The organism is Thalassotalea sp. G2M2-11 (genome assembly GCF_017168195.1).
Taxonomy (GTDB): Bacteria; Pseudomonadota; Gammaproteobacteria; order Enterobacterales; family Alteromonadaceae; genus Thalassotalea_E.
The window spans coordinates 692,056-807,398 of sequence record NZ_JADNYL010000001.1 but is presented as its reverse complement, the minus strand read 5'-3'; the positions used below and the strand labels follow the sequence as shown (position 1 = coordinate 807,398).

At 40.4% G+C, this 115,343-nt stretch carries 84 protein-coding genes, 1 tRNA gene and 2 riboswitches (1 of these 87 running past the window's edge); of the genes, 29 read left to right on the top strand and 56 right to left on the bottom strand.

Annotated elements, in window-relative coordinates; all coding sequences use genetic code 11:
• Positions 1 to 447: 447 nt before the first annotated feature.
• Both IV514_RS03420 and gshA read right to left on the bottom strand, forming a co-directional pair.
• Positions 448 to 1,068, bottom strand: coding sequence for a hypothetical protein (locus IV514_RS03420; protein ID WP_206483491.1), 621 nt, complete (start codon positions 1,066 to 1,068; stop codon positions 448 to 450).
• Positions 1,069 to 1,761: 693 nt separating this feature from the next.
• Positions 1,762 to 3,333: a glutamate--cysteine ligase gene (gshA, locus tag IV514_RS03415; protein ID WP_241242159.1), complete on the bottom strand. Its 1,572-nt coding sequence runs from the start codon at positions 3,331 to 3,333 to the stop codon at positions 1,762 to 1,764.
• Positions 3,334 to 3,676: 343 nt separating this feature from the next.
• Between gshA and IV514_RS03410 the strand changes: the two genes are divergently transcribed.
• Positions 3,677 to 4,375: a TIGR01621 family pseudouridine synthase gene (locus IV514_RS03410; protein WP_206483489.1), complete on the top strand. Its 699-nt coding sequence runs from the start codon at positions 3,677 to 3,679 to the stop codon at positions 4,373 to 4,375.
• Between the two features lie 191 nt (positions 4,376 to 4,566).
• Here IV514_RS03410 and IV514_RS03405 read toward each other — a convergent pair whose 3' ends face one another.
• Together IV514_RS03405 and IV514_RS03400 are read right to left on the bottom strand one after the other, a co-directional pair.
• Entirely contained in the window at positions 4,567 to 5,295 is a 729-nt protein-coding gene (locus tag IV514_RS03405; RefSeq protein ID WP_206483488.1) for a transporter substrate-binding domain-containing protein, read from the bottom strand.
• Between the two features lie 101 nt (positions 5,296 to 5,396).
• A complete protein-coding gene (locus IV514_RS03400; protein ID WP_346776889.1) occupies positions 5,397 to 6,272 on the bottom strand; it encodes a LysR family transcriptional regulator in 876 nt (291 codons plus the stop codon).
• Between the two features lie 111 nt (positions 6,273 to 6,383).
• On the opposite strand from IV514_RS03400, the gene trxA reads away from it, so the two are divergent.
• Positions 6,384 to 6,698 carry a thioredoxin gene (gene trxA, locus IV514_RS03395; protein ID WP_206483487.1) on the top strand — a complete coding sequence of 105 codons (315 nt, stop codon included), beginning with the start codon at positions 6,384 to 6,386 and terminating at the stop codon, positions 6,696 to 6,698.
• A 31-nt stretch (positions 6,699 to 6,729) separates the two neighbouring features.
• On the opposite strand, the gene IV514_RS03390 is transcribed toward trxA, so the two are convergent.
• Both IV514_RS03390 and IV514_RS03385 read right to left on the bottom strand, forming a co-directional pair.
• Positions 6,730 to 7,380, bottom strand: coding sequence for a DUF922 domain-containing protein (locus IV514_RS03390; RefSeq protein WP_206483486.1), 651 nt, complete (start codon positions 7,378 to 7,380; stop codon positions 6,730 to 6,732).
• The gene (locus tag IV514_RS03385; RefSeq protein ID WP_206483485.1) at positions 7,377 to 8,723 is read right to left on the bottom strand and encodes a sodium-dependent transporter; all 1,347 of its coding nucleotides are present in this window, start codon (positions 8,721 to 8,723) and stop codon (positions 7,377 to 7,379) included. Before IV514_RS03385 ends, IV514_RS03390 begins: the two co-directional genes overlap by 4 nt.
• Positions 8,724 to 9,032: 309 nt before the next feature.
• On the opposite strand from IV514_RS03385, the gene IV514_RS03380 reads away from it, so the two are divergent.
• On the top strand, positions 9,033 to 9,896 hold the full coding sequence (locus IV514_RS03380; protein ID WP_206483484.1) for a hypothetical protein: 864 nt from the start codon (positions 9,033 to 9,035) through the stop codon (positions 9,894 to 9,896).
• A 69-nt stretch (positions 9,897 to 9,965) separates the two neighbouring features.
• Here IV514_RS03380 and IV514_RS03375 read toward each other — a convergent pair whose 3' ends face one another.
• Positions 9,966 to 10,448 (bottom strand): YajQ family cyclic di-GMP-binding protein, encoded by a 483-nt coding sequence (locus IV514_RS03375; RefSeq protein ID WP_206484010.1) that lies wholly within the window; start codon positions 10,446 to 10,448, stop codon positions 9,966 to 9,968.
• A gap of 143 nt (positions 10,449 to 10,591) precedes the next feature.
• On the opposite strand from IV514_RS03375, the gene IV514_RS03370 reads away from it, so the two are divergent.
• Positions 10,592 to 11,515, top strand: a complete 924-nt coding sequence (locus IV514_RS03370; RefSeq protein WP_206483483.1) for a 2-dehydropantoate 2-reductase — start codon at positions 10,592 to 10,594, stop codon at positions 11,513 to 11,515.
• A 40-nt stretch (positions 11,516 to 11,555) separates the two neighbouring features.
• On the opposite strand, the gene thiI is transcribed toward IV514_RS03370, so the two are convergent.
• From thiI to pomA, 3 genes are all read right to left on the bottom strand, one after another.
• Positions 11,556 to 13,010 carry a tRNA uracil 4-sulfurtransferase ThiI gene (gene thiI, locus IV514_RS03365; RefSeq protein ID WP_206483482.1) on the bottom strand — a complete coding sequence of 485 codons (1,455 nt, stop codon included), beginning with the start codon at positions 13,008 to 13,010 and terminating at the stop codon, positions 11,556 to 11,558.
• A gap of 120 nt (positions 13,011 to 13,130) precedes the next feature.
• Entirely contained in the window at positions 13,131 to 14,087 is a 957-nt protein-coding gene (locus tag IV514_RS03360) for a flagellar motor protein MotB (protein ID WP_206483481.1), read from the bottom strand.
• 11 nt (positions 14,088 to 14,098) lie between these two features.
• Positions 14,099 to 14,863 (bottom strand): flagellar motor protein PomA, encoded by a 765-nt coding sequence (pomA, locus tag IV514_RS03355; RefSeq protein ID WP_206483480.1) that lies wholly within the window; start codon positions 14,861 to 14,863, stop codon positions 14,099 to 14,101.
• Between the two features lie 292 nt (positions 14,864 to 15,155).
• On the opposite strand from pomA, the gene IV514_RS03350 reads away from it, so the two are divergent.
• The 4 genes from IV514_RS03350 to IV514_RS03335 all read left to right on the top strand — a co-directional run bounded on the left by IV514_RS03350 (position 15,156) and on the right by IV514_RS03335 (position 19,874).
• The gene (locus tag IV514_RS03350) at positions 15,156 to 15,407 is read left to right on the top strand and encodes an exodeoxyribonuclease VII small subunit (RefSeq protein WP_206483479.1); all 252 of its coding nucleotides are present in this window, start codon (positions 15,156 to 15,158) and stop codon (positions 15,405 to 15,407) included.
• Positions 15,404 to 16,294, top strand: coding sequence for a (2E,6E)-farnesyl diphosphate synthase (gene ispA / locus IV514_RS03345; protein WP_206483478.1), 891 nt, complete (start codon positions 15,404 to 15,406; stop codon positions 16,292 to 16,294). Before IV514_RS03350 ends, ispA begins: the two co-directional genes overlap by 4 nt.
• A 16-nt stretch (positions 16,295 to 16,310) precedes the next feature.
• Positions 16,311 to 18,173: a 1-deoxy-D-xylulose-5-phosphate synthase gene (gene dxs / locus IV514_RS03340; RefSeq protein WP_206483477.1), complete on the top strand. Its 1,863-nt coding sequence runs from the start codon at positions 16,311 to 16,313 to the stop codon at positions 18,171 to 18,173.
• A 180-nt stretch (positions 18,174 to 18,353) separates the two neighbouring features.
• Positions 18,354 to 19,874, top strand: coding sequence for an amidase (locus IV514_RS03335; protein WP_206483476.1), 1,521 nt, complete (start codon positions 18,354 to 18,356; stop codon positions 19,872 to 19,874).
• Between the two features lie 82 nt (positions 19,875 to 19,956).
• Here IV514_RS03335 and ribBA read toward each other — a convergent pair whose 3' ends face one another.
• From ribBA to IV514_RS03285, 10 genes are all read right to left on the bottom strand, one after another.
• Positions 19,957 to 21,066, bottom strand: coding sequence for a bifunctional 3,4-dihydroxy-2-butanone-4-phosphate synthase/GTP cyclohydrolase II (gene ribBA, locus IV514_RS03330; protein ID WP_206483475.1), 1,110 nt, complete (start codon positions 21,064 to 21,066; stop codon positions 19,957 to 19,959).
• 9 nt (positions 21,067 to 21,075) lie between these two features.
• Entirely contained in the window at positions 21,076 to 21,735 is a 660-nt protein-coding gene (locus tag IV514_RS03325; protein WP_206484009.1) for a riboflavin synthase, read from the bottom strand.
• A 35-nt stretch (positions 21,736 to 21,770) separates the two neighbouring features.
• Entirely contained in the window at positions 21,771 to 22,898 is a 1,128-nt protein-coding gene (ribD, locus tag IV514_RS03320; RefSeq protein WP_206483474.1) for a bifunctional diaminohydroxyphosphoribosylaminopyrimidine deaminase/5-amino-6-(5-phosphoribosylamino)uracil reductase RibD, read from the bottom strand.
• Entirely contained in the window at positions 22,898 to 23,353 is a 456-nt protein-coding gene (nrdR, locus tag IV514_RS03315; RefSeq protein WP_206483473.1) for a transcriptional regulator NrdR, read from the bottom strand. The genes ribD and nrdR overlap by 1 nt, the downstream gene beginning before the upstream one ends.
• A gap of 145 nt (positions 23,354 to 23,498) precedes the next feature.
• Positions 23,499 to 24,755, bottom strand: coding sequence for a serine hydroxymethyltransferase (gene glyA / locus IV514_RS03310; RefSeq protein ID WP_206483472.1), 1,257 nt, complete (start codon positions 24,753 to 24,755; stop codon positions 23,499 to 23,501).
• A gap of 293 nt (positions 24,756 to 25,048) precedes the next feature.
• Entirely contained in the window at positions 25,049 to 25,690 is a 642-nt protein-coding gene (locus tag IV514_RS03305; protein ID WP_206483471.1) for a hypothetical protein, read from the bottom strand.
• Entirely contained in the window at positions 25,690 to 26,277 is a 588-nt protein-coding gene (locus IV514_RS03300) for a sigma-70 family RNA polymerase sigma factor (RefSeq protein WP_206483470.1), read from the bottom strand. The genes IV514_RS03305 and IV514_RS03300 overlap by 1 nt, the downstream gene beginning before the upstream one ends.
• Positions 26,278 to 26,397: 120 nt before the next feature.
• The gene (locus tag IV514_RS03295; RefSeq protein ID WP_206483469.1) at positions 26,398 to 27,561 is read right to left on the bottom strand and encodes an ABC transporter permease; all 1,164 of its coding nucleotides are present in this window, start codon (positions 27,559 to 27,561) and stop codon (positions 26,398 to 26,400) included.
• On the bottom strand, positions 27,558 to 28,304 hold the full coding sequence (locus IV514_RS03290) for an ATP-binding cassette domain-containing protein (RefSeq protein ID WP_206483468.1): 747 nt from the start codon (positions 28,302 to 28,304) through the stop codon (positions 27,558 to 27,560). Before IV514_RS03290 ends, IV514_RS03295 begins: the two co-directional genes overlap by 4 nt.
• Positions 28,305 to 28,313: 9 nt before the next feature.
• The gene (locus IV514_RS03285; RefSeq protein WP_206483467.1) at positions 28,314 to 29,756 is read right to left on the bottom strand and encodes an alpha/beta fold hydrolase; all 1,443 of its coding nucleotides are present in this window, start codon (positions 29,754 to 29,756) and stop codon (positions 28,314 to 28,316) included.
• Positions 29,757 to 30,068: 312 nt separating this feature from the next.
• Here IV514_RS03285 and IV514_RS03280 point away from each other — a divergent pair, with 312 nt between their 5' ends.
• The gene (locus IV514_RS03280) at positions 30,069 to 30,287 is read left to right on the top strand and encodes an EF-hand domain-containing protein (protein ID WP_206483466.1); all 219 of its coding nucleotides are present in this window, start codon (positions 30,069 to 30,071) and stop codon (positions 30,285 to 30,287) included.
• A gap of 128 nt (positions 30,288 to 30,415) precedes the next feature.
• Complete coding sequence (locus IV514_RS03275) at positions 30,416 to 31,051, top strand: hemolysin III family protein (RefSeq protein WP_206483465.1); 636 nt, start codon at positions 30,416 to 30,418, stop codon at positions 31,049 to 31,051.
• Between the two features lie 32 nt (positions 31,052 to 31,083).
• On the opposite strand, the gene IV514_RS03270 is transcribed toward IV514_RS03275, so the two are convergent.
• The 16 genes from IV514_RS03270 to IV514_RS03195 all read right to left on the bottom strand — a co-directional run bounded on the left by IV514_RS03270 (position 31,084) and on the right by IV514_RS03195 (position 53,204).
• Complete coding sequence (locus IV514_RS03270; RefSeq protein ID WP_206483464.1) at positions 31,084 to 33,363, bottom strand: carbohydrate binding family 9 domain-containing protein; 2,280 nt, start codon at positions 33,361 to 33,363, stop codon at positions 31,084 to 31,086.
• A 166-nt stretch (positions 33,364 to 33,529) separates the two neighbouring features.
• Positions 33,530 to 34,672, bottom strand: a complete 1,143-nt coding sequence (locus IV514_RS03265; RefSeq protein ID WP_206483463.1) for an aminotransferase class I/II-fold pyridoxal phosphate-dependent enzyme — start codon at positions 34,670 to 34,672, stop codon at positions 33,530 to 33,532.
• Positions 34,659 to 36,776 (bottom strand): 5-histidylcysteine sulfoxide synthase, encoded by a 2,118-nt coding sequence (ovoA, locus tag IV514_RS03260; RefSeq protein WP_206483462.1) that lies wholly within the window; start codon positions 36,774 to 36,776, stop codon positions 34,659 to 34,661. Before ovoA ends, IV514_RS03265 begins: the two co-directional genes overlap by 14 nt.
• Positions 36,777 to 36,782: 6 nt before the next feature.
• On the bottom strand, positions 36,783 to 37,907 hold the full coding sequence (locus tag IV514_RS03255; RefSeq protein ID WP_206483461.1) for a hypothetical protein: 1,125 nt from the start codon (positions 37,905 to 37,907) through the stop codon (positions 36,783 to 36,785).
• A gap of 16 nt (positions 37,908 to 37,923) precedes the next feature.
• The gene (locus IV514_RS03250) at positions 37,924 to 39,846 is read right to left on the bottom strand and encodes a tetratricopeptide repeat-containing diguanylate cyclase (protein WP_206483460.1); all 1,923 of its coding nucleotides are present in this window, start codon (positions 39,844 to 39,846) and stop codon (positions 37,924 to 37,926) included.
• A gap of 326 nt (positions 39,847 to 40,172) precedes the next feature.
• Positions 40,173 to 42,098 (bottom strand): TonB-dependent receptor, encoded by a 1,926-nt coding sequence (locus tag IV514_RS03245; RefSeq protein WP_206483459.1) that lies wholly within the window; start codon positions 42,096 to 42,098, stop codon positions 40,173 to 40,175.
• Between the two features lie 36 nt (positions 42,099 to 42,134).
• Positions 42,135 to 42,279: riboswitch (cobalamin riboswitch) on the bottom strand.
• Between the two features lie 34 nt (positions 42,280 to 42,313).
• Positions 42,314 to 43,177, bottom strand: coding sequence for a cobalamin-binding protein (locus IV514_RS03240; protein ID WP_206483458.1), 864 nt, complete (start codon positions 43,175 to 43,177; stop codon positions 42,314 to 42,316).
• A complete protein-coding gene (cobO, locus tag IV514_RS03235) occupies positions 43,177 to 43,779 on the bottom strand; it encodes a cob(I)yrinic acid a,c-diamide adenosyltransferase (protein WP_206483457.1) in 603 nt (200 codons plus the stop codon). The genes IV514_RS03240 and cobO overlap by 1 nt, the downstream gene beginning before the upstream one ends.
• Positions 43,776 to 45,257, bottom strand: a complete 1,482-nt coding sequence (locus IV514_RS03230; RefSeq protein WP_206483456.1) for a cobyric acid synthase — start codon at positions 45,255 to 45,257, stop codon at positions 43,776 to 43,778. Before IV514_RS03230 ends, cobO begins: the two co-directional genes overlap by 4 nt.
• On the bottom strand, positions 45,254 to 45,943 hold the full coding sequence (locus IV514_RS03225) for a histidine phosphatase family protein (protein ID WP_206483455.1): 690 nt from the start codon (positions 45,941 to 45,943) through the stop codon (positions 45,254 to 45,256). The genes IV514_RS03230 and IV514_RS03225 overlap by 4 nt, the downstream gene beginning before the upstream one ends.
• Positions 45,936 to 46,523 (bottom strand): bifunctional adenosylcobinamide kinase/adenosylcobinamide-phosphate guanylyltransferase, encoded by a 588-nt coding sequence (gene cobU, locus IV514_RS03220; protein WP_206483454.1) that lies wholly within the window; start codon positions 46,521 to 46,523, stop codon positions 45,936 to 45,938. The genes IV514_RS03225 and cobU overlap by 8 nt, the downstream gene beginning before the upstream one ends.
• Entirely contained in the window at positions 46,523 to 47,350 is an 828-nt protein-coding gene (locus IV514_RS03215) for an adenosylcobinamide-GDP ribazoletransferase (RefSeq protein WP_241242158.1), read from the bottom strand. The genes cobU and IV514_RS03215 overlap by 1 nt, the downstream gene beginning before the upstream one ends.
• Positions 47,350 to 48,429 (bottom strand): nicotinate-nucleotide--dimethylbenzimidazole phosphoribosyltransferase, encoded by a 1,080-nt coding sequence (gene cobT, locus IV514_RS03210; protein ID WP_206483453.1) that lies wholly within the window; start codon positions 48,427 to 48,429, stop codon positions 47,350 to 47,352. The genes IV514_RS03215 and cobT overlap by 1 nt, the downstream gene beginning before the upstream one ends.
• 4 nt (positions 48,430 to 48,433) lie before the next feature.
• Positions 48,434 to 49,423 carry an iron ABC transporter permease gene (locus IV514_RS03205; protein ID WP_206483452.1) on the bottom strand — a complete coding sequence of 330 codons (990 nt, stop codon included), beginning with the start codon at positions 49,421 to 49,423 and terminating at the stop codon, positions 48,434 to 48,436.
• The gene (locus IV514_RS03200; protein WP_206483451.1) at positions 49,416 to 50,210 is read right to left on the bottom strand and encodes an ABC transporter ATP-binding protein; all 795 of its coding nucleotides are present in this window, start codon (positions 50,208 to 50,210) and stop codon (positions 49,416 to 49,418) included. Before IV514_RS03200 ends, IV514_RS03205 begins: the two co-directional genes overlap by 8 nt.
• Positions 50,211 to 50,310: 100 nt before the next feature.
• A riboswitch (cobalamin riboswitch) is annotated at positions 50,311 to 50,523 on the bottom strand.
• A gap of 56 nt (positions 50,524 to 50,579) precedes the next feature.
• Complete coding sequence (locus IV514_RS03195) at positions 50,580 to 53,204, bottom strand: TonB-dependent receptor (protein ID WP_206483450.1); 2,625 nt, start codon at positions 53,202 to 53,204, stop codon at positions 50,580 to 50,582.
• A gap of 289 nt (positions 53,205 to 53,493) precedes the next feature.
• Here IV514_RS03195 and IV514_RS03190 point away from each other — a divergent pair, with 289 nt between their 5' ends.
• The gene (locus IV514_RS03190; RefSeq protein ID WP_206483449.1) at positions 53,494 to 55,635 is read left to right on the top strand and encodes a winged helix-turn-helix domain-containing protein; all 2,142 of its coding nucleotides are present in this window, start codon (positions 53,494 to 53,496) and stop codon (positions 55,633 to 55,635) included.
• Positions 55,636 to 55,718: 83 nt separating this feature from the next.
• On the opposite strand, the gene IV514_RS03185 is transcribed toward IV514_RS03190, so the two are convergent.
• Positions 55,719 to 57,095, bottom strand: coding sequence for a TonB family protein (locus tag IV514_RS03185; RefSeq protein ID WP_206483448.1), 1,377 nt, complete (start codon positions 57,093 to 57,095; stop codon positions 55,719 to 55,721).
• Positions 57,096 to 57,382: 287 nt separating this feature from the next.
• On the bottom strand, positions 57,383 to 59,956 hold the full coding sequence (locus tag IV514_RS03180) for a TonB-dependent receptor (protein WP_206483447.1): 2,574 nt from the start codon (positions 59,954 to 59,956) through the stop codon (positions 57,383 to 57,385).
• A 557-nt stretch (positions 59,957 to 60,513) separates the two neighbouring features.
• On the opposite strand from IV514_RS03180, the gene IV514_RS03175 reads away from it, so the two are divergent.
• Positions 60,514 to 61,623, top strand: a complete 1,110-nt coding sequence (locus IV514_RS03175) for an ABC transporter substrate-binding protein (RefSeq protein ID WP_206483446.1) — start codon at positions 60,514 to 60,516, stop codon at positions 61,621 to 61,623.
• Here IV514_RS03175 and IV514_RS03170 read toward each other — a convergent pair.
• Both IV514_RS03170 and IV514_RS03165 read right to left on the bottom strand, forming a co-directional pair.
• Positions 61,601 to 61,927, bottom strand: a complete 327-nt coding sequence (locus IV514_RS03170; RefSeq protein ID WP_206483445.1) for a hypothetical protein — start codon at positions 61,925 to 61,927, stop codon at positions 61,601 to 61,603. The genes IV514_RS03175 and IV514_RS03170 overlap by 23 nt on opposite strands.
• 81 nt (positions 61,928 to 62,008) lie before the next feature.
• Positions 62,009 to 62,335 carry a hypothetical protein gene (locus IV514_RS03165; protein WP_206484007.1) on the bottom strand — a complete coding sequence of 109 codons (327 nt, stop codon included), beginning with the start codon at positions 62,333 to 62,335 and terminating at the stop codon, positions 62,009 to 62,011.
• A gap of 326 nt (positions 62,336 to 62,661) precedes the next feature.
• Here IV514_RS03165 and IV514_RS03160 point away from each other — a divergent pair, with 326 nt between their 5' ends.
• Genes IV514_RS03160 through IV514_RS03150 form a run of 3 tightly spaced genes read left to right on the top strand, consistent with a single transcriptional unit; the run spans position 62,662 to position 66,143 of the window.
• Complete coding sequence (locus IV514_RS03160; RefSeq protein ID WP_206483444.1) at positions 62,662 to 64,152, top strand: ATP-binding protein; 1,491 nt, start codon at positions 62,662 to 62,664, stop codon at positions 64,150 to 64,152.
• 10 nt (positions 64,153 to 64,162) lie between these two features.
• On the top strand, positions 64,163 to 64,741 hold the full coding sequence (locus tag IV514_RS03155) for a hypothetical protein (protein WP_206483443.1): 579 nt from the start codon (positions 64,163 to 64,165) through the stop codon (positions 64,739 to 64,741).
• 13 nt (positions 64,742 to 64,754) lie between these two features.
• Positions 64,755 to 66,143, top strand: coding sequence for a sigma 54-interacting transcriptional regulator (locus tag IV514_RS03150; RefSeq protein WP_206483442.1), 1,389 nt, complete (start codon positions 64,755 to 64,757; stop codon positions 66,141 to 66,143).
• Positions 66,144 to 66,176: 33 nt separating this feature from the next.
• Here IV514_RS03150 and IV514_RS03145 read toward each other — a convergent pair whose 3' ends face one another.
• The 3 genes from IV514_RS03145 to IV514_RS03135 form a co-directional block, all read right to left on the bottom strand.
• Positions 66,177 to 67,547, bottom strand: coding sequence for a DUF3472 domain-containing protein (locus tag IV514_RS03145; RefSeq protein WP_206483441.1), 1,371 nt, complete (start codon positions 67,545 to 67,547; stop codon positions 66,177 to 66,179).
• A 79-nt stretch (positions 67,548 to 67,626) separates the two neighbouring features.
• Positions 67,627 to 70,554, bottom strand: a complete 2,928-nt coding sequence (locus IV514_RS03140; RefSeq protein ID WP_206483440.1) for a discoidin domain-containing protein — start codon at positions 70,552 to 70,554, stop codon at positions 67,627 to 67,629.
• Positions 70,555 to 70,645: 91 nt separating this feature from the next.
• Positions 70,646 to 73,531: a TonB-dependent receptor gene (locus IV514_RS03135; protein WP_206483439.1), complete on the bottom strand. Its 2,886-nt coding sequence runs from the start codon at positions 73,529 to 73,531 to the stop codon at positions 70,646 to 70,648.
• A 280-nt stretch (positions 73,532 to 73,811) separates the two neighbouring features.
• Between IV514_RS03135 and agaR (IV514_RS03130) the strand changes: the two genes are divergently transcribed.
• The gene (gene agaR, locus IV514_RS03130; protein ID WP_206483438.1) at positions 73,812 to 74,576 is read left to right on the top strand and encodes a transcriptional repressor AgaR; all 765 of its coding nucleotides are present in this window, start codon (positions 73,812 to 73,814) and stop codon (positions 74,574 to 74,576) included.
• Positions 74,577 to 74,759: 183 nt separating this feature from the next.
• Here agaR (IV514_RS03130) and IV514_RS03125 read toward each other — a convergent pair whose 3' ends face one another.
• The 3 genes from IV514_RS03125 to IV514_RS03115 all read right to left on the bottom strand — a co-directional run bounded on the left by IV514_RS03125 (position 74,760) and on the right by IV514_RS03115 (position 79,047).
• Positions 74,760 to 76,718, bottom strand: coding sequence for a M60 family metallopeptidase (locus IV514_RS03125; protein WP_206483437.1), 1,959 nt, complete (start codon positions 76,716 to 76,718; stop codon positions 74,760 to 74,762).
• A gap of 275 nt (positions 76,719 to 76,993) precedes the next feature.
• Positions 76,994 to 77,515, bottom strand: coding sequence for a CPBP family glutamic-type intramembrane protease (locus tag IV514_RS03120; protein WP_206483436.1), 522 nt, complete (start codon positions 77,513 to 77,515; stop codon positions 76,994 to 76,996).
• A 71-nt stretch (positions 77,516 to 77,586) separates the two neighbouring features.
• Positions 77,587 to 79,047, bottom strand: a complete 1,461-nt coding sequence (locus tag IV514_RS03115) for a Gfo/Idh/MocA family oxidoreductase (protein WP_206483435.1) — start codon at positions 79,045 to 79,047, stop codon at positions 77,587 to 77,589.
• A gap of 282 nt (positions 79,048 to 79,329) precedes the next feature.
• On the opposite strand from IV514_RS03115, the gene IV514_RS03110 reads away from it, so the two are divergent.
• The 6 genes from IV514_RS03110 to IV514_RS03085 are packed head-to-tail and all read left to right on the top strand — an operon-like array spanning position 79,330 to position 86,192.
• The gene (locus IV514_RS03110; RefSeq protein WP_206483434.1) at positions 79,330 to 80,613 is read left to right on the top strand and encodes a D-tagatose-bisphosphate aldolase, class II, non-catalytic subunit; all 1,284 of its coding nucleotides are present in this window, start codon (positions 79,330 to 79,332) and stop codon (positions 80,611 to 80,613) included.
• Between the two features lie 17 nt (positions 80,614 to 80,630).
• Positions 80,631 to 81,761, top strand: a complete 1,131-nt coding sequence (locus tag IV514_RS03105) for an SIS domain-containing protein (protein WP_206483433.1) — start codon at positions 80,631 to 80,633, stop codon at positions 81,759 to 81,761.
• Positions 81,762 to 81,798: 37 nt separating this feature from the next.
• Positions 81,799 to 82,713 (top strand): ROK family protein, encoded by a 915-nt coding sequence (locus tag IV514_RS03100; RefSeq protein ID WP_206483432.1) that lies wholly within the window; start codon positions 81,799 to 81,801, stop codon positions 82,711 to 82,713.
• Positions 82,706 to 83,896, top strand: coding sequence for an N-acetylglucosamine-6-phosphate deacetylase (gene nagA, locus IV514_RS03095; protein ID WP_206483431.1), 1,191 nt, complete (start codon positions 82,706 to 82,708; stop codon positions 83,894 to 83,896). Before IV514_RS03100 ends, nagA begins: the two co-directional genes overlap by 8 nt.
• Before the next feature lie 15 nt (positions 83,897 to 83,911).
• Positions 83,912 to 85,627: a GMC family oxidoreductase gene (locus IV514_RS03090; protein ID WP_206484006.1), complete on the top strand. Its 1,716-nt coding sequence runs from the start codon at positions 83,912 to 83,914 to the stop codon at positions 85,625 to 85,627.
• Entirely contained in the window at positions 85,614 to 86,192 is a 579-nt protein-coding gene (locus tag IV514_RS03085; protein WP_206483430.1) for a gluconate 2-dehydrogenase subunit 3 family protein, read from the top strand. Before IV514_RS03090 ends, IV514_RS03085 begins: the two co-directional genes overlap by 14 nt.
• A gap of 109 nt (positions 86,193 to 86,301) precedes the next feature.
• On the opposite strand, the gene IV514_RS03080 is transcribed toward IV514_RS03085, so the two are convergent.
• A complete protein-coding gene (locus IV514_RS03080; RefSeq protein WP_206483429.1) occupies positions 86,302 to 87,645 on the bottom strand; it encodes a sugar MFS transporter in 1,344 nt (447 codons plus the stop codon).
• A gap of 229 nt (positions 87,646 to 87,874) precedes the next feature.
• On the opposite strand from IV514_RS03080, the gene agaR (IV514_RS03075) reads away from it, so the two are divergent.
• Positions 87,875 to 88,645: a transcriptional repressor AgaR gene (gene agaR / locus IV514_RS03075; protein ID WP_206483428.1), complete on the top strand. Its 771-nt coding sequence runs from the start codon at positions 87,875 to 87,877 to the stop codon at positions 88,643 to 88,645.
• Between the two features lie 97 nt (positions 88,646 to 88,742).
• Here the strand turns inward: agaR (IV514_RS03075) and zapE are convergent, their stop codons facing one another.
• Entirely contained in the window at positions 88,743 to 89,927 is a 1,185-nt protein-coding gene (gene zapE, locus IV514_RS03070) for a cell division protein ZapE (RefSeq protein ID WP_206483427.1), read from the bottom strand.
• A gap of 244 nt (positions 89,928 to 90,171) precedes the next feature.
• Here zapE and IV514_RS03065 point away from each other — a divergent pair, with 244 nt between their 5' ends.
• On the top strand, positions 90,172 to 90,579 hold the full coding sequence (locus tag IV514_RS03065) for a S24 family peptidase (protein WP_206483426.1): 408 nt from the start codon (positions 90,172 to 90,174) through the stop codon (positions 90,577 to 90,579).
• Complete coding sequence (locus IV514_RS03060) at positions 90,567 to 91,811, top strand: Y-family DNA polymerase (protein ID WP_206483425.1); 1,245 nt, start codon at positions 90,567 to 90,569, stop codon at positions 91,809 to 91,811. The genes IV514_RS03065 and IV514_RS03060 overlap by 13 nt, the downstream gene beginning before the upstream one ends.
• Before the next feature lie 251 nt (positions 91,812 to 92,062).
• On the opposite strand, the gene IV514_RS03055 is transcribed toward IV514_RS03060, so the two are convergent.
• From IV514_RS03055 to IV514_RS03035, 5 genes are all read right to left on the bottom strand, one after another.
• Positions 92,063 to 93,298, bottom strand: a complete 1,236-nt coding sequence (locus tag IV514_RS03055) for an OmpA family protein (RefSeq protein ID WP_206483424.1) — start codon at positions 93,296 to 93,298, stop codon at positions 92,063 to 92,065.
• Complete coding sequence (locus IV514_RS03050) at positions 93,295 to 107,613, bottom strand: Ig-like domain-containing protein (protein ID WP_206483423.1); 14,319 nt, start codon at positions 107,611 to 107,613, stop codon at positions 93,295 to 93,297. Before IV514_RS03050 ends, IV514_RS03055 begins: the two co-directional genes overlap by 4 nt.
• Positions 107,614 to 108,629: 1,016 nt before the next feature.
• The gene (locus tag IV514_RS03045; protein WP_206483422.1) at positions 108,630 to 109,241 is read right to left on the bottom strand and encodes a zinc ribbon domain-containing protein; all 612 of its coding nucleotides are present in this window, start codon (positions 109,239 to 109,241) and stop codon (positions 108,630 to 108,632) included.
• A gap of 121 nt (positions 109,242 to 109,362) precedes the next feature.
• Positions 109,363 to 110,112: a hypothetical protein gene (locus IV514_RS03040; RefSeq protein WP_206483421.1), complete on the bottom strand. Its 750-nt coding sequence runs from the start codon at positions 110,110 to 110,112 to the stop codon at positions 109,363 to 109,365.
• Positions 110,113 to 110,125: 13 nt separating this feature from the next.
• The gene (locus IV514_RS03035) at positions 110,126 to 111,100 is read right to left on the bottom strand and encodes a WYL domain-containing protein (RefSeq protein WP_206483420.1); all 975 of its coding nucleotides are present in this window, start codon (positions 111,098 to 111,100) and stop codon (positions 110,126 to 110,128) included.
• A 226-nt stretch (positions 111,101 to 111,326) separates the two neighbouring features.
• On the opposite strand from IV514_RS03035, the gene IV514_RS03030 reads away from it, so the two are divergent.
• From IV514_RS03030 to IV514_RS17585, 3 genes are read left to right on the top strand one after another with little or no spacing between them, the layout of a single operon-like run.
• Entirely contained in the window at positions 111,327 to 111,698 is a 372-nt protein-coding gene (locus tag IV514_RS03030; RefSeq protein WP_206483419.1) for a hypothetical protein, read from the top strand.
• Positions 111,698 to 111,826: a hypothetical protein gene (locus IV514_RS17590; RefSeq protein WP_277601484.1), complete on the top strand. Its 129-nt coding sequence runs from the start codon at positions 111,698 to 111,700 to the stop codon at positions 111,824 to 111,826. The genes IV514_RS03030 and IV514_RS17590 overlap by 1 nt, the downstream gene beginning before the upstream one ends.
• A 2-nt stretch (positions 111,827 to 111,828) precedes the next feature.
• Positions 111,829 to 111,957: a hypothetical protein gene (locus tag IV514_RS17585; protein WP_277601483.1), complete on the top strand. Its 129-nt coding sequence runs from the start codon at positions 111,829 to 111,831 to the stop codon at positions 111,955 to 111,957.
• Positions 111,958 to 112,055: 98 nt separating this feature from the next.
• Here the strand turns inward: IV514_RS17585 and IV514_RS03025 are convergent, their stop codons facing one another.
• From IV514_RS03025 to IV514_RS03015, 3 genes are all read right to left on the bottom strand, one after another.
• Positions 112,056 to 112,835, bottom strand: a complete 780-nt coding sequence (locus IV514_RS03025; RefSeq protein WP_206483418.1) for a reverse transcriptase domain-containing protein — start codon at positions 112,833 to 112,835, stop codon at positions 112,056 to 112,058.
• 666 nt (positions 112,836 to 113,501) lie between these two features.
• Positions 113,502 to 113,588: transfer RNA gene (locus IV514_RS03020), tRNA-Leu, on the bottom strand.
• Between the two features lie 122 nt (positions 113,589 to 113,710).
• A complete protein-coding gene (locus tag IV514_RS03015; protein WP_241242156.1) occupies positions 113,711 to 114,319 on the bottom strand; it encodes a TetR/AcrR family transcriptional regulator in 609 nt (202 codons plus the stop codon).
• A 149-nt stretch (positions 114,320 to 114,468) separates the two neighbouring features.
• Between IV514_RS03015 and IV514_RS03010 the strand changes: the two genes are divergently transcribed.
• Positions 114,469 to 115,343 carry the 5' portion of an efflux RND transporter periplasmic adaptor subunit gene (locus tag IV514_RS03010; protein WP_206483417.1) on the top strand. The gene runs 226 nt beyond the window's last position, so 875 of the gene's 1,101 nt are visible here — the first part of the coding sequence; the start codon lies at positions 114,469 to 114,471; its stop codon lies off the right edge, out of view.

The following is a 115,343-nucleotide window of genomic DNA, read 5'->3' as shown; positions in this document are numbered from 1 at the left end:
TTATCCACAACCCAAGATCGTTTTTTCATGTTTCCACAATTTCTGTGGATAACATTTGCAAGACCAATAAATCAATGGCTTTGCATTTTGCAAACTATTTTTAATGAAAAAATGAAGTTTTTTTAACATAAATGAAAAGCTCAAAGCTGACGTGCGCTAGCCATGAGTTTTTCCTAAATCCGTTGTTTTGGCAAGGAAAATGCAGTCTATTAACTTGTAAAATTAAAACATGCGCTCGGGGATTTTAAAAATTTTAACTAATAATTTCTTCGTACATTTTTACGTATCAATCAAGCAAAAATAACCGTAATTTGATCATAGAAAGTGAAAGCATATTTTTAGAGGATTTTAACCGCTTTTTAAGCATATATTTGCCTAAATAAGGACATAGGCTTAAAAGTTATCCAAAGTCTCGCTATATGTAAAACAAGGCTTCAACTCTTTCTCTTATCCAAAAAATAATCGCCACAACCAGCTTTTATCTAAGTCAGCTTCACAGCTTTTTAATTGGCTGCTGTACCGACGTGCTCGGTTATCGACTTTACGGGCAACTTTAACTAACCAAGCCTTCTTTTTATATGTTTTGCGGCGAAATCCACCCCAGCCTTCGTGGTAATTTAAATATTGATTATAACCGTCCCACTTCGACACTTTATTAATCCGCTGGGTTTTATAAATAAACCAAGCCATAAAGTCGATTGCATCATCAAAATCATCGCGATCAGCACCTGAATTATCCGTTTCCCGAATATAATCCTCCCATGTCATGGTTTTCGCCTGAGAATAACCATAAGCAGTACTTACTCGTCCCCAAGGAATAAAACCTAATAGATAGTCACGAGGTGGCAGAGCATCTTCTTTAAATGAGCTCTCCTGATACATCAAACTCATCGGTACATGAATAGGCACCCCCCAACGAGAGCGTGCATCTTTAGCCGCGAAATACCAATCTCGATGTTCTCGAAATATTTCACATAAATTCTCGGGATTTTGTGGAGGAGGAGTTGCGCAATTTGAAAGTAGCAGAGTTGCTAACGCAGCAATAATAAAAGAATGTACCTTTTGCATAACATCAAAAAACTAAATAACATCTGACGTCATAATGCCAGAAACAACAACTTTTAACAGTAAGTAAAAAAAATAAAAATTTATTTAAATTATTTTTGAACTATTTATCTCCTTACTACTCTTACTGTTAATACTTTCATATAGTGTTTCCCCTGGACTTGTTAAGCGCGTTTCTAATTTTAGAAATGCGCTTTTTTTTATCTACATTTTAAATTTATTTTGAACTTATTCTTTCACTTGTACTCATACTAGACGAGAGGTTTTTATTTCCCTTAGTGTTTCATGTTTTTGACGCGTTTTCTGTAAAGTTAACGCGTTTTTTTTATTCTAATTTTTTACACATAGTTTTGAACTTTTGAAAAATTAACGACTCTTAATTATTGAGAGACATTTTCCCTTAGTGTTTATTTACTTGATATGCCCATTTTATTAATGGGCATTTTTTTATAAAAAAATAACAGAAAATGATATTAGCTTTCATGCACTTAAAATGAAAAATTAATATTTAAGAAAAAACATCAAAAATTATTGAATAAATATTGAACTAATAAAAATGTAGACGGTCATAATGTTTGAGAGCAAATACCTCCCTGGACTGCTTTCTTATTTGTTACAGCGCGTTGCCCTAACGCGCTTTTTTTTACCTAAAATTTAACTGTCAAAAGTATACAAGGCCATAAAGACCTTGCACCTCTAGCTAGCAAAATAATTAGCTAAGAACTGATCGAAATCTAGCTCATCACTCTGCTCTATCTGTTGCTGTTGTTGATGAGATAATTCTGCCTGCTCAATAAAGTATTGTTGATCATAAAACTGGTAGTCAGCAGCTAACGCTTCACTGCGATAACGGCTAGCTTGGCTTAAAGCGAACTCGGTTAAACTTTGGTTTTGCTCCACCACGAGTGACAACATTTGTGCCGAAGGCGTTAAACTAGGATCGGCTAGTTTCTGTTGCTCAAAAGCTAACGCTTTACCATAAACATCGCTGTCGTATGCTTGATCTAATAAATGTGCAACTTGCTTCATTTGAGCAAACAACTCATCACCCCATTCTGGTACTGATTTTTCTTTACCATTATCCATCAAACGCAGCTGAGGATCTCGACCTCGTACCACAACATCTTCCATATTTTTCTGATAATCATTTTGCTTATCACAGTTTAATAATGGGCTAGGCTCTAGAAGACAAAACGTTAAGAAAACATCAAGGAAATGTATTTGCTCAAGACTTATCCCTGTATCAACAAATGGATTGACATCTAATGCTCTTACTTCAATATATTCAACGCCTCGTCGAGTTAATGCTTCTGACGGTTTTTCTCCCGATTCAGCAACTTGCTTAGGTCTGATCGGAGCATATAGTTCATTTTCAATTTGTAACACATTACTATTTAATTGACGGTACTTGCCATCAACCTTCACCCCGATTTGTTCAAACTTTTTCGAAGGTAAATTAATCGCTTCTTTAACGCCATCAATATAGCCAGCCAAATCGTTATAACAAATATGTAATGACGATTGTTCACTGTTGGTATAACCCAAATCACTCATTCTCAATGACGTTGCATGTTCAAGGTATAAGTAACCACTGTCAGATTTTTTAAATGGTAGCTTTGTCTTTTTACCTTGTAAGAATGATGGACAAATTGCAGGAGAGCTGCCGTACAAATAAGGGATCAACCAACAATAGCGTTTATAATTTCTCAACAACGCAAAGTATTTATCAGAGACAAAGGTTTGCATATCATCATTATTTTGATCGATAGTTTTTAATGTTTGCCAAAATTGTTGAGAAAATGAAAAGTTAAAGTGAATACCTGCAATCACTTGCATCATGCTACCATAACGATTCTTTAAACCGCGGCGATAAACATTTTTCATTGTGCCAATATTTGAGCTGCCATATTGGGCTAACACTATCTTGTCATCATCTTCGACAAAGCATGGCATACTCATTGGCCAGATCACTTCACCATTCATTTGTGACAACGTGAACTTTTGAATATCTCTCAATTGATCAATTGATTGCTGCGGACTATGACTTACTGGCGTAATAAACTCCAACAAGCACTCTGAGTAGTCTGTAGTAATATTTGAATGAGTGAGAGCTGCGCCCAAATCATGATGATGACCATGTTCTGATAAACGCCCTGCTTTATGTACTCTTAAGCCTTCCCGCTCAATTCCTCGACCAATGCCAGTTAACGAAGTGATGTGATTATCGTCGCTGAACGCGTCGATATAGTGCTGATAAGAATTTGACAAAATATTCCCTGTAACATTGAGCATAAGCTATTTAACTATTTAGGGTTAAATCTTGCTATTTCAATGCGTTTCATTAGATTTAATCAAAATAATTATAAACGCGTTATTCGAAAGCGCTATAATTACATGCTTTACCGCTTAACTAAGACCTATTTACCTTGAACTAACTTTCATCGGTATGTCTTTCACTCAAAATGATAATAACGGTTTTTTATCATTTCATCATCAGGTAAAGTGAGCTAAACAATAAGACAGACGATATTAACTGGAACTTACACCCATTTTTCTTCCTTTCTGTTATGGCAATAACCATCACTATTTAAGACATGGCTGATAAAAATTTATGACATCTGAGATACCTGAAATTCAACTAGTTGATCAGCAAACCGACTTTATTATTATCAACAAACCTGCCGGAGTCAGCTTTCACAATGAACAGCAACAGCTAGGCTTATTTCATCAAGTTAAATCTATGCTCGCCGTACCAGAGCTATACCCAGTCCATCGCCTTGATAAAATGACGTCAGGCTTGATTATTTTCGCTACGACCAAAGAAAGTGCGAACCGCTTTCAAGAACTGTTCAAACAGCATGAAATTGAAAAATACTACCTCGCACTAAGTGATAAAAAACCCAAGAAAAAACAAGGCTTGATCAAAGGCGACATGGAGAAAAGCCGACGCGGTATGTGGAAATTAATGAGAACAAATGATAACCCAGCGATTAGTCAATTTTTTAGTTACAGCATTGAACAAGGGCTGCGCTTATTTCTGATCAAACCACACACAGGCAAAACCCATCAAATTAGAGTGGCATTAGCAAGCATTGGGGCAGCCATACTTGGCGATAACTATTACGGTAAAACAACCGCGGATCGCGGTTATTTACATGCTTATGCTTTACAATTTAACTATCACAACAAGCTCTATCAATATGTCTTACCCCCAACATCTGGAGACTATTTTAACAGTAGCAATGCACAAACAAAAATAATGCAGTTAAATCCTCCTTGGCAACTAGAATGGCCGACAAAGCTTACTTAACCTTCAGATTTGTATCAGAAATAGTGCTAAGTTCAATAAAACAATAACTTAACAGTATCTTATATTTCTGCTTGATATTTTTTTGAATTCAAGGATTTAAGGAGCTGGAATAACTGTTTATTTCGCTTCAAGATAACACAAAAGTCAGTAAACATAGCTGCTAGAAACGTATTGCTTATGCAAAGTTGCGGTTACTCAGTTGTAGATAATTTTAATTGCTGATAGTACGTTTTCGTCACATTATATTCCCGCTCAAGCCCCCATTTTTGATATATAGACCGAGCTTTATCAGTTAAAATAAAGTTCGGATAGCTTGAGTCCCACAGCTGCTTCGCACGCATACCATTAGGTGTATCTGCAAACGCGGCATAAATCTCCGCATAACCGATTAGTTTAGCAACCAAATCATCAGTAATATTAAGTCTTTCAGCTAATAAATATGAACCTTCAGTATCCACCATATAGTCACTTCGTTGATGCATTAGCTTATAGACAGCTTGTTTGCGTGTTTGTACCTCGTTCTGTTGAAAGGAAAATGAGGGTAAATATTGACTGAAAGGTTGGCCTAATCCAGCCAAAAAGGTGATTTCTTTATTCGCTAAGGAATTAACTCCTTGCCAGTTTTTTTCATTTTTTTTAGGAAAAATAGCGAGCAAGTTATCTGTGTCATGTGGGTACTTTGAATAGTTAAATTGAAAATTTTCATCTTTGAACATACCTATCATCATATCTGCATGTCCATTTTCAAAGAGTTTCACTGCCCTTCTATAAGGGTAAACACTAGTCTTTACTTGATAACCATGTTGAGCAAATATTTCTTTTGCTACTTCAAACTGCTGACCTGTACCATCAGCATTGGTAACGGGATATAATAATTCGCCAATCAGGTAAATGGTTTTCTGCTCTGGAGACTGTTCCAAAGCAATACAATTTATTGAAGTAAGTAGTAAGAAAAGCGCAATAAATAGGCTGAAAAATCTCATCGTTATATTTTTAAGAATGCGATAACTTGATTGTAATATCATTCAGACAAACATCCAATCTTGCTTTGAAAATAATCTAAAAACACCCGTGTTTTAGCCGCAATAGTACGGTTTTGATATAGTAAGCTTAGTTGTAATGCCACTAAAGCGTGAGGTAATTTAACCGAGCGAAGCTTATGATCAGCTTTGCCAATATAGTCTGGCAATTTTAATAACCCTATCCCCTGCTGACAAGCCTGAACACGCATTTCTGGGCTCGATAACATCATGGCGGTTTTTGGGCTGATCACTAAGGTCTTGTTATTTTGACGAAATAACCAAGCTTCTTTTGGCTTAGCAACAATGGCTTGTTGCTTGGTTAAGTCATTCAGTGCAGTACATCGCAAGTGCGAATACCCTTGCCCGCAGTAAATTGACTGAGGAAAACTTAATAAAGTTTTGGCTATCCACTGCGAACTAGGTAACGGTTGTTCATGTAACACAAACACTAAGTCATATTGATAATCAATATCTGGTTGGTATTGAGAATAATGATGACAATGAATTTCTACCGCCGGATAGGCAAGGGCAAAGTCTGTGATCAATTGACCAATGACTTTATTAAAAAACTCTAGTGGTAACAATAAACTAAGCTTACCTTTGACAGAAGAAACCGCATCATTGACTAAATGTTGTGCATCAAATAGTGCGTCAACATGAGGTTTGCAATGTTGATAAAGTAACAAACCACTCTCGGTTAAATGCTGAGCTCTTGTCGTTCTGATCAATAACTGAGTACCTAATTGCTGCTCCAACACAGCTAGTCGTCTACTCAGTTTAGATTTCGGTATACCAAGACGAGCAGCGGCATTCGTCATCGAGCCTTCTTCAACAATTACCGTAAAAAATGCGTAATGCTCCAGTGCTTTTATCACAATTATTGTCTCATTTTTAGAATAATCAATCCTATTAAACCGGACTAATCAAAACAATACAAATTCTTTACACTATCGCTACTCATTAAAATAAGCAAAATAGGAATCATGATGAAACAAGTAAGTGAAATATCTGCCACACAATTTGAACAAGAAGTGCTAAATTATCAGGGTAAAGTATTGATAGACTTTTATGCGCCGTGGTGCGGACCATGTAAGATGATAGCTCCTGTTGTTACACAAATTGCCGAGCAACAACCGGAGCTAAAAGTAGTCAAAATAGATGCGGATCAGGCACAATCGTTAATGACACAATATAGCATCAGAGGGATCCCGACCTTACTATTGATGAATAATGGGGAGTTAATTGATCGTAAAGTCGGCGCAGCATCTCTAAAACAAGTGGCTGAATTTGTGAATCAATAATTGTGATTAGACGATGTCTTGATGTCATCGTCTAAAAACTGATAACACTTCTCATACCACCACTTTCAATAGAGATCCCACCGATGTCTTTAAGAGGTTCAAATAAACGCTCGTTAGAGTTAATCCGGCTTAACGCCGCCCTATCTATCGCAAAGTCATTCGCGTTTATTTCATCCATATACTGATTTTTTACATCAAAATAATGCTGCAGAGCAGCATCACATGAAGTAAAAACATCAAATTGTGTAATCGCTTGTTGAAATGATTTAGCTACTTCCATGACATTATCAACATGACGTTGCTCATGTTGCTCCATAAACAATGAGAACTCTTGCCACCAAAGTCTTGTTTTTGGAGAGACGTCACTCACATTTTGCCAGATAGGTAGAAAAATATCTGCCTCTACCTCCATGCTCGATAGCACAAATAAACAACCATTTTTCAACGTTTTAAAATGGTATTCAGTCAAAATATTCCACGCCACTTTAGCCCAAGGTTGTTTACCTGAAATCGTAGTCGGACCATTTTCTAAAACGCTTTGACTAAGTTCCTTAAAGTTTTTTCCCGATATCTGATAATAAGAAGTTGCTATATTCTCATCTACCTTCGCATAGCCTAACTGAGAGCAAAGCAACAAGCATAAAGAAAAAACGACACGATAACGTTTTAATATGACCATCATAAAGAGTGAATAAACACTATTGCGATGGCTGTCGGGCAGATAAATTTAGTATACCAAGGCCAGATCTTCCAAAAAAAGCCGTGTTCCACCGTTTCATTCCCCTGCTGTAGCTCTTTGAGAATTTCACTACGATGCCAAATCCAGCCGACAAAGACACAACATAACATCGCTATAATTGGCTGACCGTATTCCGTGGCTAATGTGGCAACAAAATCAAGCATCACCCCTAAGTTACTAATAATCACGAGACTCATTAAGAAAATAATGACGCCAATCATTGTTGTCGCTTTTTTACGTTCAATTTGATGGCGCTCAACCACGTAAGAAACAGGGCCTTCTAGCATAGAGATTGATGAGGTAAGCGCAGCAACCGACATTAAGATAAAAAAGAAAAATGCCACGAATAACCCCATACTACCCATAGTATCAAACAAACTTGGTAATACCGTAAAAACAAGCCCTGAGCCAGAAATTAAACTACCATCTTCTGCAAATATCGCCACCCCTTGCGCTTGTGCAACATACATTGCTGGTATAATTAACAAACCGGCCAAGAAAGCAATTGATACATCAATTAAAGTTACTTGTGCGCCTAAGCTCACTAAGTTTTCATTTTTTGAAATATATGAGCCATAAATAACCATGACACTGGTACCTAACGACAAAGAAAAAAACGCTTGTCCTAATGCGCTGATCAATAAGTCAGGCTCTAGTACTCGTGAAATATCAGGGTTTAAATAAGCGTTTAACCCCTGAGCCGCACCGTCTAAGGTAAATACATAGGCAATTAATACCAACAGCAAGACAATAAGCAATGGCATTAACCGTTTAGACCATTTCTCAATACCGTCTTCCACACCACGTCGAATAACAAAAACCGTTAAAAACATGAACAAGGCTGTGAACAGAATATTACGAGCCATTGACTGTTCAACCACCCAAGCGGCTGCAGAATTAGCACTACCTAGCGTTAATACTGGTTCAGTCGCATAGGAAATCATCCAACCAGCTAAAATACCATAAAAGCTTAAGATTAGCGCGGCGCAGACAACACCACCAAAACCCACTAAAAATGCAAAACGCTTATGAAAAGGGGTACGTGACATTTTTTGTAATGATGTCACGGCATTGGCTTGGCCATATCGCCCAATTAATAACTCTGCCATAAATGCTGGATAGGCAAGGCAAAATGCCAATACCAAATACACCAAAACAAATGCTGCGCCGCCATTACTGGCCGTTTGTGTCGGAAATCCCCAAATATTACCTAAACCTACTGCGGAACCTGCCGCAGCCATAATAAATCCAATGCGTGAGCTAAACTCACCTCTTGAAGCCGCCATTAATTTTCATCTTTGTTATTATAAATATCTGCCTAATTTACTTAATCTAAATCAAGAAAAACAGTATTTTTATCTTCAATATGGGCTTTAACTATTCACAAAAAGATTAAACTGTAAACATCCAAACACTCAATTGTTTACATAATCAACAAATCCAATCAGCAGCTTCGATCAAAAAGTATAATGCCCTAGCTGTCGATGACTCATTGCGATAGCCACAAAGAAGTAAACACAGCCCCCAATTACCCTAGCCATATCAACACTAAGTAAGATATAATTGATGCTCAAATATACGTATCAGTGGATGTTATGCGAAAGAAGTTTATCTCTATTATTGCTATTTTGTTGTATAGCCATACTCATCACCTCGCTGCTCAAACCATCACTTTATACGGCACACTAGAGCAAAGTTATCAATCTGAATTGCTTGAACACGTCTTAAGCTACCATCCAGAAAAGCAATACACATTAGTAAATCTTAAGAAAAAAATCCCCAAATATCGTGCATTTATATTTATGAATCAGCAGCAATATATAGATGTGATTTTTGGCGGTTCAACCATAGAACGAGAACAACAAGCACTCCCCATTCGAATACCTGTGCTAAAAGGGTTAAATGGCTTACGAATGCCTTTGGTAAATAAAAAACAAGCAAACTTATTTAAAAATATCCATACGATTGAACAGTTTAAGCAATTGGTCCCGGGGCAGTTTCACCGATGGAGTGATACAAAAGTATTGGAAGCCAATGATATTCGTGTTGAAAAAGGCAGCGACTATCAAGGTTTATTTTTCATGCTGGCTAAGCAACGTTTTGATTATTTTCCTCGCTCCATTCTAGAGATAGACTGGGAATACCAAGATCATAAATCATTGAATATCGCAATTAACGGTACAACGTTAATTTATTACCCAACAGCTTATTATTTTTATGTGGCCAAGGACAACCAAACATTAGCTGATGATATTCGCTATGGGCTCGAACAGGCATTAAGCGATGGCAGTTTTGATCAACTATTTTATAAGCACTTTCGTCATGCACTGGATAGGCTTGAACAGAATCAATTTAAAATATTTATCTTAAAAAACCCTTACTTATCAGACAAAACGCCATTAAAAAGAAAAAGTTTATGGATAGATATTCGCAGATCACACAATACAATTATTGAGTAATCATCATTAAAAAAACGCTCAGCAAGTTAGCCTTAGTGAGCGTTATTTTTTACAAAAAGTTTGCAATAATTAATCGCGAAAATTAGTAAATTGAAATGATTGTTCTAGCTCAGCGTCTTTAACTAAACGCATTACAGCTTGCAAATCATCACGCTTTTTACCTGTTACTCTGACTTGCTCACCTTGAATGGCCGCTTGCACTTTCAATTTACTATCTTTAATTAATTTAACAATTTTCTTAGCCTCTGGCTGCTCAATGCCTTCTTTAAAATTACAGGTAGCAGAACAATTACGACCAGAAAATTCGGGCGCTCCTACCGACATTGATTTAGCATCAATCTTACGCTTAGTTAATTGTGAACGTAACATATCCACTAACTGTTTAACTTGAAAATCACCTTCAGCTTTGACTATCACATTCGGTTTTTTCCACTCAAAGCTAGCCTCAACACCTCTAAAATCAAATCGTGTATCAAGTTCACGACTCGCATTTTCAGTGGCATTACGCACTTCTTCTAAATTTATCTCTGAAACTATATCCATTGAAGGCATAAACACTATCTCTCTTTTACAATTTTTTGGCATAATAGCAAAAAGCAATCAGGTTAAAAACAGTTAGTGACAGTAATCAACAGTGACAGAGAAGCCGCTTGCTTGCACAATACCCCACACTTTCCTATTTTTGAGGATCACAGATGAAAATAACCATTATTGGGCAAGGCGCAATCGGTTTATTGTGGTATTACAAACTGAGTCAATGTTCAAAAAACAAGGTTACTATACTGTGTTCTTCGAGTATCGCCAAAACACCCAGCGAAATGCAATTTTTAAGTGATGGAACTTGGCAAAAAGCTCCGTTGACCATGGCGCATAAAAAGAACCTTATGCACGCTGAGCTAGTCATATTTTGCCTGAAAGCGTATCACTACCAAGCGGCATTTAACGACTATTTGCCTTTTATCTCTCCCTCAACACCGCTAATACTTTGTCATAACGGTATGTTGATGACAGAATCGTTACCAGCGCAAAATTCGCTATTAACTTTACTGACCACTCACGCAAGTAAGAAGCATCAGGCATTTGCTATCGAACACACTGGTCAAGGCACCAGTGATATTGGCCTACTTTGTGGTAATTTATCTGCTAAAACAGCAAAGCAGCTCACAAAAGTATTAAATAATGCATTACCCGAGACTATTTGGTCTGAGCACATTCAAGAAAAGCAATGGCGTAAGTTAGCGATTAATTGTGTGATCAACCCACTCACTGCTATGAATAATTGCGATAATGGCGCGATCACAAGACAAAAGTTTCTACCCGACATTAACGCCATTTTAAGTGAATTTATACAAGTCGCTCAAGCGCAGCAAATCAACTTCAACTTAACCGAATTAACGGCTTTAGTGCTTAATGTTGCGCAAAGTACGGCAACAAACTGCTCCTCGATGCGCAGTGACATTCTACATAACAGGCCGACTGAAATTGCTCATATCAATGGCTTTATCGTTCGTTTAGGAAAAAAATTGCATATCGAAACGCCAATAAATTATGCATTGACTCAAGCGGTAACTGAATTATCCAACCAAGGTTTACCTAACAAAAAATCGTCTACATCATAATGAAATAGACGATTTTTTTTGTGCTTGAAAATATAGTAATTTATGGACGATATACTTTCGCGTTATGAAAGCCATTATCAATCAAATAAAGTGCTTGTAGCTTACTCATTACACCTTGATCACAATATAGTAAGTATTCTTTTGACTGATCTAAATCACCAAACTGTGTCGCTAATTTATAAAAGGGTAAATGTTTAACCTCTACGCCATCTATTTCCAAAGGGTTTTCATCTTCTTCTTCGGGGCTACGAATATCCAATACAATGGCATTGCCTGGAATATCTTTAATTTCCTCAACCGCGTGAATTTCTTGCTCAGCAGCGTCACCAATATCACGCATATCAAGAATACGTGTTTGCTCAACGACTTTATCTAAAATAGCGAAGTCAAAATTCGCTTCTTCTGCTTCTATTTTTGATAACACTGCTTTCACAGTTGGCTTTTTGGAGATCACTCCACAATATTCAGGGATCGTTTTTGAAAAATCTTCAGTACCAATCTTTCGAGCAATATCAATAATGTCTTGTTTATCATACGCCGCTAAAGGACGAAGTATCAGGGTGTCAGTGACACGATCAATCACATTTAAATTTGTTAATGTTTGACTCGATACTTGCCCAAGCGCTTCACCTGTTACTAACGCTTGAATACCTCGTTTTTCAGCAATTTTGGCTGCTGCACGCATCATCATACGTTTAAGGACAACACCCATTTGACCGTTTTCAATTTTCTCTAGAATTTCAGCAACCACAGGTTCAAAATCAACAGCAAAAAACTTTACTCGGTGTGAGGCGCCAAATTTATTCCATAAATAATGGCTGACTTCTTTGACACCAACTTCGTGAGCCGAACCACCTAAATTAAAGAAACAATAATGAGTGCGGGCCCCTTTTTTGATCATTTGAAAACTTGACACCGCAGAGTCAAAGCCGCCAGACATCAAAGAAAGCACATCTTCTTGCGTAGCAATAGGGAAACCACCTAAACCAGCGTATTTATCAGTGACAATAAATAAATCATTACGTTTCACTTCTAAGTTAATCGTCACCTGAGGCTTACGCAATTGTACTTTAGCACTTTCGACAGACTGATTAAGGCCTCCACCGACATATTGCTCAATTTGCAACGAGGTAAATTCATGTTCTCCCGTACGTTTGACACGCACACAAAAAGTTTTGTTTTCGATGGTTTTGGCATGTATAGCTAAGGTTTTTTCGTAAATATCATGTAAATCAGTAAAGTCTGTGCGCTGAACTTCAATGAACATCGCCACACCTGGAATACACTGTAAGGTTTCAATCAATTGCTGACGATTGGCTTCATCAGTATTTTTACTGTTAACTTCAATGCTATCCCAGTTGATTTTTGTTGTTACTTGCTCATCAACACGACGTAAAACATTTTTTATATTAGACTCTAAGATCTTAGTAAAACGCTTACGTACAGGGCGACTCTTTATCGCAATTTCAGCCTGTAACTTGACAATAAATTTCATAAAAATACCGAATAACAACTGCAGTTAAAATAATTGGCGCGCATTATACCCTAAGGCCTGTATGCTGTATAACAAAAAAAGGATCCCCGAAGAGATCCTTTCAATTAATATGTTTTTGATTTAGTTATTATCAGATCGAATTACAGAAAACGGTTCTGTTTCTTTTGCTTTACCTTGGTTGATTGCAATTTCAACCCGACGATTGCGGCGACGATTTAACGCATTAGTGTTAGGTACTAATGGTCTTGAATCAGCATGCCCTGCAACGATCATACGACTGGCATCAAAATCTGGCACTCTGAGTAATTCATGGCCAATCGCCACTGCACGTTTACTTGATAAGTCCCAGTTTGAGGTAAAAAGTTCTGAAGCAATATTCTGATTATCCGTGTGGCCTGACACCATAATTTCACCCGGTACCGTATTAAGTAACTCCCCTATTTCACGAATAATAGGGCGAAACTTAGGTTGCAAAAATGCCGAGCCCGAAGGGAATGAACCATTTTCTCGGATGCGAATAATCACTTGCTGACCTAGTGATTCTAATTCTATTGCACCATCTTGAATTTGCTGTTCAAGCTGTTCGGCAATTTTCTTCACTAATTCATTCACTTGTTCTTGTGATGCTTCTTCTAGCTCATCTTTGGCTTTCTGTGCTGCTTGGGCGGACATTTCATCAGCGGTACTTTGCGACTGGCCACCACGCTCAGTGCCGCGCTGCTCTTGTCGACCACCAGCAGAAGTTTCATCACCCGCCTGAAATTCCAGCATTTGTTGCGTCATCTCGACCGTTTGTTGCTGCATCACCTCGATTGGTGTTGGTTCAGGCTTACCCGGTCGGAACTCTTGCGCAATGATACTGGTGCCTTTAGGAATATCTTTGACTTCAATTTTATTTTGTACACCAAAAGCAAACTTCATTGACCCTGCGATTTGCTTAAATTTCAACACGTCCATCTCTGAAAAAGACAGTAATAATACGAAAAAGCACATCAACAACGACATTAAATCGGCAAACGTCCCCATCCAAGGCGGTAACCCTGGGGGTGGGCACTTACACTCTGGAGGATTAGCCATAGCGACCTCGCTTACTCTTCAGTGGTATCAATCACGCGTTTACCTTCTGCTAAATAATTTTTCAGCAGACCTTCAATCACGCGTGGATTTTGCCCATCTTGAATACCTAATACTGCATCAAGAATCAGCTCTTGGTTTAATTTTTCTTCCGCCATACGTATTTTCAACTTGTTGGCGATGGGAATGGCAATTACGTTTGCAAGAAAAGCACCATACAATGTCGTTAACAAGGCAACCGCCATTGCCGGTCCAATAGCTTTAGGGTCATCCATATTTGACAGCATAGCAACCAAACCGATGAGAGTACCTATCATCCCCATGGCTGGCGCAACATCGGCTAAAGCAGATAACATCCCTATGCCCCTTTCATGGCGTTCAGTCGTTAAGCTAATATCTTTTTGTAATGTGCCTCTGACAACATCGGCATCATGGCCATCTACTAGCATATCAACTCCTTTTTGCATAAAAGAGTTCGATATCTCTGCTTCTTCAAGCGCTAAAAAGCCGCCTTTTCGCGCGGCATCAGCCATTTCAACTGACTTTTCAATAAGCTCTTCCGGCTGCTCAATTTTGAACATGAATGCTTTTGCGATGATTTTGCCAATACCAAAAAACTGCCCCAAATTATAATTGGCTAAGACGATAAACAAAGAACCACAAAATACGATTAGAATAGATTGGGTATCAACAAACATGTTGATATCGCCACCTAAGATCATTGCCATTACGATAAAACCAATGGCACCTAAAATTCCCAGTAGCGTAGCTAAATCCACACAAGCCTCCAAAAATGTTGCTAAATCACCAGCCCTTTTCTTGATAATACCCTAAGGGTTGTTGATAGGCGAATACAAATTCTCACGTTTTTTTGATCGCCAACAATGACAGAAAAGAAAGCGGCAAGAGTTTTTATTAATTGTAATAGTTATATTATCGCCCATATTGTCAATAACTTAAGGAAAACTGAACAATATTTTTATTTCGTTATCATTCGTCCTATCATTGACCATTGATGCCAGCTAAGGTAACTTGCGCATAAACCTACGCATACCCGAGTTTAATGCCCCTATGGCACGTAAAAAAATAGAAAATTTAAGCTTTGAAGAATCATTAAATGAACTTGAAGCCATAGTGCAAAACCTTGAAAAAGGTGAATTAAGTTTAGAAGATTCAATGGCGTTGTTTGAGCGTGGCTTAAATTTAAGTAAAGTCAGCCAAGACAAATTAAAAGAAGCCGAACAGCGCATTCAAATTTTAATGGATGAAAGTGGCCAACAAACCTTATCAGACTTCAATGTAAAAGACAGTCAATCATCATGACCCACTTAGTAAAGCTCAAGTCTATTCAAGAGCGAACCGATCAATACTTACTTAATAAACTCAATAGTTTAGCTATAAATGATGACACTCTACATCAAGCCATGCGCTATGGCTTGTTAATGGGCGGTAAGCGTATGCGCCCTTATTTAGCACATATCACCGGTGAGTGCTTAGGCGTTCAAGCCGATGATATTGATGGAATCGCGGCAGCACTAGAGTGTATTCATGCCTATTCATTGCTCCATGATGATTTACCCGCAATGGATGATGACGACTTACGTCGCGGACAACCTACTTGTCATAAAGCGTTTGACGAAGCTAGCGCAATTTTAGCCGGCGATAGCTTACAAACCCTAGCATTTGACATACTGGCCAATCATGAATTTTCCGAGCAAGTTGCGAGTAAACGCATTACCTTGATTCAACTATTGGTAAAAGCCAGTGGTTACCAAGGAATGTGTGGTGGACAAGCGCTTGATTTGTCTGCGACTAACCAGTCGATATCATTAGAACAGTTAGAGCAAATCCACGCCTTAAAAACAGGTGCCTTACTGGAAGCCTCCATATTAATGGCCGCCGAATGTGCCCAAGACATCATGCCACAAGAAAAACAAGCGTTGGCAACCTATGCGCAACGGGTTGGTTTGGCATATCAAGTACGCGATGACATTATTGATATTACTTCAAGTGAAGAAGAGCTGGGCAAACCAGCAGGTTCTGATATCAATGCCAATAAAAGCACCTACCCTGCATTGCTTGGATTACAAGGTGCTCAGCAAAAAGCTGACGACTTATATCAACAAGCACTTCAAGCTTTGACCACTTTGCCTTACAATACACAGAATTTATCGGAATTTGCGACCTTTATCATCCAACGTACCAGCTAGGTACTGAATAATAATTATGACTACAAACCTTGATCATTACCCGCTTCTTGCCAGCATTAATAGTCCTGCTGACTTGCGCAAACTAGAAAAAAATCAATTAGAACAAGCGAGTGAAGAACTACGTCGTTATTTATTAAATTCGGTCAGTAAAAGTAGCGGACACTTTGCTTCAGGCTTAGGGACTATCGAATTAACCGTAGCATTACATTACGTTTATAATACGCCCTTTGATCACCTTATTTGGGATGTTGGTCATCAAGCATATCCACACAAAATATTAACGGGACGACGTGATCAGCTACATACCATACGTCAAAAAGAGGGGTTGCATCCGTTCCCTTGGCGTGAAGAAAGTGAATATGATGTACTTAGTGTCGGCCACTCAAGCACATCAATTTCAGCGGCGCTCGGCTTAGCAGTTGCGGCAGAAAAAGAAGGTAAAAATAGAAAAACGGTTGCCGTAATTGGTGATGGTGCAATGACAGCAGGCATGGCATTTGAAGCATTAAATCATGCTGGCGATATCCATAAGGATATGTTGGTGGTACTCAATGATAATGAGATGTCTATTTCAGAAAATGTTGGCGCACTAAATAACCATTTGGCTAAATTGTTGTCAGGTAACCTTTATACTGGCCTAAGAGAAGGTAGTAAGCGCATCCTGAAAAACATCCCTCCAATTAAAGAATTAGCGAGCCGAGCTGAAGAGCACTTAAAAGGCATGGTCGTACCAAGTACCTTTTTTGAAGAGTTAGGCTTTAACTATATTGGTCCTATCGACGGTCATGATGTTAACGGTTTAGTGGATACTATCCACAATATGCGTAACTTAAAAGGGCCTCAATTACTGCATATTGCGACAAAAAAAGGCAAAGGCTACCAAGCTGCCGAGCAAGATCCTATCAAATATCATGCAGTGCCAAAGTTTAATCCTGCCGAAACTAATCTGCCAAAAAGTAAACCAAGTTTACCGACTTATTCACAAATTTTTGGTGATTGGTTATGTAAAACGGCCGAAATAGATAACAAGCTGGCAGCCATTACACCGGCGATGCGTGAAGGCTCTGGCATGGTAGAGTTTAGCCAACGTTTTCCTGAAAAGTACCATGATGTTGCCATCGCTGAGCAACATGCAGTTACCTTTGCTGCCGGGCTTGCCATTGGAGAGCAACACCCTGTTGTAGCAATTTATTCTAGCTTTTTGCAACGGGGTTATGATCAACTAATTCATGATATCGCGATTCAGAATTTACCCGTACTGTTTGCTATTGATCGCGCAGGTATTGTCGGTGCTGATGGCCCAACTCACCAAGGTTCATTTGACCTAAGCTTTATGCGTTGTATTCCTAATATGACCATAATGACCCCCAGTGACGAACGTGAATGTCAACTTATGTTGACCACAGGTCACCAAATGTCAACACCAGCCGCCGTCAGATACCCTCGAGGGAATGGTACAGGTGCCGAGTTACCATCAATCAGTGACACGATAGCTATCGGTAAAGGACGTATCATGGAACAAGGAAGCAACATTGCTATCTTAAACTTCGGCACCACTTTGGCGCATGCTCAACAAGCCGCGCAAGCATTAGGTGCTAGTGTTGTTGATATGCGCTTTGTAAAACCCTTAGATCATCAATTAATAGAACAAATGATCAATAGCCATGAGTTAATTGTCACCGTTGAAGATAACGCCATTGCTGGTGGCGCAGGCTCAGCAGTCAATGAATATGTATTAAATCAAGGCATTCAGACTAAAATACTCAATATTGGTTTACCCGATTGTTTTATCAAACATGGGACTCAAGATGAGATCCATCATGAACTTGGATTAGACAGCGCAGGGATCATTGAAAAAATAAATCAGTTCATTAATTGATAAACTAAGCAACCTCTCGGCATAGACTAGCTTTAAGCCCCTAGTCTATGCTTTATCTAAAGGCAGATACGGTGTCTGCCTCTTAAAGCCGAAAACCCGTTAACTGTCGCAAGGCACTAGACGATTATCATATTTTGTTGTTATATAACTATCACTTAATAATAACAATAGTGTGTACCTATGCGCCTTAACGTCCTTATTTTACTTGTTTTTACCTTACCTGTTTGGCTTAGTCATGCTCAGATCAATGAGCAAGCTAACATTCATGAAATCCACCAACAAATGCAAGCGGGTACCTTATCAAGTGCCGATCTAGTCAAGTTTTATTTAAAACGAATTGCATCGCTCGACTCACAATTAAACGCTGTAGTGCAACTTAATAAACATGCCCTTAGCCAAGCGCAAGCGTTAGATAAAACATTGAAAACTTCCGGTCTAGTTGGGCCTTTGCATGGCATTCCTGTACTACTCAAAGACAATATTGATACCTTAGATGGCATGGCAAATACCGCAGGTTCTTATGCGCTGGCAAAAAACTTTCCCAAAGATGCTGCTTTTTTAGTACAACAATTAAAAAAAGCAGGAGCAATAATTTTAGGGAAAACCAATTTAAGTGAGTGGGCTAACTTTCGTTCAACCTCATCTTCAAGCGGATGGAGTGGCTTATATGGTCAGACGAGAAATCCCTATGATCTAACAACCAGCCCCTGTGGTTCTAGCTCTGGTTCTGGGGTCGCTATCGCTGCAAATCTAGCTACCGTTGCCATAGGTACTGAAACAGACGGTTCAGTCACTTGTCCATCAGCTATAAATGGTATTGTGGGCATTAAGCCAACACTGGGGACAGTTAGTCGTGATGGGATCATCCCAATCGCGCACAGCCAAGATACTGCCGGCCCAATGGCTCGCAATGTAACTGATGCGGTAATTTTACTTTCAGCAATCGTTGCCCATGACACCAATGACGCTAATGCAACCCCATCAACTATCGACTACCTTGCTCATTTAAATAAAGACGGCTTAGCCGGTAAACGTATTGGTATTGCTAGAGACTTAATGGGTTATCACCATAAATTAGATGAAGTTTTTGAACAAAATATAGCGATCCTGAAAGACCAAGGTGCGGTTATCATTGATGACTTAAACTTTGACAGTCAAAATGCCTGGGGCGAAGCGGAGTTCACTGTACTGCTCTATGAATTTAAACATGATCTTAACCAGTATTTATCTCAAACAGCAGAAGGTTTGCCTAAATCACTAGACGAGATCATTCACTTTAATCAGCAAAATGCCGCCATAGAAATGCCGTACTTTCAGCAAGAAATCATGAAAATGGCGCAAGCTAAAGGTGACTTAACTGAGAAAAACTACCAAGAAGCCCTTAAACAAGCGAAATTACTTACCCAAGCTCAAGGCATTGACAAGCTAATGGCAGAACACCAATTAGATTTGATTATTGCACCAACCACTGGACCGGCATGGAAAATTGATTGGGTCAATGGTGATCATTATTTAGGCTCAGCAACCAGTGCAGCAGCAATTTCAGGTTACCCACATATCACAGTACCCATGGGCTATATTCATGGCTTACCTGTAGGTATGTCATTTTTTTCAGGCAAGTTGAGCGAAGGAACTTTAATTGAAGCTGCCTATAGCTTTGAACAAGCAACCAAAGTGCGTCAAGCACCGCGATTACCGTAAATCTCTTCTACTAATAATACAAAAAGCACATGCTGGTTAAGCATGTGCTTTTAAGTAGATAACTGCATTATTCAGAACTGCATTATTCAGAAATGTATTCCACCACTTCTAAACCAAAACCAGATAACGAATGATACTTGACTTGCGAGCTTAACAAACGCATTTTACCTACACCTAAATTAGATAAAATTTGTGAGCCAACACCAACATTACGAGAGCCTATGTGTCGCTGCACTTCTTTCACCGTTTCACCGGCATCGAGTTTGGCATATTTTTCAACTTGAGCAATTAGCTCAGTTGGCGACTCATGCTTGCCTAGTAATACTAATACACCACCTTCTTTAGCGATGCGCTCAAGAGCACTACCAATCGGCCATTTAGCAACACTTTCGCGTTCACTAAACAATAAATCTCTAAAGGTATTTTCTAAATGTACTCGCACTAGGGTCGGTTGATCTTTATTGATCTCGCCTTTGGTTAAAGCAAAGTGCGCTTGGCCATCAATAGTATCTTTAAAAACCGTTAACTCAAAATCACCAAACGCTGTTGGTAACTGACATTGTGAAATACGCTCAATGGTCGTTTCATTGGCATTTCGATATTCGATCAAATCGGCAATGGTGCCCATTTTTAAACCATGCTTTTCAGCGATCACGTCAAGGTCGGGGCGACGTGCCATCGTACCGTCTTCATTTAAAATTTCGACGATCACCGCTGCTGGCTCTAATCCCGCTAAACGTGCTAGATCAACGCCCGCTTCGGTATGTCCGGCTCGGTTAAGCACACCACCATCTTTTGCCATTAATGGAAAAATATGACCCGGCTGAACAATTGAATGTTGGTTAGCATCTTTTGCCACCGCAGCGAGTACTGTAGTAGCCCGATCCGCAGCTGAAATACCCGTAGTGACGCCTTCAGCCGCCTCTATAGACACAGTAAAGTTAGTCGAAAATTGAGCATCATTTTTATCAACCATTAACGGTAAATTCAAACGACGACAACGCTCAATTGACATTGGCATACATATTAAACCACGGCCATGAGTGGCCATAAAATTAATGGCTTCTGGGGTCACTAATTCGGCAGCCATAATGAAATCGCCTTCATTTTCACGATCTTCATCATCCATCAAGATAACCATTTTACCTTGTCTAATATCTTCAATGATCTCTTTAGGAGAGTTTACTTTCATGACAGCCTCTTAATTTTTAATAAACCCACTTCGCGCTAACAAAGTTTCGGTAACACCCGATGACGCTTGCGGTGTTTTTTTGTGCAATAATAATCGTTCGATGTAACGCGCCATCACATCCACTTCTATATTTACCTTAGTGCCTACTTGATAACTTGCAATAATCGTTTGCTCCGCAGTATGGGGAACGATAGTTAAACGAAATTGTTCGCTGGTCAAACTGTTCACCGTAAGACTCACGCCATCTACAGTGACAGAACCTTTTTCCGCAATATAAGGGGCAATCGCGGTATCCATCGATAGCCAATATTCGATACTATGACCATTTTTAACCACAGATTTGATCTCTGCAACAGCATCCACATGACCTGAAACAATATGACCACCAAAACGTGTTGTTGGTAACATGGCTTTTTCCAAGTTGACCTGTTGATTGGGCTGATAATTGGCAAATGAAGTACGACTTAAGGTTTCATTTGAAACATCGGCGGTAAAGCTTTGCTTATTAAACGCTACCACGGTTAAACAAATCCCATTAGTGGCAATTGAATCCCCGAGCTTGACATCACTCATATCCAATACGCCACAATTAACAGTTAATCGTGCACCTTGTGCTGTTACATCAATTGTTTTTATTGAGCCTACGGCTTCTATGATCCCAGTGAACATATTCACTCTCTGTTGCTACTCTCGTTAGCCATGCCTTAGTCTAACGTTGCAGTAAGTTTTATATCGTTACCAACCATAGTACTGCTGGTAAAAGTTAAATTTTTAGCTTGCGCCAATTCCGTAATACTTGGCATGTTGACTAAACTTCTGGCATCGGCACCCAATAACTTAGGCGCTTGATAGATAATAAGTTCATCAACTAGATTTTGTTCAATAAATGCCCCCGCTAAGCGACAGCCAGACTCAAGCAGCACATCATTTACACCTTTTTGTCCAAGCAAAGTCAGTACGGATGCTAAGTCTGCGTATTCTCCATCTTGCGAGGGTGAAACGGTTGCTTGTTCAACAAAGTGGGGCCAAGAGTGTAAACTTTCAACTCTGGTTCTAATAATTAAAATAGGATAAGGCTCAGCGAAGATTTTCATATCAGGCGTTAATCTATTTTTACTATCGATGATCACCCGCAATGGCTGGCGGATGTCATCTGGATGATAAGCATGTTGCACATCACCTAAATCAGACCATCTTACCGTCATTCGAGCTTGATCATAGATCACTGAATCTGCACCAGTAATAACCGCACAGCTTTGGGCCCTTAATCGTTGCACATCTTCTCGTGCCGCTTTCCCCGTGATCCACTGACTTTCACCACTTGCCATGGCAGTTTTACCATCCAAACTCGCAGCTAATTTACAACGCACATACGGGCGTTGCTGAGTCATTAAAGTAATAAAACCGGGGTTTAGGGCTTTAGCCTCGGCTTCTAAGAGCCCGTATTGGCAAGAAATATTTGCTTGCTCTAGCATTTGAAGACCACGGCCAGACACCTGCGGGTTGGGATCTACCATGGCAGCTATCACGTGTTTGACGTCCGCATCGATTAACCCCTGAGCACAAGGTGGCGTTCGCCCAAAATGAGAACAAGGCTCCAAAGTTACATATGCTGTAGCGCCAACAGCCTTTTTCCCCGCTTGCGCGAGAGCATTAACTTCCGCATGACCACTGCCAGCTTTAACATGGTACCCCTCACCAACAATGGTATTGTTGTTAACTAATACACAGCCCACTCTGGGGTTAGGTGACGTTGTATACCAAGCCTTACGAGCCAATTTAATTGCCCGAGCCATGTATTGATGATCAGCAAACGAAAATTGCTCAGCCATTAATTGTCATCACCTAAGCGCGCAATTTCTTCACCAAACTCTTTAATATCTTCAAACGATCGATACACAGAAGCAAAACGAACATACGCGACTTTATCAAGTCCTTTCAGTTGCTCCATAATAATACTCCCTAGCATTTCACTTGAGACTTCCCGCTCACCGGTTGCCCGTAATTGCGATTTTAATCGATTGATCGCTTTTTCAGTTTGCTCAACACTGACCGCTCTTTTTTCCAGCGCACGCATTAAACCACTGCGCAACTTATCCTCATTAAACGGCTCTCTTGAACCATCACGTTTAATAATACGAGGCATGACTAACTCAGCCGTTTCAAAAGTGGTGAATCTCTCATTACAAGCGACACAGGCACGACGACGGCGAATTTGATGACCATCAGAAACCAATCGAGAATCAATGACTTTTGTGTCGGTTGCGCTGCAAAATGGGCAATACATAAAAGCTATACTCTGAGTAAAATTAATGCGTTATTTTAATGTATTTCGAGCTTGATGTAACGGCTAAAACCAAAAAAGCTCAAACAAGTTGTTTGAGCTTTTCAAAATGTAATTGACTAAGGCCGTGATAACAAGCCTTGTGTGATTAACCGTAGACGGGTAAGCGTTGACAAATTTCTTTGACTTTTGCTTGAACAGCCGTAATTGTTTCTTCATTGTTAATATCATCTAAGATATCACAAATCCAACCGGTTAAGGCTTTTGTGTCTTCAACATTGAAACCACGACGAGTGATCGCTGGCGTACCTAAACGTAAACCTGAAGTAACAAACGGCGAACGAGGATCATTTGGTACTGAGTTTTTATTCACAGTAATGTGAGCACGACCTAATGCTGCATCTGCATCTTTACCAGTGATGTCTTTATCAATTAAATCTAATAACAATAAATGGTTTTCAGTGCCATTTGACACTACCTTATAACCACGTTCTTGTAATACCGCCACCATCGCTTTAGCATTATCTAATACGCGTTGCTGATAATCTTTAAATTCTGGTTGTAATGCTTCTTTAAATGCCACAGCTTTCGCTGCGATCACGTGCATTAATGGACCGCCTTGGCCGCCAGGAAATACCGCTGAGTTTAATTTTTTATAAACATCTTCATCGCCACAACCTGAAACGATCAAACCACCGCGCGGGCCAGCTAATGTTTTATGAGTGGTTGTCGTTACCACGTGAGCATGAGGCACTGGATTTGGATATAAACCAGCCGCTACTAAGCCTGCCACATGCGCCATATCGACCATGAAATATGCACCAACACTGTCAGCGATTTTACGCATACGCGCCCAATCAACCACACCAGAGAATGCCGAGAAACCGCCAATGATCATTTCTGGCTGATGCTCATGTGCTAAACGTTCAATCTCAGCATAATCAATATCACCAGTTTGTGGATCTAAACCATATTGAAATGCTTCGTATGATTTACCTGAAAAGTTTACGTGCGAACCATGCGTTAAATGGCCACCATGCGCTAAGCTCATACCTAGTACTTTACCGCCTGGAGACACTAAAGCTTGAAATACCGCAGCATTAGCTTGCGAACCTGCATGAGGCTGAACATTCGCATAATCAGCACCAAATAATGCTTTGGCACGTTCAATAGCTAATGCTTCTGCTTTGTCCACATACTCACAACCGCCATAGTAACGCTTGCCAGGGTAGCCTTCAGCATATTTATTGGTTAACTGCGAACCTTGCGCTTCTAATACGCGAGGGCTACAGTAGTTTTCAGAAGCAATTAATTCAATGTGCTCTTCCTGACGAACTGTTTCATCAGTCATTGACTGCCATAATTCAGCATCAAAATCAGCAATATTCATATCACGAGTAAGCATGTTTATTCCTCAAGTTCACAGCTCATTAACTCAAACGTTAATTCTGGAAAGTTAGACTATTTAAATTGCCGCATATTTTGCCTGATTCAGGACATGATGTATATGTTAAAAAATGGCCGATTTAGCTCATTTCACACTGAGATAGAACGTTTAATATGCGATAAAAGTTTACGATCAACAGATCAAATTCACTTTTTTATCAATATACCGAATAAAAAACCAAAGAACAACAAACAATATTCTTAAAAAGATAAACAACCCGAACATTATTTGATTAAACTCAAGCTATTCCGTTATAAGTTTCCCAACTTACGAGTTAACGCTTGATACTCTTTTTTCCGCTTACGGTGTAAATACTCAGTGACAATAAACATAACCGCGATAAAAATGTTGATAAAAATAAAGCCTGGTACTGCTGATTTACCGCTCTGTTGTGCCATGGCATAAGTAAACCAGTTCGCTAATAGTCCAAAAGGAACACAAGACCACTTAGTTAACGCCATATATTTTACCGCTGATTGATAACCAGCAAGAGCATTTTCTATTGCTCTTTCGGGGCTGTCACTGATTTGCGACCAGGCTTTGGCTCGAATTTTCATTTCATAGTAAGTAAAGACTAGTGAAAATAATCCACCTAAACCTAGAAAACTATTCAACGGTTGACCGAATTCATTACGATATAGCCCATAAATAAATATGCCAAGAATAGCTACTGTAGCAATTACATTAAGGACAAAACATAGTTTTGCCCCTCGAGTACGATTCTTAGTCTGCTTAACCAACGCCTTGATATCCGTTTTTTCAAATGGTTGAGCTTGCCAATCTTGCAAAATTTCGCCCCATTGCTGATCAAGTAACGACAGAGGGTTACTATTATTTTGCTCAATTGAAGACGCTTCGATTGGTTTATTTTCGGGCATTTTCTCTTTACTCATTATGCCTCCAATAACTCAGTTAGTGCCTGTTTAGCTCTTTGTAAACGTACACCCACTAAATTTGTCGATATCGATAACACATCAGCAATTTCTTGATAACTCATCCCTTCCAACGCCAAAGTGATCACTTGCTGCTGGACTAATTTGAGTTGTCTGATGCCATCTAAAAGTCGTTGCTGACGTTGACGTTGATCGAGTGATTGAAATGGTGTTGGTTGAACTGCATCATGTTGCACATCAATAGGTGCTTCACTTAATTCATGATCCACCTTAATCGTTTTCACTGCTTTAGCGACATGAGTAGCTAACACATTGTGAGCAATTCGGGCAACAAAGGTTTTTACCGCACTATCTTGGCGAAAACTCGGTAGCGCACGCCAAATATTTAAGGCGATCTCTTGGAACAACTCATCTTGTATTGCTGGCTTAGCTTCAAAACCATTGATGATATGACGCAACAGTTTTTCATGCTCTGTCATCCATTGGGTAAAAATTGTTTGGTTATCCAATGAAACTCTCACTGTGTTAGCTGACGTTTTTATAAAACGTTCTTGTAATTTAAGTGATAATTTTACCGAGTTATTCATTAGACACAACTATTAACATTTTTTTAACCTTACCAAACCAAAATACAACTGCGATAACTCTTAAGGTGTTAGCTTGCCTTATCTGACAAACTTATACACCTTAAGTGTTAAACCTCAAGATCAACCTAGTGACATCACGACTTTTTCTGATCTTAATCGTTTCGCCAACGTAAGTACTAAGCCAGCGGTTAACGCGATAGTGGCGCCTGTACTTACTAAAAATGCCATCCAATCAACGGGTAAGCCCTTAAATAAGTCTTCCATTAATAATGATTGACCAAAAATTGGTGCCCACTCAGCCCACACAGGCTTATCATCCATGATCATCATGGCGACAGGGATCATAGTTGGCACCATAATTAACATTGCTACGGTTGATTGAGCTTCTTTAAAGGTTTTAGCATGAAAAGCAAAATACAATTGTAAAGCAGCAGCCAGAAAACATAACGGGATCAATAACAATAATAATGAAAAGAAAGTAAAGCTGTCGACACTAAAAGTGGCGCCAATTTTAGTCAAATCAACAAAACCGACCGACACCATAGTTAAGGTAAGCATAAGTGTCACCGACATTGTGGCAATCAAACTAGAGCAAATCAGCTTAGCTAAGACAATTTTTAAGGTACTTACCGGCTGACATAATAGCATTTCCAAAACATTACGCTCTCGCTCCCCTGCACTGGAATCAATCGAAATTGATTGCCCAGAAATAAAAGCGCCCATGAGTAGATACAGGCCTAACATCAAGGTGATCATCATCGCATTACTACTGGGTAATGAGGTATCTTGTTCTTGCAGCTTTAACGTTTGTAATAGCTTGACATCAATACCGCGCACCAATAAGCGTTTATAGCCAATGGATAATGAAAAACTGCGGATCTCATCTTTAATGCGACGCAATGGCGCACTTAAAGACTTTTCACTGTAATCGGCACGTAAAATGATATCAATGGGTTTCCCTTCACGCATATCATCGGCATAACTATCAGGGATAATTAATTCAATATTACGTTCTTGCCAGTTTCTGCGCTCATCTTCCGGCACATCGGCAAAATCTAAAATATTATTATCTTTAAATGACTTAATTAACTTAGGCGCATGTTCAGCACCTGAAAATTTTACGTAAATAGGCGGATTTTCAACAAAATCTTTAATCATGGTTTTCGACATGATCATGATCATTACTGGTGCCAGTAATCCCATACTCATCGCAACCAATAAGGCACGCTTATCACGAAACGCTTCTTTCAACTCTTTGATCAATAATGCTTTAAACTGGATCATGCCGCCACTCCTTCGTCTGAACCAATTAATTTGACAAACGCTTCTTCTAACTGGTTTTCACCAGCCAATTCACATAACTCTTGTGGAGTCCCCTGTGCTGCAAGCTTACCATTGGCAACAATAATCACTCGGTCACATAATGCCGCAACTTCTTGCATCACATGAGATGAGAATAAAATACAATGGCCTTTGGCTTTAAATTTACTTAAATGATTGCGTAAAATTCGGGTACTCATCACATCAAGACCACGCGTAGGCTCATCCAACACAAAGTTTTGTGGTTGATGAACCAAAGCTTGGGCTAAGGTCACTTTCATTCGTTGCCCTTGAGAGAAACCAGCAGTTTTGCGATGTGCCAACTCATGCATGTCTAAGTCGGTCATAATGGTATCAATTGCTTGTTTCTTTGCTTGTCCGACAAGACCGTGCAAGCTGGCAAAATAATCCACTTGTTCGTAAGCCGTTAAACGTTCGTACAAACCAAATTTATCAGGAAAAATACCCAATCTTGCTCGTGCAGCTAAGGGATTTTCTGTTACTTGGATACCATCAATAGTGGCAAACCCTTCGTCGGCTGAAAGTAAACCATATAAGGTGCGCAAACAGGTGGTTTTACCAGCACCATTTGGTCCTAAAATTCCAGTAATTTCACCATCATTTGCTTTAAAAGATAAGCCATCCAATGCTTTGACGGTTGTTTTTTTAGAGGTAAAACTCTTATGTAAGTTATTCACTTCGATCATAATTTTTCCTTAAATACCACCGTTTAAGCCAGTCATAAATGACTCGTTAGGAATTTCTGCTAAGCAAGCTTCATCCAAGTCATTGGGATCTTTTTTATCTAAAAACTCATTGATCACATTAATAGCACAGGCAGAGACTCCTGGTGTGTGTGAGCTATTTTTCATCACGATATGCTTGCTATTAGGTAATGATTTATCAGCGAAGTCTCCATTACTAGGAGGTGTCACCGGATCCAGTTCACCAGAAATGATCAAGGTTGGGATGTCTGCCGTGACTGGCTGATAAAAATCATCACTTGGGCTATATTTCGGCCATACGGGACAAGCTGTGGTCCATGCCTTATGACTAATACTGCCATTAAAGGCATTATTTGCATCGGCTGCCATCATAGCGTCTGTCACTTTCGGAATATCTTCATTACAGACAATATTCATGGTTAAACCAACAAACATTTCCATGCCGTTATCACTTGCCGCTGTTAACCCCGCTAAAGGAGCATAATTTCCTTGAGCTGCTTGGTGGATCAATAATGGCACTAATGAACGCCCTTCTAGCGAATAAAGCTGAGTAAAAATAGTCGATAAAAACTTACTTCTATTGAGCTTCATGGTAGTAGATGTGCCCAAGCGAGGGTGTGGGATAGTTAACGTTAGTGGTTTTTGCTCAAGCTGAGCAACCACTTGTTTAAATTCTTGCGCCAAGTTAGGGTACGTTGCCTGACAGCTTGCTTCTTGCTGACAGTGTGCCAAAAGCAGCTCAAAAGAGCGCGCTGAACTTTGACCAAATAAACCAATTGGTACCTCAATCGGTCCAACACTGTCTAGTACCACGGCGCTGATAGACTCAGGGAACATCCGCATATAGACTAAACCTGCGCGGGTACCATATGAGCCTCCATATATTGTGATCTTTTCGTGCCCTAAAGACTGACGGACAGCATCAAAATCTCGAATGGCATTTTCCGAATTATACTGACTTAAATCACCTGTTAACGCTGAAATACACTGCTTAACATCGCTCACATCAAAATCTTCAGGCAATGACTGATAGGCATCCATTTCAATCGCATTATCACATTGCAACGGATGGGACTGCCCAGTGCCCCGTTGATCAACTAAAATAATATCGCGTGTTTTTCTCACTTCGTTAAATGCTTTATATAAACCGCCAGCTAACGACACGGCCGCTTGACCTGGGCCACCCGCTAAAAACATCAAAGGTGCTTTGTCATTGCTATTATCAATTGCAGGTAATACCGCAAAATTAATTGATATTTTTTCGCCATTTGGTTGCTGATAATTTTCTGGTACTAATAACTGACCACATTTAACTTGCTGCTTAATGCCTTCAAGATGGCACTGCTCCAATGTTAACGGTGAATCGTCTGCCATACTCGTTGTCATCACTGAGAGACAAGTAAGAATAAGCAACCCCTTCCAAGATTTGTGCATATTGTCCTTCCTTCATAATAAATCCAACTGACTAGTCATTGAATTAACAAATTTATTACAATTATTTCAGTAAAAAAATAAAATTAATAATAAAGGACTGATATTAAAGATTATTTATTCAATTTTATATTCACACTTGCGGATTTTTCAGCCATTACTGGTAATTTTTCTCTAAAAAATAAGCGCTTTTCAGCTTTGCCAGCATGATTTACATGAATAAATAGTAAAAATCTCAATTAATCATTCACAATGCTCTCATTTAGGGATAAAGTCTTAGTTATAGATGTAAATTACGATAGAAAAGGAAAACTGATGGAACTTAATCAGTGGGTAGACGAGCTATTTGAAGTATTTGATGAAGATAAAGATGGTGTCATCAATCGCAGTGAGTTCGTCGAATTGATTGATTGCTTACTACAAGATAAAGGCATTCGGATGTGCGAAAGCATATTTAAACGCTTTGACAAAAACCATGATAACTCAATATCAAAAGAAGAGTTAAAGGAAATGGTTATCGAGTTAGCCTTATAACACAAGACTTCAGGATTTTCTTCATCATGAAAAAGAGCCCTAGTGGCTCTTTTTTTCTGGTCGTACCTCTTTCTAATAGTATCAGCTTCTGATATATTTAAGCTTACACGTGTAAGCTGAGTTGCAAAATGACTATGACACCACAATATTCCATCGCTGAAGAAATCGCCAATGCCGTTAGTCATGGCTTAGGCACACTACTGAGCGTCGCTGGCTTAACACTATTAGTTTTCTACGCGGCACTAGAACAAGATGTTCTGCGTGTTACCAGTTTTGCTATTTATGGCGCAAGTCTGGTGATGTTATTTCTCGCCTCGACTCTTTACCATGCGCTTATTAACCCTAAGGCAAAACAAGTATTTAAGTTACTTGATCATTGCGCAATATACATATTGATTGCGGGTACTTACACACCCTTAATGCTGATCACCCTCAATGGCACACTAGGTTATTTCATGATGACGCTAGTGTGGCTATTAGCCATTACCGGTATTATTTATAAAGTCACATGCAAGCGTCACAATAAAGTAATTTCTGTCGCCAGCTACTTAGGGCTTGGCTTGGTATCATTATTTTGTATTCAGCAGTTATACCAAGCCTTACATGGCAATGGCTTATTGTTATTGTGTTTAGGTGGCGGCTTTTACGGATTTGGTGTCATCTTTTATGTGAATCGTAACATTCCATTTAATCATGCCATTTGGCACCTGTTTGTGCTTGCAGGTGCCATGTGCCATTTTTTTCTGATGTGGTTTTACGTTTAGATACTAGAACACGTCCTTGTTAATTGTCAGTTTTATAACTGCCACGCATAACTAAATTTAGTAAACACAGTACGTTGATCACGCTCAATACTGTCTAAGCTGTCATCCTGAAAACCACCATCTGAATACCCAATAAAGAACAAGGTCTGTGGATTGATCTTATAAGAATAAATTAGCTGAGTTGAAAAATAGCGCTGCTTTTCATCCGGTAAGTCATCTTTATCTAAGTAAAGATCTTGATTTCTATCAATATCGGTATATTGGACAACAAATTTTAAAATACTATGCATATCAAACTGATAGCCTATACGAATATCGCTTTGATTTGCAGTAAATAACCTTTTATCACCAATTTTTAACTGGCTATAGTTGTGATTAAGGCTTAATTTTAAGTGCTCATTCACATCCCACGAGATATGAGGTTGAAGATCTAACACATCACCTAAACGCGAATTGCTAAAGTCAATTTGCTTACCAATGCGTAAAAAATTACCTACGGTCATCGTCGCAAACGGCTTAAACTCGGCAAACATCATAAACTGATTTTCATTGTAGTATTGGCCATCATAATGTCGGTTACGGTGTACAATACCAAAGTTACTAAAGAACTGTTTTTTACCTTGTAAATTGCCGTGGATTTCATACTCTTCTTCAAGTAATTTGCCATCTTGATCATAAGTTTTGTCCCAATCGCCAAAGTAACCCCAGCGAGTAAAGAGATCATCTTTATCTCCGTAATAGTAACGATTCCCTCCTAAGACATATCGCTCGATATCACTTCGTGATTGAAAGCCTAAATCAGCACGAAAATCTTCACCAATATTGGTGTAGTTCGCCCGTAGATTATAATCGCGCGTGCTATGAGAATAATTAACACTAAGTGCATGATCATTTTGTTTTTCTTTGACGTCAAAATCTTCCATCACGCCAACAGAGTTTTTGCTTTGAGAGCGAGCAACTTGATAACGGAAATTATCTTTATCGCTGAACCAATAAGTACCATCTACCGACAATAAGGTGTTGTGATAGTTGTCACTATTTCGATGAGTCATTAATACGCCTACATTGTTACGTTCTCCAACGTCATTTTTGTATCGCGCAATGGCAACATTCGAACTTTCATCTAGGGTTGCTAAGCCAGACCCTTGATTTTCCGGCATTAAAAACGAGGTGTTGCTGTCATTGGCTAACATCACTCCATAACTATGCTGTTGGCTTTTACCCGTCAGTTTGACCCCGACATCGGGATCAGCAATATTGCGGGTATGGACAAAGTTGAAGTTTGTGGTATCAAAATATGAAGCACCATCAAGAAAAAACGGTCTTTTTTCCGAATAAAATAATGAATCAGTACTGTTAACATTTAACTGACCCGCATCGGCTTCTACTTGAGAAAAATCAGGATTTAAAGTGGCATTTAACACCATATCTTGGGTAATGCCCCAGCGAATATCTAACCCCGGTTCGGCATCAATATCACCATTTTTCCAAGGTCCGGGGACTTCATCTTTCTCATCTTGACGTGACACAGTTAAGGTGGGTGTCAGTTGTACATTGTTACCAGAGGTAATGCCCTTTAAGCCAACAATTTGCTCAAATTGACACAAATTACATTTGATATCGCGATCTCTTTTATGAGTCGCCATTTGTACACGAACGTCCCTCGGGTAATTGCGCCAACCAGCAATATTCCATACCTTAGCGCCTTCTGTTTCGGGGAAACGTAACGAACTGAACGGGATACTCATTTCCACCACATAACCAAAATCAGTAATTTGCCCTGCACTGTCCCATATCGCATCCCATGAGGCATCTTCCCGCCAGCCATCACTATCATCCATTTTCATATCAGCCTGAGCGCCAAGAGGGTTAACAAAAAACTCAAATCCCCCTCGTTGATCATTAAAGGTATCGACAATAATACCAACATTATCATCTGCCCATAGTGCATCACGATCCCTTAACGACGCTCTAATTTTTTCAGGCTCATCATCATAGGCTTTAAAAGCAACATATAACGATTTTTCGTCATGATAAAAGAAAACCTCGGTTTTTACCGGAGCGGGGGTTCCTTCACCTGGATTATTTTCATAAGCAAGCTCCATTTTTGTCGCTTGTTGCCAAACGGCTTCATCCAGCTTGCCATCGACAGATATCGTCTGATCAATTTTTGCTAAGGTATGACGATTACATTCAATTTGTTGAGCGGATAAACTAGCTGAGACCAATAAACTTGAAACAAGACAACTATTGAGCAAACGACTAGCGCATTTAACAGAGGTTGATTGAGGGTAATGTTCCCATTGAGACATAAACTATTCACTTTATTGTTATATTTTCTAATAAGTATTGTCGCTTACTAGACTAAAAAGGTTTATACACCTGTGTAACAAAATATGTCTAAAGAAATATTTACGTTGAATTTAGCAATAATCAGAAAATGAATATAGCAAGAATAAAGCGCTGACGCCGAGTAAGTTATCGCTGATTTGTAACAAAGTCAGACAATTTTTTTAACATCAAGGGGAAATCCTGTTGCCCTAAACCTAAACGGACATAGTGCCCTTCGATGCCAAATAAGTTTGCCGGCAGTAACAAAACCCCAGTGACTTTTGCTAAGTTTTCCACCCAGCGTTCGATTGTTTGCTCGGTATGAATTTTCACTAGTGCCAACATGCCTGCTTGTGGTGGCTGCCAAGAAAAATATTGTGAATGTTGTTTCACAAACTGTTCAAACAAGTCAATATTATCGCTAATGGTCGAATTGGCCGCATTGATGATTTGACGGTGATGTTTCAGTGCAATCCCTGCTAATTGTTCATCCATCACAGATCCACAAATAGAACCATAACTTTTTACCGCTAATAACCTCTGAAGCAACGACTTGTTTTGACTTAACGCCCAACCAATTCTGACACCGGCTAAACCAAAACTTTTTGACAGTACAGCAACGACTACCGCTTTATCATAATCAAGATAACGGTGAGAAAGTGCCAACTGATTATAATTACTTGCCTGAGAGACATCATCTGCAAGTAAGTAGCATTGATATTGCTGCGCAAGTTGAAGGATCTCATCAGCTAAAGGTGAATCAATCACTTGCCCCGTGGGATTATGGGGTGAATTAACCACAATAAGTCGAGTTTGCTTATTTACCACTTGTGTAAAATCATTAATGGTTAGCTGCCAGTTATTATCATTTGATAATTCAATCAACTTTACCTGACAGCCTAACTGCTTGGCCATGGTAATTAAACTGGGGTAACTTGGCGAAACCACAACCACTTCATCACCAGGCCTTAATACCGATTGATAAACGGCTGCAATTGCTTCTTGTGCGCCACAAAAGGTTAGCACATTATCAGCCGTTAAGCGGGTTTGGTGGTGATTCAATGCCTGGTGAAAATAAACCAGCTGTTGACGTAACGACTCTGCTCCCAAAAGCGGCGCATAGCTTAATGGTGTATCATCAAATTGTTCAACCCCCTGACCAGAGAGTTGACATAACTCAGTAAGCGTTAATGATTGCGCACATGAATTACTTAAATTATCGGAAATTTGGCAGGGTAACTTACTGACAAAATCCAGATGGGCCGGTAAGACAAACTTATTCTGTTGCATTGTTCAACTGCCATACCGTTACATCAATTGATTTTCTTAACGATTGACGCTGATTGATATGGATATCAAGCGGTAACTGTGTCTGTTTGAGCAAAGAAAAATGTTCAGCTAATAACAAGCTAAGACCGTCAAAACCAGTCACATTTTCACCATTAACTTTAATGCCCCCTAACCAGTTTTCACGCTTAGTTATTTGAGCATCAAAAGTATAATCGGAAGCTACTACTAACAGTCCGCCACGGTTTAACCGAGTATGAATGGTTCTAAGCACTTGTTTTGGGTCGTAGCATTGTTCTAACACTTGCTGCAATACAATCACATCATAACCTTTGAAGATAGGTTTTAAATTAACCGCATCTCCTTGGCTAAACTGAATATTTTCAGCATTATGTTGACAAACCTCACTAGCATTCACTTCATTAAAAGCGACGATATCACCCTCGACAACGCTTTGATAACGAAGTGATTCTCCACCTTGTAGTTTGACCCCAAACTGTATAAAGCGCGCAGAAAAATCAACCGCATCAATAGCGTTAAAAGAGGGAGATAAGGCAAAAGCTGTTGCACCAACTGAGCAGCCTAAGTTAAGTAGCTTTTGCTGTGCAACCTTGTACTCACTCAGTAAAGGGATAATAAAATGCGCAAGCTGTGTCGGAAAATTTACCGAAGAATTTTCACCATAATGCAATATTAATTGCTGACAAACATCAAAGTCCGTTTCATAACGATTGACTGGCGTAAGCGGTACCTCTGGGTGTTCACTTTCCACATAGCGGAAACCTGCATGTTGAAAAAAATGACGACGAAACGCATAACGTGATGACTTGAGTGCTTCATTACCCGTTGAAATCCAAGAGCCACCTTTGATCAAATTATGCTTACCATCAAAGGTGGGTGTAGAGAAATCATCATACAAAGGATGCACATTAAAGCCATCAAAGGCATCAATTGCAGACTCTGTCCACTGCCAAACATTGCCACACACATCAAAAAAATCTTGAGATGAAAACCTATCTACCGGACACGAGGACGCATAATATTCGAGATTAATATTTGCTGGGGCTTCTTGCCACTGAACAAGATCCCCCGTAACCTTCTCTCGCAAGCAATACCATTCAGCCTCAGTTGGCAGACGGATATATTTTTGCTCTTGCTCACCTTTCCACAGGCAAAATGCTTTCGCTTCCAAACAATTCACTTCAACTGGCCAGTTTAATGGCAAGGGAATTTCATTCAGTAAATTACGCTGAAAATAATGCTCGCCTCTTTTTAGCCAAAAACGTGGCATTTCAGGCTTTTTATATGCTAACCACTGCTTGCCTTCTTCACTCCAGTAATCAGGATTTTGATAGCCTCCCAATTGAATAAATGCGAGATACTCCTGATTAGACACTAAATACTGGCTAACATTGAGATCATCAACATCTACAGACAATTGCCCATATTCATTATCCCAACCATAGGTATGATCCGATGATGATTTACCTAAGGTGATATTTTTCCCCGCTAAAGTTATCAACGCGTTTGCGGGTGCCTCACCACTTGTCTGACAGGCAGGCCATTCAGGGCTAGCCGTAAGGTGCTGTAATGGCAACATACGCATGATGACTGATGATGTCTCTAAGTGTATGCGTTCATGCTCACACCCCATTAAGATCACCCAAGCCAATGAGTCCTGTTGTATAGGGAGTGTTAACGGCATCTGCTCTATCAACTCAATCACTAAGGCAAACACTTGCTGACGATAAGCTCTAACCTGCTCAACACTTGGCCAGTCATAGTGACGACTGTCCAAGTCATCCCAACTCATTTCATCAACGCCAACCGCACAAATGGCTTCAATTGCTTGATTAATTCGCTTAGGGGTAAATTTACCTAATATCAATTTATTAATATAAAACGTCGCGGTATGGCCGAAATAAAAAATAAGCGGGTGTCGAAGTGGCTCTGGACGTAAAAAGTAAGCTTGATCGTTATTAATTAAATTAAACAGCGATTCATAAGTTTGCCAAGTATTAATGAAGTATTGCTTTAATTGCGCGCGTTTTTCTTCACTGCATGTGCCTGTTAATAATGGCGGTTTAAGTTGCGATAATGTTGTCATAGTTAATTACGTGATTATGTTAGCTGGTTGATAAGGACTTAAAATGGCTGCTTTTAATCTACGTCCTAATGATTGCGACCCTTGATCTAGTGTTTTACTTGACGCGCCCGTGGCCGTTAATTGATCAATACGCCGAGCAAACCACTGCTCCTGTTCAAATAACGCAATAGCACCATAAGCTTCATCACAAGAATACAAAGTATGGGGTAAAGGTTTTGCCGCCACATTATCTGGTGTTTGTTCTCGACAAGCACCCTCAAGGTATACTTCGAGCGCGTCGATAATATTAAGTAAAGCAAACACCACATTGACATAAGCATTGTAAAGTACACTGGCTGCGCCAAGTCGATGCTCCACTCTTGCCGTTTCGCGCCAACAACATTCACTGGCAATTACATTATGGTGATGATCGTATAGCAAAGGCTTCACTCCCATTGCCTGATTATGTTTACCCAATTGCTTGTACAAGGCAATACTTCCTTGATGCCCGCCCGAGATATCATTAGGAGAGCATAATTCTTCGGCTAAACCAAACTTTGTTTTTAAGTCAAAACGATCAAAAGCTTCTTGTTCAGGCAAATACAACAAACTGCACGGCAAGCTGGTTTGTAAAAAACAGTACTGAAGGTATTCGCCAAAAAAGTGTTCAGTCATAATGTTGTCACCTTGACCATCATTTACGCTGACATTCATTTGAATCGCATTAGGTATATGAACCGCTCGCTCATCACCACTGAAAATATTTTGACAACCTTGAGCAAGCTTACCCTTATCTCCCGCCCAAACGACTGGACGAATAAATGTCTGCTCAATGCCTTGCTCGGCAAATAAGGTGGGCAATAATTGTATGACTTTGTTGAGATATTCTGCTTCTTCAAGCGGGGATTGCCCATGAAACAATGAGACATACTCCCATTGTTGGTGCCAATATTCAGGGATCACTTTTCCAGCAATCTTAAGTTGTTCTAAGCGCTGATTAATCAGGGTGAAATCAACACTTTTAAGGGGCGAGTTACTTTGATAGCACCCTTCTAATTCAAAATGTATTACCGGGGTAAACCCTAGCGCCTTGATATGATCTTGGAGTTTTTCAATCACGGTTTTCGCTAGATAATTAAGCGGTTGTTCCATAAACTAGCCAAATAAATTAGAGCGACTCATCAGCAATAACTACGCAGTTTTTACCTTGCTCTTTTGCCACATACAAAGCCTTATCTGCTGCTGCATAGAATGCTTTAGCATCTTGATGAGCTGATGAATATTTAGCTAAGCCAAAACTAGCTGAAACGTGAATTTGTGCTCCTGACTCAGCTTCAAATTGATAGCTAGACAATCGCTGACGTAACCGTTGCGCTATCGTTTCTCCTTTTGCGACATCAGTACGAGGTAAAATACATAAAAATTCTTCACCACCAATGCGACCAATAGTATCTTCTGTACGTAAGGTTTCTTGAGCTACTTTTGCGACTTGTTCTATCACCATATCACCAACAGGATGGCCGTAATTGTCATTGACTTGCTTAAAATCATCAATATCAAAAACCACGATACATAACTCACCTTGCTCAACAGAGGTTCCCTGAATTTGCTTATCTAAATATTTAAAGGTATAGCGACGGTTATATAAGCCCGACAGTGAATCGACAATGGATAATTCAAAAATTTTACGATTTGTTCGATGTTGATAAACCATAACAGCGAAGAAAATCCCCAATAGCACTAACAAAAAGATAATGAAATAACGTTGCTGTAATGCCTGTTGCTCTTTCGTTTGAAGGGCTAGTTTTTCAGCTTTTAGCCGCTGTTTAGCAAGCGCGGTTTCTATGTCTTGGCGTTCAATTTCCATAGATGCTCGAATAGTTGCAACACGTTCTGTCGAACTTTCAATCAATATTTCGGTATACCGTTGATAATACTTTGCTGATAATTGATAAGCTTTTTGATATTCTTGTCGCGCATAAGCCAGCTCACTAGCGACTTTATTCACTTCAATTTGCCATGCGGTATTGTGTAACTCTGGTATTTGATCAAAAATTTTTGTTGCTTGCTCAAGTGCTTGTTCTGCTGCTTGATACTGCTTTAACTTAATCAAACAGCTTGCTTTACGTTTATATAACTCCGCATCGAAATCATCAACACCATGTAACGAAAATGCCCGTTCAATTTCAACTAAAGCCAGCTGACACTTGCCTTGTTCAGCCAAAGTCATGCCTAAACCATAAGAGGCAAAATAAGAGATCTCATTATTCGGCGTATAAGATAAAATTTCCTGATATAGCTTGAAGTTTTTGACCGCTAAGTCATGTTTTTTCCAATACCGATAGGTCGAAGCGATGCCATAAACAGCCTCGGCAATATGCGCTTTATAACCAAGCTGCTGGTATATTTCTAACGCTTTTTCATAATACTCAATTGATTTTTTATATTGACGCATATAACCATAAATCGCAGCATAAGTTTCATCTATCATGCCGATCAAAAAATTGTCTTTTAAGGCAAAAGCTTCGATGTAAATAGCCTGCATATCCGAAAGGGAGGTATCAAACAACTCCGCTAAACTATGGGTATAAGCTAACTCAAGTTTCGACTTAACATAAACATAGTAATCTTCTTGTTCTTTCGAACCTTCCATCGCTTGAGTGAAGTAACTCCGAGAGCCTTTATAATCCCCAGAACGTCTCATTAACAACCCTTTAAAATAATTCAAATGGGCTAACACTCGAGCTGGCGATCCAGCCGTCACCATCTCAGATAATTGATTAATTGATTGTTCAAACTTAGGATAAAAGTACAATAAATTTTCACACTGGGCTTTGCGTATTTGCAACCATTGCTGTTGGGTCTTGGTAAGAGATTTATTGTCTGTTTGAAAAGATAAAATTTGCTGATAAGCCAGCCAAGGGTTTTTAAATATTTGCTTATCCACAGAGAGTAATGCTATGTCTGATAGGGAAATTTTTTCGATCGACGATGATGCAGCAAAAGCGGTAGTAAGAACCGTATTTGTGATGAACAATATCAGAAAAATATAGATGACTTTCATTCGCTGCAATTGGTTACTTCCTTGCATTTTAGTTTTATCACTTTTTTATTATCAACAATGTATAAGGATTAAGCAATTAACAATCACTTAATTTTCAATCGTTTTTTCTATTCCCGCCTCTCAAAACCAAACACACATTACTGACCAAGCTTTTTGACCGTAACCATTTTCACTCCGAGTCAATAAACTTTTCAACCTCATAAGAGGGATTATTACCGAATAGGTGAGCATAACTAGCTTGCTCAAGACATATGCTCTATAACAGACCACTGTTATCTTGATTTACTTTCAACAAATAAAAAAAGGAGCCATCACGACTCCTTTTCAACCTTAGCTGTATGCCTTAATAACACTTAAAAGGTATAAGTTACTTTCACTCGGTAGCTAGTATCATCTGTCTGATAATTTAATGCAGATTGATAGTCTTCATCAAAGGCATTCACCACTTTGGCTGCTACTTTAAGCTGCTGATTTACCTGATAACTAGCCGTTAAATCTACCAACCAGTAACTATCAAGTTTTGTATCGCCACTGTCTTTACTTGAACCGTAATAACTCACTTGTGTACCAAACTGCCAGTCTTGCCAATTATAATAAACACTGTAATTAGCTAATGTTTTAGGACGTCTTAACAGTGCTTTACCTGTAGCTTTATCCTCAGCATCAACATAAGCAAGCGCTAATTGGTGATCAAATTCAGCAATGGTCGCAGAAATATTTAAATCTGCTCCTTGAATCGTCGCTTGATTGATATTATCAGGTTGCCACTGGCCAAATTCATTTGGGCTCCAAGCAATCAGGTTGTCAACTTCCGTATCATAGACACTTAGCTCAACTAACGAGTTCTGTTTTTTGTGTCGTACTAACAATTCATGAGTTGTTGAATTTTCTGGTGCTAACTCAGGGTTACCTGAACCCGGCCAATACAAATCATTAAAGGTTGGCGCTTTGAACGCACTACCGCAGTTAAGACTAATCAACCAGTCATCGGAGAGCTGGTAACCAAGTGAGGCATTATAGGTCACTTCACTATCAAGATTTTCAATGTCATCATAACGTGTCGCTGCTTCTAACAAGAATTGCTCAACTTGATGACGTGCTTGAATAAATACCGCTTTCACCGTACGTTGATCAACATCCCACGCTTGAAACCCTGGTAACCAAGAAACTTTATCAGTATCTGTACTGACTTTTTCCTGATACCAATCACTTCCTAACGTTACACCTGTTTGTGCATTCAGTTGATAATGGCCAACCAATGAAACTTGTTCACGCTCTGTTTCGATAGTATCTGCATTACCTTTTTTAATACCATTACCATAAGTCGCTGCTTGATCCTCACTTTTTGCCACCGCAAGCTCTAACCAAGCATTTTCCGAATGATATTGTCCTGCCACCTTAATATGATAGTTATCTGATTGTTGCTGATTTGCATAATAATTAGGACAGACTTTACTAGCGTCATCCCAACAAGGAGCATCCGGGTATGATGCATCATAATCACTGTCACTTTGCTCAAATTTACCCGCCACATTTAAGGCAAATTGTTTGGTGAACTGGCTTAATCCTATCAATGAAACCGCTTGTCGTTGGTAACCGTCATCATCAGGTTCATTGATATCATAGGGGTTATTCGGATCTGAAAGGTAGGCATTAAAACCATCAGATTTTTCACTGGAAACATTTAGGGTATATTGGTGTTGTTCATTACCAAAACCATATGAAAAAGCACCGCTATATAAACTATGGCTGCCGATACCTAAACTCACCGCCCCTTCATTATTCGCGTAGCGCTTAGTAAAAATCTGAATCACTCCACCAATCGCATCTGAACCCCATAACGCGGCACGAGGCCCCTTGATCACTTCGATACGTTCAATTTGCTCGGCTGACATTGACGATAAACTCACCGCGCCTAATGTCGCTGAGCCGACACGAATGCCATCAACCAAAACTAAAGTATGATTGCTATTAGTACCTCGAGTGAACACTGAACTTTTTTGCCCTGCGCCCCCTTGGTTAGTTACATGAATCCCCGCTAGTGTTGATAAAATATCACCCACACTAGTTACCTGAAGTTGTTCAATATCTTCTTGGGTAATGATGTTATTCGATGATAAAGCTAAATAACTATCTTGTTGAGTGCGATTTGCCGTAACCAAGATATGTTCATCAACGAGCGTTTCATCGTGATGTACATTTGCGCTGTTAGCAAAAACAAAAGTTGTAGGAAGGGTAAGTGCCGACAAAATGGCCGACGTTAAAAGTGCTTTTTTCATAATCTCCTCGCTACCGATGCCACCCGCATCAGATAAACAAAATAAAATAAATTAGGTCGGTCTCCGGACTCATCAGCACTATCAGCTAGGCTAATTTACCGTTGCGGGGGCAGTACAAGAATCTCACTTGTTTCCCAAATTGTTTAGTTTATTGCTAAACACCTAATTCCAAATAAACGCTGGTATTGACGACCAACAAGTTAATAAACGTTTGCTTAATTTAATTTTTTCGTACGATAGTGCTCAATATGCTGACAAAGTAAGGTTAATTCATCTAATGCCCGTGATGTCATACGATGCAACTTATCTGCATTAGGGTGAATAAACGCACCGCTTTTTACCGCAGGGATCATTGGCCATTGCTGCCAATCAATCGTCTCCGGTGCCTTCATGCCATGAGAGCTTGGTTGAATGATCACCTCAGGTGCAGCAAGTACTACTTGTTCAACATTAATTTGCGGATAGTCAGTGGCACTATCGACAAAAGGATTGTTCACCCGACAAACATCTAACTGTTGCTGTATCCAAGAATCTTTTGCCACTGTGGTTAGTGGCCTTGACCACAACTCTAAAAATCCGCTGATCGGTTGCTTATCTTGATACTGTGCTTGTAACTGACGTAAGCGTGATAAGAATTGCGCTGCTTTTTGCTCGCCTTGTTCCTTATGTCCCGTTAGCCGAGCAAAGTATTTCAATTCAGAAGCCACTTCTTCTAGGGTATTAGGCTGTGAATATACTATGTTTAAACCTAGCTGTTTCAGCCTGGCAATATCATCGCTGGGATTACCACTTTTCCATGCAATAATTAAGTCAGGATCACTGGCTAATACTTGTTCAATGTTTAAGCGGGCATAATTACCAACACGAGGAATATCAAGCGCTTCACGCGGATAATCAGCATGTTGAGTCGTACCGACAATTTGTTCACCTGCCCCGACCTCAAATAACAATTCGACAATATGTGGGGCAAGGGCAATGATTCGCTTTGCTGGCTCTGACGGCTGCTCGGCATAAACCTGATGGACTTGCAGCAAGCAAGTCAAACAAATAAATAATAACTTCTTCCAATGAGCGTACATTACCAATCAATTCCTTTTTGAACTTTGATGCCCGCATCAAAGGCATGTTTAATCGATTGAACTTCTGAGACAGTATCGGCCATCTCGATTAAACGACGGTGCGCTGCTCGCCCTGTAACTACAACATGTTGCCCCTGTGGACGATTAGCAATAGTGGTTAACACCTCATCAATATCAAGATAACGATAGCTCAGCATATAGGTGAGCTCATCCAATAACACAGTGTTAATACTCGGATCACTCAGTAGTTTTTTCGCTTGCTGCCAAACCACTTCTGCTGCAGCAATATCCTGTTCTTTATTCTGAGTTTCCCAGGTAAAACCAGTTTTCATCACGTAAAAAGGCACTCCTGCTTTTTCCAATAAATTACGTTCACCACATTCCCAAGTGCCTTTGATAAATTGACAAACAGCAGCTTTTAATCCGTGTCCCACCGAACGTGTGACCACCCCAAAACCTGATGTTGACTTTCCTTTACCATTACCAGTGATCACTAACAGTAATCCTTTATCATCGGTTGCTGCAGCAATACGCTCATCCACTTTTTCTTTTAATTTTTGTTGACGTTGTTGATGTTTTTGCTGTTTGTCTTGCTCATTCATGTTCTACTCCAATGCGTTATTACTTGTTCTAATGTCGATAAGTCCAGATGTTGCTCGCAAACATCCGCTAGCTTATCAATCGCTTGTTCTTGTCGTGCGGTTAAATCTAGCTGCTCTGATAGTTGAGTCCCGCACCAATGGGATAACAATTGAATCGCTTTATCACTATCAAATAAGCCATGCAGATAGCATCCTGCCACTTGTTGATCTTCACTAATTGCTCCTTGAGCAACACCGTCAATATCAATAACAGGGGTTAAATCACGCTCTGCCTTGCTTTGACCTGTGTGTATTTCATAGCCCGAAACGTCTACAGACTGACCATCAAGTTTCAGTACTGCCTCACGATTAATCAAGGTTTTCTCTGGCAATAGTTCGGTACTAAATGCAAGTAAGCCTAAGCCTTTAGTATCCCCTTGTGTCCCTTCAATACCAAGTGGATCGCTGATCAGTTCTCCTAACATTTGATACCCGCCACAAATACCAAAAAGTTTACCGCCGTAACGCAGATGCTTATTAATTTGTTGTTCCCAGCCTTGCGCTTTAATAAACTCCATATCAGCACGTGTATTTTTACTACCCGCTAAAATAATCAAATCTGCGGCAGGTAAATTGGTTCGGGTAATTTCTGAAGGATATACAAACTGTAAATCAACTTCTGGATGCGCTCGTAATGCGTCAAAATCATTATGGTTGCTCATGCGTGGCGTGACCGGAACAATGACTTTTAATTGTGCATTTTCAACATCCTGTGTTTGCTCTATTGCATCCTCAGCAGCAATATGCAAACCATGAATATAAGGTAATACTCCCAATACAGGTTTCTTGGTTCGTTGTTCTAGCCACTGCAACCCTGACGTTAATAAATTAATATCGCCACGAAAACGATTTATGACAAAACCGACAACTCGGTCTTGCTCTGATTGCGATAATAAGGCCAAAGTGCCAACAAGGTGAGCAAACACGCCGCCTTTATCAATGTCGGCAATTAAAATCACTGGGCAATCAACGCGCTCTGCAAAGCCCATATTGGCAATATCACCTTCGCGTAAGTTAATCTCTGCTGGACTGCCCGCCCCTTCAACAATAATACGTTGATAAGCTTGAGTTAACCTTTGATGTGAACTCAGCACCGCATTTGCCGCTATGGTTTTATAATCATGGTAATGTTGTGCATTCATGCTAGTGAGCACCTTACCATGAATGATCACTTGGGCATTTTGATCTGATTGGGGTTTTAATAAGATAGGATTAAAATCAACATCTAACGCGACATTTGCCGCCTGTGCCTGTACGGCTTGTGCTCGGCCTATCTCGCCACCATCTGGGGTTACTGCACTATTTAACGCCATATTTTGCGGCTTAAACGGTGCAACCGATATGCCTTGGCGTGCATAAATACGACATAAAGCAGCCACTAAGGTACTTTTGCCTGCATCGCTGGTAGTGCCTTGTACCATTAACGTTGCATGGCTCATTTGACTAGTCCCTGCGATAGAATGCTTAATTGGTCAGTCACATAATCATCATTAATAGCATTTACATTATCAGTTAACGGTTTCGCAATCCCTTCTACCAGACAAGTTTCAGTGTTAATGGTGACAGTAGTTAAACTGCCATTGGCGATAGATAGCTGGGTATACCATTCAGGATTTCGATAATCGACATTGAGTAAATGGGCTAATATCATGCGAATAACGCCGCCATGACAGACAAGTAAATAGTTTGTATTAGCTGGTGCTTGCCTATGTTGCTCAACAAGTTCACGCCACGCTTGGCGTACCCGAAATGAAAAGCCAGTTAACAATTCTGCCTTGGGTAATGGATGCTGTACTGGATTATGCCAGAAATTTTCTAATATCGACCATTGGTTATTTTCTTGATAAATATCATCAAAAGCAATGCCATCATAATAACCAAAATACATTTCTTTTAGTGCATCAACCACGCTCAATGAACAATTAAAACGTTGGCTTAACAATTCTGCCAATTGATGACAACGCTTTAATGGCGAGGTAACAATATGATCTATAGTCAATGAACTCTTAGTTATGCTAGACACTATTTCATCGTTTACCCAAGATGCTACACCGATATCAGTATTACCGTATAACGCAGCAGGACCATCTACCTGACCATGGCGTAATAAATAAATTTTACCCATGAGCATTCCCCTTTAATGTCATTGGCAATCCCGCGGTAACTAATGTCACCTGATCAGCGATATTCGCTAATTGCTGATTTAACCAGCCTTGATGATCAACAAACACGCGGATTTCCATCCCCATGGGGACAACGCCTAGACCAATTTCATTTGAGACGATAGTTATATTGCCACAAAGCTGTTTTAAACATTCAATCAGTTCAGCGACCTTAGCGTGCAGCAACTCATTGATTTTTTGATTGTTATCGAAGGGTTCTCTTTCTTGACTGTCCAATTGACTGACTACAGCCGATAACTGATTGCTTAGCCATAACGTCATACAATCAATTAATACATGAGCGTTAGGAGCTAATTCAGTCAAGGTTGTCGTTAACGCTAACGGACATTCAATTAACTGCCAGTTTTGCCGTACTCTTAACGCTTGATGGTGCGCAATACGCTGTTGCATTTCATTATCAAGTGGCTGCGCTGTGGCAATATAAATCGGAATAATATCGGCTTTTGCAGACTGCTGAACGACAACCTGTTCGGCAAACGAAGACTTACCGCTGCGCGCGCCCCCTAACACTAAGTGCAACATCAGTTTGCCCCAACCGCAACAATATGATGCACTAACACCAAATAAATGATCAATTCACTCAACTGTTGTGCACCACCTAAACAATCACCAGTAAACCCACCAATACGCTTTGTTATCCAATATTTAAACAGCCCCCGAAAAAGCACTAGACTGACCAATAACACCAGTATCACAAAAAAGTCGACTGCCATTTGCTTGAATAAAAACACACTAGGGACAATTGCGATAGACAAAGAAATAAACAACTCATTTTTACTTTGTTTATTAGCTAAAGGCTTACTTTTGCTACCGACATTATCAGAGACATAATCGGTGTCATAAATAAGGCTAGCAGCAACCGCCCGCGATAAAGCATAGGCAATCATAATCGCTGGAATGAGCTGCTGATGATTGGCTAAGGAAAACCATAATGACAGCTTTAGCAATAAAGCCAATACTAAGGTAATAGCGCCATAAGTGCCTAAGCGGCTGTCTTTCATAATGGCTAAACGCTGCTCAGTGGTATAGCCGCCCCCTATGCCGTCGGCCATATCGGCAAGACCATCTTCATGAAATGCGCCAGTAAGCAACACACTTAGTATACAGGTGAGCAATAACGCGATAAATACGGGAAATAACTGTGAAAACAAATAAAAGCCGAGAGCAACAAGCGCACCGACAAACCAACCGACGAGTGAAAAATAACGATTTGCCTGATTCATCCGATGCTCACTATAAGCAAGGTTTTGCCCTACAGGAATACGCGTAAAAAACATCAAGGCTAAACGAAACAGTTGCCATTGCCTAAGCAGCTTTATCCGTTTTCTATCACGCAGCATAACCGTCATTACACCACAACCCCTGCACTTTCAAAGCTCGCCATGTCATTATAAAAACTGGCAGCACATCTAAGTAGTGGCACGGCCAGCGCAGCGCCTGTACCTTCACCTAAACGAAGCGCTAAATTCAACAAGGGTTTAGCATCAAGTGAACTTAGCATTGACTGATGCGCTTTTTCATTGGACTGATGGGCAAAAATACAATAATCACTGACTTGCGGATAAAGTCGTTGAGCAACAAGTGCTGCACTGGTCACAATAAAACCATCGATCAGAATTGTTATTTTCGCTTGCGCTGCCGCTAAAATAGCCCCTACTATTTGCACTATTTCAAAGCCACCAAGCTGAGCCAGAATATCAAGTGGTGTCATTTCACCTTGCGCCTGCTTGGCACGCTCAACCGCCTGGTTCACTAAACGACATTTATCTGCTAATTGCTCAGAGGTAATGCCGGTTCCCTGCCCAACACTATTTTCCACGCTGTCACCAGTTAGTGCCATGTAAATCGCTGATGCGGCACTGGTATTGGCAATTCCCATTTCACCAAACATGAGTAAGTTACAACCACGGTTTTGCAACTGATTGACGAGCTGGTGAGCAAAGCCTAACCCTTGCTCGACTTGCAGCGCTGTCATTGCTGGCTGTGTGGTGATATCTTCGGTACCAGCACCTAAGCGTTGTTCAATAAAATCAACACTCTGTGATTTTTCTGCAGCGGTTAAAGGTAATTTAATGCCGGCATCGACTACCTTGAGCGCCACATCATTGCTGTGACAGAAACAATTGATGGCGGCGCCACCATGTAAAAAATTCAATACCATTTGCCGAGTCACATCACTGGGGGCGATACTGACGTTATGCTTGGCAATACCGTGATCACCCGCAAAAACGATGGCGGTTGGTTGTGTGATCTCTATATGTTCCACTAAAGAGCCTTGAGCAACGCTTTGAATAAGCGCAAGCTGCTCAGCAACTTGCTCTAACACACCTAGTGCGCCAATCGGTTTGGTCTTATTCGCTATTTTATTGCGAATAGCTTCAAGATATTTGGCTGATTGCTCAGACTTTAACGACTCTATAGTAAACACTTACTTACATCCTGCGCATAATAAATAAAAAGAATAGACTACCTATCACTGAAGTGATCACCCCTATGGGAATTTCTTGCCCCGGGACAATAGTACGAGCAACCACATCGACCCAAATTAAAAAGCAACCACCAACAATACCAGAGCAAATTAAAAGCTTGGCAGTAGTTTTGCCAATGAAAGGCCGAACAATATGGGGGATCATTAAGCCAACAAAACCTATCCCCCCACAATAAGAAACAATGACAGCCGTCATCGCCGCACAAATGATCAGTGACATCAAACGCAGTTTGGCAACGTTAACACCTAAAGTGCGCGCACTTTCATCGCTCAGTAACAAAGCATCTAATTGACGTGAAAATAACAATGCCAGCAAGGTGCACACAAGAATAACCGGGATAATCCACATAAGGGCTTGATAATCAGCGCGCGCTAGTGATCCCATCATCCAAAAAATGACACGATTACTGGCGAAAGCTTCACCAAAATACAAGATAAAGCTAGTGATAGCGCTTAAGAGAAATGACACAGCAACCCCTGCCAGCAATAAGTGCTCAACGCGTCGCCAATTGTTATTCATGATCACCATGGCAACAATGAGCACAGCAAACAATGCCCCTAAAAATGCGGCAAGCGGTAAGGAGAAGGCCTGCATACTCTCAGGTAATAAACCAGAAATAGTCGCACCTAAACCGGCGCCTGCAACGATGCCAAAAAGATAAGGATCAGCTAAGGGATTGCGGGTGACATTCTGCATTAATGCCCCAGCAGCCGCTAAAGCAAATCCGGCAAGAAAGCCCATCAATATGCGTGGAAATCGAATGTCGATAAGGATTGTTTGATAAATTGGCCGTTGACATTGATCCGTCAAACATTGCCAGACATTGGCAAAATCCAATTCAGCTGTGCCAAAGCCCATGGAAGCTAACACAGAACACAGTACTAAGCTCAGCAACACGAATAAGCTTGGATAAAAACGCAACGGCTTAATCATTAATGTGAGCCTCATTATGCATCGCATAAGTTACCCGCATCTTGTTGGTTAACGGGTTTTGATCAACCAAACACTCAAGGTGGAATACCTGCTTTAACATTTCGGCTTTAAGCACCGCTTCGGGTGTATCACAAACAAGCATTTTTCCAGCAGATAATAACAACAAGCGATCACAATACTGGGCAGCTAGGTTTAAATCATGAATAGTCATGATCAGGGTTAAACCAAGTTTTTTCACTAACGACAATATTTGGTGCTGATAAAATACATCTAAGTGATTGGTGGGTTCATCCATGATTAATATCTGTGGCCGCTGCACAATTGCCCGAGCGATTAAACATCGCTGTTGCTCACCTCCAGATAATGTATTGAATACTTGATGTTGTTTATCAAGTAAATCAACAATCGCTAAGGCTTCTTCTATGGCTCTTCTGTCTTGATCATTATTTCTATCAAACAAGGCTTTATGAGGAATTAACCCCATGGTGACAATATCGAGCACGGATAGATTAAATACCGCCTCATGTTGCTGACCAACCACGGCAATTTTTTTAGCCACCGCTTTACGATCATATGCACTAAGTGCTCTACCATCGAGCGTGATCTGTCCTGAGCTTAATTGATGTTCTTGATACAAACATTTAAGCAGTGATGTTTTACCCGCACCATTTGGCCCAACAATGCCAAGGGTTTCATTTTGGTTAACACAAAAGCTGACCTGATCGACAATGACTTTATCATCGACCTGCCATTTGATATCACGAGCCTGTATTTGCACTGCTGTCATAAGTTCCACATAAACGACTTTATGTGCGGCTTAAGAGGAGATGTTGATAGGCGAGCAAAACTAACGCCTAAAAAGATACCCACCATGTTACCCGCACGGTTTATTTGTATTATATTCTGGCAGGTCTCCTGACTTATAGAGATCACCCAAACGATACCTTCCCAGCGTACGCCAGTGGTTAATACGTTCAGCTCTAATTACAGTTGCGGGAACAGTTGTGGAATAAAGCCCAGCTCAATTGCTTAGTTTGCACCACATTCCCTTTTAAGTTGTTTAGTTCAACTAAACAAACACCAGAAAATTGCGCGCTACTTTAGCACAGTACAAAAGTCTTGACTAGCTTTTAGCTATATAGACGGCTAAAAACTTTTAATAGTTAACTCTGATGCCTGTATAGAAACGCCGCCCATTTCGATAAATTCCAACAGGGGCAAATTCATTACGCTCGTAGGTGTAATTAATTTCGTCAAATAAATTGATCCCTTCAATCACAAAGGAAATATTATCATTCAATAAAAATGAAAAATTAACATCTACCTGACCATAATCGTCGGTAATTTCTTCCCCTTGTCCTGTCGCAAACTCTGTTCGAAAATTATAAGATAATCGAGAACTTATCCAGTCATTTTCATAATAAGCAGTCACATTTACGGTGTGATCTGAATTACCCGGAATATCGATATTTTGCCCCGTAAGCGTGTCCTTTCGTTCACCTTGTACAAAAGTGTAATTGGCAATAACTCCAACGCCATAATAAACCTCTTTTTGCAGGTTTAACTCGACACCATAAATACTGCCACCACTACCATTAACAGGGCGATTGATCACCATATCAATATTCTCATAGTTTTCTCGATAGCGTTTAATATCAATAAAAGATTTCACATCTTTATGAAATGCTGCAATCGAAAATAGTGACGCTTCATCTAAGTACCATTCCACACCTAAATCAAAGTTAGTCGCCCTAAATGGGTCTAAATTCGGGTTACCACCGGCTCCTTGTGCTTTAGTAACATTATAATTTGTTGATGGCATCAAGTGATGATATTCAGCACGAGACATCACTTTTGATGCCGATAATCGCAGCACCACATCATGGGTAAGATCGACCACCAAATTAATACTTGGTAAAAAATCGGTATAACTTTTATCAGTAGCCGACCATTGATACTCTTCAAAAATACTGTCCGTTTCCACTGTTTTTTGAAAAGCTTGTGCATCCTGTTGCGTATGAACAAGGCGTAAGCCAAAGTTCCCCCGATAAGCATCACCTGAGAAGTTTGCTTTCACATACCCTGCATAACTTTTCTCACTGATATCGAAACTACTTGGCTTTTCTTCTCCTTGGATAAAAGGTAAATGCTGATATGCTTCATTTAATAGATCAACATCGGCATATGCATAGGCTTTTAAGGTGTCATCAGAGCCAATTCCCTTAAGAAAATGACCGGGAAATAGGGACGAAAAATCAGATAATCGCCAGCCTAAATCAGCCGCAAGCTGATCATAACCGCCATTTTTAGAGCGATAACGAATAAAATCACGCTGATGCACTTTATACTTTCCACCAAATTTAATCGATTGAAGTAATGGCTGATCAAGTTGCCATTCAAAATCAGCTTGAGCAAAAAACTCCTGATCTGTCGACTCTAGCGAGTCTTGCCGAACTTCAGAAATTTGCCATTGGGAGGCATCAAGCGGATCGACTTGATAATCAGTGATAATATTTTTCTGCTCAGTCAAGTCTACCGAAAAGTCAGTATTGGCAGACCATTGTGATGTAAAGTCCTTACTTGTGCCGCCAGATGCTCGGGTTACACCAATTTGGTACTGAGTATGCCAATAATTCACATCATGTTTGATCGACAAATGCACAAGACTTGTGTCTATTTTGGATTGACGCCATATTGCTTCCATTGCGGTATTAAAAGGAATCCCTGTGATATTATTAGATGCAACTTTCGAATATTGGGCTGAAGCTAGTGTATTATCAATAAGTTGATAATCACTGATAAAACCTCCTCTGGCATAGACATTACTAGGCTGCCACAGAAAATTCTGATTACTATTATCAGCAGAAAGTTCTGAAAATAAACTATTTAACTCTATATCCCAATCTAGACTTGGCTGAAACTGAAGTAACATCATCGCACTGGATAATATACGTTGCTGTTGAAAAATAGCAGAACCACCACCACCGGGTGACCATATACCAATTAAATCTGCATTAGTATCAAGTGTTTGACGTAAATTCCCTTGCTGATCACGATTATAGTTACGTGCTAACCATCCCCATGATTCTAATCCATCTCTTCGTAAGCTACGCTCATGTCGAGTCACTGAAAATAAAGCGCCCAATGTTTTCTCATCATTTATCCAATTATAAAACATTGATAATTGAGGATCGTATTCTCGAGAAACATCGCTATATTGCAATTGTGCACTACCAATAAACATTTGATCTTTTGTTTCGAGTGGCGAATGCGTTTTAATATTAATTGATCCGCCTAACGAGCCCTCATCATGATCTGCCTGTGGTGACTTATGTACCTCTAAAGAACTAACAATTTCTGAAGGTAATAAGGTGTAATTAAATCCACGATTGGGTTGAGACGATATCCACCAATCGGCAGAGGCAATACTTTGATTATTCAAATATGTTCGGTTTTGGCTTGGAGCGGTTCCTCTCACCCCAATACGTTCCCCTTCACCTTGCACGCGTTTAATTGATACACCAGTAATGCGTTGTAACGACTCAGCAACATTTTTATCAGGAAACTTACCAATTTCCTCAGCAGTAATTGCATCTAAAATAGAGTCACTGTAGCGTTTAGTATTCATGGATTTGACAATGCTGCCTCTAATTCCGCGTATTTGGATTTTTTCGAGAGCATCATCAGTCGAGACCGCTTCAGAATCTTTGGCTTTTGCGGCAGAAGGCAACACCACACAAAAAACTGAAATAAGTCCGACTAATCGCATCTTTTTAATCATATATGCAATCTCCTAACGATCATTATTTTTTATCAATTTTCAGTGCGTTAACGATAAAAAAACACAAAGTTTTCTTATGCATTTTATTATTTTAAAGGTTCTGATTTGAATCAGTATTATTATTAACTTTCATCCATTCTAAACTCAGTTAAAAACAGCCTTAACTAATTGAAAAACTATTGAGTTTTCAATTGCACAACTTTGGTTGCAAGCATAGAATATAAGCTTAGTTATCATACTCTGTGTGACCTTATTTGACCATCTTTGTTAATAAAAAATTCAATAATAAATGTCCAATAGCCAATATGAAAAAGTAAAAATCAATGAAGTGATGGTCGATTTTGTCGCACTCAAACTCTTCATTGATAATCAGTGGCGTGACATTGAATCCAGACAATTGAGTTTATTAAAGTTACTCATTGATAATCATGGTCAACCAGTCTCAAGAAACCAGATCATGGATGTAGTTTGGCATGACACCATTGTTAGCGATAATTCTGTCTCGCAAGCAATAACTCAGCTCAGGCGTTCTCTCAATGATGGTAAAGACACCCCGCGTTTTATCAAAACCGTGCCGCGTGTCGGATACCAATTAATCGCTGAACTTGAATTTCCTGAGCTCACCACACCTATCAAGCAACAATTAAAACAACAAAAGAAAACTTACCTTTCGGCGGTTGCGGTGAGCGCTATTGTCACACTGACCATCACAGTATTAGCTTATCAACTCAGCCAACCGAAGATACAAGTTCCCAGTTATCAATACGAATCGCGATTAACATCCACTCCTGGACCCGAGAGTTTCTTGCGTTATTCTCCCAATGGTCGTTACTTGGCCTTTAGCCAAATAAGTGAAGATCGACAACAAATGGACTTAGCTGTTTATGACACTCGGACACAGTCTGTTCACACCATTAAAAACACAGGTTACAGCGAAGAAGCAGCCGAGTGGTCACCCGATGGGAACTGGTTGGTATATTTTCGTCATGATCCGTTAAGTTGTGAATTAAGAATTATGTCAGTCAAAAATCCGGTAGAAACATGGCGATTAAGCCCTGACAGCTATTTTCATCATTGCCAACCAGGCTATAGCAGGCAAAAACTACATTGGATTCAAAATAATTTATTTTTTCAACGCTGGGAAAACAACCGTCCAGCGCTTACAAAGCTGATTATCGATGATAAGAAAAACAAGCCCTCTGTTAGTGAACAACACGATATCGGCACATTTTCCCCTGTTATTTTTGATATCGATAAATCGAACCATATGATGTTATTAGTAGAAAAAAATCTACAACAATATCAATTAAGTTTGGTTGATCTAGCAAGCTTAGATCAAACCATGCTTGAGCAGAAAGAAGAAGCATACTGGGGCATTAAATGGCATAAAAGCAATGAAAGTTTTTGGCTAGGAAACCGAAGCCTGAGGTTACAATCCTTGACTGGGTACCAAGAAACCGTCCACTTACCGATTGGCTTTATTCCGGATATCGACTTAAACCCGATAACAAAGCAACTAGCCCATACCGAAGGGCTACTCAATGTTAACCTGTATACCTTACAGCTTGATGAGCTAATACCAATTGATCTACAAAAAGCAAAACGATTGTCATCAGCAGCACGCACAGATATTTTACCCACTATTTCTGACGATGGTGTTCAAACAGCATTTATATCGTATCAACGCCGCTCTAATGACGGGCTTCGCCACGCTGAAATTTGGTTGAAAAATAAATACAAAAAAACAGCGAGCCTGCTAGTTAACTTACCTGAGCATGTGAAACCTCAGTATTTACTCTGGTCCCCAAATGGCGAAAACCTTATTTTAGGTGACAGTCAGTTCAATATTCACCTAATAAATGTGTATAGTAAACATATGGTGCCGATTTTAACCAATCATCCGTTGATTGACGCGGTAAACTGGTCAAGTGATGGCAAGTTAATTAATTATGACACGATAGAGGATAAACAAACTCAACACTGGCAATATAACCTGCAGCTAGCAACATCAATTCTGATCAATAAGAATAATGAACCAGATGAAACACCTCAACAGCTCAGTATTACTGCACTCAAAAAGCTAAATCCTTCATATCGTAACTATTTACAATTGCTTGCGAGCTTTCTCCATCAAGCATTAGCAAATCAATTACCAGTTGATAATTTACTTCCTTCTTTTGCTATTTATCGACCTTACGTCTTCACTAATGGCATTTACTATGTGGTCAAGCAAGGTCACCAACTGTATTTATATTTATATCTATTTGATAAGCAGGAAAATCTAAAAATTGCTCGACTTGGAAATTATGAACAAGATGTGCAGCTAAAACTCAATATTAGTGCCTCATCTGATGGAAAAGAAATCGTGTTTTCAAAACTAGAGGAATTAGAAACTGATATTTTAGTACAAGGCAAAGTAACTGACGATTAAGCTTCCCTTGACCTTTCATTCAACATCAATTATTCGCAACAGATTATATATCGACCATTCTGGATAAAGCCAACAGCTAATAATTAAGAAATTTGATGCAAAAACTCTGTCAACTTTTTAATAGACCATTGCCGTTGCTCTGCTTCAGTTATTGCTTTATTCACTAACCTCTGAGCAGCAGCTTGATCATTTTCAACTAATTTTAATTTTGCCTGACTTAACAATAAATCAGGGTGTTCTTCATCAAGCTGTAACGCCTTGGTTAAATATTGCTGGGCTAACGGCCAATTTTTTTCACTAAGCAACAACTCAACTAAATCTCTTTGAGAACGAAAATGTCCCTTATCTGCCGCCATTGTTAACCAACGTTTAGCTTTGTCTACATCGTATTGAATAGTTCTCTTATCTAATAATTCTCGTGCTAATCGATATTGAGCGAACACAAAACCAGACTGCGCTGCATTTAAAATCCAATTAAGCCCTTTTTCTCGATCTGCTCGCGTATATTTACCGCGTAATAAATTGGCACCTAAACGATATTGAGAATTAGGAAAGCCATTTTCAGCCGAAGCTAACAAGAGATCTGAACTAGCCGTTGCCTGCTGCCAATGAAACTTCAACAACCGTGTCGCATTATGTTCATCAGTATTCATCCAATTGGCAATATAATACTGGATCAGCGCGTTACCCTGCTCAGCTGCGTCAATTAAACGATTAATCTTTATTTGATATTCTTTCTTTTGATCAGCAAAACTTGCCTGATAACGTTCTCCCTTAAAAGTAGTGAAATGATACAGCAAGGAGCGACTGGTAAAAGCTTGCGCTTTGCCATCAACGCGGTAAGGCTCATAACGCCAACGTCGTACGGCATTATATATCGCTCTATTAAAGGTTTTATCAGGGAAGGCATCAATAATATCAACATCTTTAACCGCCCCCGACTCATCAATATCGAATTCTAGCCATACCCAACCTTCAATACCTTTCTCATAAGCTGACTTAGGATATTTCGCATCGACAGTATGTATCCGACGAGGAGGTTGATTGCTTTTTTGAAAAGGGCGTTGATTAAATACTGGCAACAGATTTTTCTGATAGCGTTCAAAGCCGTAATGCTCATTTAGGGCTAAATAACCCGACTCGAGTTGTTGAGGTTGGTTAATTTTTTGAGCGATAAGCTGTGTCGCCGATTTTGCATCTTCAACCCCAAAATCAGCAGCCAGCTGAAACCATGAATGAGCATTGAATAAGTTTTCTTTAACACCTTGACCATGCAGATACATCACGCCAATATTATAAATTGCATCTTTGTTGCCAAGTTTTGCTAGGCGTTTAAACTCATTAATTGCTTTTTGATATTCCCCTTTATTATAAAAAGAAGTCGCCGACAACAGATCTGCGTTTGCAGAAAAGTTAGGCAAAAAACATAATAAAAAGAGAATACGAAAAAAAAACTTCATGCTCAGCGAAGATAAACCTTTACTTGCGTAGCCGAAAAATTATCTATCATGGCAATAATGTAACTAACTCTCGCTGCCATAACAAAATTTTATATATTTGTTGATTCATTCTACTGTTTTTAATTTATGATTGCTTGCGAAATTTTTCATATTTCAAAGAAAAAACACGAGTTTTAAAGTTACCTTTAAAACTCGTGAACCAAGGATGTGTGTAAGGGAAACCTTGTCCTTGGAAAAAACACTGTTATCAACGACCAAATGCTGATAACAATTAAGTTCATATTCCGCTAGAAGTTAAAACGCGCTCCGACCATAAAGCGTCGACCATCAGCGTAATAACCTGTTAGCGCTTGTTTCACTCCTTTTTCTTGATAACTAAATGATTTTTCATCCATTAAGTTAACCCCTTCCACAACAAGTGCTATATTTTCACTAATGTTATAAGTAAAATTCGCATCCACTTGTCCGTATGCATCGACATAACCAGGCCAGCCTTTACCTGTGTCATACCCCGTACGATAGTTATATGACACGCGTCCACTCATATCATCATTTTCGAAATATGCACTTAAATTAACGGTATGATCTGAGTTTCCAGGGATAGTAACATCATTACCCTCGCTATCTTTTGCTTCACCATCGACATAGGTATAGTTTGCTGAAACACCAAAGCCTTTATATAGCTCTTGCTGATAGCCCAATTCAATTCCTTGAATGGTGCCCCCTTTACCGTTAACAGGACGATTGATCAGAATTTCAACCCCTTCATGCACTTCTAAGCTCGCTTGTGCATCAATAAATGATTGAATGTCTTTATGAAAAAATGCCGCTGAAACAATCCCTGCTTCATTGAAGTACCACTCAAGCCCAAAATCAAACTGGGTCGCGCGATACGGGTCAATATTAGGATTACCGCCAGTGCCGGTTTGAGTTTCCTTATTATATGATGTCGAAGATGTCATATCGGCATAATCTGGACGTGACATAACACGTGCTGCACTTATTCTTAAGACCACGTCATCAGATAAATCAACGGCTAAGTTAAGGCTTGGTAAAATATCAAAATAGTCACTATCTTTTGTTGTCCAGACTTCTTCACCTACCGCGCCAACATAGGCAGATGAACGTTGATCAGTTTGAACTAAGCGAACACCAACATTACCACGCAACCCTTCGGCATCAATATCAGCTTTGATATATCCTGCCAAAATTTCTTCGTTTACTTCAAAGGTACTCGCCTTAAGTAGTCGATAATCCCAGCCTAATGCATCCCCTTCTATTCTTACCTTATCTGAATCAGTGATGGCATAATTACGTAACGTTCCCGAAGAACCTTGACCTGACAAAAAGTCACCTGGCATCGAAAGTGAGTAATCAGATAAACTCCAATTTAAGTCGGTACGTGCATCTGTGGTGTGTTTCGTATTAAAACGCGTGTGATCTCTATACTTAACACCGAGTTTAATGGCACTGAAAATTGCGACATCTATGTTACGAATAAAATCAGTTTGAACATATTTCTCATCATCCTTCGCGTCATTTGAGTCATAGCGAATAAAATCTAAATTCCACAAGTCGCCATTAGCAGGATCTTTATCATAACTAACCTGTACATCTTTAGCATTCGACGCATCAAAACGATGGACTGCGTTGCCGCCCCAACCAACACTTCTATCTGCTTGAGAACCACCAGTACCTTCCGTATAACCTAAATGGACACTTGAAATCCAGGTATCCCCCTCATGCTCAAGTTTTAAATCATATGATTTCGTTTTAAGCTGAGAGTTACGTACTTTTGTTTCATCAAGAATATTGTTGCCATCAGGGGAAAGACCTAAGGTTCCTGCTACCACCATAGGGCCTACTTTATCATGATCTATAACTGTTACATCCGTGTAATCTGAACCTCCATAACCAGTTAACCATAAAAAGTTTTGGTTTTCGTTATCCATATCCATGGTTGAGTCTAAGGCATTAAACGTAACATCGATGTTGTCGTCAGGTCGATACTGTAGTGTTAAATTCCCTCCAGTTCTAACTCGCTGCTGACTGAACATTGCTGACCCACCACCGCCGGGGCTATAAACATTTTTGTACTCTGTGCCATCGGAAAGGGTGATGTCTCTTTTTGCCCAGCTCCATGCTTCAATCCCATCACGTCGTAAGTTCCGCTCCTGACGAACCACTGATAGCATAGCGCCAAAATTTTCTTTTTCATTTTTCCAGCTGTACATAGCGGAAGCGACAGGATCTGTTTCGCCTGAAACTTGAGAATGTTGAGCAAGTAACGACGCGGCAAATTTACCAGCATCCATTTCTAACGGTTTACGCGTTCTGACAATAACCGTACCACCTATTGAACCTTCATCAATGTCAGCTTCCGCTGATTTATAAACTTCAAGGCCTGAAACTATTTCTGAAGGCAACATAGTGTAGTTGAAACCTCTATTTGCCGCTGAATTCGTCCACCAATCAGCAGAACCTACCGCCTGACCATTCAATAATGTGCGGTTTTGGCTCTCTGTTGTGCCGCGAATACTTACCCGTTCACCTTCACCAAAATTTCGAGTAATCGATACCCCTGTGATCCGCTGCAAAGATTCTGCAACATTTTGGTCTGGAAACTTACCTATATCTTCAGCGGTAACCGCATCCACAATTGATGTTGAATAACGCTTTGTGTTCAATGATTTAACAACACTACCTCGAATACCACGCACTTGAATTGTTTCGATTTCATCTGTAGTGGCAGACTGAGATTTTGCACCCTCGGCTAAGGTAACTTGGTTTATCGATAACAAACCTATTGCTAAGGCAGCCTTCACCCCATTGCTTATTTTACTTTGATTGAATTTTTGCATTTTTATGCTCCGACATTACATTCATTATATTTTTTATAACAACCTAACTTGGCAAAGACTTGCAATTGCTTATCAGTTGTTTATTTCCCCTCGTGTGCCGTAAACCATGTATAACATTCAATATTGTTTCACTTTAAAGCATCAAAATTTTCTCTGCTCTTTGCCTAACTTTTTGCTATTGAACTTAATTCCAGTGCTTAGCAGCCACTTCATCTAAAAGCAGCTGACTTGAAGAGTCTTGAAAGTGTGTGAAAAGTTGTGAATTCTAAATATTTATTTGCTATCACATTGTTAAATAATAAGTAATATTTAGAAATAAATGATTTTTAATTTGCTATAAACTCTTTCATTTACCGAATGATCACTCCGTGATGGTGTTCAAAATAAACATCGGTGGTAATAAATCCACCCAAAAATATTCAAACACAAGCAGTAGAAAATCCCCTACTCGATTGTTTAATTCATGTTAGCGATTGAAACCATAGGTAATAGATAGACTTGTTTATTATGGTATTGTGGTATTTACTTAATTATTATTTGCTAACAGCTTTTGACTGATGAGTAGAAACGTAATTAACATTTATGCTTTTATTTTTTTATTACTTTGTTCAGTTAATAGGGTGTGTGCGCTTGAAGTAACCTTTATTGTTCCCGACCAAAAAGGTCCTTTATTTTGGGATATGGTTAGTGAAATCAGCAAATCAACTGCTCATAGCTTAAATATAAAATTCAACGTTATTTACACCGCTTCCAACCGTTTCGCCCTAAAAAACACCATTGATAAAATTATTCATAGCAAGCAATTACCTGATTATTTAATTTATCGCCCATTTTTGGGAAATACCGAAGCCGTTTTCAATCAATTAGAACAAGCCAAAATCCCCTTTATTACCTTAGAGCAAGCGTTTCATGGTGACATGAAACTGCAACTAGGAGAGCCTCAAGAAAAATTTAAGTATTGGATCGGGCAAATGAACTATGATAATCAAGCTGGCGGGAAATTATTACTTAACGCTCTCATTTCTGCCCATCAATTAAAGTATCCCAACGAGAAAATACATATTATCGGCATTGGTGGTGACTTCGACCGAGTCAGTGCAGATCGTCAGTTTGCACTGCAACAAATACTCGAACAACCTAAAGAGAATATTGTCGTAGAACAAATTTTTCCTATGTATTGGAACCCAACACTCATTAAAGATCGTTTGCCACTGATGAAAAATCGTTATCCGCAAACGAATATATTTTGGTGTGGGGGAGATCAAATGGCACTAGAACTGTTGCGTTTACATCAAATGTCATCAAATAAAGCGATCATAGTGGGTGGTTTCGATTGGTTACCACAGGCAATCGAAAAAATAGCGCAAGGTGAATTTACCGCATCGGTTGGTGGTCATATGCTGATGGTCGCAAGTGCTTTAATCAAAATTATCGATTTAGAGCAAGGAATTAATCGCTTTTCATCTCCCGCTTTACTGAACGAGTATGAGTTAATCGATAAGAATAATGTGAAAAAATACAAACAGTTTATTGATGAACGACAATGGCAGGCAGTTGATTATAACCAGTTCTTGCGATCAAAAAATCCACAGGCTCCCACATTAAATATTAAAAACATCTTGCAACTAATGAAGCAAAATAAAGCTACTTCACTAACTGCAAAATAGTCGATGCTTCTGGGGCAGCGATAACCACTGACTCTGATACGAATTTCCCTTGCTTGAAGCGGTCAAAATTAGCTTGTTTAACTTCCAATTGCTGACAAAATTGCTTAAAGGTTAAAAAATCACGTGCGGTGAATTTGTCCTGTTCACGCGTCATTAAGCCATCAATATAAATTTGATCACCCGTTAAATTTAAATTGGCAATAGCACTATATTGATCTCCATAACGTTTTGTTCTGATCGCACGTACAGCTTTAACTTCAAAAATCCAGTCATTTAACTCGATATAACGAGGCATTGTAGTCATAAAGAAAACCTTGAAAAAAGTCGGTTACAGGCTGGGAGATGTAACCGACAATACATAGGGGAAATATACAGCGATTTAAGTTTACTTACTAACCGATGCTAGGTATTGCGCTAATTCTTCTTCACTAATACCGGAATCAGCATTAGTATCAATTTTATCAAAAGCATCCACTAGAGATGTTTTGTTTGAAGCTTTTAATTCTTCTTTACTAAGTAAGCCATTGTTATCTTTATCAAACCTTTTCACTAATGCATTGAACTTACCTGCATGCGACTTCGTTTGACCCATTTCAGCTTTCGCTTTACTTGTTAACGCATTAGCATCATTGGCATTGGCATTAGTCATCAATGCACCCGCAGTAATAATTGCCACAACAGCAGTAACTTTTTTTAAACTCATAGCTTCCATAATTTATTCCTTACATAGTTATCATTAATAATGTCACTAAATTCTAGTGTCAATCAGATAGAGCACATTGTGTACCAACTTTATAAGCAACTGTTTTATAAGAGGTTAATGAAAAACCCGCCCTTTCACCCAATAAAAAATGTCGCCAAATAGCAACACCAAATACAGCAAAAATAAATCTCAATACAGAACTTGCCACTTATTATTGTTTTTTAACATATAAAACAATCAATTAGGTTTTATTATTGCAACAGAACACACTGTCTCAAAAAAGCGACAGCATTGTGTTTATCATGCAAATAACGTAAAAAGAGCCTGTAATCATCATGGGAATAGATGTTCAAATGAACAAATGGCTTAAAACAATAAGAGTCCGTAGTAATAAAACATTATTGTTAAATAATTTACCTATTAAAACGTTAGCCTTATTAGGTTTCGGTTTAGTACTAGTGCCTTTGATCGTGGCGCTGCTCTATAGTGCAAGTCAAGTTAATCATATTGCTAACAAAGGCAGCCAAACAATTTTTAATGTCGCGAAACTGGTTGAAACCAATCAACAACTAACCGCTTCAACAAAAAGTATGCAACGTTTTGCCAGCCAATATGTTGTCTTACAACAAGCCTCAATTCTTAAACTATATCAAGAGCATAAAGACAATTTCATCAGTACAATCAAAAAGCACCAACTAGCCTCTCATCCGAGTTTAATGCCAATTAGCACAGCGTTAACCGCCAGTATTACCCAACTGGATATCGAGCTAACAACTGATAAACCAAACAGTGACGAGCAACTGAAGCAAATAGAGCTGCTGTTTAAAGGGCTGACCGCAGAGCTGCAGGCATTCACTCAACAAAGCAATCAGTTAATTACCGAGCAAGTCACCATGATGAATGATTCTGCAGAGCAGGTATCTGCAACCATATTACAAAGTCTGCTCATCATTCCTTTTTCTATCCTTATTGCTATTGTGTTTATCAGGCTTATTCAGCAACCGCTAAATAAGCTATCACATACCATTAAGCGCCTTGAACAAGGTCGTTTTGATGAAAAAATATCCTATAGTGGTGCCAAAGAAATACAGGAAATAGCAAAGGCATTAGAGTTAATGCGCTCTCGACTACATTCATTAGAACTGCAAAAGTCGAGCTTTATTCGCCATATTTCTCATGAACTAAAAACACCACTTGCTGCAATTAGAGAAGGCACAGCCCTGTTATACGATAACAGTGTCGGAACATTAAATGCCGGTCAGCATGAAATTACCAACATCATCAAGCAAAGTGTGTCACGTCTTCAACAATTAATTGAAGATTTACTCGATTTTAATATCGTGCTTGACTCCACTAGCTTACAAGATGCCGAAAATGTGGCGCTAGCTCCGCTCATAGAGCAATGCATGACCTTAAGAAAACTCGACTTGCAAAGCAAACAATTGCAAGTCAAAGTTAATTGTCAGTCCATTGCATTTAAAACGAATGCCAAACAACTTTCCGTAATTATCGATAACTTATTGTCGAATGCCATCAAATATTCACCCATCAAAGGTGTAATTTCAATCAGTGCCGTTAAGGATAGTGAGCGAGTAATCATGACAATAAGCGATCAAGGAACAGGCATTGCTCCCGCTATTCAAAAACAGGTTTTTGATGCGTTTTATCAAGGACCCGCACCAGATAAAAGCACAATAAAAAGTAGCGGGTTGGGTCTAACCATAGTGAAAGAACTATTAATGCGTCTGCAAGGTGACATAGAATTAACAAACTTAGCCGCTCCAGCACATGGCTTACACATTAAGCTCACATTTTTATTAAAGTAGAAGCTAATTTATGAAACAACTACGGCAAATATTTCAACAAATGATACTCAATTTAACAGGCATGAATCTTCGCACTATCTGCCAGTTTGGCTTAGTGCTCACCTGTGCTATCACTTTATCCGCCTGTCAGCTAACCTCGACACCTCAAACGCAAAGTATCGCTAGTGAGTATTATTTATGGATAAAAACCTTATCCCATGATGAACTCAGGCAAGAGCTTGCTCAGCAACAACAAAATGAAGTCGCGGGATTGACCCAAGCAAGAGTCAATTTAATCTTTTTATATGCAATGCCTGATTCTCCCGTTTACAACCCTTATACTGCGAAAACTTTACTCAACCGTTTGGTGACAGAGCAAAGTGATCCCCTGTTATCAAGCCAAGACTACGCCTTGTTAAATTTATTAAGAGAACAATTAAATCAACACATTCTCACTTCAAATAAATTGTTACAGGCTAAACAACAATTGCAAGAACAACAACTTAAGCAGGATATGATCCTGGCGAAACAACAAGAGACAATCAAAAAATTACAAGAACAGATCAAACAACTCACCCAAATAGAACTGACCATAGAACAGGAACAATGAGTCGAATATCACTATGACTACAACTTCTCCACCAAACACCAAAGAACATATCCTCATTGTTGATGATGACCCAAGCTTATTAAGGTTATTAAGCATCCGGTTATCAGCAGCAGGTTATCAAGTGAGCTCTGCCGAAAATGCCAAGCAAGCACTTGGCTTATTAAAAGGCACACAACCACAATTAGTGATCAGTGATTTACGTATGGAAGGCATGGATGGCATGGCCTTATTTGAAAAAATTCGCCAATCACATCCTAATCTGCCGGTGATCATTATGACCGCGCACGGTACCATTCCCGATGCTATCAATGCCACTAAGCAGGGGGTGTTCAGCTTCTTAACTAAACCATTTGAGAGCCAAGAATTACTTGATACCGTCGAACAAGCCATACATTTACAACCACACTCAAGCTATACAGCAGATCAATCTAGCAGTGAGTCATGGCGCAAAGATATCATTAGCCGCAGTGCCATCATGTCATCACTTTTGCAACAAGCTAAGCAAGTAGCAAAAAGTGATTTTAGTTTACTCATACAAAGTCAAAGCGGTACAGGCAAAGAGCTACTAGCCAAAGCAATTCACCTTGCCAGTGATCGACGCGATCACCCGTTTACCGCAATCAATTGCGCAGCGATCCCTGAACAGCTGTTAGAATCTGAATTATTTGGCCACAAAAAAGGTGCATTCACTGGCGCAGAAAGAAATCATATCGGTTTATTTGAAGCCAGTAACGGGGGAACACTATTTTTAGATGAAATAGGAGACATGCCACTTAACTTTCAGGTTAAGCTTTTACGCGCCTTGCAAGAAAAAGAAGTCCGCCCTCTAGGAAGTACAACCTCGATAAAAATTGACGTGAGGATCATTTCCGCCACTCATCGTAACCTGCAAAAATCCATTGTTGAACAAACATTTAGGGAAGATTTGTATTATCGTCTTAATGTGGTTGAATTAGAATTACCACCATTGGCTGAACGCCGTGAAGATATTCCATTATTGGCACAATACTTTTTAGATCAATCTAAAAAACAATCAAACAATACCGTCAAAGGCTTTACGAAAGAAGCAATGGAATTACTGATCAGTGCCCCATGGCCTGGCAATATTCGCCAATTACAAAATATTGTCGAACAAAGTATTGCCTTATCGAGCGAGACCATGATCAATGAAGCGCAAATTCGCAATGCTTTACGTGATAAAACCGCCCAATTGCCTTCGTTTCAGGAAGCTCGTGATCATTTTGAACGTGATTACTTAGCAAAATTACTCAACATCACCGCAGGCAATGTCTCACAAGCAGCCAAAATTGCACAACGTAATCGTACCGAATTTTACAAATTACTTAACAAACATCATTTATCTGCAGAAGCATTTAGGGAAGAAAAAGCTGAACAGTCATAACACTGTTCAGCTTATCTATTTGGCAAAACACCACTAAGGTAATTCATTCAAGTTAATCATTGGCATTTCATCATCTGGCCGAATAAACAGTGTACCGAACGGTGTTGATTCAGAGAAAAAACCGGTATTTTTCAAGTAAAAGCCATCATCATTCGTACCACCTTGATAATCCAAACGCGCTGCTTTTCTGGCAGTCGCATCATAAGTAAACTTAGCCTGAATCATTGGTTCCCAATCAGAATCAACACCTTTAACCCACTGATTGCTATAAGTTGCCATACGTTCAAATTGCCCTGCTCCAGTAATAAAATTTTCTAAAAAAGAATACGGAGACTCTAGATATACCGATGTTTTTGGGCGCCTAAAACTTGCGATTAACTGCCATTGCTTGACATCTGGATCATAAAAATACGCCGTAAAGTCGGTATCTGTGCCGTTTGCTAACGGCTGATAACGCGTCAGAAAACGATAGGTAGTGCCAGCTTTCCAGTTATATTTCAAATAACTTTGCCCACCTGAACCTTCATTACCGAACTTCCCGGTATGCACATGCTCACCTTTTCTTAATAAGGTAATTTTGTACTCATCTGGGATATTACTGGGATCATCAGTGGTATATGGGCTCCAAATAGAAAACAGCACCCGTCGCTCTGTGGCAGAATTCACTTGAATACCAAAGTAACCTCCATTAAAGCCATTCGCCATATAGTATGATCCTAAGGTGTCTTGGCCTTCAGGTACCGTGATTTCATTGTAAAACCACTCATAATTTCTACTCTTATCTGGAAGAGTAAAGTTTAAGTGCACCGATGGCCCACGACGCCCCCAATAAAAATCATCTTTGACATAATAATTTGCACCAAGCGTTGCATCACCACCGATCATAATATGAGAAATTTTGGGGTAAAATTTACTTGAGGTATTATCGGCTGAAATTTCTAGTCGTTGATATCCGCTTTCAACTACATCAAACACACCGACAGGTAAAATTTCTTGCTCAGTATTAGCCATTGAAAGAGTTTTGCTTTTACCATTTAATGCAATCTTGATGCTTGACGGCCCAGACACTACCTGACCTTTAATACCGATATTGATAGGTCCAGTTTTACTGACATAAAAAAAGGTCACTAATTTATCATGCTGACTTGACCAGTGAGTGATGCCTTGCTCACCAATTAATTGCTCAGAAGCAGCAATATTATCAGCAACCCATGTATTTCCTCGCACTGGGATTTCAATGGCTACATCTTCAACTGTCAGTGTTTTTTCTGGTTTTGACCTTGTTTCTGACTGAGGATCTAAATTTGCATCAGATTCACTACAAGCCAGTAAGAACAGTGACAACACTCCCGATAACACAATGTAAGCAAGCTTTTTTACATTCTTCATTGTTTCTAATCTCATGATAATTTATCGCTAGAATAAAAAAGCTCAAAGGTGATATCACCACCAATGAGCTTGTCGTTATGATACAAAGGTAAGATTAAGGCGTAACGCGAATACCGAATTCAACTGCCGCCGCAAAGTTATTGTCGTTCTTCTCACGAAGCGCCACAAATTTGATATAGCGACCATTAGTTGCATCAAATGCGGCGATTTCCGTTGCACCAGTGCCTTGCCAAGTACCGGTTGCAACCGCACTGCCCCAATCTGAGTTAGAATTACTGACATAGACTTCATACTCAACGATAGTACCGTTACCACCACCGGCGCGAGGTGTATATTCAAACTGCACCACATCTTTCGCTTCACCTAAGTCGATGACCACTTCATGTGGGAATCCAGGAATACCATTCCAAGGTGTATGCCAATGATTAGCATCAAATTTACCATCAAACGCGTAAGACAATTCATTACCAGGTTGTGCACCCGAGCTGGTTGAATAACTTAAGGTACTGTTATCAACCTTGGTTGTCATATTAACACCCACATTAAATTCTGACGCTGCCGCCCATGCACCATCACCACGCTCAGCTAGTGCAACAAATTTAACAAAACGTCCTGGTTTATCAGCAAAGGTGACGGTTTTCACATCAGCACTGTCTTCCCATGTGCCTTTAGCTACGGCTTCACCTAAGTTGTCAGCACTGTCACCGACATAGATTTCGTACTCCACTATCGTACCGTTACCACCACCTGTACGTGGTGTGTAATCAAAACGGTTAACGTCGTAATTATCACCTAAGTCGATTAATACTTCATGAGGATAAGCAGGTACACCACTCCAAGGCGTATGCCAGTGTCCCGCATCACCCGTTATTCCATCAAAGGCGAACGATAATTCATTACCTGATTGAGCCCCTGATGGTGAAGAATAAGTCAAGCCAGCATTATCCAATAAAGTGGTATTTACAGGAATATTGACGTGGTTACCATCACCAGAATCTCCGCCACCAAAACATACACCACTGTTAGCTGTTTCTGTGCCTGCGCCGCTATCAGTTTCAGCGTTTGGATCGGAACCATCGTCAAAACCAAATTTGATTTCAGCAGCAGAAGCCCAATCATTACCACCACGCTCTTCGGTAGCAACAAACTTAATAAAACGGCCAGTGAACGCTTGTTCAAACCACTCTACTTTTTCATCCGTGCTGTCTTCCCAAGTACCCACAATTTGCGGTTGGGCTGGGTAGTTATCTGGATCGTCAGAAATGTATAACTCATAACCCACAATGGTACCATTCACACCACCGTCTTGACGCGGTAAGTAACGAATACGATTGACATCATAAGTATCGCCTAAATCAATGGTCACGGTATGTGGGTAAGTGGGCGCGCCATCTCCCCAATTGGTATGCCAAATAGTAGCTTCATTACCGTCAAAGGCATTACCCAAACTATTACCGGATGCCGCTTCGGACTCTGAATTTACAATATAATTTGAGCCACTGATCCAGCCAGGTTCACCATCTTGGGTGGTAGATAAGGTTAAACAAGAGACATCGGTTCTTGCCGTTACTAATACGTAATAAGGGGTTGCTTCTCTAACGCGAACCGGCAAGCGACATGATTCAGTGCTACCACCAGCAAAACCGATACAATCATAATCCGTGGTGGTCGGCATGCTATCTTTCATTACATAGATATCAGCATCACCTTCATCACCGGCTAATTTTACCGTCATTGACTTAGACGCATCCAAGCCCATCACTTTGAATAATTGTGATTCACCTGCAGCGATAGCTTCAATTACCGTTGACTCATTACGTTCAAGTAACTGAGCTTCAGTCGCAATTGCGATGCTGTCATCAGTAGCCACTTGACCACCATTTGCGGTGGCTTTAAATGTACTTGTTTTACCAAAAATGTTTTCTATTTGTAGTTCAATTTCAGCATCACCATCAATCGCAGCAAATGTTGCACTGCGTGCTTGCGGATCTGTACCTTGTGCAACAGTTTTACCATCAACTAATACACGATAACCGAGCTGAGGCACTTCAGTAGCAGCTAACTGCCATTCAATGCCAGTGGTTGTGATTGAGGAAAGTGAAGCGGCAGTTGGTGCATCCGATGGCGCAACAAGTACGTATGGGCGACCTAACTCGCCTTGAGGATCAAAGGCATCTTCTCCTTCCTCAGGTCCGGCACTACCACCTGTAGTCATACGGTAATAATCGGCATTTGAAGCGATATCAAAGTTATTGTTATATAACTCAGTCGCTTCCTCCTGAACCACAGAGTAATTAGCTTTAGTGAACGCTTTCCAAGCACCATCCATATCACGCTTACGACCATTATTAAATAGTGCCGTACGAGTGTTATTACCTGTCCCTAACCAGTCCTCAACAAATGAACCTGTTTCTGTACCAAAGACAATCCATGGCATGGGGAAATCCATGGTCACTAAGTGCGTCCATATACCTGTTTTTTTATCTTGTGACCAGAATGCAAAGTGTGTATGTCCATCATCACGGGTGTGCCACACGCGTGTTGCTAAGGTGTACCACTGATCTGGTTGCCAACCTAACTGAAAGTTCCATGATTTAAGGCCTGTGCCTTCACCGCCAAACAATTCAACGTCAGTGCCTTCACCTTGATATTCAGCAACAATCGGTTCACCATTGGACGGATCCCAGATTGAAAAGATAAAATTACGTCCATCAGGATGGTCTTGTATCCCCGCATAACCACCACCGTCTAAACCGCTATTCCAATTTAACACCGAATAATAAGTGTACGGCGTAAGACCATTTGATGGAATATACACATCTTGCATGATGATATCGCCATTGAAATTATCACCAAAGCGTAGCCAGGTTGATGCCGCTCTGTCGGTTTCACCTGGGGCTATCACCACAGGGGGAGGTACTGGAACCTCTGCTTTTTTGTCATCAGATGAGCCACCACAACCGGCTGTGGTAGCTAATATGATCGCTGTTGATAATAAAGATAATTTATTTTTTATGTTCATAATGTTTTCCACTCTAATTCTTTTATTTGCAGCAAGCCGGCGAATGTTTAGCCTCACTAGCTTGCTAACGTTTTTATCTGTTATTTGGAAATTAGAACCGATAGTTAACGCCGAAATTAATTAATCGACCTGCACGGTATAGGTAGTTAAGCTGTTCCTCATTTTCGATATAGGCATAACCACGTTCATCGGTCAGGTTGGTTGCAGAAACATTAACGTTAAACTGTTCGTTAATATCGTAACTAGCACTGAAATCTAACTGACCATAATCGGCCTGCCATCTCACACCGCCCCAAGCTTCTTCGTTTGTTAGGTACTTATCGCGCCAGTTATACGCTAAACGCGCCTGAATTTTATCTTTCTCGTAATAAACAACCGCGTTATATGAATGCTTTGACATTCCTCTAAATGGTAAATCACGTTCACGGAAGTCAAACTCGTCATGATCTTCATTCACTTGGTCATAACCAGAATCGACAACGGTATAGTTTAATTGGATCCCTAAACCGTCAAACGGCGCAGGTAAAATATCGGAGAAAGACTGCTGATAAGCGATCTCAACCCCTTTAATTTCACCACCGGCATCACTGTTAATATGTGACTGTACGGTAAACTCTTCACCATCAATATCGATAGCTCCATTTCTGCCGTAAGTAGAAAAAGTTTCAATATCTTTGACATAAAATGCAGTGGTTAACGCACCGTAGTCAGAAAAATACCACTCAAGCGCAAGATCGCCTTGTGTCGCTCTTAGCGGCTCTAAACCTGGGTTAGACGCATGGTATTCACGATCATTAATATTGATATAACTCCACGCTTTAAGGTTACCTATACTTGGGCGGGTAATAACCTTAGATGCAGCAGCACGAAACACTAACTCATCCGTTAGGTTTAACTTAAAGTTAAAGCTTGGCAATACATCTTGATAAGAGTCTTCAAACTCAACCACTTCTTGATATTCTTCAACATCTTTTAAAAACTTAATCAATTCAGGGTTGTCATTGTCAGCGGCAACAAACTTAACCAATTCAGGATTTAAAGAAAAACCTTCGCTGGTTACTTTAGTGTCAATAGCACGCACACCTAAGTTCAATACATAAGGCATATTGTTAATTTCATTTTCGATATTAACCGCTATATATACCGCACTGGTTTGCTCTGATACATCGTAAGAGTCTTTCGGACGAGCTGTTGCTTTGATCAGCTGATTAGCAGCTTCTGGACTAATGGTTTGATAAAAAGCAAATAACTTGTCGTAGTCAAAACGTGGCCATGGGTTTGGATGAACCCCAGCTTCCCCGCTCATGAAATTATCAAAATTGCCTTCAATCACCGCATCACTCGGTAGACGGAATAAATCGAAACCATTGATGTCCTGAGCAGAAGAAAAATCAATATCCCAATCATCATACTCTGTCGAGTCTAATTGTGAGCCGGCATTAGAAAATGCACTCGGGTTTTTCGAGCTATTAGCTACTGTTGTTTTTGTTTGCTTACCAAGGTTGATACCAAAATCAACCGATGAAATCCAACTCACACTTGGCGTCCATTTGCCATCTAAGCGAAACTCACTGACTTTATCTTTAATACCAGTACCATAGTTGTAACTATAGTGAGCACCAAATGGTGAATTCGCATCTAAGTTAGGCGTCAAAGTGACATCAGGCAGCAAGTTACTGGTTGACGCATCAATAGTTACTTCTTCGACAAAGCCACGCGCCACAATATAGCGATTATGGCCATTGTTTCTATTTTCAGATTCCGAGTGAGAAAGGTCGAAACTTAATGATAAATCACTGCTGACATACCACTTAGTATTTAAACCTAACTGATAGGTTTCCGTGATCCTAGGACGAGAAACATTTAACAGTTCAGCCATGGCACCACTGTTAAACATGGTCATTTTGTTCACTAAACCATTTTCGTCAAAGCCAACATCTTTGACCCCTGGAATGCCCGGCGTCCAACTTTCATCGTAAGTGACAAACGAAATTTGTGACTCGGTACCATTGGTTTCATACGAGGAGTAAAGGCTATCAAAATTTACTTCCAGATCATCATTTGGTAGCCATTGCAAAGCTAAACTACCGCCAATACGTTCACGGGTATCTTGCTTATTACCATAGCGAACATAACCGGGAATAATAGAGCCCCATTCATTATCAACGTATTGATCAAACTCGCCATTGCCATCAACATCTTGGCGAATGGTCAAATCAGGCTCCGTTAGCGCATTATAAAAGCCTTGTCCTTCGTAGCTATCGATACGTAATGTTCTTTCAGAATAGACCCCAGTAAACAACGCACCAAACTTGCCATCATCAAACACATTACTCACTAAAAATGAAGCTTGAGGTGTAGTATCTTTAGTTCTGTCTTCATAGATGCCTTTGGCAGAAGCTGATAAGGTAAAGCCATCAAAATCAAGCGGACGTCTGGTGTTAATATTAATCACCGAGCCAATACCGCCTTCTTGAGTTTGTGATACCGAAGATTTATACACTTCAACACCACCTAATAATTCTGCGGCAATGAGGTCATAGTTAAAATCACGGCTGTTATGTTCCGATGCCATACGACGACCATTAATAGTGGTCACATTGTAATCACCGCCTAAGCCACGAACAGTGACATTTTGACCTTCACCCGCATTACGGGTAATAGTAATACCGGTAATACGTTGTAATGCTTCCGCTACGTTTTGATCAGGAAACTTACCAATGTCTTCTGCTACAATGGCATCAACAACCTGAATTGAATTTTGTTTAATAAACAGCGACTCTTTGATACTGCTTTTCATGCCGCGAATTTCAATCACTTCAGTTTCGCTATCTGCTTCACTATCAGCTTTTTCTTTCGCAGCTTTAACTTCAGTTTCCTTTTCTTTAACTGCTTCTTGAGCGACAGAGTAAACACTACTGACGCTTAAAATGGAGCCAATAAGTAAACTCAGGTATTTTTTCTGGTAATTTGCCATGCTTTACCCTCTCTCATCTTTCATGTTTGGTTTTAGTTATTATCTATTTTTATCGTTATAGACTTATATTTATACCTTATGAAACCAACAAATCAACATTCAAAAGAAACAAAAACTTTCGAAAACAAACACCACAAAACAAATACAGCCTAAAAAATAACAACATTCCCCTTTAATTACATACAGATAACTAATTCGAAAGCTTTTAAAGCATTTTACAAGGTTGAAAGATTTTGAAAGCAAGTTATGATTAAAATATTAGAATGGCGAAAGGAATACTATGAACACCGTAGAAAGGCGGCACGATATTGTGCAGCTCACACTTAAGCAAGGGAAAGTATCAGTTAACGATTTAGCTGGTAACTACCAAGTGTCAGAAGTTACCATCCGTGGCGACTTAAATTACCTTAACAGTAAGAACCTGGTGATCAGAACCCGTGGTGGTGCGATGGCACGTAAAACCGTGTCAAAAGAGTTATCCATTGTTGAAAAACATTGTGCACGAATTGACATCAAACGAAAGCTCGCAGTATTAGCCAGTCAGCAAATTAATGAAGGTGATGCCATCATCTTAGACTCAGGTTCAACCATTGCTGAACTTGCCAATTGCTTACACAGCTTTGACCGCTTGGTAGTAATGACTAACGGCTTAAACGTTGCTCAAAACTTGATTAATGCCCCCGGTGTAGAGGTATTAATGACAGGTGGTGTACTTCGAAAAACCTCACTGTCATTTTATGGTCGTCAGGCAGAAGACAGCCTAGAGCGCTACCATTTTGACAAAGCATTTTTAGGGGTAGATGGTATCGACTTTAATTCCGGCATTACCACCCACTTTGAATATGAAGCCATGATGAATCGCTTAATGCGGCGCGTGGCTAAAGAAGTGATCACGGTTACAGACTCATCAAAATTTAACCGCTCAGGGGTGCACAAAATTTGTGGCTTGGCGGAAATAGACGTATTGATCACCGACTCAGGGATCCCAGATGCCTTTGCCCAAACGCTAGAGAGAAACGGCGTCACCTTAATTGTCCAGCCATAACAACAATGAAATATCACTGACAATTGGCATGGTTTCATTACTCATCGTTTTACTCTGGAAATCAGCTTAGGCTTTTGCACCATAAATTTACATTGCTTGCTCCGTATACATACCGCTTAATTAGAGCGTATTGCTTGTTGCTAAATAAATTAACTTCAACACGCTCTAATAAGTGAGTAAGATCTACTGCGGATTTACCGCTGAAATATCAACCGGAGGCTGAGGTAATGCCATATCAGCTACTTTTTGATAACTTGCTTCACTGACATCTACGCCCCACTTTTTAAAGTGCGCCGTTAAGTCGTAACCGGTAATATCACTTAATAACTCAAAAGTAGTGCTAAAGCTTGCCTGATCACTTTGGCAAATAGGTGCTTGCTGCTCAGGCGACATTTCACGAAAACGTCTGTTTAATTGCCTAAACATATCCCAACCAATATCAGGTAACGAATGCTTGATTTGCATTAAGAACACTAACTTATCCCAAACATCTGCGTCAGTTGAGAATGAAAAGTTATCGTTTAATTTATTAATGGCAAGGCTATAACGATTCTCCCGTTGAATTCTTGAGCCTTTATTCAGCTTGTCCTGCACATATAATGAATATAAATTAACCGTAGATTCAGTACCAAACGGGCTGCTCCATAAGCAAAATTGTTGGTAATTATGCCCGGTTTCATGCCAGTTGCCCCAGCCATTGTTTTGTGCGGTGTCTAAAGAATATAGTTTCCAGCCAGGGCTGGTCATAATAGGGAATCCAGCATGGGCAAAACCTGCCGTTATTTGAACATCAGAAACAAAACGCTCTTTTAATGTTGGCATTTTATGCACACCACTAGCCTCTTGTTCAAATCCGGCCAAATCACGGATCAGCTCAACGGTTTGGTCAAATGTTGTCAGTAACTGCTCGGGATCGGTTACTTTAGCTAACTCCTCTTTAGACATATCAAGGAATACATGCTCACCTTCTAATACCCCCCAAGCGGCACTTTTTTCTAGCATTGCCGGCCATTCATTATAAGAATCTCGACCAAGTTTAAAATGGGCGGTTTCGACAACATTATTAATATTGACCGTAATCTCAGCATCTTCTGAATGCGCAGAGGCAATAACCACCTGACCACCGTATTGGCTTCTTAGTTTATTACTGCCTTTATGTAATCTCACTTTGGTCGAAACACTTGGAAAACGTTTAATTTTATCAGTAGCAACAACATTACCTGAGTTTTGTGATAAGACGTCAGTATGTACGTTGATAATGGCATATAACTGTTCAACCTCTTGCTCTGAAAGCACTTCAATCTCAATGATCTCACCGGCAGCAGCATAAGTCCCCGTGCTGATCCAATGTTGTCGATTCATAGTATCTGAAGAAGTGTCTTCATAAAAATAGCGATTAAAGGTGACAGATTTACTAATTCGCGGCGCAGACTCATCAACATTACCAGGAAATGCACTAACATCCCGAGGAAATGGTAATGGCTGATCAATGGGCGTTCTGCGATTAATGATATCCATGGTTTGCTCCATGGAATAAGCATTATTATCGGCACGAGACAATGGAAAATGACTGACATAGTTTTCATCAATGTCAGCAGTTGCAATAGAAGGTACAAACCATTGTTGATTAACGCCACCATGTGTTGCATACACAATCAGCGACATTTCACTCATATTAACATCAAACGAATAGCCTCCTTGCGCAAAAATATTATCTTCAAATGTCCATTGTTGATTCGCCTTTTCTTCACAAGTGTTGAGAATCAGTGAATTGTCGACATTTTCAACACATTTATCTAGCGATACATTTTTCAACCATTGCTTGGCTTCATCATAACTCCACAACTGGTTAGCATTAGTATTTTGGCAATCAGCCAAGATCACTGAGCTATTATCTGCTGCTACTCCAATACAAAGATTAGGGTTAGCCGCGGTGACGATAAACTGCTGCTCAAATGCATTGGTCTGTGTCTGTGGCGTTTCAGTTGTAGTAGGGGTTTCTGGCGTTGTAGGCGTTTCTGGTGTCGCTGCCGCACTCTCTTTATCGCTACCTCCGCCACTGCCACAACCAATTAATAAGCCTCCGACGACTCCTGTTAGCAGCACAAGTACTGTTGTTATCTTGTTAGTTTTTATTCTCATTGTATTTACCATAATTGTTGAAATATTGTTAACAGACAATTAATAACAAAAAGAAACACTAAAAACAACACTTATGAAAGATTACGAAAGAAAATTAAACTTTCACTTTTCATCAATAAAATATTAATAAGTAATAACAACTTGATTTTATACCAGCAACGAGCACTTATTCAGCACAATGAAAAGAGCAGATAGTTGAGATAAATTGCATGAAAGGCAGGGACACTCAAACAAGTCTGTGGCTAGAGCCACAGTAAACCTTCACCATTAAACACTTAATAATAAAGCACTATGCCATTCGCTAACATATGGATAAACGTTGTACTAGCCAGTGCTGCATCCTGATTAATTGTTGAATATTGCCGATGATAATTAAAAGAAAAGACCAGCCCTCCTAAAGAGGTAAGAAAAAACGTATAGAGACTACTTTCTGCGATATTCCACATATGTGCAGAACTAAAGAGCAACGCACTTAGCACTATGTAAAATTTAGGGGGGATTTTGAACTTATTAATCAACCAATAAGTAAAGTGAAAATACAGTAAGGTTTCTATCACAGGAGAAGTAATTAAGGCTTTTAACAACTGAGCCAAAGCGTAGTTACTATTGTCATTTACGGTAAAAATTAATGAATAGTTAAGTACCGCACTTTGTGTCATATTGTGATAAAAGATAAAGCCAATAGAGCAAGTTACCTTTATCAGTACCAGCATAAAGGTACATACTACGATATCTCTATATACTGGCGATAGACATTTCATTTTTTCTTTAAAGCCTAGCTCCTTGCTTACAGTCATTTAAAATCCTTTTAAATTAACAAAAAAGGCTTCTTAATGAAGCCTTTCGATATTTTTGCTGTTAATACTCATTATGAGACGATGCCTAGTGGCTTACCCGTCTGCCACGCGCCACGGGTAAAATCAGGGATTGTTTTACTATTACTACGATCGGCGACCGATTCCATACTGAGAGGGAAAATAGACGACCAAGCGGCAGCATCATAAACGTCCTGATCTAACGGTTGCCCCGTTCGCAAACAGGTAATAATTCGATGCGTCATAATGAAATCCATACCGCCATGACCAGCACCTTTAGCCGCATTCCCTAAGCGCTTCCATAATGGGTGTTCAAAGGCCTGATACCATTTTTCCATATCCATATCCCATGAATGATAATTTTGATGATGAGGCTTATAGCCCTGCTTACCATTCGCTTCCCACTGAGCTAATGCTTCTTTATGCGCTTTATCATAAACTGCTTTAATTTTCTCAGGAACATTCTCTAATGCAATGCGATTAGGAAAACCAGCAAAGGCGCCGTTAGTGCCTTGAATGAGATTATGACGACTGTAAGGACGAGGTGTTGTGGTGTCATGCTGTACCATAATACTGCGCCCTTTTACCGTTTTAATAATACTGGTATTCATATCACCGGCAATATACTTTAACTGGTTACGTGGATGATCAGCAGGAAACTCACGCTGAGCGTATTGTTGACGCCCCATCGCAGGTGAACTCATTGAAGTAATATAATCAAAGCGATCGCCACGATTAATATTCATATACTGTGCAACCGGTCCTAAACCGTGGGTTGGGTACAAATTACCATTGTGCATGGCATGGCGTTGCGTGCGCCATGAACCCGTTTTACGATCAATTTCTTTCATTTGCCAGCGCAGCTCATGGATATATGCCGCTTCACCATGTAATAAGTCACCAAACAAGCCTTGGCGCACCATATTCAGTGACATTAACTCATCGCGACCGTAGTTGACATTTTCCATCATCATACAATGCTTCTGCGTACGCTCAGCGGTATTAACCAACTGCCAACATTCTTCAATTGATATGGCGGCCGGCACTTCGATAAATGCATGTTTACCACTTTCCATCACTTCAACTGCCATAGGCGTATGCCATTTCCAAGGCGTTGAAATGATCACGATATCAATATCTTGTCGATTAAGCATATCTCGGTACGCAAAATCAGATCCTGTGTACCTAGCGGGCGCAGATGCTCCTTGTTTCACTACATAAGCAATCGACTCATCTAAAGATTGCGCATCTGTATCACAAATAGCAGTAACTCTGACGCCTTCCATCTTTAAAAAATTCTTTACGTGATAGCCACCACCACGGACACCAACACCAATAAAGCCAACACGCACTTCATCTAGTTTAGGAGTAACCAACCCCATCACGCTGGCACCTTGCGCTTTTAATATTGGAGAACCATTTTGTTGGCTAGTATTAGCACAACCTGCCACTATCCCCGCAGCTGCACCAATAGCGGCTGATTTTAAAAATTTCCGACGACCTAAATCAGACATTTGTATACCTTTATTTTTATATGAAACTTTAACCTTACGTTATTTATATCCAACCCAAACCAAAAACGCAATCAAAACCTTCAAAAGTTTTCGTATTTATTTATTCTAAATTGATAAACACAATTAAAACAAAAACAACAAAAACAAAAACTCATTAAAAAACAACACAATACAAGCAAAACCAATGATTACAAATGGATTTAAAAGCAAATAATTGCGAAAGAATATGAAAGCTGATACCATCCGCTATATTATATTTTAAAACTGACAATAGGATCAGCTGTGACTAACATTGCAGACATTATCAATGACAATCGTAACGGTTTGAAAAAAGGCGTATACTCTGTTTGCTGCGCTCAACCATTAATCATAGAAGCTGCTATTTCCCAGGCGATAAAAGACAATTCAACAGTACTTATCGAAGCAACAGCCAATCAAGTAAATCAATTTGGTGGCTATACTTCAATGAAGCCGCTAGATTTTGTCCATTTTATTGAGCGTATCGCCAATAAACTCGATTTTCCTATGGATAAAATCACCTTAGGTGGCGATCATTTAGGCCCTGTTTGCTGGGTCAATGAGCCAGCAGAACAGGCGATGGATAAAGCAAAAGCATTAATCAAGGCTTATGTCGAAGCAGGATTTAAAAAAATCCACTTAGACACTAGTATGCCTTGCTCAGATGATGAATCAGACTTAGCCGATGAGATTATCGCGCAACGAGCTGCACAATTATGTGAAGTTGCTGAGCACACTGCCATAGCATGTTTTGGCAGCTCAGATATTGTTTATATTATCGGCACTGAAGTCCCTCCTCCGGGCGGCGCCACAGAAGAGATCACCGAACTTGAAGTAACGCCAACTTCAAGAGTGGAAAACACTCTGAACCTGCATTTAACAGCATTTAATGCGAAAGGTCTTGAAAGTGCATGGCAAAGAGTCATAGGTATTGTGGTACAACCCGGTGTTGAGTTTGACCATACCAGCATCATTGATTACGATTCAGCAAAAGCTCAGCAATTAAGTCAATATATTACATCAGTACCAAATATTGCTTATGAAGCGCATTCAACAGATTATCAATTACCGAGTGCTTATCAACGTTTAGTTGCTGATCACTTTGCCATTTTAAAAGTTGGCCCGCAATTAACTTATGCTATGCGTGAAGCTTTATTTGCATTAAGTCACATAGAACAAGCATGTATAAATGAAGATGAACGAGCAAATTTACCCGAAGTACTTGAAATAGAGATGAAAGAGAACCCTAGCTATTGGCAAAAGTTCTATCAAGTATCGCCCAATGATGCATTATTCTACCGTCGCTATAGCTACAGTGATCGCATTCGCTATTACTGGAATTGTGAAAAAGTTGAACAAGCAGTTGTCACCTTGTTAAACAACCTTTCAGATAACAAGATGCCACTACCGTTAATTAGTCAATATTTACCCGAACAATATCGAGCGATAAGGGCAGGCACATTAGTCAATTGTCCAAGAGCACTGATAATCGATAAAATTATGCAAGTTACAGAGGTCTATGCCGCTGCTTGCAATCAACAGCAGTAATAGCAGGTATTTTCCGTATGAATGAATATTTAACAATTGATGTCGCTAATTTAAAAGAAAAAAATGCCTACTGGACGGCTAAAGAAATCAGCCAGCAACCTAAAGTTTGGCGTGAAGCGCAAGCGAATGTAACGAAACACAAAGAGGCCATATCAGCCTTTTTATCCCCTATTCTCGCACGTAAAAACTTACGCATTATCCTCACGGGTGCAGGCACTTCTGCTTATGTTGGCGAGACAATCGCACCACATATTAGTCGTGAAACATCACTTCGCTGTGAAGCGATCAGTACCACTGAAATTGTTGGAGCGCCAGAGTATTATTTATCAGCCAATCACCCAACATTACTGATTTCCTTTGCGCGCTCAGGTAATAGTCCCGAAAGCTTAGCTGCGGTTGAGTTAGCCAATCAAATAGTCAACGATTGTTTCCACCTTGTGCTCACTTGCAATGAAAACGGCAAATTAGCGCAAGGCACCCAGAATAAGAACAACGCACTGAGTCTAATCATGCCTGAAGGCACTCTTGATGAAAGTTTTGCCATGACCAGTAGCTTTACCTCAATGCTAGTGTCTGCTTTATCGATATTTACCCCTTGTGTACAGCAACTTGAACATGCTTGCAGCGCAGCAGAAGGTATTCTTACCGAGCAACTAAACAGTATAAAAGCAAAAGCAGAAGCCGAAACAGATCGAATAGTTTTTTTAGGGGCTGGTCCATTACTTGGTATCGCACGTGAAGCAGCATTGAAATATTTAGAGCTTACCGCAGGGCAAGTTATCAGCTACTGTGAAAGTCCGTTAGGATTTCGCCACGGACCAAAGTCAATCGTTAACAACAAAACCGATATCATCTTATTTCAATCCAGTAACAGTTACACTCGACACTATAACCAAGACTTGAATAACGAAGTCATCAAAGACAACATTGCTGCATCCGTCACTTGCCTTGATGATATTATCTACCATGATACTAATAGCATCGCAGATGTATGGGCCGGATTACCAATCATTGTGTACTGTCAGGTGTTAGCATTTTATAAGTCCATCGCATTAAACTTAACACCTGATAATCCTTGCCCTACGGGAGAGGTAAACCGAGTTGTTCAAGGGGTGACCATCTACCCTTTTGACAAAAATCATGATTAAGTATTATCAACTAAAGTAAAACTGTTAGGAACTATTCATGGCACTTTACGGTGTAGATATCGGTGGAACTAAAATTGAAACGGCCATTTTTGATGGGCACTTTCATTTATTAAAACGTTGGCGTGTAACCACGCCAACAGATAACTACCAACTTTTTTTAGCCACCATAGAGCAACAAATAGCACGGGCCGACCGCATCAGTGGGCAACAGGGTACATTAGGTATAGGTATGCCTGGCTTAATCAATAGTCAGGGCAAAGTATTATCGGCAAATGTTCCCTGTGCCACGAATAAAGATATTGCACAAGATTTAAGTCGGTTATTAAAACGCCCAATTAGTATTAAAAATGATACTCGTTGTTTTGCCCTATCGGAGGCAACACTTGGCGCGGGAAAACACCACAAACGAGTATTTGGTGCGATACTGGGTACTGGTGCCGCAGGCGGTTTATGTGTCAATGGCCGACTAGAAAACACCCAACTCGGCATCGCTGGTGAATATGGTCATTTACCGTTATCAGCACAGCTTCAGCAGAAATACCAATTACCAATTTTTACTTGTGGTTGTGGCTTAGTAGGTTGCGCGGAAAGTTATATTGCAGGCCCAGGTATTGAACGCTTATATACCCATTTCACTGGACAAGCTGAAAATGCAAAAACTTGGCATGATAAACTAAAACAAAACGATGCGAATGCCAACAAAGTGTTCGCTTGTTATATCGATATTTTAGGTGAAACATTCGCGACATTAGTAAAATTACAAGAGCCAGACATGATTGTCTTAGGGGGCGGCTTATCTCAGATTGCCCCAATCGTGACCCAACTACCTAAGGCAATCAAAGCACACCTATTTGCTGGTTTCTCCGCGCCTCAAGTCGTTGCCGCGCAATTTGGAGACTCAAGTGGTGTTAGGGGTGCAGCTATTTTAGGGAGTCAATTACCGCATGAATAATCGTTATTACCTTAAATGCGCAAAAGTGATCACTGAGCAGGCAATTACCAGCGAACAATTCGTCCTAATTGAACAGGGAAAAATTACTGAAATCGCGCATACGCCCCAAAAGAATATTGCCATTTATGATATCGGTGACAACCTGTTAGCGCCCGGCATGATTGATCTCCACATTCATGGCAGGGAAGGTTGTGATGTGATGGACGCTAAACTAGAGTCCATAAATACCATTTCTCAATCATTAACTAAACACGGCGTAGTGGGCTTTCTCGCAACCACAGTAACCGCAAACTGGCAACAGACCCTAGCAGCATTTGAAGTCATAGGCCAAGCGAGTCACACTAAACTATCAGGCGCTCAGGTGCTAGGCGCCTATAATGAAGGATTATTTTTTACTGAAACCCACAAAGGGGCTCATAACGAGAAATTCTTTTTGCCACTGACAAAAGAGCGTGTCGATGCCATTGTCCACGCCAGCCAAGGTGCGTTAAAAGTCATGGCATTAGCGCCAGAGTTTAACGATTCAACTGAAATCATCGAGTATTTAGACTCCTTAGGCGTCAAGGTGATGCTAGGTCACACTAACGCTAACTATCAACAAACCGTCGATGCATTAGCCGCAGGCGCTTGTGGCGGGGTGCATATATTTAACGGCATGAGCGGCATTCATCACAGAGATCCGGGCTGTGCGGGCGCCGTACTTATGGACAAAAATGCCCTCGCGGAAGTTATTGCCGATGGTGTCCATTTACACCCCACCATCATGGCGTTGATCTATCGCTTGAAAGGGCCTGAAAAAATCGCGTTGATCAGTGATTGTATTAGTGCCGGTGGATTTAGTGATGGTACATACCGACTTGGCGAATTAGACGTTATCGTCGAACAAGGTATCGCACGCACTAAATCAGGCTCACTTGCAGGGAGTACACTTACGTTAGAGAAAAGTGTGAAAAACATGGTGAGTATGGTTGATATTCCCTTGATAGAAGCCATTCATATGGCGAGCCTTGTACCTGCGCAACACTTAGGTTTAGACAAAGAACTAGGCAGTATAGCATTAAACAAACGTGCGTCCTTTGCCATTTTATCAAACAATTTAACAGTACAAGCCACCATCATTGACGGTGAACTTGTCTACTCCCGCACAGGTTATCAAGCACTTAGTACACCGTTCACGGGGTAATACGCGATGAACAGCGTGATAAATAACACCTTTGATGCCATCGTAATTGGTAGTGGCATAACAGGAGGCTGGGCAGCAAAAGAACTTACCGAAAATGGCTTAAAAGTCTTAGTGCTTGAACGAGGTAGAATGGTCGAGCACATTAAGGATTACCCCACAGCACATCTTGAACAATGGGAGCTGCCCTTTCGAAATACTCCTAGTCAGCAAGAGCAGCTAACTCAATTTAAACAGGCACGTAGTGGCTTTGCCACTAATCAAGATATCAAACACTGGTTTGTTAATGATGTTACCCACCCTTACTCAGAAGAAAAACGATTTGATTGGTTGAGGGGGTATCATGTTGGTGGTCGCTCACTTACTTGGGGGAGGCAATGCCTAAGGCTCAGTGATATCGATTTCAACGCGAACCTCAATGACAATCACGGTGTCGATTGGCCTGTTCGCTATAAAGATATAGCCCCTTGGTACGATAAAGTAGAGCAGTTTATCGGCGTGATCGGTGAGCCTCTTAATCTTGAGCAGTTACCAGATGGCCAGTTTCTTCCACCGATGCCATTAAATTGTGTTGAAAAGGACTTTAAAAATGTCCTGCAACAACACTTTGATGACAGGCACCTGACTATCGGCAGAGTGGCTCACTTAACAGGCGATAAGCATTTTACTGGCCGCAGTAACTGCACTTATCGTAACCGCTGTATGCGAGGCTGTCCTACTGGCAGCTATTTTAGTAGTAACTCTTCAACACTTCCTGCAGCACAACGCACAGGAAATATGACATTACGGTCAGATGCTATCGTCAGCGAGATAATTTATGATGCACAAAGCCAACTGGCAACCGGCGTAAAAGTGATCGACGCTCACAGTCATCAACAACAAATTTTTTATGCCAATATTATCTTTTGCTGCGCGTCCACCATTGCAACAACAGCTTTATTGTTACAATCAACCTCAAAGCGCTTTCCAAATGGCTTAGGCAATGATAGCGGCCAACTTGGTCATAACCTGATGGATCACCACTTTCGCATCGGTGCCACAGCCACCGTTGAAAAATTTAATCACCTTGTTGATCAAGGTCGACGCCCCGTTGGTTTTCATATCCCCCGCTTTCGCAATGTGCCGTCAACAGCTCACCAACAAGAAGCGGTCAATTTTTTGCGAGGTTATGGCTATCAAGGCTATGCCACACGTTCTGATTGGCGTAGAGGGTTCAAGGAAATGTCCTTTGGTGCCGACATGAAAGATGCGTTGCTCACGCCTGGGCCATGGCGCGTCGCATTAATCGGCTTTGGCGAATGTTTACCTCAGTTTCATAATAAGCTGACACTTGATTATCATAAACGCGACCAATGGGGCTTACCTACAGTTTCATTTAACTGTCAATTCGGTAGCAATGAACAACGAATGCGGGAAGACATGAAAGCACAAGCCGTGAAGATGCTGCAATTAGCGGGGTACAGCAAGGTTACTCCTTATGATGACAACTCATTTCCTGGTCAGGCAATCCATGAAATGGGCACAGCCCGTATGGGCAAAGATCCAAAAACATCCGTGGTCAACCGCCATAATCAATTGCATAGCGTAGCGAATGTTTATGTCACCGATGGCGCTTTTATGGCCTCTTCTGGTTACCAAAACCCTTCGTTAACTTATATGGCATTCACCGCAAGGGCTGCCCATCACGCTGTTAAGGCATTTAAACAAGGAAAATATCAACATGGAACGTCGTGATGCCCTCAAAACGCTAGTCAAATCACTAGGATTAGCAATTAGCAGTCAGACATTACTTACTACCTTAACCGCATGCCAACAAACAGACAGTCAAAGCAAACAGCGCTTTTTTACCCATAAACAATGGCAGTTGCTCACCCAGTTAAGTGACGTTATTTTACCTAATACTCAGACCCCAGGAGCCATAGCGTTACAATTGCCGAGCTTTGTCGATGAGATGGTGTCGCATACCTTATTAGCAGAGCATCAAGTTAATTTTTTAACCGGCCTAGACTTATTACATAATGAGCTGTTATCAAATAACAGACACTATCAATCAAAGGACATTCAAGCATTATTATCCCGTTACTTTGATATCCCGCCAGCAAAACAACAACAGATGAGGCAGTTAACACAATTACCCAGCAAAGATATCGTAACAGCCGACAAAAATAACTATTATCGTTACTACTGCTTGCTCACCTTACGACAATTATTATTACTAGGTTATTATACCAACGAGGAGTTGATCCGTATCACTCAACCACAGCGGCGCTTTCCAATCCCCTATCAACCCGCCGAGTAATGCCAATTAACTAAATAACCTCAGCAGCATAACAAAAAAGGGAAGGTATACCTTCCCTTGTTACGTTTCACTTAAGTGATAACTCTTCATTAAACAGCGGCAGCTAAGTTTACCATTGGCGCTTTTTGTGACCCCATACGGCATAATAAAGAATGAAGGCATAGCAAGGTAGCATCACCCAATACGACATTTGTGAATTACCGGTATATTCCACCATAAAGCCATAAAAAAGTGGGAATAATGCGCCCCCCGAAATCCCCATGATCAACACAGCAGACCCCATTGCGGTTTGTTTACCTAAATCTTTGAGTGCCATTGGCCATACGGCAGGCCAAACAATCGCATTAGCAAACCCTAACAATGCAACAAATAACACAGTGTTCGGAATTGCCGGCACACCCGTCCATGCAAATAGCAGCTCCCATATCCAGGTACTTTGCTGTGAGGTGAGCAAGATTAACGTCACAAATATCAGTCCTAACACAGCAGAGCTCATTAGCGCCTTTTCTTGAGAGATCAATCTTGGAATGGTCAAGATACCCACAATGTAGGCAAGTACCATAAATGCCATGGTATACGAGGTTAACTCGCCAAAATTAGTGACGCCTAAGCCTTTACCATAAAGCCCTATGGTATCGCCGGCTATCACTTCAACGCCAATGTATAAAAACAGTGTTATCGCCCCCATCACCAAGTGAGGAAAATGCATGATCCCTTTTTTATTATCGTCATCTTTAGCACTATCACTTGTTTCATCTTCCGCTAAGTCAACTTCTGGCAAAGGCGAAAAGTAAATAAACACCGATAAAAGTGCCAGCATTGCCGCCATGATCAAGTAAGGGGTGATCAATCGGTTAGACAATTCTTGAAGTTCTATCATTCTTTGCTCTATTGCTAAGCCTGACAGACGAGCTTCATTAAACTGAGACATATCAGTCAATACATATGCGGTGAAAAAAATCGGAGCGATAATGCCCGCACTCTTATTTAAAATCCCCATAAAACTGATCCGTACCGCTGCTGATTTAGCCGGACCAATCACCACAAGGTACGGGTTTGCTGCCGTTTGTAATACAGTTAACCCAGTACCTAAGATAAATAATGCCGCAAGAAAAATGGCGTACATTTTGGTTTGTGCCGCGGGAATAAACACTAAGGCACCAAGCGTCATGATCACTAAACCACCAACAATGCCATTTTTATATCCAACCCGCTTTAACAATGCGGCCGACGGTAGTGCCATCACAGTGTAAGCGACATAAAAAACCAAGGTGACTAAATAAGCTTCAATATGATTGAGCTCACAAGTAATTTGTAAAAACGGGATCAATGAGCCGTTTAACCAGGTCACAAAGCCAAACATAAAAAACAGCCCACCAATGATTATCATAGGCAGGTAACGGTTGAGTGTCCCCTCAGCATTGAGTGGCCGAGAAACGATTTGAGTTGTCATGATAACGTCCTAAAGTAACAAGTTAGAGCTATTGCTTGTATATTTCCACACTCTAGCATATTTAACAACACATTTTGAAAGTTTCATTAACTTTCAGATCAAACTTTCTGTTTTCAATTCACCTGTTGCCTTTTTCATTAAAATAACGAACAATGGCCGTATGACGCCTGTTAGCACTTAGTTTTCAATAAGTTCTAACCATAGCAACCTTATTAAACAGAGAATGAATATGCTAAGTACCATTGAAAGACGCCAGGAAATCGTATTATTGACTGAAAAGAAAGGTAATGTCTCAGTCAAAGAACTGGCTGAAACATTTAATATCTCTACCGTTACCATTCGTAATGATTTAAATGAACTCAATCGCTTAGGGTTACTTGTTCGTTCAAGAGGCGGGGCCGTTCCTAGTAACCGCCTTACCAAAGAGTTGTCAATTAAAGAAAAACACAGTAAAAACCATAAAGTAAAACAAAAACTCGGTGAAGCGGTAGCTCAATTAATTAAAGACGGTGACGCCATCATACTCGATTCTGGCTCCACTACAGAAGAAGTGGCTCGTAGCTTGCTCGATAAAAAAGAATTAACGGTAATGACGAACGGGTTAAACATCGCCAACGAACTAGCTCAAGCTGAAAATTGCGATATATTCATCACCGGTGGCCGATTAAGAAAAAAATCCATGTCTTTTTACGGTACTCACGCCGAAGAGCGCTTAAAATACTATAACTTTGGCAAAGTGATTTTAGGGGTCGATGGTATCGATCTCAATCGCGGTATTAGCACGCATTATGAACCTGAAGCAAACTATAATCGCGCCATGTGTGACAACGCGGAACAAATTATTGTAGTAACCGACTCATCAAAGTTTGGCAAACGTTCTCTTCACTCGATTATCGCACTCAATAAAATTGATATTCTTGTCACCGATAGTAATCTTTCAAAAGAATACAAAGACGCAATTGAAGCCCTTAACATTGAATTACATATCGTGAATATTTAATGATTATCGCCTGCTGTCACCATAAAAATTCAGCCAATGTTTCATGGCTCTAGTAGCCCGTTGCTAGCGCCATACCATTAGGTTTGGCGGTATAACTCTATGCTTGTGAGCCTAAATACTCAGCTGATGCCATTTCAATTAAGCGGCTTTTGGTGCGTTCAAACTCAAACAAGAGTGTACCGTCATTATACAAGTCTTCCTGAGCAACGTGTGCTGTGATCATTAACCTTAAGTGACAGTCATAGCACTCATCAATCAATGCAATAAATCGTCGAGCGGCATCATCCATCTGCGCCAGTATCACGGCTCGCTCCCCTGTTTCTCCTGCCGCAATATTAATATTAGAGCCGTTATCTTCAGTGCCTCTGGCCTTAATGGTTTCATATGCCTGACCACTCATTGAAGGCACATTAAATAATAAAATAGTGGAAAATTGTTTGGCTAACTCGACATAATCCAAATGGCTACGTGGCCCCTGACATAATTGTGAAAAATCAAAACAGATAACCCGTTGTGTTTCCTCAATACTTTTCGCTATGCAATGAATTTTTCGCCCGAGAATCGTCACGCTTTCATTTAACAAATCGTGCGGTTTAAGTGAGAATCGCGCCAGCAAACTGTTGTGTAATGCTGTTTGTGCTTGCTGGCAATGGGGTAACTTAAAATAGCATTGTTCAACAGTTAATGACCGGCGGCGATGATCTTGTTGGCCCGCTAAATGTAAAATAATATTGTGCTGCTTAATGGCTGCTATCGCAGGTAAAAAACGTGCTCGTTGCAGCCCATTTCGATAAAGCTCATCTGGTGCACAGTTACTGGTGCTTACTACAACCACTCCAAATTCAAACAGATATTGTAATAAAGTTCCCAATAACATGGCGTCACCAATATCAGAGACAAAAAACTCATCAAAACACAACACTTGATACTGTTTGCTAAATTGTTTGGCAAGGTATTTCAACGGTTCAGCTCGACCAGCGCAGGCTTTGAGTTGCGTATGCACATCTTGCATAAAGTGATGAAAATGTTGTCGTTTAGCAATGCCATTAGGCAAACAAGCGACAAACAAATCCATCAAAAAGGTTTTACCACGCCCTACTTTGCCCCATAAATAAATGCCTTTTAACTCATTTTTTTTATGATGAAAGCGTGCTTTACCTTTAACTAAGCGATGATAAAGTTGTTGAAGTAAATCAACCGCTTGTTGTTGCGATTGATCGAAACTTATTTGATTGTTCGCAACTAATGATTGATATTGAGTGGCAGGAGAGCTATCGCGCATGTTTTTTTAAATAATATAAACAATCAACCTATTGTATCGTTAATAAAAAACACGATAAATCAATATCAACAGAAATTTGAAATAAAAATCATTACATTCAGCGATGAAATAACAGCGTTCTAGCCCGTCAAATATCACACCACCGATCACAAAGTCACAATTTAGAAAAACCAACGTCAATACAATAGTGATCTTTTCACTAATTCAAGCTAAAATACCTGTATACTTATACAGGTATTTTTATATGAAAGTTATTCCTATTTACATTGAGGCTGGTATTACGGGCTTTGAATCACCCGCAGCAGAATACAAAGAACTCGGCTTATCACTGGACAACCTATTAATTAAGCACCCTAATGCTACTTTCATTGGCTTAGCCTCTGGCAGTTCAATGCAAGGGGTTGGTATTTTTGATAAAGATCTGCTCATTGTTGACCGTTCATTAACACCGTTAAATGGCGACATTATCGTTTGTAATTACAACGGTAATTTTACCTGTAAAATATTAGATAAAGTGAACCGTCGGCTTGTCTCTGCCTCTGACATGCATAACCCCGTGACTGTCTACCCTGATGATGATTTTCAGCTTGAAGGGGTTGTGAGTCGCTCCATCAGAATGCACAAACAAGCAGATTTATCATGTATGCTTTAGTAGACGCTGTTGCTTTTTATGCCTCGGCTGAAAAAGTCTTTGATCCCAGTATTAGAAATAAACCCGTTGTTGTTTTAACCAACAACGATGGTTGTATCTGTGCGGTTTGTCCAATAGCCCGAAAACTAGGGATCCCAAAGTTCACGCCCTTTTTTAAAATTCGTGATTTTCTTTATCAACACCAAGTCGTCATTCGCTCGAGCAACTACGAACTATATGCCGATTTATCAGAAAAGATGATGAATGTTATTGGCCAGTTTTGTGATAACCAATATGTATATTCGATTGATGAATCCTTTCTGGCATTTCAATCTTACCCTAGTATTGATGACTTTCACGCATACGGACACAAGATTCGTCAAGCGGTGTGGCAGCAAGTAAAACTTCCCGTTGGGGTTGGCTTTGGCTCGACACCAACCTTAGCAAAAGCGGCAAATCATGCGGCTAAAAAACTCTCTGGCTTTAATGGCGTTGCCGTTATAAATAACGAAACAAACAGGCGCGATATACTTTCAAGAATGACTGTCGATACTGTATGGGGCATTGGCTCAAGGCTGAGTAAAAAACTCAAATTAATGGGCATTCACACAGCATTAGACTTATCAAAACAACCCGCTAACTACATTAGAAAACAATTCTCCGTTGTGGCTGAAAGAACCGTATCAGAACTTAACGGCATAAAGTGTATACACTGGGATAATATTGCTCCTGCCAAAAAAGAGATATTTTCTACGCGCTCTTTTGGTCAACGGATAACTGACTTTCACCAATTAAAATCAGCATTAGCCTTTCATGCAGATACTGTGACCAAAAAAGCAAGACAACAACAATCCCTTATTAAACGCCTGATGGTGTTCGCAGCCAGTTCTCCACACGAAGATAACTACTATAAAAATGCTATTTGCATACAGTTAACCTCAAGTACTGATAACACCTTGTACATTGCGGCTTGCGTGGCGCAAGCCGCCAAACAATTATATGCACCGAATGTGAGGTTTTATAAATGCGGGGTTGGCGCCATTGAGCTTACAGATAGTTATCAACCTGACTTGTTTTCAGGTGATATTAATAATCTCAAGTTAATGAAATGCTTAGATGCAGTAAACCATCGTTATGGCGCAGGTACTTTGTCAATTGGCTCAATGAAACCTGAAAAGTGGGCGATGAAACGAAATTTTATGTCGCCTCGCTATACCACAAATTGGCAGGATATTCCGAGAATAGAATGCTAAATTTTATGAAAAGATAGACAACCTTACTATCCATTTTCCGATTGATAGAAATAAAAAGATAATGATCAACAAGTAACTGCATGTGATATATCAGGAACGTTAGCTAACGTTCATATCGATAAAGCATTAGGTTGGTTATTCCAAGACGCATCAATAATCACTCATAATTGATATCGAATCATGCCTGCTTTTATGTCAAAGCTAGAGCCCCGATAAGGGGCCCATATAAAGAATTAAAAAATGCTCCAGTGTTATTCAGCCTGAATAATGACCTCTACTCGTCTATTTTCAAAGCGTCCTTGCGCAGTGTTATTATCAGCAACAGGCTTTAACTCGCCATATCCTACTACGCTAAATGCAGAAGCCGCCAAACCTGTCTTATACATTAAACGCTTGGCAACAGCATCCGCTCTGGCTTCAGATAAAGGCTGATTGTTTTTCTGAGCACCAACCCAGTCAGTATGTCCTTCAACCGTCACTTTAACTTTGCCATTGTATTGGCTGATGTTATCGGCTACAGCATCTATTTCTGCCATAAAAGTCGGTTTAATCTCACTTGACGCAGTATCAAACAATACATGTAAGGTAATTTTCTCTAATAGTGGACAACCCGCATTGTTGACCTTGATTCCAAAACCAGTATTCGGGCAGTTATCTTGCGCATTTTGCACACCATCACCATCAAGATCTGGGTTGCTCTCTGGAACACTTTCTTCTTGGATAACTAACGGTTTTTTCGGTTCTTCAATCAATGGCGATTTAGCCACGTTTTGCTTAGTCGCAGCATGGGATTTATTCTGTTCACTGCTACCAAATCGATAAGTAATGCCAAGACTTAAAACATTGGACTTATCATTATCAAAATTAAACCGTTCCCACTTCGCATGCAATGACCAGTCAGACGATAAATCATGTTGCAGGCCAAGTCCGTAAAACAGCTCTCGACCATCGAGTTTGTCATCACCAACAGAACTGCCAACGTTTGATGTCACATATTTACCTTGCCAGTCAAAAAGTCCTATTTTGCCATAAAGCGCGGTGTCTTCAGAAAAATAAAAGTGGTAATTCCCCGCAATAAAAAGCCCCTTGCCAGACTCAGGATGGACATGCTCAACACGATCAAAAAAAGCATTTTCATCGTAATAATTGCCAGTTACTCGAACCAGCACTTCACCTAAATCTTTATAACCTGCTTCAATACTCCAGTTACGATCAAAGGAGTAACCCAAGGTCAGATCATAGGCAAAATCTTTATCATCAACCTCAGTTGCTATAGCATCAATGCCATTGTTACCAAAACGACGGTTCATCTTGCCAACCGTAGCTGAGCTGTCAGCCCTGCCGACAGAAGCACCAACATACCAAGGTTTAAATACCTTATCGTTGTTAGCTGAATTGTCATTCGCCGTCGAATAGTTATTTGCTTGCGTTTGGTAAATACCTGACACAAACAGTGATAAGAGCGCTATTTTAATTGTTTTTTTCATGTTCTTACCTTACGTTTAAGCCCTGAAATCAAAATCAGTAGTAATAACCAGTAAAGGGTTAATGCCCCTCCACCTTTAGTAACAATATCATCACTTTTACTGACCGCACGCTCAATAGTAATAGCAACCTGCGCCGTATCGGTGCCACCATGACCATCACTGATGCTATAAACAATTATATCGTTACCGATGTAATTATTTACTGGTGAGTAAGTGAGAGTGCCGTTTTCTTCGATGACAACATTACCAAATGATGCCGACGCAGATAACACTCGAATAATATCACCATCAGGATCTGAGTCATTCGCCATAACCTGAATACCGACACTGTTACCTTGTATCATCACAATCGCATCATCAATGGCAATTGGCGGTTGATTCTCACTCAACAAGACAGCAACACCACCTGGGTCAACAATAGTACCATTTGCTTGGCGGTCTTCATCGTTCGGGCCACCATCCTCGATTGTCAGTTGCACACACCAATAGCCTGCAATTAATCCCGGTTCCCAAATATCGCCCCCCGGAGGCGGACAGAATCCTCGTTCCCCCGACGCACTATGTATCAGATTTTTCTCATCTTCAATAAAGGTAAACCATTCTTTCATCGTACTAAACTTACGATATACTGCATTATCAGGAATAATTTCCCGTTGTGGCAAGATGATCTGATAACTTTGACCAAAATCAGGTAAACCTCGAGCAATAAAATCAAAAATACCTCCAACATGGCTTGCCTCAGGATCAGGCACCAACTCGTCATCTGGCTGAGCGATATCCGAATCACTCAGTTGTGCACCTTGTAACTCTCCCCGATATGCAAATAAGCCAACCCTCAGACATACCCCCGGATCACCTTCAACCATAAAGGCATCTTGTTCACTACCTTGCTCAAGCAGCACATTACATTCATCTCGGGAATCGAGATAGTCTGGAATACCATCTTCGTCACTATCGCCAAAACCTTCCATATCATCAGGTATAAGGTCACCATCGCTATCAATATTCGAAAGCATCGGCAACGACTCAATCACTTCAAAGTAAATATCAACAACCTGAGACAGGGCTGGTAAGCCGTCATCAGTCACGGTTAACTGAACAACATATAAACCTTCTTCCATTTGGCTTGGGTCTATAGTAAAAGTAGCTTCATCAATATCTATATCTGTAACATTGCCACGGGTAACAGCCCAATCATAGCTATGGTTATCATCTACGTTTGGATCGTAAACTGAGCTAAAGATCACGGCATCCCCTTCATCTTTGCTGATAGTTAAACGATCTCTCTGGTTCTGTGTCATTAACAAGCTAACTTCAGGCGCAATATTACCTTCAGTAATGGTAACAACATGTTCACGCTTGTTACCCATATTAATATCGCCAGCAAGAGATACAATCAAGGTTTCATCATCTTCATCAATATTATCGTCATAGATGGAAACCTTAATCGTTGTTTCGCTGCCATCAGTGATAGTGGCAATACCCGACATCAAGGTATGGTCACTGCTGTCACTTGTACCTGAAACGGTATAGGGCACTTCTAGTGGATAAGTTGGAGACAAACCATTTAAGTACACACCTATCACGACATTCTCACCTTCCAATACAGTTTGGTCTTTGCTAAGAGAAATCAGAGGCCGTACATAAACTAATTGCTCAGCCGTCGTGGTATTACCCTCTTCATCTGTAGCTTGCCATAGGGCATGATTAACACCCGGTTCAAAAAATGTCGAGTCATTAACAAGCGATACCGGCAACGGATTACCGAAGCGGTCTGCCGCTGCAGCAACCCCTAAATCTACCTTGGTATATAAGGCAACAGCATCAATATAAACCGTACCTGGAGGCGTAACCGTTGGACCATTCTCGCCACCGGTTACTGTCACAGTGACGGTAGCTGTATCAAAACCACCAGCATCATTACTCACCAGATATTCGATAATCACCGTACCAGTAAAGCCATCAGCAGGAGTATACACCAGCTCGCCACCAACAATTTCTACGCTACCCGAAGAGCTAGACGCAGACACCAATGTCAAAAGGTTACCATCTGGTTCAATATCATTGGTTAGCACATCTAATGTGGTAGTGACTCCAGCAGGCATCTCGTATTCGTCATCAACGGCATTGATCGGCTCATCGACTGGAATTACCATAATTTCAACGGTAACCGTTGCCGAGTCTAATTTGCCATCGTTAACCCGATAACTGAAATTGTCTGGTCCGCTATAATTTGGATCAGGTGTATAAATCCAGTTAGCACCACTACCGGTTAACGTGCCATGAAGCGGCTGTGACATCAGCTCGTATGTGAGCTCATCACCATCTTCATCTCGGCCTTGTAAAGTAATAGGCAACTCTTTATCTTCATCAACGGTGAGCACCATCGCCTCAGCAACTGGCGCATCATTAATGGCAGCAACATTTAAGGTGATTGTCGCCTCATTAGAGTCTAACTCGCCATCCGATACCACAAACGTAATAGTATCTTTCCCAGCAAAACCAGGGTCTGGCGTATAAACCAATGTTGGCGCCAATCCAGATAATTGACCATTTACAGATTGTTGGCTGATACTGAATGTCAATGGACTACCTTCAACATCATAACCGATCAAAATAACGTTAACACTGCTATCTTCATCAAGATTAATCAATTGATCATAGGCTACCGGCGGATCATTGATCGGTGTAATACTTAATACAACAGTGGCAATATTACTGATAGCTCCCTGATCATCCTTAACCTGATAGGTAAACTCATCATAACCGTTATAATCAGCCGCTGGTGTATATTCGACAACTCCAGTTACAGAATTAATGGCTAAAGTACCAAATTCTGGCTCAGTAATAATACTGACAGTGGACACGTCAATAGAGCCATCGACATCAGTATCATTACCCAGAATATTAATCACCACAGGTAAGTTGGTTTCTTCTAAAACAATTTTATCTTTGTTCGCTATTGGCGCATCATTCAGCGGCGTAACATTAATAGTCACCGTCGCCTGATTTGAATGCAACGGCGGCTCAACAGGTGATAAATTACCGGTATCATCTACCAAATACACAAAGCTATCCATTCCTTGGTAGTCTTTTTCTGGCGTATAAGTCACAAGGCCTGTCACAGGGTCAATACTTAACTGACCATGCTCCGGATGCTTAATAATTTGCACCTTAGTCGGATCCGGCGTGCCATCTTCTGTATCAGTATCATTAGCTAAGATATCTATTTCAACAGGCGTATCTTCATCCGTTGTCGCACTGTCATCTTGAGCTACGGGCGCATCATTCACTCCAATAACAGTTATATAGACAGTAGCAATATTACTGATCAATCCATGCTCATCCGCGACTTTATATTGCAGTTCATCATTACCGACATAATCAATTTCTGGTGTGTAGGTCAACACACCATCAACCACATTAATCTCACCATGTGCGGGTGCTTTTGTGATGACCAAAGAGTTAACATCTAGGGTGTCACCATCAACGTCTAAATCGTTAGCCAATAAATTAATCTCTACCGGCATTTCTTCATTCGTCGTAGCGACATCACTGACCGCCTCTGGCGCATCATTAACATTAATTACTTCAATGGTGACGTTTGCAATATTAGTGATGGCATTTTCATTATCACTCACCTGATAACTCAACGTATCTTCGCCGTTGAAATTTAAATCTGGTGTATAGGTAACCGTACCCGAAGTCGGACTAATAGTAATATCCCCGTGACTTGGCTCCTTAATGATCACCACACTTGAAGGGATCAGTTTACCTTCAGGATCGACATCATTTGACAGAATATCAATGACAACTGGCGTCTCTTCCTGAGTGCTTGTTGTATCATCAGTAGCAACTGGCACATCATTCACAGGGTTTACAGTAATTGAAATTGTTCCTTCTAAAGATATCGCCCCTTGATCATCAGTGACCGTGAAAGTAAAACTGTCTTCCCCAAAGAAGTTACTGGCCGGTGTGTAAGTAAGGTTAGGTATATCCCCTGTTAACACACCATTAGTAGGATTCGTTGCTTGAGTATAACTAACGACCGTACCATCATCATCTGTACCAGATAAGGTAATGGTTAACGGATTATCTTCATCAACACTCAGACTTTGCGGCGTTGCTACAGGAATATCATTTACGTCAGTCACTGTGACGGTTACCGTCGCTGTTGATGTTCCGCCATTACCATCGGAAATGGTATAGGTAATAGTCACTGTACCTGAGAAATTAGCTGCTGGCGTGAAGCTTAAAGTACCATTTGTATTAATGCTCACCTGACCTGATGACGCACTTGCTGAAATCACACTTAAAACATCGTTATCTGGATCTGAATCATTAACTAAAACAGCGATAGTATTATTAGTGCTATCTTCCGCAACTGTCGCAGTGTCATTTACTGCTGTCGGCGCGTCATTTACATTATTCACTGTAATAGTGACAGTCGCTGCACTCGAGACACCGCCATCATCATCGGTTACTGTAAAGGTAAAACTATCATTTCCAAAAAAGTTAACATTCGGAGTGTAAGTCAAGTTCGGTAAAGTGCCGGTTAGCAAGCCCCCTGAAGGACTAGTCACTTGAGTGTAACTAGCAATAGTGCCATCAGAGTCTGTACCAGATAAGGTGATCGCTATTGGTGTTTCTTCAAGCGTAGATATATTCTGAGGAGTTGCTACCGGTAAATCATTTACGTCAGTTACCGTAATGGTTATTGTTGCTGCTAATGAGGTATTAGTTGCTATATCAGTAACCGTAAAGGTAAAGCTGTCATTTCCAATATAATCAGCACTTGGGGTGTAGATGAGATTAGGGGCGGTTCCCGATAATCCCCCATTCGTAGGTGCTGATACTAGCGTGTAAGTCAACGTATCGTTTTCAGGATCCGTACCTGTCAAAGTAATGTTAAGCGGTGTATCCTCACCCGTAGTTAACGTTTGTGGATTAGCAACTGGCGCCTCATTAATATCAGTCACATTAATAATAATATCGGCTGTTCCAGTCAGGCTGCCATCATCAACTTGTACTGTTAAGGTATAACTGGTCGTGGTCTCATAGTCTAACGCACCAATTAAAGTAATTTCACCCGTGGTGCTATTTATAGAAAATTTGCCTGCATCATTACCCGAAATAATACTGTAAGTTAGGGCATCGCCATTGTCATCACCACTAACTACCGTCACCACCGAAGTCGAAGTAACAGTGTTTTCATCAATAGATACAGTTTCAGGACGTGCCCAAGGCGCTATATTGATCAATTTACCAAAACGCACTGATGTGGTTTGTCCCGCTTCTGCGTAAAGCGCAATACTGGCAGGAGTGGTATCGGTGTAACCCGCAAAAGCTGAAACATTAACCGTATTGAGTCCTGGAGTAAGACCGTTCAAACGTATGATACCATTACTATCCGTCTGCCCAATCTCACCCGAAGTCATAGAAACGGTAACTCCGCTTAATGGCAACTCCTCACCATCTTGCACTCCATTACCGTTGGCATCACTAAATACATAAGCTAATACAGTAGCATCAGGTTGAAGCCCAATATTACTACTACCGTCATAGGCACTCATATCGATAGTTTCAGGGTTATTATTAGTCGTTACAAAGTAACCTGACGGCACGCTAGTATTTAATGTCAAACCACTGCCGCTAACACGAACAAATTCAAAGCTACCGTTATTAGACGTAAGGACATCACTAAAACCAGTTAAACTCATAGTGACACCTGGCAAAGTTTGCTCTTGCGCATCTTGCTCGCCATTTGCATCAATATCTTCAAATACGGTGCCGGCTACAATTCCTTGAAATTGATCACCAAATATCGCCGACTGGTCTGCTTTACCATTAGCGTCCAAAGAGACAGAAACACTATTGGTTGTCGTGCTGATATAATGCGTTGGATCCGTTTCAACAACAGAATATGTTTGATTCGCTGTTAAACCAGTAAAACTGTACAAACCATTGACTAAAGAAGTTGTTGTTACTCCACCATCTAAGGTAATTGTGACACCGCCAATGCCAGATTCACTCGCATCTCGTCTAAAATTACCATTGATATCATGATAAACCTCACCATCAATGGTGCCGGAAACTTTAATACCAAATAATAAGCCTGTATTCACATTGGTATCACTCACCGTAACAGATAAGCTTTCTGCAGTTGTAGCAACAAACCCCGTAGGAACAGTAATAGCTAAGCTATAATCTCCATCAGCAAGATTACCGTAATAAAAGCTTCCATCTCCTTGCGTAGTATTCACTACCGAACCTGGGGTTACGGTCATATCAACACCATTTACCCCTGGTTCACCAGCATCAAACTTACCGTTAGCATTAAGATCATTAAACACCAGCCCTGTTACTACGCCACGCTTCATATCGGCAAAATTGGCCACCGATTGCGTACTTGGCAAAGTCACATTAATAGAATTAACACTGACGCTGACATAGCCTAAAGGATCTGTTTCTTCTACCCGATAACGTCCCTCAGGTAATGTCACTGAATAATACCCCTCAGCATTGGTTCTGACCGCGGTCACTATATCGCCCGGATTATAGGTGACGCTATTATAAACGATAGAAGATGTGCCATTGTGATAAATACTGATAGTGACAAACGGCAAGCCTTGCTCACCATCATCTACACGAGCATTACCATTATCATCGCTGAATACAAAACCAGATATTTTACTTACTGGCACATCACCAAAATTAATAATAGAACTGCTACCTGAACCAAAAGATGTTGGCACTATATCAGCCGTTGTACTGGCATAACCTGTGGGGTTAGTCTCCGACACATAATATTTGGTATTTGGTGACAAACCAGTGAATCGATAACTACCGTCCGCAGCGGTAGTGGTTGTATTTAAAGTTACCTGAGCTTCGTTAGTAAGGGTAACTGTTACACCGGAAAGACCAGATTCAGAGCCATCTTTGCTGCTATCACCATCTTTGTCGAAATAAACTACCCCGGCAATTTCTCCCTGCTTAACAACACCAAACGCTACTGAAATATTGCTTCCCACACTATAGTTAATCGTAATATTGGTGGCAGAATTTGGAACATATCCCACAGGCAACACAGTATTTGAAATAGTATAAACACCCGCACTTTTCGCAGTAAAATCAATCTCCAGTAAACCACCACCAGCTGTTGTACCGGCATTCACGGCATCTAATGTAATGTCTGCGCCATCAACTACTGTTTCACTAGAGTCATACTGGCCATCACCATCTAAGTCTTCATAAACTAATACTGTAACTTTTGATTGAGCACGAATAGGAATATCAATAGCAGCAGTCGCCGCACCTAATACAGTGACGTTTTTAGTCGTTTGTGTATAGCCCGCTGCCGATGCATTTCGCATGCGGTAATTGCCAGCAGCCAGTCCTGTAATACTATAACTATCACCATTATCGACAAAGATATAATCTGTACCAGAAACTAATTGGCTGCCATCTTCTTTAAAAATTTCGACAACTTGAGATGAATGAGGATTCTCAGTCGATGACTGATAAACGTTATCACCGTTAGTATCAATAAATACCGTTCCAGCAATACTACCTACCGGTGCCGCAAAACCACCATTCACTGCTTCAAAGGTATCTGGCGGCACGTCTCTAAAGCCCTGCCAGTCTTTTTGTAATGGATCGGTATTAGAAGCCGACGATGAGTAAAATACACCAATGCCAACATTGGCATCGTAATTGGCAAACGCATCAGGAAAATCGTCAACCGGAATACGAACATCTAGGAAGAAATCATGAGACGTACCGCAGATCACAGACTGATCTTCGGTAATAGTTATAATAGATGTTGCTTTCTCAGCATCTGTGGCATTAGTACCCGCAGCGATATATTCCATAATCGCGACACCGTCATCAATAACGTTATTACTATTACTATCTTGATATAGCCAGACGCGATCTAACTTGCTAGATGCGAACGTACCATCGATATCAATGATGTAATCATTATTACCGTCATTCTCGATATCAATCATAAAGTTCCAGTGCGAACTCTTAAGCCCTGGCCCATTTCGCCCTGCTTCCGACGGATTGGCATCCAAACGCATACGCATCACTAAATAAGCATCATTGGTGGTATTTAGATTGGTATCGGTGTCTTCATATTTTATCCAAGTGCTTGGCATTGGACCTGGCGTTGCACCGTCAGCTGAACAAGATGAAATATCAATCGATGTCGGCTGCACCGAGGCACCACCATTAGTTGGGTCACTGGAGCCTTCGTAATCATAAACAGCCTGACCACCTACCGTGTAAGGAACAAAATTATTGATCGCTGTTGCTCCTCCTTCTGCGGGATCTCCCGGTTCAGGTTGAGCATTAACAATAACCTTAATCATCAAAACATCCGTTTCTTTACCGTCTGTTACTTGAATTTCAAAGTAATCAACGCCGTAATAATCGGCATCAGGTATGTAGTCTAATGTCGTTGGGCTATCACCTGTTCCTGAAACCGTCACACTGCCATGTAACCCTTGCAACCCTCCGGCAACTAAACTCCATGTTAACGTATCGGCATCTAGATCTGAGGCGTTAACACTTGGTGCAACCCAAGCTATTGGTGATTCATCTTCATCTATGGTAATCGTTAACGGACTCGTTTGAGCAATAATGGGTGGCGCATTAAGCGGATTAGTGCCATTGGCCACTTCATCACCATCTGAAACACCATCACCATCGGTATCAGCAATCAGCGGATTGGTGCCATTCGTTTGTTCATCAGCATCACTTAACCCATCATTGTCATCGTCAGTATCCGTGATATCTGGCACACCATCTTCGTCAGTATCAATGCCAGGATCAATAGATGCAGTCCATACGGAGAAACCATCTAGACCCGATAAGGTCAAGGTGTTTGCGGTTGTATCGACAATTGCACCCGGCTGTTCCGCCCATGTGCTACCGGCATCGATAGATTTGAATAAGCTCAATTGTTGTTCGCTCAACCCATTCAGTTCCGCATCAACATAACCAAAAGCAAACGTTGCGTTAAGTCCGGTATTCGTGGTGGGTGTAATATTATATTGGCGTTTAATGCTAACAGGATCAGACAGGGCAACATGCTGGCGCGTTATGGTTGTGCTGCCCATGTCCGCTGCTGTGGTGATCACAGCGCCTAAGCCTGCCACGTTTTCGGCAGATAAATTGCTCAGCGGGCGTGTGGTAGTGATACTACCGCTCTCAACGCCATCGACGATCGACCCCGTATCTTCAAACAACGTTGCCGTTTGACCTAAAGTGACAACTTGGCCGTTTAAATCTAAATTGGCGTTTAGTATGAGACTGCCATTAATCGTCATACTCGAATTAAGCGTCGGAGAAGCCCCAGTCGCTATCGATAGACCTTCAACACCCGTAGTCGACATGACGGGGGAAACGGTTGAGGTCGCATCAAACGTTGTTCCATTTAACGTTGCGCTCGACGCATTACCTGACGCATCCGCAGCTGCAGTGCCGGATGTTTCATCCAATTTGTAATAAGCTTTGAGATCCGTTTCTGCACCAGTTAACGTGGTGCGCATCGAGGCCCGAATTTCCTCAGCGGTGCGGGCATCTTCCCAAACCCGAACATCATCGATTTCGCCATTAAAGAACCAAACAGGCGCAGATGAATTCCAATTCATCCCCCCGATGGTAAAGGTATCTAGATTTGTGAAATCCATCGAGAACGTTTGCGTGGCATCCTCATTACCATCTACGTAAGTGGTAAAGGTTTGCCCAGACTTGACCAAGGCTACATGGTGCCAGTTACCATCCGCTACATAGGTTGTCGCAACGCCTGAAAAAGATGCCGTATTGACAGTATCTCTCAGGTAAGGCGCTAAATAGCCACCATTAAAGCGAAACTGTACATGGGTGACGCCATCGGCATCCCCCAAACCAATGATGTCTTTTTCTATTCCGCTATCACTGCTTTTCACCCAAGCTTCCAAGGTAAAGTTAGTGTGATTTGTGATGGGATAGGTTGCCGCAGTAATGTGATCATCAACCCCGTCAAAGAGCAGTGCATTAACCGCATCCGCTGTATTTGCCGAAATCGTCGGGGCGGTCACACTGGCATCAGTAATAGCGATATGATCAGACCAAAGCGGTGCACGCCCTAGACTCCAATTTGTCGCGTCATTCCAGTCAGCGCTGTTGCCTAACCAGGTATTAAATGTCGACGTATCCACCCAGTCAGCATCATCCATATTGACCAAAGTGCCGCTGTGACTGTTAACAGAAACATCTACCAAAGTCGTGCCACTATTATGTTCGAAGTTATAGTAAGCAACTAACCCAGTAGTATTGCCCGAAATATTTCGCGCCATATTCTCGCGAATTTCTTCAGCAGTGCGGGCGGTATTCCACACTCGCAGCTCATCCATGGCACCATTGAAAAACTGGACACCACCGGCACCATCATTATAAGAACCAATACGAACATTGCTGCCGGTATTATCGAGGATTAGATTGAGGCCGCTGCCTACAGTGACACAAGACACCAAGGTTTCTTCAACACCATCAATGAAAATGCGAATACCTACACCGGATTCAAAAACACCCGCAACATGATGCCAGCTGCCATCATCAGCAGGATTGGTGGTTGAATTACAACGGTAATGATTACTGCCACTTGAAACATGAACCTGCATGGCATTATCACGATGGCGCAAGCCCCATTTCAGAGCAACTACGGCTGCGGACGAGTTATGGCGAGTCAAAATTTCGGTAGCAGTAGTATCATTGAATTTTAACCATCCCTCGATAGTCACGGCAGATGTGATATCACCCCAATTGCTATTGGTGACATTCACATAATCATTCACGCCATCGAAATCGAGTGCTTTGGGGAAAGGCTTGGCGGATTCACGATAAATAACATTGATATCACTGTTTAACGTTAAGCCGGTGCCATCGGAATTAAAATAGGAATCACCATTGCCATCAACAAAGGTGCTCACACCAAAAGAGTCGAAATAACTGCCGGTGTAGATATTAATGTTACCGCCACTCCCCGTGGATAAATTGCCGGATAAATATACCACATCACCGCCACCAGTATCCCCTGCAGCATTGAGGTCCCCAGCATTAAGCACAATGGCCGTACTGGAGGTAGACGTGGTGGTCAGGTCAGCGTTGATCACAATATCACCACTTTGAGTGACCATACTGATATCACTACTACCGGCATCCAACGCCCCCGAAATGGTGATGGCATCGTAATCATCTGTATGGTTTGTTTTGTTGACCACATAATTCACATTATTGCCTGTGGTCACGGTGCCGGTTTGATTAATGGTACCGCCATAAACGGTTAGCGAGCCGCCAAGGTTGGTATCACCGGCAATCGCGATCCCCGATTCGTTGGTTGATTTACCAATGATCACACCCGTCATGGTGTTGGCATTTTGCAGCACAAAGTTGGCTAAGGTGCCGCCCACGGTAACAGTAGGCGAACCAGAACCTGACCAAGTAAATAAATCCTGTGTTGGTTCACCGTATACACCATCCGCATCGGTATCAAAACCTGCGTGAGTAGGCTGGATTATCAACAACCCCGGGGTACTTATCGTCGTGGTATTGCCATTAACGTAAAAGCGATCACCATTAATGGTGATATTACCGCTGCCAGTTGAAATACTGTTTGTGCCTTGAATAGTAAACTCATCACTGCTTTGCTCGCCCGCAGCTGTCAGCGTGATATTACCGGCTGTACTGGTGATACTACTGTTAGCAAAATTAATATCCCAAACCCCCGACTTACCAGATGAACCGATTAGACTGATATCTCCCGCTGCGCTAAAACTCGTGCTGCCCGTGTTAATTCCTCGACCACCATTGGTGGCTGGGCTGATAGTTTCCACGGTTAACGTTCCCGCTGAACTCACCGTGACCGCGCCAAATGACATGGCATTTTGATTAACATCGCTTGGACCACGAGCAATCATCGAAATATCCCCAGAGTTCACCGTGGTCACATTCGCACTTATGGTCATGGCCACCGTGCCTATGGCAAGGTCACTACCGACATCCGCATCTAAAATAATATTGCCATTAGTGGCAGTTATCGCACCAGATGCCCCCTGATTGATGCTACCGCCATACACAGAAACCGGGCCGCTCACATTAATGCTATTGCTCAGCGTCACCGCGCCTTGGTAATTAAATGTAACCCCACTCATGCCGGTGTAATCACCCAAGGTAACGCCGGTTAAATTGGCAAAGTCAGCAATATAGAGGTAGTTATAATTGCCACCAAAATTATGACTCGCCAATTCATCGTGGGACCAACCCAAAGCGGCCCCTGAACTATGCGGCATCAAGGTAAAATGTCCAGTACTGTTAATGCCGACAGAATTATTTCCTGTAGCAGCACCATCCAAAATATAATCGGCAATCAACGTCACATCTCCGCTGCCCGCCGTAATCTGCGTAAAAATGCTATTGTCGACCTGAATACCATTGCGAGTGGCGGTATTGTCGACCCCGTTACCAGCCCAAAGCAGCACATCACCGCCGTCGGTAGTGATACTGGCATAAAAATCCAACGCATTGGCATTGGCACCCGAGGCGCCGATGGACGGGCCGTCGCCCACGGTGAGGCCGTTCCAGGTGCTGCTTGTTGCACCACCATCAGTACTGCCACCGATCCAAACATCTCCACCATAAGTGGTGATATTTCCTAATACTGAGACACCCCCCTCATTACCATCATCATGATCACTCCAAAGCACCACATTCAATGGTGTGCCAGACACACTTGAAATACTGGTGTTCTGATAGATTCGCCCAGCCGCTTTAATGGTCAAGGTTGATGTGGCGCCACCTGTTTTGCTGATCGCACCGCTTAAAGACATGCCTGCATTCACGGAGGACGTACTATGAAGAAAAATATCCCCGGTATTGCTGCTGGTTATGGTGCCAGCTGCCGCCGACGTGATAGTACTGCCAGTAATGGTAATTGGGCCAGCTGCTTTCACACTATTACTAAGGGTAATATCACCTGCATAGTTGAAAGTCACGCCACTCATACCGGTATAGTCACCGAGTTGCACCCCCGTCAGATTGGCGTGGTCGTTGATGGCAAGATAGTTAAACTGCGTGTTATTAAAATCGGCTCGCGCCAGTTCCGTGTGCTGCCAACCCAGTGCCGTTGTCGGAGTATTAGGAAGTAAAGTAAAGACACCGGTACTGTAGACTTCCATGGCATTAGCACCGGAACCAGTTACCTGATCGGCGATAAGGGTGAGATCGCCACTACCGGTAGACAAGCTATTGAAATTCGAACCAGTAATCGTCATGCCTGACTGACCGCCACCGCCAGTATTGCCATCGCCGGTCCAAATGAGCAAGTCACCACCTTGGGTGTTGATGTCAAAATTAATCAGATCGATGGCGTTGTAGTTAGATGCACTGCTGCCGATTGAGGGGCCATCGCCGACGGTGAGGCCATTCCAAGTTGATGTGCCATTACTGGAGTTACTACCGCCAATCCAAATGTGACCGCCCGCCGCCGTAATAATGGCTCGTGAAGTTCCACCTAGCGATATACCGGCATCATTTGAATTATTACTGTCACTCCAAATAATCACATTGAGCGGGTTACCCGTATCCGAAGAAATCGTATAGTCAACGAAAACTCGAGAGGTTGATTTCAGCGTAAGGGTTGAGGCGCCGCCACCCACTTTACTAATGTTACTTTCAATAGAAAGATTGCCATTAGCCTCAATGGTGACATCGGTACCGGCACTGAGGTAATTCGCTATATCAGTGTTATTAACGTTACAAGAAGCGCCCGAGAACGTGCCTGACGGTGACTCTGTACAGCTTGTTACTGACGTTGAAACCGTAACTGGACCTGACGATACAACGGTTGTTGTTTCTGTTGAACCCCAATCATCAATAGCCGTACCGCCACCAGTGGAGGTGCGAAGAAACCCAAAGTTATAGTTACCCTCAGAGGTGGCATTGGTGATATCCGTTAACGTGACCTCAACGTTAGAACCTGCTGCAACATCTTCTGTAATTCTTATCCAACGTAGATTACTCCACGCGCTACTATCTGCACATGTTTTAGTGACACCGTTTACTTTTACTGTGAGCTTCTGACAAATATTAAGTTCGTTCACTGCAGGATCATCAACGGTATAAAAACCTGTCGGAAATTGCACGTAAAAAACTTGATCATTAGCGGCCACTGAAAGTGCTGTTTCAGTGGTAAAGGTAAACGTATAAGTCGCTTTAACGCCAGGAGAGCTGTCACTTGCTGTGACACTAGTGTTGGTAAGCGTTCCTGCCAAGACCGGCAACGAGCACAAAAGAAATAACAACGCAAAAAGTGTTTTTGAAATATATTTCAGAAAGTTAACTGATTGTGAGTAAATATTTAGCTGAGCAATAAAACTTTCGAAAAAAACAAACTTTCCAAAATAATTCAACAACATACACCAATTCCTCTATTGATTTTAAGCATCAATCATTTTTTAGTATAGTTGCTTTTTTTTATTACAGTTTAAATAACTTAGTTTTGACAGACATATGATAAATTCAATAACAACTTAATTTTTAGTAATAAAATTTATAGCATCGTATGACTCCATGCGAAGTTTCAACAGTTACAAAAGATACTGCAACCGGACATGCCCAAAGGTATTGTTATTAGTACGATCATAATGGCGGTTTAGTGCCCCCTTCATAAACAAGAGGTAATTGTTCATAATAACCAAAGTAGCTAATGCACCAGCTATGAATATCGCGAATTTTTTACTGCGAATAACCTAATTCCAAACATGAGCGAAGAGAGCATTGCTTAAATGGTGCTGTGGTTGAAAGCTTCTATCACTCACTTAAAAGTGATCTGCTGTGTTGCGCACAAAGGACATTAACCTGATAGTTTCAACAGAAAAGTCACAGTATTTACATATGATCCCAAGTAACTATGAGAGCGCAAGAGATCAGCTACTAGCTAAAGCTTCTGCTAAATAGTTTACCAAACCACTTCATACTGTAACCCCTCCACTAGTGAAGCCTAACAAATTTCAAAAGGAAATCATTATGCAACTAACGTTTAGTGCTAAGCGGTTGTACTTTACTGTGTTTGACTTAAATCAGTTATGTCGAAATAGGAGTTTTACTGTTGCGGTAACCTAAAATTTACCACAAAAGAACGGAGGAAGACCGTAGTTGTTGTCAGCTACGGTTTTCATTATTTTTATTTTACTCTGTAAGTTTTGCTACTAAGGGGGATAATGAATTTAGCTGCTGCAGCGACACAACAGATTCAGTATTTGTTACGTCATTACTACGTGCAGCAACTTTAATCCAAAACAGTAGGGTCAAAGTTCCATGTATGATCACAATTTCGTGTACAACGCACATAAGTTTTATATCGATCTTTGGAAACATTAATGTCTACCAACTTTAACTTTCCATCACATTTAGGACAATCACCGCTAATTTTAGATATAAAAATTTCACCATCGTTATTTGCTTCTAAGTTAAACCATTTAAGTCTTGAGAATCGAATTCTAGAAAGCCTAATACCATTGATCAGTAAAAAAACACTAAATGCTAATAAAAAGAAATATAAAAGTGGCGAAGAATTACCAATCACACTATAGATAGATGCACAGCTACCAACAAACCCCAATGCTCCAGATATAGTTAACCATGATGCCTTAACAGGCGTTCCTGCAAGTGTAATAGGCTTTAAAAACTCTCTACCAATATAAGCAGCCTCTTCCTTATTATCGCCTTGATAAACATCACCAACATGCAGGTGACTATCTGAAATAGTATTATTTCCAGCAAGGTTAATACTTCCATCTCCATTTACATCATTACGAGTATTTGAAGCTAAGTCTTTACCGCAATGACTACAAAAGCTGTCGATATCAGAAACGGCTTGACCGCAATTTTTACAATACATAATTTACATCTCAAAATTATTATCCAGTCATTATGACTAAATCAGCGTTAATAGATTTTAAGCATCAAAATAAAAATAACACCAATTAACTGAATATTCTTTAAAAGAATCATGTCGTAACTCAAGCATTAGTATGTGAGCAGTTTTGTTGTTTCAATACCGAAAGTAGTTCCTGAAACATGTTATCCAATTCTTTATCTAGACCAGTTTCTTTGAAACATATTTCATTTGAAACTTTGGCTTTAACAATCTTTCGGCACTTATACCAAGTAACTAAATCACAACTCCAAGAAACGTTTAGGATATCTTCATTGTAGCCATCAATAAGCTTACTCATTGCTGAAAAGTTCGCATTTTTAAGCTGTTCTGACATATGTTCTTTTAGAGTTGATACTTGAGAGAAAAATTCTGAATTTGAGACATTACTCTCATACGCCTCTTGTGCATCTAGAAGGGAGTTAACATTATCTAATCCCTTTAACCTAAAGGCCAAAACTGGTTCATCTTTACATAATTCTTTTAATGAAGTTTCATATGACTTAATGAAATCTTCATCAATTTTTGGACGTTGAGTACTTACAATTCTGCATAAATGGTCTTTTATCATGTTTACCAACTCAGCAGGCATTTTTTCTTCTTCAGGCAAACCAATTTTATTAAAGTACGCTTCAGAATACTCAATATACTTATCTGCAATATCGTTAGGATCTATGTTGGATGTAACCAATAGATGCCTAATTTCAAGCAAATGAAACAAGACCGTTCGTTTTGCTTTTAACCGCTCAGATCTAGACTTCAAGTAATACCCAATTCCGCCTAATAAAGCTCCAACCGAAACGCCAGCTAACGAAGCAACTACTTTAGGATCCATATTTCCACCTATCTCATTCCTTAATCCATATAATAACCATATGAAGTTTAACGAAAAGTTTGTTATGTAGCAAAGAACTAAAGTGATAAAGAAAGGTATATTTGGACAACTGATCAATAGAAAATTGTAACTCGTAAACTAACGACTGTTTTAACTCACTTGGTGACAATATTTCTATATCAGGTAACCAATATTTGAGTATTGGGATTATTTGTTTTTTATCGGTGATGGTTGAAGTAACTAACAACCTGTCATCGTCTAATACTTTTAGTAACTGTTGCTCTGGTAGTAATGATGTATTGCAAAAATGTCCGGCAATAGCACTATCTATTTTCAGTACCACTTCAATAGGCTTATCTGTGAGCCAAAGCATGGGCGAATTTGTTATTTCACTATCAATACTTTTGCTACGAGTGAAGTTTAGTTGTGTTACCACTACTTCACTTATGTTCGCTACTTTGAACGATTTCAGCATGTTATTGTGTATGGCAGCCAAATACCACCAACCTCTATCGTTTACCAAGCGATAAGGGCTTACTTTTTGATACTGCTGTTGCTTATATGTGAAGCTTACTATTTGAAGATTCTGGATTACTAATGTTAGTGACTTAAAGGTTGATTGGTAGTTGGAAACATCTTCAACTTTCATATCACGAAACAAAAACGGTGGTACTTCATTATTTGATAGTCTACTGAATGATAGCGCATCGTAAGCAGGAAATATCTTAGACAAACCCAAAATATCAAGCACAGGTTTAATGTGATACTTACTGCTTCTGCCTAAGTATCTAGGATTTAAGTAGTAGGTTGAACCAGTACGTTGTATTGGCAAGTAGCCTAACCTTTCATTTAGGTCACGGTGCAATGTTCGAACCGACACCCCGTAATCTTGAGACAAAGTTTCCAGCACTAATCGTTCACCCATATTTAATCGGGTAAGAATCAGTCCTAGTCGCTTGGCAAGAGTATCGTGAGTATGCATCCACATATTTTATCTGTTGCGCCTGCAAGGGCATGTCGAGAAAGAATAAATATTTACTCAATTCAAGCCATCAGGCTAAAGCTTTTGTTATCAGCCAGATAAGGCGCACCAAGCGTTTCAATTTACTTTCAACTATTCACACCAACTCGACACCACCTGTCGAGGTAGGTAGTTACAATTTGCAATAACTCGCTCTTTTACCTGAGCAAAAAACTAAAAAGGAATATTCATAATGAAAGACAGTACAAAAAGGTATTTAGCAGCATTAAGCGCATTAGTGTTATCAGGCTACTTCGGCTTTGTAGCGATCACTGAACTTGGAAAAGGCAACTTAGGGGGATTTTTTTTTGCTATTGGTATGGCTGCAACTCTAATAGCAATATTTAAGAGGCCAACTGATGGAAAGCTTTACAATACAGCGGTTTTGTTTGGTGGGTTACCATCATTAGGTTTCATAGGTATATCTATATGGTTCATGTTTGATGGTTCATTCAAACCAAGTCACCTTTTTGCATTAATTGTTGGTGTTGTAGGGTTGTTAACTGTCAGCATAGTTATTGCTAAAGATGAAGAAATTGAAGCCCCTGTTGAAGCTAATGAGTAATGGATACGCTTATTTATTTTGGCTTATTTGTCGCTCTTGTTCTTGCCTTAATCAAAGCAGTAGATAATCCAAAAACAGCTATAGCTGCGGCATTTTTACTTTTATTTCTCGTTAAGTGTGTGGGGTAACTATGTTATCGCTATTATTGAGTTTTATCGTTTTTGTTGTTGTCACGCTTATTGTGGGAGCACTATTAGAGTTACCACCTAAAATCACATTATTTGGTTTTGCTATTGGTGTGTGGTGGCTATTTTTCTAAGTCGTAGAAACTAAAAAGCTAACCTGATTTGGGTTAGCTTTATTATTTTTTTACCGTTGTCAAAGTAATGAATCGTACCTTTATTCATGCAATAATATTTATAATTGAAGCATTGCTAGTGACTTAGCCTGCTTAAAGTTAACAGTCCCCACGTACCCAACAATACCTTCCCTTTCAAATTCTGACTCTGCATTAATATATGCTTGAGTAAATTTAACCATACGGCTATCTGTGATTTTTAAAAAAGAGTGAGAAAGCTCGATATTGAATGCAACCACAGAATCAGCTGGCGGCGATTCTTTTTCAACATTTAATGAAAAATGGGAACGTCTTGCTGCATCTTTTAGTAGTTCCATTTGCTCCAGTAGTTCTTGTTTGGAATTGCTCGACAACACAATATCATCCATATACACACTAATATTAAGGGCTTCATTAATTGAGCAAGCTTTAATGCATTCACCTAACGCACTATCATCAAGGCAGATCGACGCTAAAATTGGTGACTGTACATAGCCAAACGGTAATGAATGTGAATGTTGCTCTGGTTTGTAATGCTTAACCGTAGAAACCATTGCGATTTCTCTAGCTAGTTCATAACTGAGTCTTTTTTTTAGAGCTCTTGTGATTCTACTTCGACTAATTGACCCAAAGAAATCACTTATATCTATACTTGAAAAAAACTTATCATTTATATGTGATTTCAAGCCTTGAACATGACCACCTTGATTTAAATGATAGAAATACTCAGGAGCACGCCAAACACTTTTTACTTGCTTAGATATTTTTTCTCCGAGAATTTTAGTCGCTAAAGAAGGGACATATACCCATGAGTCAGGTTTAACTTCAAATTTATGAATCCAAGATGGTTCAAACGACATATCGACAAACGTACCTGTTTAGAAGAGTAGTTAAGAGCCATGTTAAAGAGTTCAATAGCTACAGGTAAAAATTCACCTGTAACTTTTAGTAGTTTAACTATCAAGATAGCAACCACTAAACGCTCTTTAACGAGGCTATGATCAGAATTATGGTTTTTCATAATCACGCCCTCCGTATTATCCTGACGTGCCTAGCGCAAGCGCATGACTAAAAACTAACTTTTCAGGACAACCATTATGACATTGAAATCAATTAACATTGAAGTCAACAACATGGCATCCCCAAGGATCACAATGTGACAGCTACAGAGGGGGCAACAAGTGCCTAACATCAGGAGTTTCAATCATATTTTGGACAACACTTACTGTCAATATGTTTCATAGGTAAGTCTTTATAAAATCAAAAGACAGGGAGACGACCTGAAACGACCCTAGTTGCAATTGTATCGTTCCTAAAGATCTAGAGTGTTTATGTTCTTGGTTATGTTGAAGTCGGTAAGGCTAAGTTAGCTGTAGGTAGTTGTTATTGGACAGTAGTAGATGCATATCTACCCAGAAATTACCCAGCTGCGGGACAGGATATGTACCTAACACTGAATTTCAGGCACAAAAAAACCGACTTAATGTCGGTTTGTAAGCCTTGATAACGCTAGCATTATCAAGAAATGGTACCGGAGGACGGACTTGAACCGTCACGCCCGCAAAGGCAACGGATTTTGAATCCGTCGTGTCTACCAATTCCACCACTCCGGCAACACAGTGACTCACAATCAACGAAAGTGATTGAAGTGGCAGGCATTATACGAAATATCTTACTCGACGCAATAGTTTTTCATAGCGAATCGCTTATTTGCTGATTATTTATCCAAATAACGCTAAACTCGGTGTGCTTTTAAAAACATATTAACCGCTTTATCTACATGCTGCACAATTTCATCTGTGGTGACTTCAACCTTTGGACGAAGAATTGCCTGAACATGCAAACGCCCTTTACACATTTCAATCAACATTTTGGCTGAAAAGTTTTTATCTTCAACTACTAACTGCCCTTTATTCGCGAGATACTGTAGATAATCGGCTAACGGAGTAGGTCCTCTTAAAGGTCCTGCTTGATAAATAAGTTCTCCTATTTCTGGCATTTTAACTACCACTTGGCTGATTAAACGAAATAATGCCACCATAGTGGAAGATAAAAAACCTTTAACAAACTTTGTACATACCGTTTTTAGTGCCTCATCGACGGGTTGTTGGTAGTCAATATTTCCAAGCACATCTAATTGTGAACTTATTTGGCGTTTAAGCACAGCTTTCAACAGCTCTTGTTTATTACCAAACTCACTATAAATCGAACGACGCGATCCCCCTGACTCGTTAATGATCATCTCAAGGGAAGTTTTTTCATATCCATGCCGTAAAAATAACTGTTGAGCCACAGTGAGTATTTTTTCTCCTCGTTTAGATAACAACGTTTGGCAGGTAGTCAATTTTCTCTCCTACGTTCGCACATTAATGAATATATAATCGATTGACTTTGGTACTATAGAGTACCATAATACTCGGTACTATGCAGTACCAATTGTGCTTTTGTCAATTATTCACTTTACTGTAGTTAACCTTATAAAATGGAACCAATATGCGTAATCTACTTATTTTGCTCTTAATTTTAACTACTGTTGCTTGCTCACCAGAGCAGAAGGTAACAAAGAAAAATATCCGCCCTATTGCATGGACGTCAGTTGAACAAACGGATCTCACCCAGCTTCGTACCTTATCAGGCATAGTCGCGCCAGTAGAGTCCACTCAACTAAGTTTTGAGGTCCCTGGAAAAGTAGAATCGGTAGCAGTTAACTTAGGTGACGTTGTCAAAAAGGGTCAGCTGCTTGCAACTTTAAGCCAACGCAACTTCCAATTGACCCTGCAATCGGCACAAGCACAATTAGCAAAATCAAACGCGGCATTAAGTGAAGCAAGCAGTACTTTTAAGCGCTTTAGCACCTTGATTGCTCAAAAATTAGTCTCTCAATCTGAGTTTGATAACGCCAAAGCAAATTTTCAAGCAGCAAAAAGTGCCGTGAATGTTGCACAAACACAGGTAGATATTGCCAAAAAGAACATACTTGATAGTAAATTATTAGCCCCTTATAACGGCAAAATCACCCGACGTTTTATCGAACCTTCACAGCAAATTAATACCGGTCAACCAAGTTTTGAAATTGAGGGAGATCATGGCTTAGAAGTTGATGTTTTAGTGCCAGAAACCTTGATCCAACAAATTGTCCAAGGTGATGTTCTCTCGGTACACTTTCCGGTATTAGCGGGGCTCAGTATACCGGGAAAAATCAACGAAATTGGTAGCCGCGCAGAATCGGCAAATGCTTTTCCTGTTACTGTGGTCTTAATGCAGAGCAATAATAAATTAAGAGCAGGTATGACCGCTGAAGTTGACTTTACCTTCGCAGGTGAAGGCCGAACAGGGTTTAACGGCAAGGTCTCTGTTATCCCCATCAC

Bases quoted from the DNA above. Each gene is read 5' to 3' on its own strand.
- IV514_RS03420 (WP_206483491.1), bottom strand. From the start codon at position 1,068: ATGCAAAAGGTACATTCTTTTATTATTGCTGCGTTAGCAACTCTGCTA.
- IV514_RS03410 (WP_206483489.1), top strand. From the start codon at position 3,677: ATGACATCTGAGATACCTGAAATTCAACTAGTTGATCAGCAAACCGAC.
- trxA (WP_206483487.1), top strand. From the start codon at position 6,384: ATGAAACAAGTAAGTGAAATATCTGCCACACAATTTGAACAAGAAGTG.
- IV514_RS03390 (WP_206483486.1), bottom strand. From the start codon at position 7,380: ATGATGGTCATATTAAAACGTTATCGTGTCGTTTTTTCTTTATGCTTG.
- IV514_RS03385 (WP_206483485.1), bottom strand. From the start codon at position 8,723: ATGGCGGCTTCAAGAGGTGAGTTTAGCTCACGCATTGGATTTATTATG.
- IV514_RS03380 (WP_206483484.1), top strand. From the start codon at position 9,033: ATGCGAAAGAAGTTTATCTCTATTATTGCTATTTTGTTGTATAGCCAT.
- IV514_RS03375 (WP_206484010.1), bottom strand. From the start codon at position 10,448: ATGCCTTCAATGGATATAGTTTCAGAGATAAATTTAGAAGAAGTGCGT.
- IV514_RS03370 (WP_206483483.1), top strand. From the start codon at position 10,592: ATGAAAATAACCATTATTGGGCAAGGCGCAATCGGTTTATTGTGGTAT.
- thiI (WP_206483482.1), bottom strand. From the start codon at position 13,010: ATGAAATTTATTGTCAAGTTACAGGCTGAAATTGCGATAAAGAGTCGC.
- IV514_RS03360 (WP_206483481.1), bottom strand. From the start codon at position 14,087: ATGGCTAATCCTCCAGAGTGTAAGTGCCCACCCCCAGGGTTACCGCCT.
- IV514_RS03350 (WP_206483479.1), top strand. From the start codon at position 15,156: ATGGCACGTAAAAAAATAGAAAATTTAAGCTTTGAAGAATCATTAAAT.
- ispA (WP_206483478.1), top strand. From the start codon at position 15,404: ATGACCCACTTAGTAAAGCTCAAGTCTATTCAAGAGCGAACCGATCAA.
- dxs (WP_206483477.1), top strand. From the start codon at position 16,311: ATGACTACAAACCTTGATCATTACCCGCTTCTTGCCAGCATTAATAGT.
- IV514_RS03335 (WP_206483476.1), top strand. From the start codon at position 18,354: ATGCGCCTTAACGTCCTTATTTTACTTGTTTTTACCTTACCTGTTTGG.
- ribBA (WP_206483475.1), bottom strand. From the start codon at position 21,066: ATGAAAGTAAACTCTCCTAAAGAGATCATTGAAGATATTAGACAAGGT.
- IV514_RS03325 (WP_206484009.1), bottom strand. From the start codon at position 21,735: ATGTTCACTGGGATCATAGAAGCCGTAGGCTCAATAAAAACAATTGAT.
- ribD (WP_206483474.1), bottom strand. From the start codon at position 22,898: ATGGCTGAGCAATTTTCGTTTGCTGATCATCAATACATGGCTCGGGCA.
- nrdR (WP_206483473.1), bottom strand. From the start codon at position 23,353: ATGTATTGCCCATTTTGCAGCGCAACCGACACAAAAGTCATTGATTCT.
- glyA (WP_206483472.1), bottom strand. From the start codon at position 24,755: ATGCTTACTCGTGATATGAATATTGCTGATTTTGATGCTGAATTATGG.
- IV514_RS03305 (WP_206483471.1), bottom strand. From the start codon at position 25,690: ATGAGTAAAGAGAAAATGCCCGAAAATAAACCAATCGAAGCGTCTTCA.
- IV514_RS03300 (WP_206483470.1), bottom strand. From the start codon at position 26,277: ATGAATAACTCGGTAAAATTATCACTTAAATTACAAGAACGTTTTATA.
- IV514_RS03295 (WP_206483469.1), bottom strand. From the start codon at position 27,561: ATGATCCAGTTTAAAGCATTATTGATCAAAGAGTTGAAAGAAGCGTTT.
- IV514_RS03290 (WP_206483468.1), bottom strand. From the start codon at position 28,304: ATGATCGAAGTGAATAACTTACATAAGAGTTTTACCTCTAAAAAAACA.
- IV514_RS03285 (WP_206483467.1), bottom strand. From the start codon at position 29,756: ATGCACAAATCTTGGAAGGGGTTGCTTATTCTTACTTGTCTCTCAGTG.
- IV514_RS03280 (WP_206483466.1), top strand. From the start codon at position 30,069: ATGGAACTTAATCAGTGGGTAGACGAGCTATTTGAAGTATTTGATGAA.
- IV514_RS03275 (WP_206483465.1), top strand. From the start codon at position 30,416: ATGACTATGACACCACAATATTCCATCGCTGAAGAAATCGCCAATGCC.
- IV514_RS03270 (WP_206483464.1), bottom strand. From the start codon at position 33,363: ATGTCTCAATGGGAACATTACCCTCAATCAACCTCTGTTAAATGCGCT.
- IV514_RS03265 (WP_206483463.1), bottom strand. From the start codon at position 34,672: ATGCAACAGAATAAGTTTGTCTTACCGGCCCATCTGGATTTTGTCAGT.
- ovoA (WP_206483462.1), bottom strand. From the start codon at position 36,776: ATGACAACATTATCGCAACTTAAACCGCCATTATTAACAGGCACATGC.
- IV514_RS03255 (WP_206483461.1), bottom strand. From the start codon at position 37,907: ATGGAACAACCGCTTAATTATCTAGCGAAAACCGTGATTGAAAAACTC.
- IV514_RS03250 (WP_206483460.1), bottom strand. From the start codon at position 39,846: ATGCAAGGAAGTAACCAATTGCAGCGAATGAAAGTCATCTATATTTTT.
- IV514_RS03245 (WP_206483459.1), bottom strand. From the start codon at position 42,098: ATGAAAAAAGCACTTTTAACGTCGGCCATTTTGTCGGCACTTACCCTT.
- IV514_RS03240 (WP_206483458.1), bottom strand. From the start codon at position 43,177: ATGTACGCTCATTGGAAGAAGTTATTATTTATTTGTTTGACTTGCTTG.
- cobO (WP_206483457.1), bottom strand. From the start codon at position 43,779: ATGAATGAGCAAGACAAACAGCAAAAACATCAACAACGTCAACAAAAA.
- IV514_RS03230 (WP_206483456.1), bottom strand. From the start codon at position 45,257: ATGAGCCATGCAACGTTAATGGTACAAGGCACTACCAGCGATGCAGGC.
- IV514_RS03225 (WP_206483455.1), bottom strand. From the start codon at position 45,943: ATGGGTAAAATTTATTTATTACGCCATGGTCAGGTAGATGGTCCTGCT.
- cobU (WP_206483454.1), bottom strand. From the start codon at position 46,523: ATGTTGCACTTAGTGTTAGGGGGCGCGCGCAGCGGTAAGTCTTCGTTT.
- IV514_RS03215 (WP_241242158.1), bottom strand. From the start codon at position 47,350: ATGACGGTTATGCTGCGTGATAGAAAACGGATAAAGCTGCTTAGGCAA.
- IV514_RS03205 (WP_206483452.1), bottom strand. From the start codon at position 49,423: ATGATTAAGCCGTTGCGTTTTTATCCAAGCTTATTCGTGTTGCTGAGC.
- IV514_RS03200 (WP_206483451.1), bottom strand. From the start codon at position 50,210: ATGACAGCAGTGCAAATACAGGCTCGTGATATCAAATGGCAGGTCGAT.
- IV514_RS03195 (WP_206483450.1), bottom strand. From the start codon at position 53,204: ATGATTAAAAAGATGCGATTAGTCGGACTTATTTCAGTTTTTTGTGTG.
- IV514_RS03190 (WP_206483449.1), top strand. From the start codon at position 53,494: ATGTCCAATAGCCAATATGAAAAAGTAAAAATCAATGAAGTGATGGTC.
- IV514_RS03185 (WP_206483448.1), bottom strand. From the start codon at position 57,095: ATGAAGTTTTTTTTTCGTATTCTCTTTTTATTATGTTTTTTGCCTAAC.
- IV514_RS03180 (WP_206483447.1), bottom strand. From the start codon at position 59,956: ATGCAAAAATTCAATCAAAGTAAAATAAGCAATGGGGTGAAGGCTGCC.
- IV514_RS03175 (WP_206483446.1), top strand. From the start codon at position 60,514: ATGAGTAGAAACGTAATTAACATTTATGCTTTTATTTTTTTATTACTT.
- IV514_RS03170 (WP_206483445.1), bottom strand. From the start codon at position 61,927: ATGACTACAATGCCTCGTTATATCGAGTTAAATGACTGGATTTTTGAA.
- IV514_RS03165 (WP_206484007.1), bottom strand. From the start codon at position 62,335: ATGGAAGCTATGAGTTTAAAAAAAGTTACTGCTGTTGTGGCAATTATT.
- IV514_RS03160 (WP_206483444.1), top strand. From the start codon at position 62,662: ATGGGAATAGATGTTCAAATGAACAAATGGCTTAAAACAATAAGAGTC.
- IV514_RS03155 (WP_206483443.1), top strand. From the start codon at position 64,163: ATGAAACAACTACGGCAAATATTTCAACAAATGATACTCAATTTAACA.
- IV514_RS03150 (WP_206483442.1), top strand. From the start codon at position 64,755: ATGACTACAACTTCTCCACCAAACACCAAAGAACATATCCTCATTGTT.
- IV514_RS03145 (WP_206483441.1), bottom strand. From the start codon at position 67,547: ATGAGATTAGAAACAATGAAGAATGTAAAAAAGCTTGCTTACATTGTG.
- IV514_RS03140 (WP_206483440.1), bottom strand. From the start codon at position 70,554: ATGAACATAAAAAATAAATTATCTTTATTATCAACAGCGATCATATTA.
- IV514_RS03135 (WP_206483439.1), bottom strand. From the start codon at position 73,531: ATGGCAAATTACCAGAAAAAATACCTGAGTTTACTTATTGGCTCCATT.
- agaR (WP_206483438.1), top strand. From the start codon at position 73,812: ATGAACACCGTAGAAAGGCGGCACGATATTGTGCAGCTCACACTTAAG.
- IV514_RS03125 (WP_206483437.1), bottom strand. From the start codon at position 76,718: ATGAGAATAAAAACTAACAAGATAACAACAGTACTTGTGCTGCTAACA.
- IV514_RS03120 (WP_206483436.1), bottom strand. From the start codon at position 77,515: ATGACTGTAAGCAAGGAGCTAGGCTTTAAAGAAAAAATGAAATGTCTA.
- IV514_RS03115 (WP_206483435.1), bottom strand. From the start codon at position 79,047: ATGTCTGATTTAGGTCGTCGGAAATTTTTAAAATCAGCCGCTATTGGT.
- IV514_RS03105 (WP_206483433.1), top strand. From the start codon at position 80,631: ATGAATGAATATTTAACAATTGATGTCGCTAATTTAAAAGAAAAAAAT.
- IV514_RS03100 (WP_206483432.1), top strand. From the start codon at position 81,799: ATGGCACTTTACGGTGTAGATATCGGTGGAACTAAAATTGAAACGGCC.
- nagA (WP_206483431.1), top strand. From the start codon at position 82,706: ATGAATAATCGTTATTACCTTAAATGCGCAAAAGTGATCACTGAGCAG.
- IV514_RS03085 (WP_206483430.1), top strand. From the start codon at position 85,614: ATGGAACGTCGTGATGCCCTCAAAACGCTAGTCAAATCACTAGGATTA.
- IV514_RS03080 (WP_206483429.1), bottom strand. From the start codon at position 87,645: ATGACAACTCAAATCGTTTCTCGGCCACTCAATGCTGAGGGGACACTC.
- agaR (WP_206483428.1), top strand. From the start codon at position 87,875: ATGCTAAGTACCATTGAAAGACGCCAGGAAATCGTATTATTGACTGAA.
- zapE (WP_206483427.1), bottom strand. From the start codon at position 89,927: ATGCGCGATAGCTCTCCTGCCACTCAATATCAATCATTAGTTGCGAAC.
- IV514_RS03065 (WP_206483426.1), top strand. From the start codon at position 90,172: ATGAAAGTTATTCCTATTTACATTGAGGCTGGTATTACGGGCTTTGAA.
- IV514_RS03060 (WP_206483425.1), top strand. From the start codon at position 90,567: ATGTATGCTTTAGTAGACGCTGTTGCTTTTTATGCCTCGGCTGAAAAA.
- IV514_RS03055 (WP_206483424.1), bottom strand. From the start codon at position 93,298: ATGAAAAAAACAATTAAAATAGCGCTCTTATCACTGTTTGTGTCAGGT.
- IV514_RS03045 (WP_206483422.1), bottom strand. From the start codon at position 109,241: ATGTATTGTAAAAATTGCGGTCAAGCCGTTTCTGATATCGACAGCTTT.
- IV514_RS03040 (WP_206483421.1), bottom strand. From the start codon at position 110,112: ATGGATCCTAAAGTAGTTGCTTCGTTAGCTGGCGTTTCGGTTGGAGCT.
- IV514_RS03035 (WP_206483420.1), bottom strand. From the start codon at position 111,100: ATGTGGATGCATACTCACGATACTCTTGCCAAGCGACTAGGACTGATT.
- IV514_RS03030 (WP_206483419.1), top strand. From the start codon at position 111,327: ATGAAAGACAGTACAAAAAGGTATTTAGCAGCATTAAGCGCATTAGTG.
- IV514_RS17590 (WP_277601484.1), top strand. From the start codon at position 111,698: ATGGATACGCTTATTTATTTTGGCTTATTTGTCGCTCTTGTTCTTGCC.
- IV514_RS17585 (WP_277601483.1), top strand. From the start codon at position 111,829: ATGTTATCGCTATTATTGAGTTTTATCGTTTTTGTTGTTGTCACGCTT.
- IV514_RS03025 (WP_206483418.1), bottom strand. From the start codon at position 112,835: ATGTCGTTTGAACCATCTTGGATTCATAAATTTGAAGTTAAACCTGAC.